Origin of the sequence: Brevefilum fermentans (genome assembly GCF_900184705.1) — a bacterium.
Classification (GTDB): domain Bacteria; phylum Chloroflexota; class Anaerolineae; order Anaerolineales; family Anaerolineaceae; genus Brevifilum; species Brevifilum fermentans.
Genome location: NZ_LT859958.1, coordinates 1,498,968 through 1,614,310 on the forward strand (window position 1 = coordinate 1,498,968; position 115,343 = coordinate 1,614,310).

Here is a 115,343-nt window from a genome sequence, read left to right on the forward strand (position 1 = left end):
TTTCTTGTCAACGGAACTGCAAGCAAGCGCCCCAGGGTATAAGCGCCCCAGAAAATTGAATTGATAAAAGAAGCCGCGGTTTCCGTGGTGATTTCTGTCTCGGAAACATAGGTGAATATCCAGCCCCCAAAACCGTTTTCAATGCCAACATAAACAAAGAATAGCATGATCATTCCAATAATCAAGCCAGAATTGGTGATGTGAGCAGAGTTTTTCTCGGTCTCTTCTATTTCCTGGTTTTTAGGGCTGGGAAGCAGCACAAAACCGAAGATGGTAGGAATGGTCAAAAACGCCAATGACCAGTAAGGCCATGTGAGTTGTCCACCAGACCATCTCATCACATAGTGCAAAATTATGGGAGAGAGAAATGCTCCTGCACCAAAGCAAAAGTGAAGCGCGTTCATGTAGGGGCCAACGCGCGACTGGTAGACCCACAACAAATTGGTGTTTCCTCCGACATCAAGGACACCCTGGCCAATTCCTAAAACAAAAAGGATGACCAGCAGGAGAGACAGTTGCGAAGTGAGCGGGATGAAAAAGAGCGCAATGATGGAAACAAGCACTGAAACGAGCATCATTGGATGCCCCTTAAATCGGTCAAGCAAATACCCGCCGCCAGCAGATCCAAGTAAATAACCTAAGCTCACGGCTGTGAACACAAAACTGACTTGCGATAAAGATACATTTACCTGTCTTGCAAGATAAGGCAGCATTGGACCAAGCGCTGCTGATGCCAACCCTAATACAATAAAAGCAGTACCATACGCGGCAAAATAATAAGATTTAGCGATTGTTTTTCCCTGGCTTGTATTCATCAGTCCCATTTTGTTTCGTGTCAACGAATTTAACCATGATGATTTTAAGTTCATGGCTTAACAATTTCGATGTCCAATCTTGTTTACATAAAAAATTATTGTGCACAGGCAGTAACCACCAGGTTTGGCGATTGGTTGATATCAAAAACATCACCCTGAAGATTACCAAAAAGCTTAATCTCGTCAAAACCCGCTTTTTCAAGCCAATAGACCAACTGCAGGTAAGAAAAAGGCCACAAACGGGTACTGACCACGTTCTGTTGGAAAATGCCTTGATTTTGGTCGTGCAGAATAACAATATGAAATGTGATCCGTCCATCAGGATCAAAGTCATAAAACCGCATAAAGATCCAAGTATGCTCATCCTCCCGGTAAGTTTCAGGCTCCATCCATCGGTTGTGTGTTTTCAGAATGCTGTCAAAGTTGCGGTTTTGGATAATGATTTTCCCACCGGGTCGCAATACCGACTTAAAATCCGCAAGTGCTGTCATCATCGCTGCCTCATCCAGAATATGGGGGAGCGAATTGCCCAAACAAATGATGCTGTCGAACTGCTGGTCGCCATAAGTCAGCGCCAACTCGCCAAAACCAGCCTGGTTGAAGGGGATTTCAAGGTGTGCTGCTTGCGCGTTCTCCCTTGCTGTCTTAACCATTTCCTCGCTGATGTCGGCACCTGAACCGGTGAAACCATGTTTCTGAAGTGCGATGATATGCTGTCCGGTTCCACAAGCGATGTCTAAAACGCTAACCGGAGTGTCAATATTTTTCTTAACCTGGGAAAGTTCGTTGATTAAGAACGGTAGTTCTAACGCCAATCGCCCCTCCCAGTTGACAAACCGGTCATAGTTTCCACTGAATTCATCGTAAATTTTTTCGTTGTCCATCTTGTTTTCCTGATAAATGCTTTTTTCCTTGATGGTGTTTGCCTGCTTGCTCAGTTATGGGCAAAGCCTCCCTCCGCCGCCAATATCGGTTGTAATAGCATCGTTTTGAAAGTCTTGAATGAAATCCCTGATATCTTCAATGGGAATGTCCCAGATAAAAGTTGTGTTATTTAGTGATGGGTCAAAAACTCGTCCGGGTACCATCATATTATTTGGAAAACGAATAAAAAGCAGGTTTTCGTGAGATAATTTTGGTAGCAGGGTCACCATTTGACCGATTTGCGCTGGCGATAAATCTGTTTGAATCTTTCCATGAAAAGCATTGACCAGGTCCGGCAATGCTGTAAGTACTTGAGGCTGCAAGGCTTTATTTTTAATTGCGCATAGGACCGCTGTTTGATTGTCGGTGCGCATGATTTCGGTGTCATTCAATCGAATCCGAGCAAAACGAAGTGCTTCTTCGCCCTTCATGTGATGTTGACCTTCTTCAAAAACCCATTCTAAATAATCGTCATTGCTGGTATCTACTCGCCCATCCCAGGTTCGGTGAAGGTAGATGTCAATTCCACCCAGAGCGTCCACAATCTCAATAAAAACATCCATATCGATGATGACATAATGGTCAACCGCCAGGCCATAATTGTGGGCAATGGTATGCGCTAATAACCCTGGTCCCCCGCCCTCGCCCTGGTACCGATTCATGGCTGGCGTGCCATAGGAATAGGCGGTGTTGAGTTTCCCATGGGTCAGAGTTTTATATTCCTTTTTTATGCCTGGCAACTCAACCCACAGGTCGCGCGGCAGGGTCAGCACAGTCACTCTGGGGGTTTCAAAGTCGATTCGCACAATTCGTATGGCATCGGCCAGGCCATATCGATAATTTGAGCCTGTGCTGGCAATACCAGCAACCAGTACGTACATCGGCTTTGGTTTATCTTCAACGGGCTCAGGCGACTCCGTCGGTTCAGGCGATGATACAGGCGTGGGATACGGTGTGGCAGCGGTTGTTGGTGTTTTTTCATTGCTCTGGACAGAAATAGTTGTCATTGTTGGCTCAATAGTGGGTGTAGGAAAGGTTAAAACCTCTCCTAATGGCTGATTCCACCAGTTCACCCAAACCCCACAGGCGGTTAACAATAAAACCAGCATCATCAATAGGGTGAGGTAAAGGACTTTCTTAGCCATTTTTGTGTTTAATACTCTATAGCCATATTAATGATTTGCAGCCCCACCAACATGATCGGGGCAATTGCGAATATGAGCAACCTTGCCTTTCTTATTGTAGTTCATCAGAAATTTTGTGCCTAACCCGGGTAAAAGATGCTCAAGCTAAGCCACGAATTTATTGCAAACATTCCACTGATAATGAATCTTGAGTGGTTTACTCCCCCACAAGCTATCACCTATGCAAGGTATAAGCAATTTGTGAAAGTATAACCTATACGAAGTCCCAGTATCATGGTGGTGATTCCGTGTTAGACGCGATTAAAGGTCGGTTCCCCCTTTAAGCCATTGCCAGTCAGAGGAAGCAAAACCAGGTCATCTTCGTGAATTTCAGCGATCAGTTCTTTCAATGCAGCGCACACCAGTGCGCTTGTTGGCTCAACATAAAAACCCAATTTTGCAAGTTTTCGCTGCCCTTCACTGATTGCGTGGTCCTGGATTGCCATTACTCTCCCGCGTGATTCACTGACCACGTGCAATAATCGTTTCCCACGAACAGGATTTGAGATATTCACTCCATCAGCAATGGTGCGTCCAGTTGGTGTAATAGCTTGCACAACATCAAAACCATCACGCCAGGCCAGATATAAAGGCGACACCTGGGCTGATTGCACTGCAACCATGCGTGGCAAGCGATTAATTAATCCCGCCTCGTAAAGCTTTGACCATCCCAACCAGGCCCCAATGAATTGTCCCCCCTGCGCAACAGGATACAGGATCCAATCCGGTGTTTTTCCTTCAAGCTGTTCCCAAACCTCAAACGCAACTGTCATTTGACCGGATAGGTAAGCAGGATGATAAGCGTGTGAGGCATAGGTGCCCCTCACACCCACGGCCGCATGGGCAGCTCGTTCCGTATCTTTTCTTGTTCCCGAGACCGTTTTTAAATCAACTCCGTAGATTGAAATTTGGTGTTGTTTGAATCTTGAAGCGTCTTCGGGAACATAAATTTCAGTATGGATGCCAAATTTGGCGCCGTGGGCAGCCAGAGATGCCCCTGCATTTCCGGAAGAGTCCTCAATCATCGAGCTGACACCCATGTGCACCAATTGGTTAACCATCGCATTGATGCCACGGTCTTTAAACGAACCTGTAGGTTGCAAATATTCGAGTTTTAGGTGAATTTTTTTACCAAAAAGCATTGCGGGAACCAGGGGCGTCCACCCAACGCCCATGGGGACGAATGGCGTAACGATATCCAATCCGAGCATTGACCCGTAGCGCCAGATAGAAAAATCCTGGCGTAGGATGTTTGCAGCATCGAAGGCGGGTAAAGCTGCTGGTTCCCAGGCGCCGCCACAGGATGGGCATCTCCACACGTCAAGCGTTAACGCAGTTGTATAACCGCAATCAAAGCAAAAAACTTGCATGAGGTTTTCTCACAATCACACTAAATGAACAATTTTTTTTGAAGAGATTTGCTCGTTGTTTTACAGTTCTATTCTACCAAAAATAACTTCCACTTCATAATGAAGGGTTTGCTTAATTTTCAGAAATTGTTAAAAATCGAACACTGAATTGTATTTCCATCTATCAAGAGAAAAAAAGAAAAAGCTTCTTGCAAAAAGACAAAATTTGAAGTCATAAGGATTTCTTAAATAACTGGCCAATTGCTACAAGAATTATCACCCCAATAGTCGTCGGCAGAGATTTGACTTGTGTCATGAAAATTTTCCGATTGGCGAGAAAATGGACGAAGCTTTCAATCAGAGAATGTGGAGCATGGGTTATTCCTTAAGCATTTGGAATAATTCAATATGTCATTTATAATTCATGAATGTGTCTATAAAGTTAATTGGAAAAAATTGTCTTTGGATCATTCCAATCCAACTCAATGATTTGACAGGTTAATTTGAAATAACGAAAGCGATGGAAACACATGTTAAAAGTTGCTGTGATCGGCGGTGGATCAACCTATACTCCTGAACTTTTCCAGGGTTTTTTACAACGCCAGGATGAGTTTACTCTTGACGAGTTATGGTTAATGGACACTGACAGGAAGCGGTTGAAAATCGTGGGCAATTTTGTAAAAAAGATTGCCAAAGCACATGGGGCACATTTTAAAATTGTCCTCAGTTCTAAACAACGATCAGCCATCAAAAACGCTGATTATGTTATCACCCAAATCCGGGTGGGAAAGATGGACGCTCGCAAGGGGGATGAATATTTAGGAAAACGACACGGTTTGATCGGCCAGGAAACCACCGGCGTGGGCGGAATGGCTTGCGCGCTGCGAACTGTTCCGGTCATTTTAGATATTGCACGTGACATGCAAAAGTATGCTCCCGAAGCCCTGCTGGTCAACTTCACCAACCCTGCAGGCCTGGTCACTGAAGCCCTTGCGCGCTATGCACCGGATATTCAATCGGTTGGCGTGTGCAATGTCGCTGTTAATGTCAAAATGGAGATCGTGAAATACCTTAATGAGCATTTAAACAGCTTGATAAAGCCTGATGAGGTGCGGGTTGATTGCTTGGGGTTGAACCATTTAACCTGGTTTTATGGTCTGAGAATTAACGGGCAAGATTATTGGCCGCAGGTCATACAAGCGATCATCAGAAAATTTTCCACTGAAGACGATCCCTTATTTGATATTCAGACTGTAAAAAGTTTAAATATGCTCCCTAACTATTATTTACAAAATTATTACTATACCGATAAACTGCTCAAAGCTCAGGAAAAGTGGCCACCCTCCAGGGCAGAAGAAGTTGCTGCAATTGAAGTTAACCTGATGAAACAATTCCAGGAAAAGGATCGGGTTGACCTTCCTGATGATATGATGAAGCGTGGCGGCGCGCATTATTCGACAGTCGCAACACAATTGTTGAATGCACACTTCAACGACCTTCACCAAAGCCAGGTATTGAACGTGCGGCACAATGGCGCGGTTATGGGTTGGAACAAAGACTGGGTCCTTGAGTTGCCCTGCGAGGTATCAGCCTCGGGGGTGAAACCATTTCCAACCAGACCGCTACCGCCTGTATGTGAAGGCCTGGTCTCTCAGGTTAAGGCTTATGAACTGCTGACGATTGAAGCTGCTATTAAGGGTGATTATGATGCCGCTTATCAAGCATTGCTCGCTCATCCATTGGGTCCATCGGCTGATCGGATTCAAGAGGTGCTGGATGATATGCTTGAAATCAATCGAGATTATCTACCTCAATTCTTTGGATAACAATCATGTTAAGGGAGGTGCAATTTGGATAACAAGCAAATGCAGCACGGCTATCTTTTAGGCGTGGATGTTGGATCCAGTAAAACCCATGCATTAATCACGGATTGTTCAGGAAAAACCCTGGGGTTTGGCGAGGCAGGCGGTGGAAACCACGATGTTGTTGGTGTAGATGGCTTTAAACACGCCATGCAAAGAGCTATCCAAAGCGCCATTCAAACGGCACGGATTCAATCTGAAGATGTTCTGGCATTGGGGCTGGGCATCTCGGGATATGACTGGCCATCCCAAGATGGGGTCATGGTTGAAGCCATTGAGGCTTTGGAGATTGGATGTCCGTATCAATATACCAACGATGTTCTTTTAGGGTTAATCGCAGGTTCATCCGAGGGCTGGGGTGTGGCGGTAGTCGCTGGAACCGGGAATAATGTTCGTGGGCGGAACCGAGCCGGGCAGGTGGGCCGCATTACTGGAAACAGCGTTTATTTTGGAGAAATTGGTGGCGGAAGTGAAATTGTATGGTTGACTCAAGTTGCTGTCACACATGCCTGGACGCAACGCAGCCCAAAGACTGCACTGACTCAGATGCTGATCTCATTCACAGAGGCTCCCAACGAATTTGAACTGATCCAAGGCATAGCTACTGGGTATTTCCATCTCCCGCCTTTCCTTGCTGAGGAAGTTTTTCGGATTGCGCAGGAAGGCGATCGGGTAGCGCTTGACATCATCAATACATCTGCCCGTGAATTGGCACTGAATGTAAATGCTGTCGTCCGCCAACTGGCACTGCACGATGAAAAATTTGATCTCGTTATGATTGGCAGCATCTTTCAATCCGGAGAAATCTATCTAAGTCCATTTCGTGAGACCGTATTGGCATTTGCTCCCCACGCAAATCTGGTTCACTTAACCGTGCCGCCTGTTGTTGGATCAGTTTTGCTGGCTGCTCAAACAATTGGAATCGAACCTGGAACGATCAAGGATACAGTTGTCAGCTCGATTAGCGATTATCCAATTGGCAATGATCAAGAATTCTGAAGTCGAAATACTGATCAATCCATAACATCTTTCAATTGACAATAATTAAAACAATGTTACGATAAACACTTGATAGCCATTTTTTAAAACAAGGAGTGAATAAATGCCTGATTTAGCATTACTGGGCGGTCAGCCTGTTCGAACAGAACCTTACCCACGGTGGCCAGTCTTTGATGACGCGGAGGTCCAATCCATCACCAAAACGGTGTTGTCAGGGCGCTGGGGCGGTTCGCCTTTCCCAGGGCCGAACACAGTTGAATTTTCAGAGAAATTCTCCGAGTTGATGGGCGGGGGAATTGCGTTACCCATGATTAATGGAACCATCACCATGGAGGTGGCATTACGTGCTGCTGGAATTGGCTGGGGGGATGAAGTCATTGTGCCGGCTTACACCTTCCAGGCTACAGCAGCCGCGCCCATGATGGCTGGTGCGATTCCGGTGATTGTCGATATCAGTGCGGATAATTACTGCATTGATCCTCAGGAAGTTGAACGAGCAATCACCCCAAAAACGAAAGCCATTATCCCAGTTCACATTGCTGCTCGAATGACTGACATGGATGCAATTATGGATATTGCAAAGGCGCACAATTTAATCGTCATCGAAGATGCTGCCCACTCCCATGGCGCTTGTTGGCGAGATAAGTGTTCCGGAACAATTGGCGATTTCGGCTCCTTCAGTTTACATTCTGCAAAAATCATCACAACAGGTGAAGGTGGTGTCCTGCTTTGCAAGGACAAAAATATGGCTGAACGGGTTGCCAGTCTTATTGATTGTGGACGCCCCAAAGATGCCAATAAACAAAATTTCACCATGGGTGAAAACTACCGCTGGTCAGAATTACACGCTGCCCTGGGCTTGGTAGCATTAGAACGTTTCCCATCGCAGATGGACCAACGGGAAGAAATGGCAGATTATTTGGAAGAATCTCTTAACGGCTTTCCCGGAATTCGCTTTTTAAAACGTGATCCCAGGCTTACCCGTCGCAGTCATTACCGCTATATCATCAAAATTGACCCGGAGCATTTTGGCTGCAACAATGCCACTTTCTGCTATGTGCTGATTGCAGAAGGTCTGCCTGTGGACACGGGTTATCCTCCCATGCATCGGTATAATCTTTTCCAACCTCAGCTTTCTAAGTTGCCCGTTCCCGCAGCATTCCCTGAATATTTCGATTTCGATGCAATGTCTTTTCCAGTCGCAGAAACTGCAGCTGAAAAAGAAGCGGTCTGGATGGGTGAAGCGATCTTCAGAGCTGGAAAGAAAGGTATCGATGACCTTGTGAACGGATTGCTAAAGCTGCAGCAGAACCGGGATAAATTACCGCAAATTGCCGTAGAATTCGCAGATAAAATTGATGCCTACAATCTGCCAATCCAGTTTCTTAAGAAAAAGGTTTAGCTTTATTACAGCGAGTTAATGGCGAAAAATTTATATTATCTACTGGTCAGCCTTACCAGCCCAGGGCGCATCCGTCCTTGCGAGGATCGCTCCCTGCTATAAGCACGCCGCTTTCAAAGTCCCTTTGAATCACCTGACCGCCACCAAATATCTGACGTTGTCGTCCGCTGACGGGTGAAATGCGGTGCCCCATATTTCTCAGGGCTGCCAGTGTGTCGAAATCAAATCCTTTTTCAATAAAAACTTCTCCACCGGGATCTTCAGCGCCCACACCGCCTCCGTCGTTGATGTTCAGGCAAAACCGAGGTGTATCCAAAGCTTGCTGGGGGTTGTGGCGTAAATCGACAAGATTGGATAGAACCTGGAGATGGCCTTGTGGCTGCATAAATCCACCCATAACACCGAAACTTGCCAGTAACTCCCCTTCTTTTGTGAGCATTCCTGGAATAATCGTGTGATATGGTCTTTTCCCTCCCAGCAATGCATTTGGATGGTGGGGGTCAAGCTCAAATAATGCGGCACGATTTTGCATCATCACACCTGTTCCCGGAACAACCAGTCCGGTGCCACCGCCAAAGTACAGGCTGTTGATCAGGGAACAGCCATTTCCTTCTCCGTCAATGACGCTGAGGTAAACCGTATCTCCACCCGAAGGCGTGATTTTTACAGGCAGATTTTTAATCGCCTGTTTTGCCCGGATTGAACCAACCTGCTTTTGCACATAGTCCTCTGAAAAGAGATTTTCGTAAGGAATGCCCACAAAATGGGGGTCAGCAACCCATCGCAACGCCTCAAGAAAGCCCAATCGCATGCACTCAATCAGTGTATGTATCCGTTCGACCTCGTTCATTGATGACAGGTTGAATTCATTGGCAATTTTCGTAGCCATAATCGCAGCTAACCCCTGGCCGTTAGGCGGGCATTCATACAGGCGAACATCTCGATAATCTGCGTGAATGGGTTCAATCCATTCTGCTTTAAAACCTGAAAAATCGGATGGTTCAAGCCAACCGCCATATAATTTGATGTGGTCGCAAGCTTTGTGAGCAAAATCGCCCTCGTAAATAAAATCTCGACCCTCAGAAGCAATTTGCATCATGGTTTCGCCCAGGCTGGTCAGTGTCATCATCTCGCCAACCCTGGGCGCTCGCCCATCAATCAAGAATTCGTTGCCACTGGGTTGTGCAGGGCCAGGATGCTGAAGGTGTTTGGGCTGGGCCGGATCATTGTTAATTCTCAACAATCGGTCAATCATCAGAGGCCATCCTGAACCAATCAGCTCGGTGACTGGAAAACCCTCTATGGCATACTTGATCGCTGGCGCTAATGTGTCAGCCAGCGACAGACGACCGAAACGTTGCAACAATGCGTCCCACGCGGCAACAGTCCCCGGTACACTGACTGCATGACCGGTAAAGTGGGGATGTCGTTCGTATCCAGAAGATTTTAATTCTTCAAGGTTTGCTGATTGGGCTGTAGGTCCACTGCCATTGAGCGCCGAGACTGTCTTGGTGGAAGCATCCCAGTATAAAACAAAACAATCACCGCCAATCCCGGTGGAAAATGGCTCTACGACAGCTAACATCGCTGCGATGGCCACAGCAGCATCGGCTGCTGTGCCGCCTGCGCGCAGAATATCCAAACCAGCCAAAGATGCCAGCGGTTGACTGGAGGCTACCATCCCATTATGCGCGATAATGTTGCTGCGTCTGGATCGAAATTCATAATCAAATTGCACTGGAAGCTCCTTAAACGTATAAAAATAGAATTCATTATCAAGGTGCACTGCACCCACCAGGGAAAGTTTACCATATCACAATAAATCTCCTGGCAAAAAGCTCAAATGATATAGCCCAAAAAACGAAATATCCATTGCCCAACATTATGAGCAATGGATATCTCCCTGATTTGATCAATGTCACGTTGGTGGTTTTTACTCTTTTTCTTTGCTTTTACCAATCATCTGGTTTATAGCGTCAAGGCGCCTTTCAAGAAAGCGCTTTTCCGCTTCAAGATCAGGATTTACGTCAATATATCGAGCATTGAACCAGCGGTACCCACGCCCACCACCGCGCCTTCCACGTCGGAAGAAAAACAAGCCGCGTTCGTCACCTTCAGCACATGGTCCAAGTCTGCGACCAAAAGGTCCACGTCCTTCAGGTCCAGTTCCATCAAATCCAGGCATTTTAAATACTCCTTTCACAAGATTTCAAATTTTCATTTCTAAGACTCTGATAAATCAAATAAATCTAACATCGCTTCTATCCGTTGGGCAGTGACTCTCAATGAAGTGGCGGCTTGTTCTAAAGCTAAACGCCCTTCTGAGGTGATGGTATACACTCGTTTGGGCGGGCCTTGAGTCGTATCTGCATCCCATTCAGATTGAACCAAACCGAGTTCCTCATAATCTCGCAAAATACGATAGATCATGCTCGGATTGATTTCCGTTAATCCGATTCCAGCAAGTTTTTCCAGTAAGCCGTACCCATGTAAACCATCCTGATCTAAAAAAATTAATAAGGCTGGTTCAACCAGGCGGATGTCCATTAATGAATAATCTCCCAACCAGCGTCGCCCTCTTCCAAGCCCTCGACCACGACCTCGCCCATTAAAACCGGCAAAATCATCACTTCCGTTCTCTTTAAACATTGCATGGATCCTTTCATCTATATACTAGTATACTATATACAAAATGTCAATAGTGTGGCATAATCATATCCAATTACAAAAGGAGAAAAACTATGATCATCATTATTACCAGTCAGAGTAAAGATTTAGAAAGCCAACCCAATCCGCAATTTGGACGCACGCCGTACTTCATCAAATATAATCTTGAGAGTGATGAATGGGAAGCCCTGGAAAACCCTGCACAAAAAGAACCTGGTGGAGCAGGTATCGCAGCAGCACAATTCGTGATTGATAACAATGCTAAGGCTGTTGTCAGCGGAAGGTTCGGGCCCAACGCCCACAATGTTCTTAGAACTGCTGGCGTTGAATTGTTAACTTTTGATGCGAATTGCGAATCGATCAAACAGGTTATAAAATTTTATAAAGAAGGATCCCTGACAAAAGGATAAAGCTAATGAAAATTGCCATCGCCAGCGGTAAGGGTGGGACTGGAAAAACAATGGTTGCCACCAGTTTAGCAGCATCACTAGCACCAAACTATCGAGTTCATCTTGTCGATTGTGATGTTGAAGCTCCAAATACGCATTTGTTTTTAAAACCAGAGGTTCATGCCTCATCTTCAGCAGTGGTGAACATACCCCAAATCGACCCTGACATCTGCAATTTATGCGGTGTTTGTGTTGAGGTGTGCCAGTTCCATGCCCTGGCGATGATTGCGGAACAAATCCTGGTTTTTCCGCAACTCTGTCACGGCTGTGGTAGCTGCACACTTGCCTGTCCAATGAAAGCAATTTCAGAGTTTCCAAAGGAGGTTGGTAAGCTTAACCAAGGAAAAACTGCTGCATGCATCAAGAACGATTTTGGCGTCATGACCATCAGTGAAGCCATGCCAACGCCCATCATTTATCAATTGAAAGCCTTGGAAAGTGGACCTTCCGATGTCACCCTGCTTGATGCTCCGCCAGGAGCCTCATGTGCGGTTGTGGCGACGATTTATGATGCTGATTATGTCTTGCTGGTCACTGAATCGACCCCCTTTGGTTTGCATGACCTCGAAAAAGCCCTCGGGATTGTCTCAAAAATAGGTTCGCCAGCAGGGGTAATCATTAATCGTGACGGGATTGGCGATGGTCAGGTTGAGGCATACCTTGCGCAAACACCCTATCCAATATTGATGAAAATCCCCTATCATGTGAAAATTGCCGAAGGCTTAGGATCAGGAAAGCTATTGGTGGATATCTTTCCGTCATTACGCGTTGATTTTCTCAATCTTTTTAAACAAATTTCAGAATCAATTTCTACTTGAAAAGGTGAACCATGTTGAATGAGACGAAACCGTTACGACAATTGGTGATCTTAAGTGGAAAAGGTGGCACTGGTAAAACCAGTGTCGCAGCTGGTTTAATGCACCTCTCAGCTTTATCAACCAACCCGTGTGTGTTCGCAGACGCAGATGTCGATGCCGCCAATCTGGCGTTGGTTACAGAGGCAGTTCCTCTGGAATCACATGCTTATTGGGGCAGCCAATCCGCAGAAATAAACGCCAAATTGTGTGATCGTTGCGATCTATGTTTCCAAATTTGTCGATTCAATGCGATTCACAAACCGGAAAATCCCCAACAGGATTACAGCGTAATTGACCTCTTATGTGAGGGCTGCGCAGCATGTGCATACATATGTCCTCAATCTGCCATAAACATGTCAAAACAACAGGATGGCGAATGGTTTCACTCTCGTACACCCTACGGTCATCTTTTTCATGCAGAATTGTTTCCAGGAGCAGAAAATACCGGCAAACTGGTTACAACGGTCAAACAATTTGCAAAATTGTATGCTGAAGACCACAACCTGAAGCTGATGATCATTGATGGCCCTCCTGGAATTGGTTGTCCTGTTATTTCAGCCAGTGGCGGCGCTGACCTGGCTCTGCTTGTGGCAGAACCTGGAGTATCTGGACTGCATGACCTCGAAAGAATCATCCAAACCCTCGATCATTTTAATGTCCCCAGGGTCGTCTGCATTAATAAAGCAGATATTTACCCCACGGGAACCACCGATATTGAAAAAATGATCGAATCACTGGGGTTGACTTCGGTTGGGATGATACCTTTCGACCCGGCAATATCTGAATCGATCATTCATGGTCAACCGATAACGAAATTCTCTCTCCAAAGCCCTGCAGCCCTGGCGATTAAAGACATTTGGAGCAAACTTGAAGCAATATTATTTACCCAGGATTCGAAATGATGTATGCTGTTGAGAAAATTAAAGATAATGTTATCGCCGCTTTAAAAGAGGTAATCGATCCTGAAACCGGTGTAGATGTCGTTCGGATGCGGCTTGTGCTTGATTTGCAAATCCACGAGGATGGGACTGCATCGTATATCTTCCGTCCATCATCGCCCTTATGCCCGATTGCTTTGACCTTGGTTATTTCAATCATTGAGGCGGTTAAAACTGTGGATGGTGTCATGGATCAGAAAGTTACCGTTGTTGACTATGTGGGTGCAGAGGAACTGAACAAAATTTTGCATTCTTTGCCGCTTTCAAAACCAAGGACCGCTGAGTAAATAACAAGCGTAGACCGAGGTTTTTGACAATTGGTTTGCTCTTCATTCAGCATAATTTGTGGAGGCAACCCATAAAATTGATATAATATCCAAAATAGTAGTAAGAGCATAAATTTTATGTTCATTCATAAACTAATAATTAAATACCACTTGCTTTTCTACCCTCTCTTGACCGTCCTTTGACGAATACCTTTCAAAAGGTTATAATAATTAAAGTTAATTTTGATTGCGCCAAACTAAAACTAAGGAGGACAAATGCCAGATATACCCGCAGGATGTGTCACACCATCTCAGGGTCCGGTTGCTTCTCAGGAACTGAAACCAACTACAAAAATTCAAAACCAGGAGGCAGTTATGGAAATAGCTCGCGTAGGAAAGCCCGCCCCCGATTTTGAGCTGACAGGCTTCATAGGGAACGGGTTTAAAAATTTTAAATTGTCTGATTACAAGGGTAAGTGGATCGTGATCTGCTTCTACCCCGGTGATTTCACCTTCGTCTGACCGACCGAACTAACAGCGGTCGCTGTTAAATATCCTGAACTTCAGGAATTGGGTGTTGAGGTACTTGCAATCAGTACCAACAGCCACTTCTCACACAAGATTTGGCAAGAAGTTGAACTTTCGAAAATGATTGAGGGCGGCGTTCCCTTCCCATTGTTAGCCGATGCAGGTGGACGCGTTGGTACCTTATATGGTGTTTATGATGAAGCCTCTGGTGTGGATATCCGTGGCAGGTTTATCATTGATCCCGATTTTGTCATCCGTGCTTCCGAAATTTTAACACCGGAAGTCGGTCGAAACGTCTCCGAATTGTTCCGCCAAGTTCAAGCTTTCCAACACGTGGTTGCAACAGGTGAGGTTACGCCCTCAGGCTGGCGTCCCGGGAAAAAGACCCTTAAACCCAGCCCCGATTTGGCTGGAAAAGTCTGGGAAGTGTGGAAACCGGAAGAAGCTTTCGAGTAACGACAAAATTTTTGGCGCAATTCAAGAAAGGCTCGGTAGATGTACCGGGCCTTTTTAATTCATTTATCGTCTCATTTTACATAGCATCAAAAATACTATGCGAAAACGCTGTTATTTAATTCAATGTTGATCTTCGCAAATCCACACTATCTCATCCAAAGCTAACTGGTATAGACTCTTAGCATTTGAGTGCCGGATTTTACCTTGAAACAAAACTCGCCCAAACTTGCAGGTAACAAGCAAAACGACACAGAGTCCATTATCTCACCATTGATTACAGCGCAACCCTGAAGTACCCCCCAAATTTCCAGGGTTGAGCCATTACATCGTCCTGAATATTCTGAAGTTTGTTTGAAGGAAAAACGCTCAACCGAAAAGTAAGGGTTATGACACAGGGATTCTTGCAAGTAATGGGAGTCCTTTTCGATGACTTCTGGCAGTGAAAGAGATTCATTGACCTGTTGAAAATTGATCACATCCAAAGCTTTATCAACATGCAGTGTCCTTGCTTTCCCCTGATCATCAGTTCGACCCCAGTCATATACGCGGTAGGTTGTATTCGAATTTTGTTGAATTTCAGCCAACAGCACCCCCTCAAGAATGGCATGCAATGTGCCGGGTGGCACGCAGATATGATCTCCGGTTTTTACAGGCAGAACGTTCAAATACGATTCCACCGAGCCAGTTTTAATCGCTTCGCGAAATTTCTCAGGATTGATTTCTTTTGAAAAGCCGTAAATTATCGCTGCCCCGGGTTTCGCATTTAATATGACCCACATCTCTGCTTTTCCCAATTCGTTTTGTCCTTCGTGCTCCTGTGCATACGAATCATCAGGATGCACCTGGATCGATAAACGTTCTTCAGCGTCCAACAACTTAACCATCAACGGGAAGATGCCTCTTTTCACAGCCCACACATTACGCGAGCCTACAAGGTCTTTTCCGAGTAAATTTAAAAGTTCTGGCAATTTTTTACCGGCAAATTGCCCGTTTCGAACCGTGGTCATTCCGTCGAAATGGCTTGAAATTTCCCAACTTTCCGCAACCTTTTGGTTGTCGGGTAACACGCGGCCAATATTTTCAAGGTTTTGACCTCCCCAAATATAATGTTTCAGTACTGGCTCAAAAAATAACGGGTAAAGCTCAGACATTTAACCTCGATAAACATTTATCATTAATTATTTTTCCAAACAATCAAAGAACTAAAGTCATTAAATCAATCTTACGTCTATACCGCGTTCAATCAAAGCCGAAATGATTTTTGGATCTGCATCATGATTTGTGACCAGGATGTCAATTTCGCTTAATCCCATCACCCGGCTGAGGGCAGTTTTTCCAATTTTTGTTGAGTCGAGCATGACAACGCGCTTGTTTGCGCATCTGCACATCACGCGTTTCATGCTATCATAAATCGGTGTGGGGTCTACCAATCCTTGATTTAATGTTAACCCATAAGCACTGACGATCGCCATATCCACGCGGTAAGACAGGAAAAAATTTTCAGCTTGAGGACCGATAAAAATTGCATTTGGCTGATTCAGCACACCTCCGCAGCATAAAATGGTTTGAACCGTGTTATACATTTGCGCCAAAGTTAACGTGAACAAACCGTTAGTGATGGCCGTGACCTCCGGAGCTTCTAAATATGGGATTATGCAAGCCACCGTCGATCCGCCCTCAAGTATCAGATTGTCTCCTTGTTTAATTATTTCCATAGCGACATATTTTCCCAACGCCAAGCGTCGTGGGTCGCTCAACCCCGCAGGAAATCTAAAAATATTGTCGCCGTGAACTGTACTGTCCAAAATTTGTTCATCGCCTAATTTCCAATCAGGAAGCGAGAGTCCGCCGTGAATTCGTTTGACTAATCCTTGCTCTTCCAGAGCCCGGATATCCCGCCAAACGGTCATTTGTGATACATTAAATCGCTTTGCAATTTCATAGTTGGTGAGGAATCCCGTCTGGTGAAGCCATTGCAACACCTGGTTTTGACGATCTAAAGGCAGCATGTCTTTATCCATTAATAACAAGTTTTACCAAATTGTATCATTAATTCCAAAGATAAGATAAGATATGTAACATTCTAAAATTTACTAACCATCAAAACACTTGCTTATTGCGGAAAGGCAAAATTTCATGACTTTACCTCCCCTAACCAGGCTCGAACTATCAAAAATGATCGATCATTCATTACTTAAACCCGGAATCACCCAGGCTGAAACGATTCTCGGATGTGAATTGGCCATCCGCGAACAGGTGGCAGCGGTAACTATCAAACCCTGCTACACGAAATTGGCTGCAAAAATTCTTTCTGGCAGCGGAGTGATGGTCAATCCAGTGATCTGCTTTCCCATGGGCTATGATACCACCGATACCAAAGTCTTTGCCACACGACAGGCGATTGATGAAGGTGCTGAAGAAATCGATATGGTGCTGAACCTGGGAGCATTGTTCAGCGGTGATTATCTTTTTGTTCTGGAAGACATTGCCGCAGTAGTGGAAGCATCCCAAGGACGAACAGTAAAAGTGATCCTCGAAACCGGATATTATCAGGATATGGAGCTGATCGTAAAAGCATGCCAGATCATTGAAGCTGCAGGCGGTCATTTTGTAAAAACCAGCACCGGGTTTGCATCATCACCTTATGTAAATGAATATGGAGAAACCGTTGGCTATACATTGGATATCTTAAAATTGATGCGGCAATCGGTCAGCGAAGCAGTGCAGGTCAAAGCCGCCCAGGGCGTTCGTCGATTAAAAGATGCCCTCGAGGTGATTGAAATTGGGGTGACCCGCTTTGGCGTGAGCGGAACAGAAAAACTGTTGAAAGAATACGATGAGACTTTTGGTTAATAACCGGATAAGCCGAATCAGTTGTCCTTTCTAAACAAAAAAGAAGCTGTCGAAAATGGCAGCTTCTTTGCTAATGTTATAGGGCTATTTCACATATTTACGGGGCAGCCCACCTGGAAACGATTTTATTTTTTTTGAATCTACTCTTGGAGTGCACCTTTGGCATACTCACTCAAGGGTTTCGCTAAATTTAGCAATTCTGTGGGGATAATGAATTTGGTTGAGGCGCCTTCACCCAAATTCTTCAGCGCTTCGAGGTACTGCAAGGTCAGGGTTTTGCTGTCAACGGTTTTAGCAACAGCAAAGATCTTGTCCAGGGCTAAGGAGTAACCTTCGGCTTCAAGAATGGCTGCCTGCCGGCGACCTTCCGCCTCGAGAACCGTCGCTTCGCGCAGACCCTCTGCCTCCAGAATGGCAGCTTGCTTTTCGCCAGTGGCAATCATAACTGCAGCCTCACGTTTACCATCCGCCTCAGCTACCATGGCTCGACGGTTACGCTCTGCAGCCATCTGGCGGGTCATGGCTTCTTCAATTGCCCGCGGAGGTACCACCTCACGGATTTCAACAGCCATGATGCGTACGCCCCAACGATCTGTCACTTCGTCCAATTTATCATGCAAAACCTGGTTGATTTCATCGCGTTTAGAAAGCACGTCATCCAGATCCATCGCACCAACGACAGCACGTAAAGTCGTAACCGCCAGCCCGCGCGCAGCTCCGGTGAAATCTTCAACTTCCAGAACGCTCCGCTCCGGGTCAATCACCTTTTCGTAAACCAGAAAATCGATATTAACTGAGGCATTATCTGCTGTGATGCAGGTCTGAGGAGGAACATCAAAGAATCCTTCGCGCAGGTCAATAAAGATCGCACGGTCGACAAAGGGGATAACAAAGACCAAACCTGGACCCTTCGCGCCAATTGAGCGACCCATCCGAAAAACCACCGCACGTTGATATTCGGGAACAATGCGCACGGAGATGGCGAGCAATACCACCACCAAAAATACGATTAAGCCAAAAATAAAGTATTCCATTTAACCTTCTCCTTTTTCAAATGCAAACTAAACTTTTAAATTATCCGCTTTCATCAACCGGCGACACCATCAAGCGGACTCCAGATACAGAAACAACAAGAACTTCTTGTCCTTTTCGAACATTGCCCCCAATACTGGTGGCACTCCAATTTTGATGCTGAATCATCACCTTTCCATCGGGCGACAAATCAGTCAGCGCATATGCTTTTTCCCCCACAAAACGTTGTGCACCCATTTGTGGCTTACGTTTCAAGGCAGTCAGGATCGCCCGTAAAATGATCAAGCTGAAAAAGACAATAAACAATGCCATAAATAGGATCAACCAAATATTCACACGAACCTCTGGGATAATTGGAGATTTGGGGCGGAACGGCTTGAACAGCAGTAGTGACCCTAATATGAAGGGGATTAGCCCGACAGCCGTGACCACAATTTCGGTGTCTGTTAATAATGCCACAACAAATAGAATCACAGAAATCACCAACAAGCCAACTGCAGCCCAATTGACCGGTAAACTTCCCAAAGCCATGAAGCCGATGATAAAGAACAAGGCAGCACCAATGCCTGCAAAACTTAATCCTGGATTAGAGAGTTCAACCAGCAAGAATATGGTACCTAAAGATAACAATAAATAGGCAATGTTCGGTTCAGTGATCACATGATAAAATCGTTCGATCCAATTCATGCCCAATTTCTGAACGACCGGTGCGGACAGGTCCAATTTCTCCCCACGCACGATCATGCCATCTAATTGTTCCAACAAATCATAAATATCATTAGCAAGGATTTCGATCACATTTGTCTCTACCGCTTCGCGAGCTGTTAAAGATGAACTTTCTCGGACAGCTGATTCAGCCCATTCGACATTACGCCCGCGACTTTCTGCTAACCCACGAAGAAGGGCAGAAACATCGCTAATCGATTTTTCACTCATTACCTCGTCCATTTCGCCCCTCATCGCGACCGGTGTTGCAGCTCCGACATGAGTCGCCGGTGCCATATCCGCAACATCACCTGCTTGCAAGATAAACAAACCGGCTGAGGTTGCACGAGCGCCCGCTGGCGTGACATACACGACCACCGGCACTGGAGAACCCAGAATGGCTTGCACCATTTCACGCATAGAAGCTTCCAGTCCACCAGGGGTATCCAGTGTGACCAACACAAGCTCCGCCCCGGAGCGTTGCGCCAGGTCCAGGCCCCGCTCGAGATAACGAGAAGAAAACGGATTGATGACACCGTTAATATCCAGCTGGATCACGATCGATTGGTTGTTAGCCGCTTGCGCTGGTTGAGCTGAGCCAAGCAAACTTAGAATTAAGAGGGAAACGATGAGGATTTTTAAAGGTCTCATGGTTAAGTCCTTTTAGATTTCTTGGTCATGGACTTGAAGCACAATTGATTAAATGATATCTTTTCATGATTATGACTAATTTTTAATCCTTTTGCAAGCAAAATCTAAAAGGACCATATCATCCTTTTGGGTTTAAACACCTGGCTAAATTTTTTTGTCATGTCCAAACCTCTCTGCAGGGTTTGAGCAATAACAAAATTGCCGTGACCGAATCGAATAGGAAAATCAGCGAGCCCACCACTTAATATTGCAGAACCGATGTCAGAAAGGAGTTCTCAAACGATTTCACCCGCTATCAAGAAAACTAAATCAGCAGAGATCGAAGAACGTAAGTTGAATCAGGCAGTATTGATTTGAAATTTGCAGAGAAACTAGTAGATTGATTCAACAAGGTGCTGCATTCAGAAGAATGAGCGCCCTGTTTTTGATTGATTTAACGCGATGCAATATTTATTGTCAGAGACGATAAATCAAAGTGGTCTTCAAATTCGAGATTTTCTCTATCGTTCTGTCCTGATTGAAAAACCGATTAGCGATCCTTCTGAGTTTGCATGCTCAAATATCGAAGCCTTGTTGGCGGGCAATCCAGGCAGCCATGCCAATCGTTCCGGCATCATTCCCGAGTTTGGCCAGTACAAGCTCTACCTTCTCGAGCGGCATCAGGTGGACGCGTTCTTTAAGGACTTTCTTGATTGGATTCAACAGCAAGTCGCCGGCTTTTCCAACCCCCCCACCAATTACAACCCGCTTGACTCCAACACAGGTTAGGATATTCGCAATGCCAATGCCCAAATAAGTCCCTGCCCGGTTCCACACTTCCAAAGCAAATTCATCACCCATATTCGCAGCTTTTGCAACAACTTCGGGGGTTAATTTGTTGAGGTCATTTTCAATGAGTTCCATAATTAATGTTGACCACCCTTGGCGAATACCTCGACCTGCTTCTGCAGCGATGGCTGGACCGGAGGCAAATACTTCAATGCAACCATGATTTCCGCAGCCACAGCGGGGACCGTTCAGGTCAACAGTTTGATGACCCAATTCTCCGGCTGTACCGCCAAAGCCCAACACAAGCTGATTGTTCACAACCAGCCCACCGCCCACTCCGGTGCCGATGGCAAAGCATGCCATCGAATCAACCCCTTTTCCAGCCCCAAAAGCCCATTCGCCAAAAGTAATCGCTCGCACGTCGTTTAACATGGCGACATCTAGACCCAAATACGACTTCATGCGTTCCCCTACCGGGACATTGCGCCATCCTGTGTAGAGATTGGGTAAAAAGAGCGTTGTATTGGTTTCAAGATCGATCACACCGGGAGCGCTGATACCCAAACCTCCGATATCCTTCTGATCAATGCGGTAATCGCCAATCAAGTCGGAGATTAATTTTGCCATCCGTTTCAGAACTTCTTCCGGACCCTGGCGCGAAAGGGTTGAGATCGAATTAGAAGTTAACACAGAGCCTGTTTCAATATCCACCAATCCCGCTTGGATATTGGTGCCTCCGATGTCACACCCCACAAAAACATTCATGTATCACACTCCAGGTTCAATAATTTTTACAACATACAATAGACCAATGAGAAGGAAGAAACCTGCCTCATCCCCTCATGCGAAGCGAGGATGAGGCAGATGTTTACTTAATGCATATACGGCTTAAGGATGTCGCGCGAGATTAAGAAACCGCGCTTGACAAGTTCTTCTGTGCCTTCAAATTGTCTGTCTTCATGCTCAATAGAAATAACATAATCGTAGCCATATCGGTAAAGCTGGCTGATAAAGCTGCCCCAATCAATTTGGCCAAGACCAGGCAACCGGGGAATCTGCCATCCCATCCCCAGGGACTGCGTGCCATTCTCATACAGTCCATCCAGATCAATCTCCAGGTCTTTGGCATGGATGTGGAAAATACGCTCAGAAAATTCGCGTACGACCCGAAGGGGATCGATCATTAACCACACGAGGTGAGAAGGATCAAGGTTTAGCCCGAAATTCTCATCCGGAATAATCGAGAACATCTCACGCCAGATGGCAGGCGTTGAGGCGAGATTGTTTCCGCCTGGCCATTCGTCATTAGAAAAAATCATCGGGCAGTTTTCAATAGCGATTTTAACACCTTTGTCCCCAGCATAGTGAACAATTTCGGGCCAAATTTGTTTAAACGTTTCGAAATTGGCTTCAATGGTTTTATCTTTATCTTTGCCCACGAAGGTACCTACGATGGGATGATCCATAACCAGTGCAGCAGCGTCTATCACTTTCATGAGATGATCAATCACCACTTTCCGATGCTCTGAATCCGGATGAAGCGGATTAGGATAGTATCCTAAGGAAGAAATCTCGAGCCCAAATTTCTTCATAATTTCTCGAGTTTCGTCAGCCTGTTTTTGTCCAAATCCGGCTACATCGAGCGTGGTGACCCCTGCGTAACGTCGTGTGGCTTTGCCTAAAGGCCAGCAGGCAAGTTCTAACATTTGGAAACCGTTTTGGCTGGCCCATTCTGCAACCTCGCTCAAACTTTTTCCGGGAAACGCCGCTGTTAACAATCCAAGTTTCATATCAGTATCCTCCAGTTTAATAGTATTTTTTAATATTCAATATCAACCCATCGGTTTTCTTTTGCACTGAGCAAAATGGCATCGTTTACCACGAGTATGTTGTGTCCATCTAAGAAGGTGGGAAAATCGGGTTTTCTTTCAAAGTCGCCACTAGAAATGTAACGATAAACTGCTGTTTGCAATTGTTTAAAAGTGTCCGGGAAGCCTTCTGGGTGTCCTCCAGGGTATGAAGCTGACCATTGTGCTGCCTGGGTCATCAAGGATGGGTCTTTGATCAGCAATTGGTTGGGTTCCGGCCTGTGCCCGATCACCAACTGGTTGGGAATTTCAGAATCCCAGATCAATGAGGATTTTGAGCCATTGATTTCAAAAAACAGGCGGTTCTTACGTCCACTTGAGACCTGCGAAACGGTCATTACACCGCGGGCGCCATTATCAAATTTGAACAAAACTGCCGCGTAATCTTCAGTGAAAATGGGCTTCTCTTCATAATCCATATCCACTTCTAGTTTTCCGCCAAAGGTATCGATCTTCTTTTTTGGTTTTTTCCGGATGGGAACGAAGGTTTTAAAATCTGCAAAGACGGATTCAATGCGTGTGCCTGTAACAAATGTGACCAGGTCCATCCAATGCGATCCAATATCAGCCACTGCTCGCAACTCGCCACCGAATTCAGGTTCAAGCCGCCAATTCCAATCCGTATCTAATAAAAGCCAGTCCTGTAAATAGCTGCCTTGGATGATGTACAGCTTGTCACCGATTTCACCAGCTTCAATGCGTGCTTTGGCATCTTGTACAAGGGGATAAAAACGGATGTTGAAGTTGACAGCATTTACCAATTTCTTCTCGGCAGCCAGTCGAACAAGCTCACCCGATTCGGCAGAGGTCATTGCCAGAGGTTTTTCACAAATCACATGCTTGCCTGCCTCAAGCGCAGCTTTGGCATGTTTATAATGTAAAAAATTTGGTGATGCGATGTGAACAACGTCAATCTCAGGGTCAGCAATCAGGTCCTTCCAATCACCGTAGGCTTTTGGAACCAACAATCGTTCTGCTGACTGTTCTGCCAACTCCTGGGTCGCCTCCGCGACCGCTACCACATCAAATCCAAGTCTCCGAATGCCCTCCATATGTGCTGGCCCGATAAATCCGACCCCGATAACACCTACTTTATATTTCTTAGCCATATCACTGTTCCTTTCTGATGTTTTTTATGATTTTTGTGCAGCAAAATAATTTTTCAAACAAAATTATTAAATTCTAAAAGGCTAAATTTAAATCTTTCAGTGACCATATCGATCAATTATATTATACTAAAAGACGCTAAAAGCGTCTTCTTTTGGACACATTATACAGCGAGGAAACCGACCACTTGATAGAAAATGATAATTATTGTTCATTTTTGATTGATGACTACAAAATAGAAATGAAAAGAGGTTTTTGATGTTACCTTTAGACCGAGTAGAAAAAAGTTTGGCACACCAGACCCCGGATAGAGTGCCCCTGGCGCTTTGGGGTGGCTCATATGGCATTGTAGATCCCCTGTATCTGTCATTGCTGGAAAAATTCAATCTCGGTGAGCCTACCGCACCGTTTCGTCAAGGTCACACCATCAATTACATGGATGATCGCATTTTGGATGCACTGGGAACAGATACCCGCTATATTTGGCCTGGAGCATCACCGAGTAGCCCAACCCACCCTGACGGTGATTTAATCTTTGACGATTTTGGGCAACCCTGGCGGCAAACCTATCCCTATTATTCGGCAACCGATGGCTTGCTGAAAAACTCAACTTCACTTTCGGATATTCATAACAAGGTTCATTGGCCAGATGTTAATGATCCCAAATGGACCCGGGGAGTCCTTGAAAGGGCTAAAGCCATAGCAGACAGTGGTTATTTCATTATTGGGCGCATGGTGGTCTCACATGGACCCTACCAAATGGCTTGCGACCTGCGTGGAATGGAAAATTTTATGATCGACATGATGATCCAACCCGATTTTGCAATTGCGCTGCTTGACCGGGTCACCGATACCATTTGCGGTTTGACAAGTAATTATTTAGAAGCTGCTGGAGATGTAATGCACATGATCGAGCTCCCCGGTGACGATTATGCGGCGAATGACAACCTGGTTTTTTCACCGAAATTATTCCGAAAGATGATTCGACCTTGTGTTGAAAAGATCGTTAAAACAATTCGCACAATTCGTCCTGACATAAAAATCATGCTGCATTCAGATGGGGCAATTGGAAAGCTTGTGCCTGATTTTATTGAAATGGGTATCGATGTTTTACACCCGCTTGAACCCGTCTCTGGGATGGACCCAGCACAGATTAAGCGTACTTATGGCGACTCGATCTGCTTTTTGGGCGGAGTGGATATCTCCCATGCCCTACCCGGTACGCTTGATGATGTACGCAGAGATGTCGATCGTTGCATTCGGGATCTTGCACCAGGCGGAGGGTATATCATGGCTCCATGCAATCACCTGCAATCGGATATCCCTTCAGAAAACATCATTGAAATGTATGGCTATGCGAAAATAGCGGGAATTTATTCCCGATAGGCAAATTTAAAGCTCTACAACAATTTGCTCGCCAATAAAATTGCGCCAACGACTACAATTGATTCCCCAAGAAAGCTGCGTTGTATCTGGTATCTCCCCTCGCTGATGACAAAGATATACTGATCAGTGTACTTGCGCACACGATCAATTAACAGCTCACCCAGGTTAGAGACACCGCCCCCGATCGCTATACGCTCAACATTGGTTAAACAGAGCACATTTGCCAATCCGATACCAAGAGCGTGGGCTACAAGGTCAATTTCAGCAAGGGCAAAAGTGTCCCCCTGTTGGGCGGCTTCTCCGAGATTGCTGGTGGAGATCTGTCCCACATTACCATCTGCAAGCATATATAGGAGGGATGACGCTGGAACATAGCCAGGTTGTCGCAAACGCTGTTCAATGGCCCATCCGGAACATATATTTTCGATTTTCACCGGTTCGCTCAGCTTTTGATTGATCAGATTAGGAACATAGGTATGCCCAAATTCACCGGCGCCAAATCCCTCACGATCAAACAAAGACCCGTTTAATACAAATCCGCCTCCGACGCCGCTCCCGATATTTGTGTAGAAAAAATGCTGGCAACCAACACCAAATCCGAGGCAATATTCACCCCAGGTTGCTGCGTTGGAATCATTTTCAATCCATGTCGGGAGTTTAAAAGCCTCTTCAAACCATTCTTTCAAAGGGAAGTCTTTCCAGCCTTTGATCTGGACAGATTTCAAGACCCTGCCACGTCTTTGATCGATCGGACCGCCAAATCCACACCCAATTGCAGCGATTCGAGAGTTTGAGTAACCCGAAGAGCCAATGAAATTTGGAATTTGTTCCAATAGCCATTGACGAATCCCAACGCTGCCCGTGCTGACATCAACAAATCCTTTGGTGCTGGCGACAATCTCGCCTTCGGGAGTGCCCAAGGATAACTGGAGTTTGGTACCACCGATTTCAATTCCAAGGATTAAATCTGTCACTTTGGTATCTCCTGATCTTCTTTTGTTAAATGACATCGTTTAGCCTGTAAATTATAATCAATACTGAGCTAATTTTCCGCCATTTACAGTAGCTTGCGATTGAAATCGTTTGTTCCGCATAATTTCCCGGTGCCCTCTTGTATCATCAAATCTGGATTGATCTTTAAACCTTAACTTAAGTTCAAAAAATCAACCCGGGGAACCTTCTTCTTGCAGATATTGAGCTTGTCAATGCTTGCCGGATCAGCAGGCAAACAGTGCGGCAGGCAATCAGTCAGCTCGAGAATGACCTACTTTTGCACCATCGACCCTGATATGTCACAACGATTTTGGATGGAAGGAATCGGATCACGTTTTCCCTTTAAGCTTGAAAACAACGAGCCATCCATGGAGTTGAAATTGGCCGCGGTGGACGTTCTGGAATTTTAATACCAACCCAGGCGCTCTTCACAATCGACTGCTAACCGGCAAAGTCACTCTGCTCTGAAAGGGTATTATTCGCAATTTGAACCTCGTGGGGTATGATGGTGCAATCAGCATTGGACTTGAAGACCCGCTTGGTTTATGAGATAAAGGGTTCAATTTTGCATTTTTCTTTTTACGAGATATGATATTTAAGCCACCACAAATCAGGTCATGGTGGGTCATTAATTGAACTTGGCAGAAAGTAATACCTATTCAAAAAGGAGAAAAAATGACGATTAACATCGGAGTTATTGGTGCGGGAAAAATTGTCCGAGTGCGCCACCTACCTGAAATTCAATCAAATCCGCTTGCCAGAATAGCGGCAATTTGTGATGTCGTCGAAGCGCGCGCCAAAGAAATGGCTCTTGAATATGATTGCAAAGCATATTTTGATTACCAACAAATGCTCCTTGATCCCGGCATTGATGCGGTTATCGTCGCAGCGACCAACACGACCCATGCAGAGATGTCTATTGCTGCCCTCCAGGCGGGTAAACACGTGCTATGTGAAAAACCAATGGCTACATCTCTGTCGGACGCTCGAAAAATGCTGGATGCTGCGAAAGCAACCGGTAAGCAGTTGATGATTGCGCAAAACCAGCGTCTTGAACCGGCCCATGTCAAAGCAAGAGAAATAATTCAGTCAGGCGAGTTAGGAAAAATCTTGTCTTTCACAACCATTTTTGGACACCCGGGCTGCGAATATTGGGCGATTGACGGAAAAAACACCTGGTTCTTCAGAAGCGAGATTGCTGGGATGGGTGTTTTAGGCGATTTGGCGGTCCATAAATTGGATTTAATGCGATTTCTTCTCGATGATGACTACACATCAGCTTCAGCCACGATAGATACATTGGCAAAAGCCTTTCCTGATGGTACACCCATCACTGTTGAAGACAACGCAATCTGCACCATGCAGACAGCAAAAGGCGCTCTGGGTTCCGTTATCACAAGCTGGACCTACCAGGTTGAATTAAACCGAACCTCAATTTATGGAGAAAAAGGCGTTATGGAAATTTATTCAGACCCTGAATTTCCTCTGATTGTTCAGAAAAGCCCTGAAACCGGCACTTACTTTCGCCTTGGTAAGAAATCAACCAATATTGAGCAGGTTAAATCGGGTATAATCGACGCTTTCGTAAATGCGATCGATGAGGGCACCGATGTTCCCATACCCGGAATTGAGGGTTACAAAGCACTTGAAGCGCTGATGGCCTGTTATCAGTCTGCAAAATCCGGAAAACGAGTCAAAATCGGGACTTAATGTTTCGAACACCAATAACTTGCTCAATTAAATATAACGGAAATGCTCAAACACTATCATTTCTTAACAAACCAAACACTTAATGGTACAATTGAAACTTATTGTGCTAAAGTTTTGTCCTGTGATAGGATTACGGCAATTGGAAACTTAGCCTTTTTCTTCGAAGGAGGTGATTGGCGGAAAATCTGATTTAACTCAATAAAATAATTGTTGTAATGTAAAAATTTATAAAAAATATCTATAGGAGACAGAATGAAGAAATTAACAAAAACAATATCAATCCTCGTCCTTCTCGGCATTATGGTCGGCATGCTGGCAGCTTGTGCTCCAAAAGCCGTTGATAAACCAGAGACACCCTCTGTCGAGGAACCCGCTGTTGAGGCACCCGAAGAAACAGGAGCCCCCTTCACCATTGGTGTATCAAACCCCTTCATCAGCAGCGAATATCGCACCCAGATGATCGACAACCTGATCACCATCAACGAAGAATACAAAGCTCTGGGTCTGACCAAAGATCTGGTCATCGAGAACTTTGACACAGACGTTGCTGGGCAGATCGAACAAATCGAAAATCTGATCAACGCAGGCGTAGACGCCATGCTGGTCAATCCTGGCGATGCTGTTGCCCTCAACCAGATCCTTGAGGAAGCTGTTAACATGGGCATCCTGGTCTTTTCAATCGATCAGGAAATCGAAGCAAAAGGCGTTATCAACGTTGGTCATAACCAGTACGAATGGGCACGCATCAGCGCTGCATGGTTGGCAGAAAACCTGAAGGAAGGCAATGTCGTCCAGATTGAAGGTTTCATTGGTCACCCTGCCAATGACCTGCGAATGGCTGCCGTTGCCGATGTCTTTTCGGATTACCCGGGTATCAAAGTTCTGGCCAGCGAGTCAGGTTTCTGGGATGAAGCCACCGGCCAGCAGGTTATGTCAGACTTCTTGGCTGCCTACCCCAACATTGACGGTTACTGGACTCAGGATGGTATGGCTATCGGTGCTTTGGAGGCGATCATTGCTGCTAACCCCGATCCATTACCGCTGGGTGTTGGAGAAGCCCGCGTGAAGTTCCTCCAGCTTTGGGCTGAAATGTTGAAGAAAGACCCCGACTACAAGACCATTGCTGTTGCAAACGCTCCTGGTGTCAACGCTACCGCATTGCGAATTGCTGTTGAAATGCTGTTGGGTAAGGAACTGGACAAATCGATCCTGAGCGGACAATTTGGCTCTACCGTTGTCATCGATGTCCCGATTGTTGTGACACCGGAAAACTTTGATGAGGTTTACAAAGAATACGTCGCCTCTGGCAAATATCCGGATTCCTACTTATTGGATGGCATCATGACCCGTGACGAGGTTTTGAAAGCTTTCTTTAAATAAGAATTAAACTCTAAAGAGGCTCTCTGAAAAGTCAGAGAGCCTCTTTATCTCTTTTGTATTATTATTAATCATTAATCAGACTCATTTTCCATAGCCTGTATCAGGCTATGTCCACACACCAAACAGATGGTTTATCAATGGAAAATCTTTGTCTAAAAACAATAGAAATTCAAAAACGATTTGGCGGCGTAAGGGCATTAATCGACGGATCTATTGAAGTCAGGGAAGGCGAAGTATTGGCTTTAGTTGGATCAAACGGTAGCGGAAAAAGTACGCTGGCAAAGATCATTACCGGAGTTTTAGATCAGGATTATGGTCAAATAAACTATTTTGATCAGCAGGTGAAGTTCTCAAACCCCATGACGGCCCAAAAAGCTGGTATTATGGCTGTTCATCAAGACCTGAGCCTGGTACCATCTCTGACCGTCGCTCAGAACATCTGGCTTGCCAATGAACCCCTGACTAAAGCTGGTTTCATTGACAATCAAGCGATGCACACAGCCACGAATAAGCTTTTAGATCTGTTTGAAAACACGTTTCAAGCCAGCCTGCACCCCGAAGCGATTGTGAGTACCCTACCCCCTGATGAGAAACAAATCGTTGAAATATTAAAAGCCGTCAGCCGCGATCCAAAGCTGATAATTTTTGATGAAGCAACCGCCAGTCTAGACAGCAATCAGGTCAATTGTTTATTTAAAGTTATCAAACAGCTTAAACAGGACAAGAAAGCTCTGGTTTTTATCTCGCACCGTATGGATGAAATCTTTCGAATTGCGGATCGCGCGGTTGTTTTAAGAAACGGACGGACCGTTGGGGAAACTCTCATTTCTGCAACCAACGAAAAAGCAATTGTAAAAATGATGGTTGGTAGCGAAGGAATATTTGAGAAAGACAGTGCTGCACTTGTTGATCTCAGCCAGGTTGGGACGGCTTTGGTTGTTGAGAATGTTGAAAATGCAAAACTAAAGGGCGTTAGTTTTTCGATCAAAAAGGGTGAGCTGGTCGGCATCGGCGGATTGCGCGGTCAAGGACAGAGTGCTTTGCTACATACCCTATTCGGGAATGAACCCTTTACAGGCCAGATCTTATTATTTAACAAAGCAATCAATTTCAAGCATCCGAAAGACGCCATGGGTGAAAATGTCGCTTTTATTCCAGGAGATCGCGCAACGGAAGGGTTATTGATGATCCGCTCTATCCTGGAGAATCTCCACCTCCCAAACTGGCGTAAATATGCTAAACCTTTATTGAATCTCAACCAGGCGAAAATTGATGCAAAAAAAGCGAGCCAGCAGCTCAACCTGGTAATGGATTCGCTTGAGTCGCCAATCAGCAATCTCTCGGGTGGAAATGCTCAAAAAGTGGTTATTGGCAAATGGCTCCTGCGCAACCCAAGCTTTCTGCTGTTAGATGACCCGACAAAAGGCGTCGATGTAGGAACAAAAGCAGAATTTTATCAACTTTTAAAAGAATTAACTCTTTCAGGGACAACAATCCTGTTTTATAGCTCCGATGATCAGGAACTCCTTGATCTATGCCCCCGGGTGCTGGTAATGCAGGATGGGAGCATCAAAGCCGATCTTTACGACGAGTTTTTGACGGAAGAGAATCTGATTGCAGCCAGTATGGGCGCTCATGAGACGGTGAGTAACAACGAGGAATACGCACATGCCTGATAAGAAGAACAAAAATATTATCAACTGGTTCAGAGCATTTAACAAAAAACATGCGATCGGTGTTCCATTCATTTTACTGGCCGTTTCCACAGTTCTTTTCTTTTCTCTGCAAACCAATGTATTTCAACCAGGCACCATCGGACGATTAACGAACAGCAATTTCCGCACCTGGCTGCCAGTTTTGCTGTTAACCATGGGACAAACACTGGTGTTAATTGGCGGCGGGTTGGATCTTTCCAATGGATCGATTGTCTCCGTTGGCAATGTAATTCTTGCTTTGCATGTGACAAGCGCTGATGAGCCGTGGCATAACCTGGCGATTGTTGCATTGGTCATTGGTTTCGGCTTAGCTGCGGGATTCCTTAATGGCATTCTAACCGTTTATTTAGGTCTGCAACCTGTCATCGTCACCTTTGCCACCAGTTTCATCTATGCTGGTCTGGCTCTATTACTCCTCCCCTCGCCCGGAGGAGCGATTCCCAGGGAATACACAAATTATTATCGTAATACGCACTATTTGGGTATTCCGATATCACTGATCATCCTGATTGTTTTTTTACTGATTTGGGAATTTTTCAGGCTTCGGAAATATGGCCGTTTTCTTTATGCTGTTGGCGGTAATCCAAGAGCAGCTTATACTACCGGCGTGCCCGTGACCTGGATGAAGATTTCTACCTATATTCTTTCGGGCTTCCTGGCATCACTGGGCGCTATTTCTTACAGCCTTCTAACTGGATCGGGGTTCTCCGGAAGCGGGGCAGATATGATGCTTCCCTCAATTACAGGCGCAATTATCGGAGGTGTCTCCTTTAGCGGTGGTTCAGGGTCATTGCTTGGTGCCATTTTTGGCGGAATTGTTTTAGGAAACATCCGAAGGATCATCTCTATTGTCAAAGTAGATTCTTGGGCTGTTACTTTGATCAATGCCCTGGTGATCCTGTTTGCCCTGGCTGCTCCAGGTTTCATTAATTTGTTGCGCAGGAAAAAATAAAATGAACGAATCTGAAGTATCAAATAACAGCAATAAAAGCATAAAAAAGGCGATCAAGATTTCTCCCCCGCTAATTGCTATGCTCATTGCCGTCGTGTTGTTTCTATTAAGCGGATTGCTTCCCGCTGGTTACAGCACTCTCCAAGGTGCTATTCGTCAAGCATTGAATATCTTGCGCCTGGCATCTTTCATTGCCATCATTGGCGCAGGACAAACGCTGGTCATCATCTCTGGAGGTGAAGGAATTGACCTTTCTGCTGCGCCAATTGTTACCGTAGGTGCTTTGCTAACCTATATGATTATCAACGGGCAGAATTATTTGATCTTGCCTGTATTATTGCTGGTGATTTTAATTGGGGCTGCTATTGGCTTGCTCAACGGCCTGGGGGTCACCTATCTAAAAATATCGCCCTTTGTGATGACACTGGTCATGTCAGGTGTCGTGCAAGGCGCGTTGATTTTATGGACGAAAGGCTACTATGATGGCAAAGTGGCACCAATTATGACCCAATTGGTCGCGCGTGATCTGATCTGGGGCATTCCAGGTATGATCTTTATCTGGATTATTATCGGTATCTTGATGACTCTCTTGTTGGAGCGAACACGTTACGGAAAACAGTTGTTTGCAATCGGTGTTAACCGCACTGCAGCAAGGTTGTCTGGTGTAAAAGTTAACCGAATGGTAATCTTAACATATGTGCTGGCAGGCGCTATGGCAGCATTCTCGGGCTTCTTACTGGTCGGTTACACTCAAAATGCAGGACCCAACCTGGGCAACCAATACCTGTTCCCTTCAATTATCGCTGTAGCGATCGGTGGCACACAAATGTCAGGTGGCAAAGGGTCATATATAGGCACAATTGCCGGGGCAATCGTCATTCAGCTCATCTCCAGTTTGTTGACCACTATGCAACTTCCACAGGCGTTACAGCAAATTATTTATGGCTCATTGCTGGTTGTTATCCTCATCATTTATGGTCGCGAAAAAGGGTTGCGTTCATAAATACCCTCTTCGATTTTTAAGTGCCGAAAGGAGAATTTTATGCACAAAATTAGTATGTTAGGCGCTGGATTTATCGGGATGTTTTACACAAAAACCATCCAGAGAAGTCGCTCAAAAGACGTTGTTTCTATGGTCTACAATCGCACGCCAGAAAACGCGAAAACCTTTGCTGAGACTTACAATATCCCCCGGTGGACTGGCGACATGGATGAAGCCATCAACGATCCTGAAACCGATGTGGTCGTCGTTGCCCTCCCCAACCATCAACACAAAGAAGCGATCATCAAAGCAGCTCAAGCTGGAAAAGCAGTGCTATGTACAAAACCTCTGGCACGAACTGGAAAAGAAGCCAAGGAAATTTTGGACGCCGTTGAAAAGGCTGGTGTTTTCCACGGATACTTGGAAGATTTGGTCTATACCCCTAAAACGTTAAAAGCGCTTGATTTTGTCCGTAAAGGAGCTTTAGGACGCATTTTATGGGCGCGCTCCCGTGAAACCCACCCTGGACCGCATGCACCCTGGTTCTTCGATAAAGAACTGGCCGGAGGCGGAGCACTGGTAGACATGGGCTGTCATTGCGCAGAAATCTGTCGAAGTTTTATTGGCAAGGATATACGTCCCGTTGAGGCGATGGGCCACCTCGACACCATGGTGCATCCAATTGCTGCTGAAGATTTCTCCATCGGTCTTGTACGCTTCGAAAACGGCGCCATTGCTCAAATTGAATCAAACTGGACCTTTCGCGGAGGCATGGACCTGCGTGACGAAATTTCCGGAACTGAAGGCACCATCTGGTTGAATCACTGGCTCCGAACTGGCTTTGAAGTCTTCACCACAGCAGGTACTAAAGGCTATGTTTCAGAAAAATCTGAAGCTGAGATCGGCTGGTTGTTCCCTGTTGGAAATGAGGAAGATGGGCTGGGATACATTGAAATGTTCAACGATATGTTTGATGCAATCGATGAAAAACGCAAGCCTGTTGAAGACTTTTATGACGGTTACGTGATTAACTGCATTCTCGACGCGATTTACAAATCGGGCGAAACCGGCAAATGGGAACCTGTGGAAATTGAAGACTGGCGTGGCGGCAAGCACGAAAAAGTCAAAACCACAAAGGATTATGACGACGAACACATCTTGATCAAAGACGAAATTATGCCCGATGGCAAACACAAATTTATCATCCAACACAAAGAAACCGGTCGGGTGTCCGAAATCGTCAAATAATTGGCAATCCTATGAGATATTGGAGAGCCTAACAGCTCTCCTTTATTTTTTAGTGAATCATCATCGATTGTAGAAGATAAAAAAATTGCTAAATCAAAACAGTATTGAGATTATTACCCCGGGGATTCCACAAGGAACCATCAAATTCGCCCTGTTTGACTTTGATGGCACCATTTCGCTGATCCGCGAAGGCTGGCAACAAATCATGATTCCGATGATGGTAGAAATTTTGCTGTCAACACCCCGCCATGAAAACCGCGAGGAGATTGAACAGGTTGTTCGTGCCTATGTAGCAAAAACAACGGGCAAACAAACCATCTATCAGATGATTCGCCTTGCTGAAGAAGTAGAGCTGCGTGGAGGCACACCTGAAGACCCACTGACCTATAAACAACGCTATCATGACCTGTTGATGGAACGCATTATTCACCGATTGGATGGTTTACGCGAGGGGAAGATCCAACCCAACGACTTGATGGTCCCTGGCGCCTTGAATGCCTTAAAGCAGGTCACACAGGATGGTATCGTGTGTTTTCTGGCTTCAGGCACCGATGAAAACTACGTGTTTGATGAAGCCAATCTGCTGGAAGTCGATCACTTTTTTCAGGGTATTTACGGGGCTCAGGATAATTACGAATCTTTTTCTAAACGAATGGTCATTCAAAAGATCATTCAGGAAAATCACCTAAGCGGACCTGAACTGATTGCATTTGGCGATGGATATGTTGAAATTGAAGATACTAAAGCAGCTGGAGGTATCGCCATCGGTCTGGCAACGGATGAAGCCAACCGTTCAGGGGTGGATGAATGGAAACGTGACCGTCTGATTGCTTCCGGTGCTGATGTGATTATGCCGGATTTCAAATCTTTCTCCCAGCTTTGGGATTACTTAATGCCACTGGAATAACAATATGCCCTATCCAATTTTTGATCGCAACCGATTGATCTTGAAACCTCTCAGTGAACGAGTCAATGATTTACAGCGTGACGTATTTCTCTGTTTGACCGACCCAATCCCAGAATTTCAAGATGACAATTTAGAGATTCTTGCTGAACGGATCATCAAAGCCAAAGAACGCGGTGCAACTGTCTTGCTCATGATGGGTGCGCACGTCATCCGTAGCGGCGTGAACCGTTTTTTGATTGACCTGATGAAAAAAGGTTACATCACCTTGATTGGCACCAATGGAGCCAGCGCCATTCATGACATGGAATTTGCCATGATCGGAGAATCAACCGAATCGGTCGCCCGTTATATCCGGGAAGGACAGTTTGGATTGTGGAAGGAAACTGGCAGAGTCAACGACGCCGCGCGCTATGCACAGGAAAATGGCTACGGTCTCGGAGAAGCAGTTGGAAAGATGATCTATGAAAATCCAATTGAATTTCCCTACCGCGAATCCAGTTTGTTTGCCGCAGGATACCAATATGGGATACCAATTACCGTTCATGTCGGTATTGGGCAGGATATTGTGCACGAACATCCGAATTTTGATGGTTCCGCAACTGGAGAGAGCAGTTATCGGGACTTCCTCACGCTGACTTATTTTGTCCAGAGCCTTGAAGGCGGGGTTGTACTTAATATTGGTACTGCTGTTATGGGACCTGAAGTGTACCTGAAAGCCCTCTCAATGGCACGTAACGTGGCAAATCAAGAAAATCGGCACATTCGGCACTTCACCTCTGCCGTCTTTGACCTGGTTGATTTGGGCGACGATATTCACAGTGAAGCACCAAAAACCAACGCTGCCTATTACTTCCGTCCGTACAAAACGGTTTTGGTCCGTACTGTGGCGGATGGCGGCGAATCATTTTATATTCGTGGTCAACACCGGGCGACAGTGCCAAATTTGCACCGCTTAATCATCGAAAAAGCGAGGCAATAGGAGTGATGATGATGGAAACCAGGCGGCTTGATGAAATATTAGAAAATTTCTCACAAACAAGGGTGTCTGTATTAGGCGATTTTTTCCTTGACCTTTACATAGAAATGGATCGATCCTTGTCAGAGTTTTCTATTGAAACGCATAAAGAAGCCTTTCAGGCTGTCAACTTGCGGGGTCAGCCTGGTGCGGCGGGTGTGGTGAACAACAACCTGTCGGCTTTAGGCGCTCAACATGCCACCATTGGGTATATTGGCCATGATGGTAATGGGTATACATTAAGAAACGCCCTGGCTGAAAGAGGTGCCGACACTACCCATTTGATCGAAACGATGGACCGCTTCACTCCAACCTACACGAAACCGATGATGAAAGAATTGGATGGAGAGCATAGTGAACTCAATCGGATAGATATTGTCAATCGGTCGCCCAACCCGGATCGCTTGAATGCCGCGTTGGTTAACCACCTTAAACAAGCCATACATTCGTATAAGGGAATTCTGGTGGTTGAGCAAGTCAAACAGGATGGTTTTGGCGTGATGTCGCCGGTGCTGCGTCAAGCTCTCTCAGAGCTTGCAGGGCAAAACCTGGACAGCATAATTATGGTTGATTCCAGGCACTTTGGGGCTGCATACCGAAATGTGTCTTTGAAAATGAACATTCATGAAGCAACAAATGTTGCAGCGGAATTAACCGGCAGAAACCCTGAAAATTTCACTGCAGATTTAATTGTAGCAGCAGAGAATTGTTCTCGTATCCTGTGGGAGGTTCAACGCAGGCCAATTTTTATCACGCTTGGCGATCAAGGTTTGTGTGGTATGGACAATAATCAGTTCTTTCATTTCCCCGGTTATCAGATTGAAGGTCCAATTGATATTGTTGGCGCAGGTGATTCTGTCTTAGCTGGAATTGGACTGTCAATGTGCGCCGGTGCCACAAGCCGGGAGGCGGCATATATTGGCAATTTGGTAGGATCAATTACTGTGCAGCAACTGGGAACAACCGGTATTGCAAACCAAGCAGATGTGTTACGTCGACACCATGAATATCAACAGCAACTTAAAGGAATTAAATAGAATGTCTGAAAATTTGATAACAATCAAAAACTACCTTTTTGCTTTAACCGAAGTCATTGAAAAATTTCCTGTTGAAAAGCTGGCAGAGATCACAGAATTACTCCAGCAAGCAAGGGAGAACCAGGCGACCATTTTCATTTGCGGCAACGGTGGCAGTTGGGCAACTGCAGCGCACATGGTATGTGATTTTGGTAAAAACACCCGCAAGCCCGATAAGAAGCGCATGCGAGTAATTGGATTAGGTGACAATATCCCCTCATTAACCGCCTATGCCAATGACGAAGGTTACGATCGCGTGTTTGCGGAACCGCTGATGAATTTGATGCAGCCCGGTGATGTGCTGATTGCCATCAGCGGCAGTGGAAATTCACCCAATATATTAGAAGCCGTCAAAACAGCCAGGCAATTTGACGGAGTCTCCGTTGGTTTGACTGGTTTTGAAGGCGGACAACTCAAAGACCTGGTTGACTATCCCCTGGTGATTCCCTCAGATAGCATGGAGGTCATTGAAGATTTTCACATGATCGTCGATCATATAATGACCCTTTGCTTAAGGCAGTAAATCACTCAATAACCGAGCCGCCGCCCTCTACGACCAAAGCATTTGGCCAGCGTTGAAGCGCCTTTGGCAGCAGAGAAGAGCGGATGACCACACAAGCCAATCGATAGTTACCCGCATCGATGCGGCTCAAACCTTGAGTCAGACCTTCTCCCCTGAGAAATTCCAGCGGGCCCAGTTCATCAATAATTAACAAGTCGGTAACTGGAAAACTGGCCAGTTTTTGATTTGCCCATTCTAGAACATCAGCATCAAATGCCCAGCGTGGCGTGGCTAATTCTGCGTCTTCATCTTCACGCAGCCTTGCCAACGGGCGCTCCTCACCACTTAACAATTCTTTTGCTCCAATGCCAATTTTTTGTTTGCCTTCGTAGATACCAGGTGAAAGAATGCCCGCTACAGAAAGCCCCATTGCTCTGGCATTCTGCGATAATTGAAGACACCAGGTTGTCTTCCCTGCACCGCTCAAACCGGTAACCAGGAGCAATTGGGGCGCAGTCTGGCTTTGTTCATAAATTCGGTTCAAAGGGCTGCCCAGTTCCTGGAGTGAACCTGGCAAAAGTCGTAATGGTCGACGTGGAACAACCGCTTTAGGCACAGCTTTACCCTCCAACCAATCAAAAATCACTTCAGTCTTAATCCCATAAACAGAAGAAATATTTGGTTCTGTTAATATCTGTTTTGGTGGGCCATACTCAGTAACCCAGCCGCCGCTTAATAAAACGACATTGTCTGCATAAGCCAGGGCATCATTGGGAGAATGCGAGGAGATGATAAATGATAAGCCCTGATCGCTCAACTGGTTGATGATCTCCAATATCCGATGCTGATTGCTCAAATCAAGATGTGCTGTAGGTTCGTCCATCAGCAGCAGACTGCATTTTTGAGCCAAGCCGCGCGCAATCAAGGCGAGCTGACGTTCACCTCCGCTAAGGCTGGTAAACGCGCGATCCCGCAATTCATACAAGCCAACCTGCTCCAAAGCCTCATCAACAATAGCAACGTCGGGTTTTGAAGGTGCACTCAACCATCCTAGATGCGGTGCACGCCCCATAATTACCATTTCCTTAATCGTATAAGCAAAAACTGGCGTGTACAACTGCGGAATCAGCCCAATGAGTTTTGCTCGTTCTGCTGCAGAATAAGCTTCGAGGTGTTCATCCGCAAGAAACACATGCCCGGTGTCAGGGGTCAGTAACCCTGCCAGGATATGAAGCAAGGTCGTTTTTCCAACGCCATTGGGTCCCAAAATGTACAGCACTTCACCTGTCTGCACCTTCAAACTGACATCGTGCAAAATGGTTTTCTCTGGCTGGTAGGCAAAACTGAGATTTTGCGCAGATAGCATGATCGACCTCACCACCCCACCCTTCCCCGCCTTAATAACACAATCAACAGCGGCACACCAACCAGTCCGGTCAAGACACCTAATGGAATTTCACCAGGAAGCATTGTTCGTGCGATATTATCGATCAAAATTAAAAACGCCGCCCCAAGCCCAATTGATGCCGTGATTAACCGCTTGTGGTCAGGGCCAACAAGCATTCTGCCTGCATGGGGTATCACCAAGCCCACCCAGCCAATCACACCGCTGACAGCAACAGCCGCCGCAGTCATCAACGTGGCTGCCAGGATAACCATCATTTTCATGTGAATCGGGTTGACGCCTAATGATTTCGCTTCGTCATCGCCTAAAGAAATGATGTTCAATCGCCAACGGATCAACCAAAAGAAAGCCAAACCTGTCAAGGTTATAATGGCCAGTGCAGGGATATTTCGCCAGGTAATACTCGTCAAACTTCCCAAAAGCCAAAAGGTGATAGCTGGCAATGCATCTAATGGGTCTGCGGCATATTTCAATAAAGACGTCAGTGAATTAAACAGCGAGCCCACGAGGATGCCCATTAATGTCAACACCAAAAGCGGGGTGGCTTTATATAAACGACTTCCAAAAAATGCAAGAGATACAGCCACAAGCCCAAATAAGAAGGCGGATAATTGAACTTGCCAGGAGCTGCCTTTTAAAAGTATGGCGGTAGCTGCCCCAAATCCAGCTCCAGAAGTCACTCCCAGGATGTTTGAATCAACCAGTGGGTTTTTGAAAACAGCTTGAAGTGCGGTTCCTGTTGCTCCAAAACTGGCGCCGATTAAAATCGCAGCAAGGGTCCGCGGTATGCGAATCTGCAGCACAAGCCTTTGGGCGATTTCCGGTATCCCTTCTGCGAAGTTTGGAATTACTGGCGAAAGTAAAGTCTTGATTACATCCAATGGGTCGATTCGATACCGACCCATGGACAAAGAAACGATAGCCAACGCCACCGGTAAGAGCAAGATCAACCCATCGAGAGTCGATTCTGACAACCGGGTTTTCTTTTTATTCATAGTTACAGATGGAAGTAATTTCATCTTTGGTAATCGCATAGGAATAAAAGGTATTATAGAAAAATTCGGTCTCAATCGCACAACTGAGTTCCACACTGTCAGGGTGAATGAGTTCTGCTATCCAGACGATTCCCAACACAGAATCCGGTGCTGGCGTATCCCAGGGAACCACCAATTTTGGCATAAGAAAGACCTGACCCTGCATCACGGCATCAATAATTTGCCATTCCGGGTTTTCAGTAATCGCTCCTACGCTGGCACCGCCATAAGGAGGAACAATGATCAGGTCTGGATTCCAAACAGCGACCTGCTCAATGTTGATATCGTTCCAATAGCCCGACAATTCAGCACTGGCAGAAATACCACCTGCAGCATCAATCATTGTCGTCTGGTACATGTCGCCGCTGACAACTCGCAAAGCTTCGGTTCCAGTAAACAGAACATGAGGTTTTTCATCTGGAAGAATTCCGGAAAGCTGACCCTGGATGCTTTCGATGATCCAATCATAGTAGTCAACCCAGGCCTGTGCTTGTGCTTGACTGTTTGGTCCAAAGAGCCGTCCGATCATCAGAACGGCTTCTCTTAATTGCTGGGAGGTTTCTGCTTCGACCATAAAAAGTGGAACACCTAATTCCTTAACGGTATCAATCCAGGCTGAGCGAAAAGACCCGATAATCAAATCTGGCTCTAACTTAGCAGCCTGCTCAAGATTAAATTCCTTTTGCGAGAAATAGGCGTCACCGACAAGATCAGGAAAACGTGGGTCGATGCGCTCCATGGCAGCAGCACCTTGTGGGTCTCGTGCACCTAAATAAGCTGCAGAAACCAGTCGATCCCAACCATTAACTGAGTAAACTATGGCAGATGCAGGGCCATAAGCTGAGATCACCCGTCGAATTGGCTGTTGAATCTCAACCAGGTTTCCAGCCTGGTCTATCAGAGAAATAATTTCAGGCAGAGCGCCCATGTCAATTAATGCTTGCTGTCCATCAGGAGAAATGGCAAAGTTGATAAAATTGTACACATCAAGGTTGTCAGTTTCTGGAATTAATACCGCATCTGGTAAAAACGTCGGTTGAATATAAGGCCTGCCATCTCGGTTTCCACTCGCCCTGGTTGCGATTAAATCAGGATTTTCGTCAACAAAGAGCGGGGCTTCGCCTTCAAAAACACTTCCATAGAGTTCTGCAATAACTTCTTGAAGGTCAGGATCCGCTTTAATGGAGAATTTCGCTGATTCCACATCCATTGCAGTAGTGAGACTCACTTCTTCAACTGGATTTTCACCTTCTTTGGTTTCAGCCTGAGATGTCTGAACTTCCTCAACATCGTTTACCGCCGATAAAGATTGATATTTCTGTATGCCTCCGGAACAACCAATCAGCAAAATACTGAGCAATCCGATGATGATAAATGTACGTAATTGATTGTTTTTCAAGTCATTATCCTTTCAAAATCGTGTTTACCCGATGATCCTCAAATAGAAATCACTTTCTTTTAACCAGCGAACGGCAGCATCCAACTGGCTGAGGACATAATTAATCGTTAATCTTTCAATGTCTGAAATTTCGTTAGGCAAACGGGATTCCAGTTTGGCTTTTTGAGACTCACAGGCAATTATTTGAGCATCAATAATTTTTCTATGCGATACGCCCAGTAAATTCGCGATATAAATACGACTTAAAAACAACACCCTGATGCGATGAATGCTTGGCGAAGGGTCATCAGCGTATAGCCAGGAGAATAATTGAGTTTCTCCTGAGGGTGTGACTTCATATTCAATCCGAGGTGGCGCATTTGAAGAGCTAATTTTCCTTCCACGAATTGCTTTTGCCTGCTCCAATCTTTTAAGGACGGCGTATAGCTGGCTGGTGCTCAGCGTCCAGATGCGACCTAATTGCTGTCTGGATCGAAAGCACTCCAGCAACTCATAACCATGCGTTGGTTTTGCTTTGATCAATCCGAGGATCACTTCATCAGGGACAGGTCGACTCATAGCACTATTCTATCATGGAATAGCAATAGATACAAGCCAAATATGCGATTTTCACAGTCTCTTCAGTCAAGCATTTCTAATGATGTTTAATCCAAACAGTCATTATCAGCAAAGTTGCCTTGCGCATTAGCTATACGAAACGGCCAATATATTATTCAAAATTAATTCCATAAGGTTTTCCTTGACACGCAGAAAGGAATGTTGTACACTATGGACATGTGAATGAACCGTTCACAGAGTTCTCTTACACCACTAGTATTGTAGGGAATCCAGGAAAGCCCGTTGCAGCGGGCTTTTCGCTTTGATATCACCTGCTATTTTGAATCGCGATGCGAATCATTGATGCACATCTTGAGAATTAATGAATTTAATTAGGAATTAAAAGGGTTTATAATCGTGTAGGAAAGGTTATTTTTTTAAGATCTAATAACAAGGAGCAATTAATGATAGAAAAAGTGCCTTATGGTGGTTGGGATAATTGTTATCAGCTTAGTAATGGGAAAATCGAATTATTATTGACTGGCGATGTCGGTCCCAGGATCATCCACCTGAGCTTCATCAATGAATTTAATGTTTTTAAAGAATATCCTGAGCAAATCGGCAAGACTGTAGGAAATCAATGGTTGATTTTTGGAGGGCATCGGCTCTGGCACGCCCCCGAAGCACAACCCCGCACCTATTACCCTGATCGTGAACCCGTTTTAGTCCAAGAAATTGAAAATGGCTTGATTGTGACGCAGAGACCTGAACCTTCTACTGGCATTCAAAAACAAATTGAAATCACCCTGGCGCCTGACAAACCTGACGTTTATCTGATTCATCGTTTAATCAATCACAATCTATGGGCAATCGATACCGCTCCCTGGACAATTTCTGTCATGGCGCCGGGTGGTGTGGCAATTTTACCCTTACCTCCAAGAGGGCCTCATCCTGAGTTCCTTGTGCCCACATCCACCCTGTCAATCTGGCCATATACAGATTTGACAGACCAACGTTTTACCTTAGGAAAGAAATATATCTTGTTGAAGCAGAATGCTGATCAAAAAACACCCCAAAAGTTAGGCATATTCACATCACAAAGCTGGGGCGCATATTTCAATCAAGGATATCTTTTTGTTAAAAAAGTGCCGCTCGTTCTTGACGGCTTATATCCAGATATGGGCACGAATTTCGAAGTTTTCACCAACGAAGAGATGCTTGAACTCGAGGCGCTCGGCCCACTGGAAACAATCCCGCCAAAGGGTCACATTGTTTTGCACGAGCACTGGACACTGCATAAAGATGTTCCTGTGATTGTTACAGAAACCGATGTCGATAATGTCCTTGCAAATTTAGATTTATAAGCTTATTTGTAGGGCAGGACATGTTAAGCTTCGATTATTTATTTTAATTTGGTTAAGGTTGAATTAGAAAAGAAAGTGCTGGACAGTGTCTAGCACATGTTGTTGGGTGCGTCAAATACGTGTCGAATTACAACAAATGAAAAATCAATAGAATTCTTCCAATTAACATGCCGGAAACGAATCCAATTGCAGCCCAAATAATAATTAGAAAACCAATATTTTTCCCCTGACGATGGTTCGCTTGTTTTGTTGTCCGTATACCTCTCATTATCGTTCCTTCATGGCTAAATAATAAAATGATTGTCTTCCAAAACCTGTTTTCAACTTGTTGAACAACTCTGGAAAATGTCATGGCTTTTGCCTATTTACTCATTGTCGATTTGATAATGCGGCCAGATTGATCAGCAACGACGCGAATGTTTTGTTGAAAGGACTGTCCCCCAGGTGTCTTCTCAGTGGTTGAGAAAACCAACAGGTAACGATCACCGCCCTGCTTTGACACAATTGGCCTTTTTCCCTTAACGACTGGAAACTGTCGATAGACTTGTTGACACAGTTTATCTAGTGTGAGCTTGTCCATGGTTAACCTTTAATCCTTTTTCTGAGAAAAGCCGGTAAATCCAAATCTGAAGACATCATTGTTGGGTGTGGCTCCACGAAAGAATAAGATGGTACTGGGCTGTCCTGTTGCTGGGAATAATCTTGTTTCACAGGATCGAGTGTATTCCTTTGCTCGGGTAGGTGTGCCTTTTCTGAAGCTGCTAACTCAGCTAAAATTTTTTCTGACCCGGGAATGACTTTTTCAATAGGCAAAGCGCCTAAGCCAGTAACGATGAGAATCACCTGGGCACGATTGTTGAGGTTAGGATCATTGATGACCCCCGGGATGATCTCGGCCTGGTTGCCCGACTCTTGCTGCAAATAAGCCAGTGTTTCAGCAACCTCAGAGAAGGTTAAGTCGTTCCCACCGCTAAAATTAGCGATAATCCCAGCAGCCTCATCAAGCCTGACTTCATCCAGCATGGGATGATGCAAGGCTTTTTGCAATGCCTGGAAGGCTTTATCTTCGCCCTCCCCGGTGCCGATTGCCATTAAGGCGCCGCCTCCCAGCGCCATGACCCGTTTGATATGAGCAAAGTCAACATTGATCATTCCCGTTTCTGTCATTAATTCACTGATACCATTCACACCCTGTCTGAGGACATCGTCCGCCAATTTAAAAGCTGTTTCGAGGGGGATATCTGGTGGGGCAACTTCTAGCAAGCGATCATTTGAGACAGTAATCATTGTATTGGTATATTGTCTCAATTTCTGCAAGGCAATAGCAGCATTTTTCTGACGTCGTCCCATTTCAAATGAGAATGGCGTTGTCACGATGGCAATGGTCACCGCGCCAATTGTTTGCGAAATCCTGGCAACCACGGGGATTGCGCCAGAACCTGTTCCCCCACCCATGCCCGCAGTTAGAAATACCATATCAGCGCCTTCAAGGGCATTCGCCAAAACCTGCACACTTTCTTCAGCCGCCTTTTCGCCTATTGACGGAAAACCACCCGCACCCAATCCCCGAGTGCACTTTGGTCCAAGCTGGATCCTTTTGTCCGCTAAAGAACTTTGAAGAGCTTGTTGATCGGTATTGCATGCGATGAATTCGACACCTTTAACGCCAAATTCAATCATGCGATTGACAGCATTACAACCACCACCGCCCAGACCGACCACTATGATTTTGGGTTTAGGCACATTCATCGGTGTTTGTTTGATCGAAATAGGATTTGTTTTTTGATCCATGTGATCCTCTCTCAACTCATTAATCTTGTAATAAGGTTGCAATTTCTATTCCTGATTGGGGAAGTATTTCAACTTCGCATCCAGCATTTCTGAGCCTGTTGATTTGCTCATCAGCAAACACGTTTGAATCAGGAAAGACGCTTACTTTGACTGCGTTCAACGCTTCTTCGAGTGAAAAACCAACCGTTGGTTTGAACTTTTTTATCAGCGGTCTGACTTTATTCAGCACGCTATCAGACACGCCAGAAGCATAAGATGGCAATAGTAAATAGTGAGCAATGTGTTTTTCTCTTCCCGCTAAGGTTTTTGGTCGGCAAATTTTTGATTGGGTTTGCGAAAAAATTGGATCAAGAATTTCAATAGAAAATGGTTCTCCAAATATCTTTTTCATTGTGTCCAGGCTAAAATTACAAGCCAGAACTGATTCGTCGAGAATGGGGAACTCATTTCCCCGGTTTTTTTCAGAATAATCAATATTGTGACAGGCCTGAAGAATTTTCCGCAGGTTGTCTTCAAAAGACTTCTCATGTTCAAAATCGATGTTGGGACCGGGATTTCCGGCGTCAAGGATAATCACAGGCAGTTTTTTGCCGATTACTCGCTGGCTGATTGCCTGTACCCACTCAAAGTTATGGAAGCCGAGTGAATTTTGCTGCCCATCCGGTGTGAAATACGGTTTCGAACCTGGCCAACGTTCTGGCCCTCCCTCACCCCAGGAAAGTGGTTTGTTAAAAGTAAATCCATTGCTTGAAAGCACCAAACCATCGAACAATTGGGGCATTTTGCGCTGTTTCAATCCATCAAGAGCAAGTTCCAAAAAGGCACAATCCCAAAATTCACCGCCGGGCATTAATGGTGCCATTATTGGGGTTAAACCAATCTTTAAAGCATGATTTGCCAGAGGAATAAACCGGTCAAGAAATTGGTCCACCAGGGTTTCGTCCTGTCTCCCTGATAGCAGCCAGCCTCGTTTGGTGTTTGGCTGATCGCCGAATATGACCTGGGTTACTCCCCATTTCTTATAAAGATCGAGAATAAACGCCGCATCATTGAACTTTCGCGCCGAGGGCACGATCGTGTTGAAATGAACAATGGGCTCCAAACCAAATTCTTGAGCCTTGCGGAACACATCTTCTGTAATTGCAATATCAAAATTTCCAGTGAAAATCACATGCGATGCATTCCATTTTTGTATCGCAGAAAACCAGAGAGCAAGCTGGTGATCAAGCAGGTAATCATTGAACGAGAAATACGAGAAACCGATTTTTATCATTTTTTGTTTCATAATTTTCCTGGTTGCAGATTCTTTTTTCACTAATGATGTGCAAGGGTTGTGCCAACTCTATTAATTTTTTCTGCTATAATTCCTCTGATATGATTATGGTAACTGGTGGCACTGGTTTCATAGGCAATGTGCTAATTCGCCAACTCTCGAATCTTGGTTATCCGATCAAACTTTTAATCAGGCCTTCGAAAGCGTCTCCGAATTTTCCTATAGGTGTTCCCTTGGAAGTCGCAATTTCCAGTTTCTCAGACGCTAAAGGATTGCGCGCTGCAATGAAAGGCGTTGATATCGTCTATCATCTGGCAAGTGCCGAATCCCTGGGGAGGAAAGCAGAGCTAACTCCGGTTGACGTTCAGGGAACTGAAATGCTCGTCCAGGCGGCTGCGCAAGCAAAAATTGACCGTTTTATTTACCTGAGTCATCTGGGCGCCGATTCCTCCTCAGCCTATCCGGCACTTAAAGCCAAGGGAAGGGCTGAAAACGCAATTAGAAATGCTAACTTCCCGTATACCATTTTTCGTTCTGCGATTGCCTATGGCGAAAGGGACCATTTCAGCAATGGATTAGCTTTTCTACTAAAAATATCCCCTTTTTTTGTGCCGTTGCCCGATAATGGCTCAATGCTATTACAGCCCATATGGGTGGACGATCTTGTTAATGCACTGATTTGGACTATTGATATGCCCCAATTGGCAAATGAGATCATTGAGATCGGTGGACCAGAGTATCTGACCTTTAAAGAAATTTGCTTGATCATTTCAGAAAAAATTGGTGTAAAGCGTCAATTTTTTAATGTGCCGCCAGTGTATTTAAATTGGTTGACAGAAATTCTTGAAATCATTACTCCAAACTTTCCAACCTCTGTCTTTTGGATGGACTATCTTGCCTCAAACCGAACCACAGCTTTGGATGCATTGCCAAGGATGTTCAGCCTGAACCCAGCCCGGATGAACCAGCGATTAGACTATCTTGAAGGGAAAAACTTTCGAAAGAATTGGTGGAAGTTTATTTTGAGAAGAAAGCGAACGATTCCACGATGGGATTAAACACAGTCTGTATTCATGGTCATTTCTACCAACCTCCAAGGGAAGACCCTTTGTCCGGGTTGATCTCTGATGAAATTGGCGCAGAACCATTTCAGAATTGGAACGAGCGCATCCATGCGGAATGCTATCAACCTAACGCAACGTTGAGAAACTTTGAAAAGATCAGTTTCAACATTGGGCCAACGTTATTCAATTGGATGCAATCCTACGATCCAGACACTTATCAGGCGATTATCGCTCAAGAAAGAATGATGTTTGAAGCGAATGGCGTTGGAAATGGTTTGGCGCAACCCTATAACCATGTCATTATGCCCTTGGTCAACAAGCGCGACAAAATTACTCAAATCCAGTGGGGAATTGCTGATTTTGAGTACAGATTCGGCCATCCCCCTTGCGGGATGTGGCTTCCTGAAACAGCCGTTGACATGGAAACCCTCACCTTGCTTGCAGATCATAATATCAACTTTACCATTCTTGCGCCTTGGCAAGTTCGTTTGCCTGAAGGCTATTCCACGCAACAGCCTTACCTCGTCAAACTACCCGGAAACAGGGAACCCATCAATGTGTTCCTTTACCACAGAGATTTAAGCACATCTGTCAGCTTTGTCTCTGATACTACGCGAAATGCCGATACTTTTATGCGTGAAATGATATCACCGTTGTTTCAACCAACCAAGGGCGAAACCAACCAGATGGTGCTGATTGCCTCTGATGGTGAGGTCTACGGTCACCATAAAGCCTTCAGGGATAAATTCCTGTCTCACTTGCTGAATGGCGCCCTGCACACGCAGAGTATAAATTTAACCTATCCTGGGCTTTGGCTACGAGATAACTCACCCGAATTATTCGTTGACCTGGTCGAGTTTACCTCCTGGAGCTGCATGCACGGTATTACACGCTGGATGGGAGAATGTGAATGCAGTCCAGGCGCTAATTGGAAGACTGTCCTTCGCTTGGGTTTGGAAAAAATCGCTCAGGATGTCGATCATGAATACGAAACCTTTGTAAGTGCATACACACCACAGGTTTGGGAACTTCGAAACGCGTATATTGCTGTTTTTTTAGGTCAGCTTTCACTGCCTGAATTGCTGGGGCGATATATCCAGAAACCGCTAACCGACGATGACATCATCAAGATAGGCATGCTATTAGCTGCCCAATTCGAACGACAGCGCATTTTCACCTCCTGCGGATGGTTCTTTGAGCATTTTCATCGCATCGAACCCCAAAACAATATCGCCTATGCAGCCCAAGCCGTTTGGTTAACTGAAAAAGTTACCGGCAGGGAATTAAAAGCAAAATCGATGGCGTGCTTGAAAAAAGTAAAAGATGAACGCACCGGATTGCGCGGAGATACCGTCTTTGCTGAACGCTATCAACGCATTCAAGATTTCTCAGAAGAAAATGTTTCTTATTTTAACCCTTCCAGCAGCTTCTCTACCTGATATTCTGAGGTTTTTTCAGCCTTAAGAACCTTTTCAATAAGCTCATAAGCATCAAACAATCGTTCAACCAGCTCAGCAAAATTGATGTTCTGATCTGAACTGAGCCGGATGAGTGCGACCGTCATCATCCACCACATCATCTCTTCAAAGGCTTCTTGGTTAAACCACAATATGTCCCGGTATCGATTTACATTTAAAAATGTTCTGATTTCCTCTTCAGTAAACCAGGTTTCAACCAAACTGTATGTTGTGTTCTCAGGAAGAGAAAACACCCAATTTTGATGTTGGATCAGCAATCTTAGAATCGTTTCTGCTCGGAAAGATTCTTCATTGTTCATTCCTAATTGCGCTAATACAGTCCGTACTACCCTGATCAAACCCCATTCATCCAACCAACTGCGACTGATGGCTGCTGATCCCTCGTCTGCGGTGACAACCTGGCCCAATAATCTTAAGTCATTCCACAAAATTAAGGTTAACCAGGTAACAGGTTTTTGCCCTATCCCCTCTTTAATAAATTTTATATACTGCTCGTATTTTTTCGAGCCGGGGAAGGGAAAGTGGTCGTCAAAGAAATTCAATTTGAGGATCGCATCCAATCCGCGCTGATTTTCTCGAACGATTGTTTGTAACTCCCCATGACCGTTCACGTGTTGAGTGATTGAAGTTAGAAATTGAAGGAATTTCTCCTCATGTTCCCACATCAATGCCGCATCAAGCTTTGAATGCTTAGATTGCAATCGGGCTTGATACAAGGCTTGCAAGTGCTCGCTATTTACCAACGCTTTGAATGGGTTAAGGATCGGTGAGAGCATCAATTCTTGCAACGCCTCCTCAATGCTGGGGACACCTCCCCCGTTCAAATATTTAGTTAATTGCGCAAATTGACCGTAAACATTGTCTTCAACTTCTCGAAATTCGGTGAAAACATGGTGCTCATATGCATTTAGCTCAAAATAAAGTCCCGATTGCCTGATCTCATCGCTTCGCCGGATGTATTCCAGGTTTGACGCATTATCTTTAAAAATGATGAAACGGCCCGGTTCGGAAGAAAGATTGAGCCCCTCATGCAGCAACCTACTTTCAATACGACCCTGCGTTTTATTGAGAAAACCTACAGAAGAGTGAATCCAACCCTGTGTCGAACTAAATTTGTTGTTATAGATCACCAAAGCACGCGATCCTCCGCTGCCATTAGAATAGGCAAACACATCTTCATTTACCTGGTGGGTATCAGTATAGAAATCATACAGAAGGAAATGTTCGATTCCCGAAAATAAACCGCGTTGCTCTAATAGCGGAAAAATTTCCCGTTGATGGCGGTCAACCAGGTACAGATCAGGTTCTTCATCCCAGTATGGACGAAAATATTCCATGCCATATTTTTCTGCATACCCCTCAATCTGACCATGCCCAAACATCGGCAACCCAGGCATGGTGACCATCAGTGTGCAAATCCCAAAATATTTATCACCTTTGCCAAACTGCTCTACCGCGGTTTTTTCGTCAGGATTATTCATAAAATTTACATACCGCTTGAGGATATCTGGGTCGAACTCCAGAGTGTTTTTGATCACCTGGCGATATTTTGAGTTTTCTTCATTACGCAGCATATTCATAAAGGCGCTGTTATACACTCGATGCATGCCCAGCGTACGCACGAAATATCCTTCCATAAGCCAGAAGGCTTCTGCGAGCAAGAGCGTATCAGGGACTTCTTCTGCTACCCGATCGACAACTTCTCTCCAGAACTCATTTGGAAAGACACGGTCAAATTCTTCTCTGGACAAACTGTGTTCTGCACGGCTTGGAATTGCGCCACCCGAACCGGGTTGGGGAAACCACAACCGCTGATAATGTTTCTTTGCCAGAGTCATGGCAGCGTCAAAACGAATGATTGAGAATTTTCTTGCCACATGCAAAATCGTTTGGATCACGGACTCACGCACTTCGGCGTTTAGGTAATTCAATTGCGCAGTGTCATTCCAGGGCATGCTGGTTCCATCATTCCCGTGGTAGACAAAGCGTGTTTCACCCGTCTGATTGTTAACTCGCATGAATACGACGGCTGCATCAGTTCGGTCATAATAGTGATCTTCAAGAAATATTCCCACGTGCCCGACTGGGCTCAGATCCGGACCTGAGAAAGAATATGCAGGATAGGGGCTGTAAGGCAACGAGATGAACCAATCCGGATGGTCAATCACCCAATCTGAATCAATTCCCATGTGGTTTGGAACCATATCGCTTGCCAGCCGAATCCCACGGCGCCAGGCTCGATCCCGCAGATTCTGGTAAGCCTGTTCACCTCCCAGGGCTTCGGCAATGCGATAATTTTTCAATGAATATGCCGATGCAACCGCTTCGGGATTACCGCACATTTGTTTGATCCGTTTTGAGGCTTCACTGCGCTCCCACAATCCAATTAACCATAATCCGTTGAAGCCCCAGGTTGCCAGTTTGTCCAGCTCTTCGTCCGGGATTTGATCTAGCCGTTTAATCTCTCGCTGGTAAGTCTGTGACAGTTGATAAAGCCACACGTATGAATTTTTTGCAATCATCACGGTGTTGGGCATCCAATCGCTATCAGGACTGAAGTTTTCCTCTTCTTTTTGAATAGCATCAAATTGAACAATCTGCGTCGGGCCAGGACCAGTAAAAATCAGCTTTGTCTCCTCCTTGATCAGGTCAATGGAGCCCAACAACCGGTAGAGATAATCACCGATCAAATAGCCCCATTTTCGGCGAATGTATTCCAACTGACCAGATAAAGAATTAGGTTCAGCGATTGCTGGGCTGCGCAGCATGGTGATTAAATCCTGGTTATCTGGGCCAAAACTACGTTGGTTTTTAAAATAATCAGAAAGATCCGATATAACTTGCCTGTAAGCAGTGGTGCTCATCAAATTCGTATCCGTAAACAATTCGCTGAAGGGCTCTGTTGCCGGGTTTTGATTGGTGATCCACAGCATGAGCAATTCTTCTAATGATAATATTTTGTTTTCGGTTCCAGCAGTGCTTGCGCCCAGGTAAGCATTAACATTCATCTCCCCGCGATACACGCTCAACGGCGGAAATTCTTCTGTAAAACGGATGAGCGTTGAGTCCAAAGTGTGGCTTTTGATTCTCGTTTCTATTTCGGCATAAGCCTCAACCATCACCCGGGGATTGATGCTCTGGCGATACAAGTGAACAACCAGGTGAAGAATCTCATCGATTAGTCCCAAGGCGTTAATTTCCCCGGCTTTGACAGCCTGTTCTGGAAAATTAACCAGGTTTTTCTTTCGATTTATCTTTTGAGCAAATTCCCGCGCAGCTAAAAAATTTGCAAGGATAACATTCCCATCAAATTTAAACAGCGATTGATCAAATTCGTAGTTATCCCTGCTTATACGCGACACATGGAACTCAAACATAGAAACCTCCTCTGCCAAGATAAGCAAACAAGTTCGACTTGCATGTGTTTATTGTAAAGCAAAAAACCGACTACGGGTTTTGATTAATTAGTCAAGTCGTTGAAAAATGTGTGTGACGATATTGGATCCGCTTCCGCCGATATTTTGAGCCATGCCAAATTCTGGATCTGGTACCTGTGTCTGCCCGGCTTCCCCGCGTAGTTGCAAAATCACTTCAGCGATTTGATATAAGCCTGTGGCGCCGACTGGGTGGCCGCGTGCTTTCAATCCTCCAAAGGTCGCTACCGGGATCTTTCCCCCGACTTTAATCGCCCCTTCTTTTGCCAGCGATGGCCCACGTCCTGGCTCAGCAAATCCTGCAGCTTCCAGTGACAGCGCTGCCATGATTGTGAAAGCATCGTGATATTCAAAGACGTTAATCTGTTCCGGACCAATTCCTGCCTGGATATACGCCTTTTGCGTTGACTGTTCAGCAGCCCAAAGCCACAACGGTGCTTTCCGGCTGTGAACTGCAAGAGAATCTGTTGCAGCAGCCGATCCAGCCACAATGATTCTGGACAGATTTGCTGGTGCCATATCTGCGTTTACCAGGATGGCGGCTGCTGCGCCATCACCAATAGGTGATGCATCCAACAAATTGATCGGATCACAAATCATCGGTGACTTACTGAAGCTGCTTTCTGTAATCGGCATATGAAAGCGAGCATAGGGGTTAAACATTGCGTTCTCGTGTGCATTTATTGAAAATTCAGCAAAGTCACGCGCTTCCCAACCATATTCATACAAATAGCGCTTCATAATCAATGCGTTCAACGCAACAAACGACAATCCATGATCAACCTCCCAATCTGCATCCGCTGCCGTTGCCAATCCGGTGGTAATTTCTGCTCCGGGCGAATCGGTCATTTTTTCAACACCGACAACCAGAGCACAATCGATCTCACCCGATGCTACCGAAAGGTAACCTGCTCTGAAAGCAGCACTGCCCGAACTGCATGCCGATTCAATTTTTACCGCCTCAGCGAAGCGATTGCCAATCCAGTCTGCTACCAGGCTTCCGAGATGCGCCTGAAGGTTTGAGATATCAGAAAGCATATTTCCGACATATACACTGTCGACCTTCGACACTCCTGCATCTATCATCGCAGATAATGCGGCATCTCCGGCCAACTCTCGTAATGATTTGTCCCAGTGTTCGTCAATTTTGGTTTGTCCAATGCCAATTACAGCAACATCTCGCATGGTTTTCCAATCCTTTCTGCAGTCTATAAACTGATTATACAGAATTGTACTCTCAGGATCTATCAGAATGAAAAATGACGATTCCAGTATAATCCAACCAAGCCTGATGATTAATGAGCATTGACCTCATGAAAAAACGATCTTATTCCACTTGCATCACGATTAGTCTGCTGGCGATGATCCTGTTAGAAGATTATGCCCGTCCACGCCCTATGAATCCCAATGAGAGAGCCACTCTGCTCACACGCATTTTCAGGATCGCATTAGACGCTTATCAATAGAGAGGCTGCACATGAAAATTATCGACATCAGCATACCGATTACGCCAACAATGCCCATCTGGCCTGGCGATGAACTTGTAGAGCTGACACAAACGTCAGCAATCGCCAAGGGAGATGCAGCAAATATTAGCCGAATTGCCATGGGGGTCCACACAGGTACACATATTGACGCACCCAAACATTTTATTGAGTCAGGAATAACCGTTGATCAAATTTCTTTGGATAAACTGGTCGGTAAAGCGCTGGTTCTAAACATTGACCATCAAGTCAATGTGATTTCAGAAGAAATTTTAAAAGCACATCCGGATATTCATTTTCTGACCAAGGAAAAAAAAGTGCTCTTTAAAACACGCAATTCTGCACTCTGGAAACAACATCTGAATGAATTTTATCAAAATTATGTTGCACTGGATACATCAGGTGCGAATTTTCTTCAGCAATTTCAACTTGATCTAATTGGCATTGACTATCTTTCAATTTCAACCTATGAGGATACCGAACTTCCGCATCAAATTCTGCTGTCAGCAGGAATCATCCTGTTAGAAGGTCTGGAGCTTTCCGATGTTGATTGTGGGTTTTATCAGTTGTATTGTTTGCCGTTAAAGCTAAGCGGTTGTGAGGGCGCTCCTGCCAGGGTTATCCTGGTTGAAATTCAGAAGTAAATTTCTTATTTTGTTTCCTACAGATTTTTCCTAACCCCTTTTTGAGCATCAGGGAACAAACTCACCGTTTTAAGCGTCCCATTAATCAATGAGCTTTAACCATAAAATAAAGGAGAAAAAAGATGAAAAAATCGTTTATCATATTGGGACTAATCGCAATATTGTTTGTTTCAGCCTGTCAACCCCCACAGGAGGATATTAGCTCAGAGATTGGCTCAACCACAGAGCCTGTGATCGATTCATACCCTGTCGCTGAACCAACCGATCAAAAGGGAGAACTGCAAATGCTCAACTTTGTAAAAAGCGAATTGGCCAGGGAGACGAACCCTAACGTTGATGAAGATCTGATCAAAACCCTGGCTAACAATAATACGGCTTTTGCACTGGCTTTTTATGATCAGATTCGGAATGAGGAAGGAAATATCATTTTTTCACCTTTCAGCATATCGCTGGCGCTGAGCATGACACTGGCTGGCGCAGAAGGGTCGACTGAAAAAGGCATGCTGAACGCGCTCCAAATCGATTTGCCTGAAACGGACCTTCACCCTGCTTTCAACGCCTTACTGCTGGCAATTGAGGAATCGCAGAATCGATCCGACAGTGAAATGGCTGGCAGTCATTTTCAACTAAACCTCGCCAATTCCATCTGGGGACAGACAGACCTCGATTTAAACACGGCTTTCCTCGATACCCTGGCGAAAAACTACGGGGCGGGGCTTTTTGCCGTTGATTTCAAGCAAAATCCGAATATGGCTCGACTCGCGATCAACGACTGGGTTGCCGAAGAAACGGGGTATAAGATCGAAGACCTGATTCCTGAGGGTGCCATAAACGCATTTACCCGCCTGGTATTAGCCAATGCAATTTACTTCAAGGGTTCCTGGATGCACCCCTTCAATGAAAATCTGACCATCGATGCACCCTTTTACACAATTGATGGAACTGAAATTATCGCTAAAAGGATGAAGCTACTGGGGAAAGACTTAATATACAAAAGGGGTGAAAACTACCAGGCGGTCAGTCTACCTTACCTGAGCAGTGATTTTGTGATGACCTTGCTCGTGCCGGATGCAGGTGCTTTCCACGAGGTTGAGGACCAATTGGATCAGGCTATGTTAGAGGCAATACTTTCCAGCCTGTGGACTGAAAAAGTCGACCTTGAAATGCCAAAGTTTGATTTTGACACGAATATCAAAGCCAATGATCCGTTGATTGCTCTGGGCATGGGAGATGCCTTCAATCCTGATGTAGCCGATTTTTCAGGCATTACGGATGACGAAACTTTGATGATCACCGATGTTCTGCATAAAGCTAAGGTTACAGTCGATGAAGAGGGTACCGAGGCAGCTGCCGCAACCGCTGTCATCATAGGCCTCACATCAGCCATGCCAGAAGAGCCAATATCACTAATAATTGACCGCCCATTCATGTTCATGATCAGGCATCAGCCCACCAATACGATATTATTTATGGGGAGAGTTACGCAACCCTGATTAACGACCTGCCATGAGAAAGCTGCTCAACCGGGCAGCTTTTTCATTATTGGTCAGCTGGTATTATAGATTTCGCCAGCGAAAGGGGTGAACGTTTTAACAGGGCAATATAAACCAGGTAAACTCGCCAGATGGCAACTGATGCCATCCCATGGGAAAGAACCGTGACAAAAGGCGGCATGCCGCCAGTGTGATAATTCCAACATAATCGGCTGGTTCCCCATCTCTCAAGGAAATAACCCAGGGCAGAGCCCATCAACAAGATCAAAATTGACGAGCGCTTGTCTTTCTCTGTAATGATCAGAATGCCACAAAAAGAAAGCGCAAACCACGTGAGAGGATGAGCAATCCCTTCCCATGCAAAAATTAACAAAAGCAGATAAAAGACACCATAAATCAGCCAATAAAATACTGAAAACCAGGCTTCGGAGACATATTTCACCCAGGCTTTACTCACAACATACAGCCGATTAACTGACAATGCGGCAATTGGCCAGGCAGGAATAATCCATAAGGGAGGCGTTTCGTAAGTATAGTAGGTCCATAAACCTGCCAGTGTGCCCCAGGCTTCGATAATAAAACCTCCAGCTAACGCAATGATTCCAAACGGCAGGTCTCGCTTTAAATCTGCATTGAGCATGATCAAAATGCTCATCACTAAAAAGTTGCCGATTAACAACCAATCGATTTGGAGCCAGATCGATATTTCCGGGTTAAATTGCGCCAGATATTCATCAAGCAGAGGCCACCAAACATAACCAATTAAAAACAAAAGCAGGAGAAAGCCACTCAGCAGCACAAAGCTGGTTTTAGACCATTTGAGGGTTTTTGGGCTTGATTTCGGCATTGTCATCGATAGAAACACCCAAACTCACTGAACGATTTCCGGCATGGTTAACAGGTGAAATGCCAGGGTTTCCATATCTTTCGCTTTTTTAGAATCGCCCAATTGTCCCATGATTTCGTGAAATTTACGCTTGATGATTTCACTTTCGCCGATATAAGAAAACAAGTCTGTCTCACCAGCGATGATATCCGTCAAACCCATTTTCCTGTACAGTTCGCTGACCAAACCATAGCTCCACTGTTCAGAAATTTTTAATTCATCTGCCAGGTCGCGGCGCCCAATGCTGAAGATAAAAGCCATCCGGGCAACTTCTGCTTCATGATCTGTAAATCCTGGTATTGTTTTTCTACCATCAAGGACAAGCACGTTGCGGGGCAAAAGAAAATTGGTAGCATTAGCCAATGCTTGGATCCCCGGCGTTAATATCCAGCAACCTTCAATTAAGAACGTCACCATCCAGCTCAGCGAATATCCCACCTCTTTTTTTAAAACATATCCTACGATCTGGTCATCTTGGGTTTGGTGCAATACTCTCAGATCGGGTTGTATTCCTGTAAGAAGGATTTTTGTTTTTGGTGTCTTCTTTCGTAACACCTGGCAAATTTCCGCCAGCTGAAGTCGTTCACCATACAGGTCTACGTCCACAATAAGATAATCGATCCACGCTTTGCCTTTTTCCAAGCTGGCGAAAAAGTCCTTACAATGTGAATATTCTCCAACAACCCTTGTGCGCCAATCGCGAACCAACAATAAAGCCATCCAATTTCGAGCGAAAAGGTCATCTTCTATGATTGCTACGGTTATTTCTTTACTCAATTGCGCCCTCTTGATGCGGATCCAATTGCGAAGTACAAAAAGGACAGCGCGATGCCTTTATCGGAATGTCTTTGTGACAGAATGGGCATTCTTTTTCTGTGGGCTCTTCCTTCGCTTCCTCAACCTTGAGCACTTTTTCTTTGAGAGCGCTCATCTTTGCATTAAATTTATTGATACCTTTTACAATAAGAAAGACGCCCAAACCCAAAAGGAGGAAACTGAGCAGGTCAGTTAAAAATTGCCCGTAATTGAAGGTCACATAACCCAATTCTTTCGCCATTGCAAGTGTAGCGTTGGGTGGTAACTGCTGTTCTCCTTGTCGAAGAACGATAAACAGGTCCTGGAAATTTGCATTCCCCAAAATTAAACCAAACGGCGGCATAAACAGGTTGTCGACGATGGAATTAACCACCGTACTGAACGCTGAACCGATGATGATCCCAATTGCCAGGTCGATCGCGTTTCCGCGTGTGATAAAATCTCGAAATTCTTGAAATATTTTTTTCATGATTTATTTAAGTTCCTTTCCAAAAAGAATTTGATCGAATGGGTAAGTATGATTATAACTGGTTAACGAACCGTATTATAATATTAAGTACTTAATCTGGTGTTTTTATCTTTTTACATCATGAGAGGTCAATATGAAAAGTGTCGCAGTGTTAACGAGTGGTGGAGACGCGCCAGGCATGAATGCTGCTATTCGATCAGTTGTTCGATGCGGTATCACCAAAGGCTGGAGCATGTATGGGGTTACTAATGGTTTTGCTGGTTTGATTGTTGATAATATCCGTCCGATTGGTACAAGAGATGTCGGCGGCATTCTCCAAAAAGGGGGCACTATTCTTGGGTCGGCTCGATCCGAGGAATTTTTTACCGAAGATGGTCAGCGTAAGGCAATCAGGAACCTGCGGCGAATGGGTATTGATGCCTTGGTTGTCATCGGGGGTAATGGTTCACAAACCGGTAATTACGAATTGCACAAATTGGGTTTTCCAGTAACGGGAATCCCTTCTACAATTGATAACGATATCTGCGGGACTGAAATGGCAATTGGTGTCGATACAGCCATGAATATTGCCTTAGAAGCCATCGATCGGCTTAAGGTGACTGCCTCATCCCATCAACGGGCATTCCTGATTGAGGTGATGGGCAGGAACTGCGGTTATATTGCCCTTATGTCGGGCATCGCAGGCGGGGCAGAATTCATTGTGATCCCTGAAATAGAAATTTCACCCGAAGAAGTCGCTGAATCTTTGCAGTTGGCTTACGAACACGGAAAAGCCCACGCAATCATTGTTGTTGCCGAAGGTGCAAAATATAATGCGGACGCTCTCATCGCCTATTTTCAAAAACATGAGGAGCGCTGGGGTTTTAAAATTCGGGCGACAATTCTTGGGCATGTACAGCGCGGCGGCGCCCCTGGCGCTTTTGACCGCATCCTGGCCAGCCGTTTCGGTAACGGAGCTGTTGAAGCAATTGCTCGTGAGGAATATGGCGTTTTGGTGGGATTAAATAATGGAGCTGTCACAACCACACCGTTGGAAGCAATCATCGGGAAAACCAAGACAATATCAACAGAAATGGTTGAACTCGCCCGTTTGTTAGATTGATCAATCAATTTTTCGTAAATAGGCATCAATAAATGGATCAATCTGACCATCTAATACTGCCTGAGTATTTCCCATTTCAAATTCAGTGCGATGATCTTTTACCAACTGGTATGGATGTAAAACATAAGAACGAATCTGAGAGCCCCATTCTGCTTTGGTGTATTCTCCCTTTAATTCAGAGATCTTCTCGTCCTGTTCAGCATGCTTGATAGCCAACAAGCGCGCTTTTAAAACGCGCATTGCGTTTTCTCTGTTTTGCATCTGAGAGCGCTCATTTTGACATGTGACCACGATCCCTGAAGGGATGTGCGTCAATCGCACGGCGGTGGCATTTTTCTGAACGTTCTGTCCGCCAGCGCCAGAAGACCGATATACATCAATTTTTACATCTTCTGGAGGAATGTGAATTTCATTGTTAAAATCCATTTCAGGTAGAACTTCAACCAAGGCAAAGGAAGTATGTCGGCGATGAGCAGCGTCAAACGGCGATAAGCGCACCAGACGATGCACGCCCTTTTCTGGGCGTAAATAGCCATAAGCCAGGGGTCCACGAATACTGATGGTCACGCTCTTTATGCCAGCCTCCTCGCCATCGGTGCGGTCTAAAATGTCAGTTTTGTAATTTCTGTTTTCCGCCCATCGAAGATACATCCGCTCCAGCATCTCAGCCCAATCCTGCGAATCGGTTCCCCCTGCACCGGCATGGATGGCAAGGAGGGCATTTCCTCGATCATATTTGCCTGAAAGTAAGGTTCTTAATTCTAATTCGTCAACCTGGCGTTGAATAACTTCAATCTCATGCTGTAACTCATCCACCATTGCATTGTCTGCAATCTCAAGCATTTCGAGTGTGTCTTCAATTCGCGTTGTTAATGCTTCCAGATCTTCGATCTCATTGCGCAAATCGGCCTGACGCATCATGATATTTTGCGCTTGTTCATGGTTGTCCCACAGGTTTGGATTCTGCGCTTCCTTTTCTAAGCTGTCAAGTTCTTTCCGCTTGTTGTCTAAGTCAAAGATGCTCCAACAAGGTTATGAATTTTTCTTTAATATTGGTTAACAGAATTTTTAAATTTTCAATCGTCATTATTTTTCTCCAATGATCTGTCAATAATGCCACAGACAAAGGCTTCCCTATCAAAGGGCTGCAAATCGGTAATTTTTTCACCTAAACCAGCATAAATAATCGGCAGGTTTAACTGAGACTTGATTGCGAAAGCCATGCCTCCTTTGGCAGAGGAATCAAGTTTGGCTAAGATCACACCATCAATCGCTACAGCATCCTGAAAGGCTTTTGCCTGTTGAAAGGCATTTTGTCCTGTTGTTGCGTCTAAAACCAGCCAGGTAGCGTGTGGAGCGCCTGGAAGGGCTTTTCCGCTGACCCGATGAACTTTTTTGATCTCTTCCATTAAGTTGTATCGGGTGTGCAGTCGGCCGGCTGTATCGATTAAAACGACATCTTTTTTTCGAGCGACAGCAGCATTAATCCCATCAAAGGCTGCTGCGCCAGGGTCGCCACCAGGTTGCCCGGCGATCATCGGCACATTTACCCGTTCTGCCCAAACCTTGAGTTGATCAATGGCTGCTGCCCGGTAGGTATCTGCTGCAACCAGCAAAGCAGATTTTCCTTCATCTTGAAACCGCCGTGCCAGTTTTGCTGCAGAGGTCGTTTTCCCGGAACCGTTCACACCAACAAGGATGATTACCGTTGGTTTATGTGAAAAATCAGGCAGAATTGGCTCCTGCAAACGTGCGATTAACTCATCCTTTAATGCTTGATCCAGTTCGCCTGTTGTTGTCAAACCTTCGTCTCTGACCCTTTTTTTTAGTGCATCGATCACATCAAGTGTTGTTTCCACGCCAAGGTCAGCCTGAATCAGCAAACCCTCCAGATCCTCCCAGGTTTCATCATCAAGTTCAGAAGTCCCTAAAAAATTCGCAATTCGTCCGAAAGCAACTTTACGGGTTTTCTCAAGCCCAACACGCCATTTGTTAAATAAATTCTCGCTCATTGATATTTAATTATATCACCTGGATTTCAGATTGGAATTTCAAGCTTCAGCAGCAAGCTGACCGCAGCCCGCGCCAATTTCAATGCCCCGTCGTAGGCGAATAGTGCATGGGATTTGACGGGATTCAAGTACGTCAGCGAATGTCCGCACCTTGTCTGCTTGTGACCCGCGTTGATTAAATTTTCGGGTGGGGTTTAATGGGATCAGATTGACGTGACACAACAACCCCTTGATCTGCTCCGCAAGTGCATGAGCATCATCCACAGAATCATTCACACCTTCGATCAGCGCGTATTCAAAGGTGACCCTCCGATGGGTTCTTTCCACATAATATTTACAGGCATTTAATACCTTTGCCACCGGGTGCTTAAGATTGATCGGCATCAATTGAGACCGGAGATTGGTATCAACGGTGTGTAGGCTGATCGCCAGGTTAACCTGAAGATCTTCTTCGGCAAAAGCTTTGATCTTTGGAACAATGCCCGCTGTGCTGATGGTTATTCGACGAGCGCCTAAACCGAATCCACGGGGATCGTTGATCAGGTTAACGGCCTTCATCACATGATCATAATTATGAAAAGGTTCGCCCATACCCATAAAAACCACATTGGTGATTCGATCCCGATTTTTCGCCAATTCTCGTGCGAAGAACAGCACCTGGGCGACGATTTCACCGCTGGATAAATTTCTCGATAATCCCATTTGTCCAGTTGCACAAAAAACACAACCCAGCCCACAGCCTGACTGTGTTGAAATGCACGCAGTTCGGCGGTCTTCGTACAGCATCAACACTGTCTCAATCAAACAACCGTCACCCAGTTTAAATAAAGTCTTGGTCGCCTGCCTATCCTCAGAATAAATCGTTTTTATGGGTGTGACGGCAAAAATATCAAAAGACGCGACAAGTTTATTGCGCAAAGTCCTGGGTAGAGTTGTGAATTCTCCAAAATCAGCGATCAGGTTCTGATACAAACCAACCCAAATCTGCTGGGTTCTAAATTTTGGCTCCCCCTGTGCCGATAGCCAATTTTCTAATTCGGTCCAACTGAGATCGTAAATAAGTGGTTTCTCAACATGCATTAGAAGATTAATTCCGTTAAATCTTTTGCAATGATATCAGGGTGAGGCTGAAAATTAAGCGCTTCCTCACGCGTTGATGCTCCGCTGAGCAACAGCGCTGTACGAAGACCAGCTGCCTGAGCGCCAGCAATATCCGTATCCAACCGGTCGCCAATCGCCAGGGTTTCTTCAGGTGATATTTGTAGGCGTTGCATGGCAATCAGGTACAGATCGGGCGCTGGTTTGCCAATCACCTTTGCCTTTCTCTCGGTCGCAGTTTCCAAGGCGCGAACAATAGTCCCAGACCCGGGAATAAAACCTTCCGGTGTTGGGTAGGTTGGGTCAAGATTGGTTCCTATGAAATAAGCACCCTTCCGAATTAACAAAGCCGCATGTTTTAATTTTTCGTAGCTGAGGTTTAAATCCAGAGAAGCCACCACAATATCAACGAGTGTTTCATCTTCAGATACGATTTGAAATCCTAACTCTGAAAGGGTTTTCTTCAGCCCGGGCTGTCCAACCACATGGATTCTTGCGCCTTGAGGATATTTCTGCTTGAGAAAAATACCCGCTGCCATTGCGCTGTTAATGACTTGCCAATCCTCCAGCTTTACACCAAAGCCTTGAAGTTTCTGATGGTATTCATCGATGGTTTTCGTCGCATTGTTTGTTGCGAGAATAAATCGGTAGCCTAAATCAGATATTTCTCGAAAGATTGCTGGCAAATCGCCGATGGGCTGGGTGTCATTCCATAAGACACCATCCATGTCGATAATCAGCCCTTTAATGTTTGGTAGATGTTCAGATATCACTTAGAAACCTTTTAAAAAGTGCCAGAAAGCTGAGCGCATTCCGGCACTAAAACAAATCAAACTTGTTCCAGATTATTTATCAGGAGTCACAAGGACTTTATCCACAAGCCCGTATTGAACAGCCTGCTCAGCACTCATGTAAAAATCGCGTTCAGTATCTTGGATAATTGTTTCTTCTGTTTGACCGGTAGCTTCAGCCAGGATAACATTGATGCGCTCTTTCAAACGCAGGATTTCCTTTGCCTGAATCTCGATATCCGATGCCTGGCCTGAAGCGCCTCCCAGAGGCTGGTGCATGTGGATGGTCGCATGTGGCAAAGCATACCGCTGGCCTTTCGATCCTGCTGCCAGTAACACAGTTCCAAAGCTGGCTGCCAAACCTACAGCAACCGTACTGATCTTGTTGGGAATCATCTTCATTGTGTCATAAATGGCCATTCCAGCGTAGACCTGTCCACCGGGTGAGTTGATATACATTTGGATGCCGCTTTCCGCGTCTTCGCGACTCAGGTACAACAATTGAGCAACAATGAGGTTGGCGACCTGGTCATTAATGGGTGTACCCAGAAAAACAATGCGGTTCTTCAGCAGAAGTGAGTAAATATCGTATGCCCGTTCCCCGGCGCCAGAAGTTTCTACAACCATTGGGACAAGGGATTTGACCATAGGATTAAACATGTTCACCGTCCTTTTCTGGCTTTTTTGCCAATTTATACTTCTTTTTCATCTTTGCCAATATTTTGCTCAAGGTCTTCACCTGAGTTAACTGGCTCATTTTCCAATTCGACCGTTGGTTCTTCATCAGTTATTGGTGTTGATTGCATTTCGCTATCAAAATCTGCGTTCGTGGTATCCGTTAAATCACTTTTCTCATCATCACTGGATGGCAGTTCATTTTCATCAGCTTGGGCTGAGCGATCAATTTCTTCTTCTTTATCATCTTCTTGTTCAACATCTAGTGGCTCATCATCTTCTGGGATGGGCTGCCCTGTGCCGATTAATTTCAGCCGGTTGTTCAACAAGATGTTCATCGTGCGGGAAACACTCTCCATGGTGATCATGCGAGAGAATTCCTCACTTCCCATTTCCTTCTGCAATTCTTCACCCTTGCCGGAGCTAAAAACCTCTCTGACTACATTGCCAGTTTGCTCATTGACCATATTTTGATCAAGTTTTAAGCCCTCCAATTCAATCAAAGCTTCCACGATCAGCGATCGTTCAAGCCGTTGTTTGGCTGCAGGACGGATATCTTCTTCAATGAAAGCTGGTTCTTCCTTGCCCCTCAATTTAAGATATGTTTCGTAATCCAGTTTTTGACTGGCGAGACGGGATTTGATATCCTCCAGAGCGTGTTCTACTTCGTGGTCAAGCATTTGGGGAGGGTAATTCAAGATAGCTTTGTCGGAAATTTCACTCAGCACTTCACTAATGTAGTCGCTATCATAATTCGCTTGATGCTCCGCACGCAATTGCTGTTCAAGTTTTTCACGGAAGTCACCTTCAGACTCAAAATCGCCCAATAGTTTGAGAAAATCCTCATCAATTTCTGGAAGTTCTAAGGCTTTGACAGATTGCACTTCAATAGAAAAGAGGGCTGTCTTACCGCGAAAAGATTCATCTTCAAAGTCTTCTGGATAAGTGTACTGGATTTCTTTTTCATCGCCATCTTTAACGCCCAACAACTCCCGGTTAAAACCAGGATATGGCCATTCATTATCCGAAATATGCTCTTCATCTTGAATAATTGCTTCTTGGGGTGTTTTATCGGTGATGGTTGCATCTTCATCGTCAGCGGGATTCAAGAATTCGCCGCTCAGCTTATAGTAAACCAGGTCGCCGACCTCAGCAGGATGTTCAGCCGGAACGATCGTCGCAGACCTTCTTCTCAAGTTAATAATATAATCATCCACGGCAGAAGTATTGAATTCTTCCAGCTCATACGGCTTGCGAACTTCACGATAATCGCCAAGGTCAATTTCCGGCTCTAATGGAATCATCAAAATAAATTTAGGCGGATCGAGGGTTTCCAAAGATTCAAGATTCCCCGCTCCAGAGGGTTCAATTTCCGCCTGTTTTAAAATATTTGGGTAATCGAACTCAATTAATAAATCAATTGCCTCCTGAATGATTGTCTCTTCACCGTAGTGATTGACAATCACCTGGTAAGGCGCTTTTCCAGGTCTAAACCCGGGGATTTTTGCGTTTTTCGAGACTTTTTTCGCTGCTCTACGTTTAAATGTTTCGAATTCATCTGCAGTGTACTCAACCGTGAGTTTAGCCTGCCGGTCATCTTGAATAATTTTATCGATCTTCAATGTTGTGTCCTTTAAATTAAAAATTTACTGAGTGTGGGGAAGGAGAGGCTCGAACTCTCACGCGTTGCCGCACGTGATCCTAAGTCACGCCTGTCTGCCTATTCCAGCACTTCCCCTTAGTAATTTGCAGGGGAATTATACGCCAGGGGATTTTTATCGTCAATATGAAGATGACCTTAAGCCGTAAGAATTTCGTTAATCTTCGAGTATAATCAGGCACCGTGGTTCAGCCAAAACCAGTAACAGGAGAGCATCTATGTCCCGGATCATAAAGACATCTACGCCTGGCAAAGAACGAGAGCATTTGAGCAAAGCCATTGTTATCACCGTCCGAAATTTCATGCGCCAGGAAAAATCCGATGCAGAGACAGGGGACATGGTGGCATTCGTTATTCTGGCGCTACATGAGATTTTCATAGGTATAGAACAATCTGTAGTTGCATGGGAAAAACGAGGATATTGGGTTAAAGCCGATAAATATCGTATGGAATGGCAATGGACTGCTGAAAAGTCGTCAATACTGCTTGAAGCCTTCGAAAAACTCGACTGGTCATTAATCACCACCCTTTTGATCGAAATTATGCAGAAATTTTCAAACCTAAAGGTCAGTGATCACCATCGCATGGGTAAACCCTGGCTCGGCGCTAATTTACATTTGTCAAAGCTAAAGGAAAGCATAAATAATTAGACTTCCTTTTTTCCATTTGCGTGTGATAAATAAAAAAATATACAACCTGCATTATGATTGATGGTAGTATTGAGACGGGATTAATGGCAATAGCAAAAACCTAAAATCTCGCTATACTTAGGCTGGAAGTGCATGAAAAAATCATTCTCACTAGAATAGACAAACAGGATGAATTTCAAACTAATGTCACAGAACCGCATCACTCAACACCCTATACTGCCTGTTTTGCCAACAGAAACCGTCGAGTTTTTTTGGAAGAATGAAACCCTTCAAGCCAATGCTGGTGAAACAATTGCATCGGCTTTGATCGCCAATGGAATCGACATTTTTGGTTACCACCCCAAGGATGGATCTCCGCAAGGTCTGTTTTGCGCAAACGGTCAATGCTCACAATGCATGGTCCTGGTTGACAACCGACCCATCAAATCTTGCATGACAAAGGTTCAACCCGGCATTCATGTCATGCCGCTGGATGGCTTGCCTGATATATCGCAATTATCAGCATCCAGTGTTGTCGATGCAGAAAGTCAAGCAACCCCGGTGATAGAAATTCCAGTTTTAATCATTGGTGGCGGACCCGCAGGTTTATCCGCAGCTAATGAACTGGGTCAGTTGGGAATAAAAACATTATTAATCGATGATAAATCTCAATTGGGCGGCAAACTCGTTTTACAAACACACCGTTTCTTCGGATCAACTGAAGCTGTATACGCCGGAACACGGGGAATTGATATTGCGTCAAAATTGGCTGACCAGGTGAAAGCACAAGCATCGGTTGAGATCTGGTTGGAGACCACGGCACTTGCGATATACGAGGACAAAACTGTCGCTCTCTGGCGAACAGATCCAGACGAATATATCCTGGTTAAACCGGAAGTATTACTGGTCGCTACAGGTGCCAGGGAACGCAGTTTACCCTTCAAGGGTAATACTTTGCCCGGTATTTATGGGGCGGGTGCATTCCAAACATTGGTCAACCGTGATTTAATCAAGCCAGCTGATCAACTTTTGATCGTTGGCGGCGGAAATGTCGGGTTGATCTCCGGCTATCATGCCCTACAGGCAGGAATCAACGTGGTCGCACTGGTTGAAGCCATGCCAAAATGCGGCGGCTACCGAGTCCATGAGGATAAATTGGCCAGGTTTAATGTCCCCATCCTCACTTCTCACACGATCCTGGAGGCAAGGGGGAAAGAACGCGTCAGGCAGGCGATTATTGCCCGGGTGGATGAGTCTTTTCAGCCAGTGCCTGGAACGGAAAAGGAACTCACCTGTGATTGTATTTTAATTGCTGTTGGGCTAGACCCGGTGGATGAATTCATCCAGAAGGCACAGGAAGTCGGTTTGCCTGTTTTTTCTGCTGGAGACGCTGAAGAAATTGCTGAAGCTTCTTCAGCAATGTTCTCCGGCAAAATTACAGGATTGGAAATTGCCCAACACCTAGGTATAGACATTCCGCCTGTTCCAGAATCATGGCGCGAATTCGAAACGATCCTCAAATCTCACCCGGGAGAGGTTCTGCCTATCGATCATTCTTCCCTGCATGGACAAGTCTTCCCGGTGATGCATTGCCGCCAGGAGATTCCCTGTGATCCCTGTACAAGTGTTTGCCCTTATGGATTGATCGTCATTGACCGTCAGGATATTCGTGGCCTGCCAGCGTATACCATCAGAGACGATAAAAGTTGTATCGCTTGCGAACGCTGTATTGCAATCTGTCCTGGCCTGGCGATCACTGTCGTGGACTTCCGTAAAGATCCCGACCAAGCCATGGTTTCAATCCCGCTCGAATTCGCCGAGCAGTTTATTAAAGCAGGCGATTTAGTACCCTTGACTGATATCGAAGGAAATCGCCTTGGTGAGTACCCGGTTATTCGAGTTCGGACACTCAGGCAGTTTTCTCACACTCTGATTGTTCAAGTTCAGGTACCTGCTGATATCGCCACACAGGTCACCGGCATTCAGCTCAACGCGGGCTGGTCAACCTCACCCGTTGAATCAGATCAATATCTTGAAACAACCGAGCAAGACACGATTATTTGCCGTTGCGAACATGTAACAGCAGGAGAAATTAGAGCCCTGATTCGCAGCGGTGTGCGTGATATCAATCAGCTTAAAGCTGCCACAAAAGCGACGATGGGATCCTGCGGCGGTAAAACCTGCCTGCAATTAATCAAGAAGATATTTCGAGAAGAGGGGATCTCATTGGATGAAGTTACCACCCCTGTTCAACGACCTGTATTTGTTGAAGTGCCGCTGGAAGTAATCGCGAAGAATTTTCAAGAGGAATAATTAATGAGTTTCGAAGACCAGCGTTCCAATTTCGATATTATCATCATTGGCTCAGGATCAGTGGGGTTGCCCACAGCTTATTTCCTGGCAAAAGCAGGCTTGAGTGTGCTTGTCATAGACCAATTGCCCAGTGCAGGACAATATTCCAACAAACATGCCATTGGCGGGATTAGGGCGACCCATTCAGATCCGGCCAAAATCAACCTGGGCAAACAAAGTCTCGAAGTATTTTCGACCTGGCAGGAACGACATGGAGAAGATATCGAATGGTATAAAGGCGGTTATTCCTTTGTTGCTTATGACGAGGAAAATGCACGCCTGCTAAAAGAGTTGACCACATGGCAACAACAACACGACCTTAATATTTCATGGTTGGATAGAGACGCGTTGATCGATGTGATTCCGCATCTCAATCCGGTCAACCTTCTTGGCGGCACATACTCGCCGGATGATGGGAGTGCATCACCACTCAAGACCGCCTTTTCATTCCACAAACAAGCCGTTCAGGCAGGGGCTTTATTTAAATTCAATGAAACGGTCCATAATTTTATCAGCCAAGGTCACCGGGTAATTGGCGTTAATACGGATCGCGGTCGTTATTATTCTCGATGGGTTATCAACGCAGCTGGCGGGTGGGCGAAAGAACTTTGTACTCAAATTGGATTAAACATCCCGGTTGAACCTGATTCACATGAAGCAGCTATCACAGAGCCAATTGTCAGGATTGTGCATCCCATGATTGTCGATATGCGAGCCCGTCCTGGGTCGGCTAACTTCTATTTTTATCAGCACACCACTGGAAAGATCATTTTTTGCATGACGCCTGATCCACCGATATTGGGGTCACATACCATCGCTTCCAGCAGCTTCCTGCCCAAAGCAACCCGGCGGTTGATTGAACTTATGCCCATCCTCGGACATATTCGCGTCAGGCGCGTTTGGCGGGGTGTTTATCCGATGACACCGGACGGATCGCCCATCGTTGGATCTGTGAATGAGATTGACGGCCTTCTTTTAGCGGTGGGAATGTGCGGACAGGGTTTCATGCTTGGGCCTGGAATCGGGATATTACTTAAACGCATCATATTGAATGAACTTGACAATACGGATAAAATCAATCTGGAGAGTCTTGCGTATCATCGCAAATTTGAAAAAGAGGAAATGCTTAAATGACGATCAACGCAATCGTGCTTGATATTGGAGGGGTTGTACTGCGCACAGAAGATCGTTCAGGAAGAAATCAGCTTGAATCCCAATATGGTCTTCCGACCGGTGGCATTGATGACCTGGTGTTCAATTCACAAGTTGCAGCAGAATCGACGGTGGGAAGAGCAAAACCTGAGAAAATTTGGCAGTTCGTCGCGGAAAAACTTTCTCTCACCCCAGAAGCCCTTGCCAACTTTCAACACGCTTTTTGGAAGGGTGACCAAATTGACCAAAAACTGATCGAATACCTGGCTTCTTTGCGTGGAAAATTCACGACTGCCTTTCTAACCAATGCATGGGTGGGCGCCCGAAATATACTGTCAAAGCAATATGGGATTAGTGAAGGCAAATTGGTTGATCATCTTTTAATTTCCTCAGAACTTGGAATTGCAAAACCCGATCAAAAAATTTTTTACATTCTGTCCGACACAATCAATAGACCATTTCATCAAATTCTTTTTATTGATGACTTTTTTGAAAATGTCGCAGCAGCCGGAATGCTTGGCATTCATACCATCCACTACAAGGCGGGCATGGACCTGATTGCTCGTATTCAATCCAAGGTGAACCAATAATTATCACGCGACGAAAGAAGGCACGTGATGCAAATTGAACAATTTCTTGAAAAGCTGCCAAAAAATTACACCCCTCTGGATCTCGATCAGGTTAAAAAAGCATTCCACATGGCAGAAATAGCTCATAAGGGGCAAACTCTACACAGTGGTTTGCCTTATGTTAACCATTGCATTGCTGTAGCAGTAATTCTGGCAGAATTGGCTTTCCCACCAGAATTAATCATTGCTGGGCTGTTACATGATGTAATTGAATACAGCGACATTACTCTTGATCAAATTCAGAAAGAATTTGGCAGCGAAGTGGCTGAATTAGTCGATGGCGTGACAAAACTAACCCAGTTGCCCAATTTGCTAAAGGCAGATCAAAGGGTTGTGTCTGCTTTACAGTTGAAAGACCCTTCACAACACCGAAAAATTCGTGACGATGAAATCGTTGAAGCACTGCGTAAAACTTTCCTTGCTATGAGTGAAGATGCCAGGGTAGTTCTGGTTAAACTGGCGGATCGTTTGCATTGTATGAGGACATTGTCGCATTATGATGAAGCCTCTCAAAAAAGAATCGCACAGGAAACTCTGGATATCTTTGCACCATTGGCTAACCGTTTGGGTATTTGGCAAATCAAATGGGAACTGGAAGACCTCGCATTCAGGTATGTTGCTCCAGAGGAATATCGAGAAATCGCTGAAAAATTAGCCGACCGGCGGGCTGACCGCGAAAAGCAAATTCAGGATATTATCTCACGGCTGAGTAAAGTGCTTGAAGCAGAGGGCATTAAAAGCGAAATTTCAGGACGACCTAAACATATCTATTCGATCTACAAAAAAATTAGCCGAAAGGAAATGCCCTTTGAATTGCTCATGGATTTGCGCGGTGTCCGGTTAATCGTGGAAGACGTCGCATCGTGTTACAAAGCCCTGGGCGTTGTGCACATGAAATGGCGCCCGATTCCCGGCGAATTTGATGACTATATTGCCGCGAAAAAAGACAATGACTATCAATCGCTTCACACCGCCGTGATTTTTGACGATGGCAAACCACTTGAAGTCCAAATTCGCACAGCAGAAATGCATGAAAAAGCTGAATTCGGCATTGCTGCCCATTGGTCCTATAAAGAAGGACGGACAAAAATCGAAGACCCTTACCAAGAAAAAATTGGGTGGCTGAGAAGTATGTCTATTTGGCAGCAGGATAATGAAGATGCCAATGATTTTGTCGACAGCTGGAAATCTGATGTATTTAAAGACCGGGTATATGTTCTGACACCGCAAGGTGATATCATCGACCTTCCTGCTGGGTCAACACCGATTGATTTTGCCTATCACGTTCACACTGAAATTGGACACCGCTGTCGTGGTGCAAAAATTAATGGGAAACTGGTTTCGCTCAATTACATCTTGCAAACAGGAAACCAGGTGGAAATTCTAACCGCAAAACGCGGCGGACCGTCACGGGATTGGTTAAACCCCAGCCTGGGTTTGGCCCGAACCAGTCGAGCTCGCTCAAAAATTAGGCAATGGTTTAAACGCCAGGATCGCGAATTGAATCTGACGCAAGGTAAAGCGCTGCTTGAAAAAGAGTTCAAACGACTTGGCCTCAAACAAATTGAGCTTGATAAGGTCCTGCCCGAGTTAGGTGTTAAATCGATTGATGATCTCTATGTCGCTATTGGGAGCGGTGATGTCGGTATTGGGCGCGTGGTCAACAAGCTCGCTGAGTTAGCAGAGGTTGCACTTGAGGAAGATACTGAACTTGGCTTCGAGCTTTTTGAAGTTCCTACGCCAATCCTGCCATCTGACGCTGTTCGAGTTATGGGATTAAAAGGCATTGCAACGACCATGGGAAAATGCTGTAACCCAATGCCAGGAGATGAAATAATTGGCTATATCACACGAGGCAGAGGAGCAACCATCCATCGTCAGGATTGTCCGAATATTCTTCGGGTCAATGAAAAAGAAAGACTGGTTACGGTTTCCTGGGGTCAACCTGGAAAAATCTTTGCTGTTCCAATCGAAATTAAAGCCTATGATCGTCAGGGATTGGTGACTGATATATCAAAAGTTGTTTCTGAGGAAGGCGTAAACTTGATCGATATGAGCATGAAGATGAGTCAGCATCTGGTAGTGATAAAATTGGTCATCGGCGTTCAAGGGATCACCCAACTCAGCAGAATACTGACAAAACTTGAAAACCTTCCCAATGTCTATGAGGCAAAACGCCGTGGTCCAGGATAGAATGAAAGAAGGCAAAATTCGTCATTTAAAATCCCGTCTTTAGCCTTTACACAATGCTCTTCCTGGTGTAAAATCGCATCCGAGTAAATCTTTTGGAAAAATAATAAGGAGAGGATATGCCTAGAATTCATTGTCATTATATTGATTGCCTTTTCCTGGATGGAAAATATTGTAGCGCGGCTGCAATTGAGCTGGATCCTGATACAGGTTGCAAAACCTACCGACCTTTAGATGATATCGACCTGGAAGATTGGGATGATCAAGACGAGATCGATGATTGGGATGAAATTGAAGATGATGATGATGATCTCTGGCTTGATGATGATGATGATGACGATCTTCTGAGTCTAGAACCGGACGATGACGACGACGATTACTAATCTTGGTTGACAGGATAAATCATATCATCGAGTCAATATCGTATTAAATTACCAAATGTGATCAGGAGGTGGATCTTCAATCCACCTCAGCTTGTTTAAACAACAGCGAGAATCAACATTAGTCTTATTGCCATCCCCCTTGAAACACGGTTTTTTAAGCTGATTTTCGAATTAAACCCGAATAACTGAAAACCGCAAGAAACCTATTATTCACTAGGAAATTCAGTATAATTCACACAGGATCAACAAGAAATTGCAAGCGATCGAAATTCTGGAATAGGTCAGGCAACCTTAGAATTGGAGATTAACAATGCCAGAGAAAGAATATCTACCGTTTAAAACGATCAACGTTTTTATTGAACGGAATTATTTAGACAAGGTCATCAAAGAACTTTTGGAAGGTGTAAATACTTTATCCAGAGAAGAACAAATTGAATTCGCCAATTTCTTTCGAAAACATATCAAAATTCTGGGGTTTCGCAATCCTGTTCGGGCTCCATTGTCGTTAAGAATCAACGCCTATGCTTCTGCCTTTGAAGAAAAGGATGACGTCATTCCATACACGCTAACCACATGGGCAAAAATTAAATCAGTTTTAGCAAATCGGGTACTAACATGGTTGGAATCTGAAGGGTGGAAAGAACTCACCCTGGAGCGGAGTTATGGTATTGCCGAAGGCTTCAGCGCGAACTGGCCAAGCAATCTCACTTTCGATGAAATTGAAGAAAAATACAAACAGGCACACCCTAAAGAGGATCTCCAACGCGACGATCTTATCCTTATGGTGTTATGGATATCAGGAACTCTGCCTAAAGAATAATTTGATTTATAATATTAAGCATGTCCTGAGTATCTAAGTTCGAATGGAGTTGATATGAACGATCAGGTTTCCGAAAAAGACATCAGTAAAACAACAATTTCTCCGGAAGTATTGCATAAGATTACGCGGCTGACGACTTTAAGCGTTCAGGGCGTCAGTAGAATGGCATCAGTAAAAAATAGTTTGGCGCAAGTCTTCGCTCAAGAAAATGCTCAGGGCACAAAAGTCCTTATAAAAGATGACAAAGTTTATGCTGATGTCTATGTCGTTTTATTCAGTGATATGAACGTGCGCGATATTTCTCGCGAAATTCAGGAACGGGTTTCTCGCGCCATAACTGAAATGGTAGGATTGGCTGTGGGGGGTGTGAATATCCATATCATGGATATCGATTTTCATGCATAATTCTCTACTAAACTCAGGCTTTTTAACATGAAATCTCGAACCAAAGCGCGCGGTATCGCATTACAGGTGTTGTACGAGGTAGACATCAGCACCCATAAACCCGGTATTGTTCTTGCCAAAAGGTTTGAGAATCTTAAGATGGACGACTCCCTCAAACACTTCATCAGCAACATTGTTTCTGGTGTCGTCGCAAATAAGAAGAAATTTGATGAATTTCTTGCTGATTTTGCCCCGGATTGGCCACTGGACCAGGTCGCTATCATCGATCGAAACCTGCTTCGTATGGCTTTTTGGGAAATTGCAGTCTACCAAAAAACACCGATAAAAGTTGTTGTCAATGAGGTTGTTGAATTGGCCAAGCTTTATGGTGCAGATGGGTCAGCTAGGTTTGTCAATGGAGTCTTGGGCGGTTTGATTGAAAATCTGGAGGAGATTAAATCCAATGTGGGAATCGTTCAGGACAGTGATTAAAACCAATATCATCGTTTCAACAATCAAATCCTCCACCATTGCTATTGTTGCGTTGGTGCTTGTTTTGACAAGCTTGACCGGCTGCCATCTCCCATCAACAGCAAGAGAACCTAACCCGCAATATTTTGATAATATCAAAGACTTTTTAACCGAACCCGTCGATATTCAATTTCAACTCAAGGTTGCCCAACCTGCCTTGCCAGCAGAAAAATTTGTTTTAGAAATACTCGATGACGTAACAGGTTTGCCATACAATAAATCACAAATTGAACTAAAACCACTCGACGAACAAATTTACGTCACGACGCTGACTATTCCAAAGGGTTCAATCATCAAGTATCGCTATTTAAAAATAGGCCAAACCGAGGCTTACGAAGTCAGTTCCTTTGGCGAAGCTGTTGAGTATCGCATGTATTATGCTTCTGGAAATGCGATCATCACAGACATTCTCCAAGGTTGGCAAGGCTTAGAAACTCAGCATTGGATGGGCGGCTTCCTTCGAGGTTCCCTGCTCGATGAAGATACTGACCAGCCAATTCCGGATATTTTAATTGCTGCTGGTGGCAAACGGACTTTCACAGATGCCAATGGCAATTTTTTCCTTGAAGGTCTTAGTCAGGGGGTTCACAATGTTGTTTTTTATGCCATCGATGGTCAATATCGCACATACCAGCAAGGTGCAAAAATTGAGCCGGGGATGACCACAACAGCCAACGTGAAATTAACACGTGCGCCAGCGGTTAACATCACCTTTGTCGTCAACCAGTTGAAGGACGCACTTGGAGCGCCGATCTATATTGCTGGTAATATCCTTCAACTCGGAAATACTTTTTCATACCGCAACGGCGGCATGAGTATTAATCACCTGGGGATGCCAATGCTTTCACCCAATCATGATGGCACATTATCAATTTCTATGCAATTATATGCTGGGACTGATTTGCGATACAAATTCACGCTCGGCGATGGTTATTGGAATTCAGAACAATATCTCTCAGGCGGTTTTAGAATTCGACAATTAATCGTGCCCTCAAAAGATGTAACTATTGAACACACAATTGAGAGCTGGCGCTCAAACGGTGTTGAACCAATCACATTCTTAGCAACAATCCCGTCAAACAGCGCACCCAGCAACTTGAAGTTCATCCAATTTCAGACCGATACATGGACAGAACCAATTCCTTTGTGGCCTGTGGGAGATGATCAGTACTTATTTATCTTATTTTCTCCGTTGAACCTCAACCAAGCCATAAATTACCGGTTCTGCCACACTGAAAATTGTCAGCGCGGCATGGACGCTGAGTCAATCACCGGCACTCGCCAGGTGCAACCATCAAAAAACGCACAAACCATCACGCTTACCCTCAATCAATGGCAGAATTGGACTGCTTATGAAAGAGGCGCCTACCTTCAAGAGGCTTACATTCCAATCAAGCCCTCAACTTTCAGTACAATCATTGAGCTCACATCGGAAACAAATCCGTCCTGGCTGGCTTATGCTCCCCAGGCTATGGCAAACCTGAAACAGATTGGCGCTGATACACTGATTTTTTCTCCCGAATGGACGGTAAATTTGCAATCGCCTTATCTGCGACCTCAAATAGGCAAAACGCCATTCTCTTACGAGCTGTTGTCATTGGTTAAATCTGCCCAAGCTCAGGAACTCAATATCGGCTTTTACCCACAAATTGGACCCTTCCATCTAATGGAAAATTGGTGGTCGTCCAAATCGCATACTGAGGCTTGGTGGAACGAATATTTCTTATCTTACAACGACTTCATCTTAAGCTATGCGAAGTTGGCTGAAAACGTAAATGCAAAAGTCTTAATTCTCGGGGGAAAGCAACTCGCGCCCGCCTTCGAAGGCGGCGTTTTCCCTGATGGCAGAGAAAGCAACGTACCTCTAGGTTTCGACGATCATTGGTATGAACTATTGGCAGATATTCGGGAGATTTTCTCCGGGAACATCATCTGGGCTATCCAAGTGAACCAGGAAACGGATCCACTACCCGGCTTCCTCTTCGAATTTGATGGTGTATACATCAGTATTGATGCGCCCTTAGCACTTGAAGAACACCCGACTTTCGAAACGGTTCAATCGGGATTTACAACTGTCATCGATAGACATATTTACGAGGTGTATCGCAGCACTGGCCTTCCGATTACGCTCGCATTTGCTTACCCTTCTGTTGAGATGGCTGCCAGCGGCTGCGCATTGCTGAATCAGGCCTGTTACAACGATGGACTTTTTCATCCAGATGAGCTCTTAGCCTACGAAACCAGCCTTGCAGAACAAGCCGTAATTTATAATGCAATCTTACCGATTCTGGCCAGCCGAGAGTGGATAACCGGCATTTCAATCCGTGGCTTTGAACCCACGGTGTTAGTTCACGATGGGTCATCTTCGATTGCTGGTAAACCTGCTTTTGATGTCATCCAATACTGGTATAATAGCTTAAAACCATAAACAATAAGAAAACTGTGCAATCTTATCACACACAAGAAGGGATTATTTACGAATGCCAACACATGCGCTAAAAAAATGGCTTGAACAGCTTGGAATCGTTCACACAGGAGAAATTTTTTTTAATGCTGATACCGCTCAACTGGTCACACAAGCTATCCTCAATGGAGAGGGACAATTAACTTCAGCAGGTGCTCTGGCAGCAATCACCGCCCCATACACAGGACGTTCCCCCAATGACAAGTACGTCGTTGATAACAAAGACGTTGCAGACTTATGGTGGGGAGATGTTAACCGACCCGTCACAAAGGCGAATTTTGAAAAGATCAAAGATAGGGTCACGGCATATCTTTCTAATCGTGCATTATATATTGTTGACGCGTTCGTCGGCGCTGATCCAGACTATCGTTTGGGCATTCGTGTCGTTACCGAATTTGCCTGGCAGGCACTGGCAACGAAAAATCAATTTATTTATACCGGTGAGCCCCATTCTGAGAACCCGGAAATTACCGTTCTGGTTGCGCCCAATCTCTTGTTAAATCCGGAAATCGACAGCGTTCGTTCAAATGCAGGCATTCTACTTGATATCAAAGAAAAAACCATACTGATCGCGGCGTCAAAATATTTTGGCGAAATCAAAAAGGCAGCTTTCACGCTAATGAATGCATACCTGCCCCCATTAGGTGTCTTGCCGATGCATTGTTCAGCAAATGTCGGTGAAAAGGGCGATGTGGCGCTTTATTTTGGACTATCCGGTACTGGAAAAACAACCCTGTCATCAACACCAGACCGAAAACTTCTTGGAGACGATGAACATGGCTGGGCAGACAATGGCATCTTCAATTTTGAAGGTGGATGCTATGCGAAAACCATCCGTTTAAATCCGGAATTAGAGCCCGTGATCTGGAAGGCTGTCCACCAATTTGGCACAGTGCTTGAAAACGTTGAGATTTCGCCAGAAACGCATATTGTGGATTTTGATTCTGCAAAGATCACTGAAAATACACGTGCGGCTTACCCACTTTCAAGTGTTGACAATATTGTGCCAGAATCGACCGCAAGTCACCCTTCCAACATCTTTTTCCTTACAGCGGATGCCTTTGGCGTCATGCCTCCCGTTGCAAAACTACACGAAGATCAGATTCTATATTATTTTCTTTCTGGCTACACCTCAAAAGTCGCTGGCACGGAGAGAGGTTTAGGACAGAAACCTCAGGCAACTTTCTCAACTGGCTTTGGAGAACCTTTCTTACCTCTTACGCCGGATATTTACGCCAATTTACTTAAACAGAAGATTGACGCGCATGGCACGAACATATGGCTGGTCAATACGGGTTGGACCGGTGGTGATTACAACACGGGTTATCGCATGCCCCTGCGATATACCCGGCATATGATTAACTGGATTCTGTCCGGCGAGCATCAAAACGCAACCTATCACTTAGATACTGTCTTTAATCTCTCTGTTCCAGATCAAATTGAGGGAATTCCACAAGAATTGTTATATCCGCAAAGCACCTGGAAAAACCAACAGAACTTCATGCAAATTGCCCGTGATCTGCAGCTTGCTTTCGACAAAAATTTCGAAAAATTTCAGTCTTTTTTGAACATTACTGAGTAACCCGGTTAATTAAACCTAAAGCAAGCCATTTTTTTAACAAACTGGATGAAAAATTAATTGAGTTAACAACCAACCCGTAGCACCGTCAATCATTTTATCTTTGTTGGTCTGTTTGTACACAGGTGTAAGGTCACACGGGTGTCGCGGCAAGGCATCGTTGATTCAAGAAGAATTAACCATCACACGAGGAGTTCAAATGGAAAAGTTCATCATTAATGGCGGAATTCCCCTGAGCGGTGAATTGACACCTTCTGGCAACAAAAACGCAGCTTTACCATTGTTAGCAGCAACCTTGCTTACAGCAGAGCCAATAATCCTCCACAATGTCCCCAATATCCTTGATGTAAAAGCAATGCTTCAGCTGTTAATCAGCTTAAATGTAAAAATCGAGCAGTTAAATCCAACATCTTACAAATTTGATGCCAGTGACGTTCGACCAGCCAATTTGGACCCGGACTTGTGCCGAAAAATCCGTGCCTCAATTTTATTGGCTGGGCCACTAATCAGCAGGGTTGGTGAGCTTTACCTCCCCCCTCCAGGAGGAGACATCATCGGTCGTCGGCGTGTCGATACCCACTGCCTGGCATTCTCACGGCTGGGTGTGAAAACGAATTATGCTGATAATCGTTTCCACTTTAGTTCAAAGGCGCTGAAAGGCGCCGATATTTTACTGGATGAAGCGTCAGTTACAGCCACCGAAAACACGATCATGGCCAGCATCTTTGCTGAAGGTGAAACAACGATTCGAAATGCAGCCAGTGAGCCTCATATTCAGGAATTGTGCCAATTCCTCAATATGCTGGGTGCCGACATCAGCAATATTGGCTCTAACACGTTGAAAATTACCGGAGTAAAGGACTTGCATGGCGGCGAATTCTCCATTGGCCCAGACTACCTTGAAGTGGTTAGCTTTATCGGCGCTGCAGTGGTCACTGGTGGATCGATACGCATACGCAATGCAGGTGTCAAACATCTGGACATGATTCACCTTGTCATGAATCGACTTGGCGTTGATTGGGAAACCAACGGTGATGATATTTTTGTTCCACAAAATCAGAAGCTGGTAATCGAACCTGACCTGGGAAATGCCATTCCTGAGATATCCGTCATGCCCTGGCCCGCCTTTCCCACAGACTTGATGAGTATCTCGATTGTCATCGCCACGCAGTCAAAGGGTAGCATTTTATTTCATGACTGGATGTACCCTTCGCGCATGTTCTTTACCGATAAGTTAGTCAGCATGGGCGCTCAAATTGTGCTATGCGATCCGCATCGCTGTATTGTCCAGGGTCCCACACCCCTCTCCGGGGCGCCGCTGGAAAGCCCTGATATTCGGGCTGGTATGGCGTTGGTCCTTGCCGCACTATCCGCTCGTGGAAAAAGCGTTTTACGCAATGTCGCGCAAATTGATCGCGGCTATCAGGAAGTAGACTTAAAGCTCAAGCGTTTAGGCGCAGATATTGAACGCTTGAGTGATTAAAAAAACAAAAAGGCGTTTGCAGAACGCCTTTTTTAATTGATTTTCAAAGATTATTCATTGTGATCATTGACCACATCGAGGAATTGCTCGATCACTTCCCTGAGCATTGGCTCGGGTAATGCCCCAACTTGACGGTTGATTATTTTTCCACCAAAAACGAATAGCATGGTTGGTATCCCCTGTATGCCATATTGAATTGCCATTTCTGAATCTGAATCGGTATTCACTTTGGCAACGAGTAGTTTTCCTGCGTACTCTTTCGCGATTTTGTCTAAAATTGGGGCAACCATTTTACAAGGTCCACACCAGGGTGCCCAAAAATCCACAATAACCGGAAGCGATGATTGTAGCACCGTCTTTTCAAAGGCTGGGTCAGTGACATTAATCGGTTCGTTAATCATAAATTCTCCTCTGTTTTCATTTGTTTGATCCACACTTTTATAAGTCTTTTACATAATTATTAATCTTTTATATAAATTTGACCAGTTCTATAAAAGTAATGTAAAAATATGTTTATTTAATTCGCAGTATGCTCCACAGGTGCTGCAATCTTTCGATAAATGGTTTACCCATGATTAAAATCCCAATAATTGTTGATGAAGCGGCTGCAATTAACACGGCGGCTGCGCCGACATCTTTTCCAACACGGGCTAATGGGTGCAAATCTGGGCTGGCTAAATCAACAACAATTTCCAACGCCGTATTGAGAAATTCAGCAGTCCAAACCATGGCAATAACTAAAACGATCACTGCCCAATCCCACATAGATAATTTTAGCCAAAAGCCAACCAGGCAAACCACAACCGTGGCAACTGCGTGAATCCAGGCGTTTTTCTGTGTCCGAATGACATACCACCAACCAATAAACGCGTTTCTTAAGCTCAGCAATCGAGTGTAAAAAAATTTTATCATTGGCAACTTTTCATTTGAGTAAAATATTTATGGTAAGTTTTTCCTGATCATAATCCTTCATTACTATTCAATATAGTAGGCAATTCCAATTGGTTTTGGACCAGAATGGGTCGCTAAAACGCAACCGACCTCAGCATCATGCAATTGAACCGTCTTTTTGGCCCCATTGATTTTCTCTTTTATGTATTGAGCCTCAATCTCACAATTCAAATGTGTTATATATATCTCGGGAATGGAATACGTGGACAGTTGTCTTAAAAAATATGCGAGCAATGCATCGACTGCTTTTTTCCGAGAACCCCTCACCTTCTGTAATATTCCTAGCGTCCCATTTTGTCGCATTTCTAAGAATGGATGCACTTTAAGCAAACTGGAAAAGAAATGTTCAATCGCAGTACAGCGACCGCCGTGATATAAATAATCAAGGGTGTCGAGAATAAAAAATCCTCTGGTCTGCTTGATCCGTTCTCGTATCCTGACGCTGAGCTCTTCAAAGCTCATGCCTTCATTGCGCCATTTTGCAGCTTGCACAACCACCTGCCCATAACCTGTGGAAATGCTCAACGAATCGATTACATCTACAACGCGATTTCCCAACTCTTTGACAGCTAATTGCGCATTACGAAATGTTGAAGAAAGTTTGCTGGTTACACCAATGTATATTGACGGGGCGTCTCGGTCAAAAAATTGAATGAAATCACCTGGTGGTGGCGCAGAAGTTGTTGGATATTGTCCCGATGTTCGCACAGTTTCAAACAGCATTTCGGGGTTAATGTCTTTCCCGTCCTTGTAAACTTTGCCATTCAATTGAATATACATGGGAATTGTTTCAATATTATATTCTTCGCAAAGTTCTTTAGATAGATCAGCTGTAGAATCAGATAAAATACGGATCATTGTTTCAACTTTCGGTTGTACCCAAAATAATAACTTTGATTATACCGTCAAAAATGAGATCACAACCTTTTTTATTTAGCGATTCTTGTTAAGTAGGGTATACTCATTATTTGTTGTTAAGGTAAAATTTTCATAATATATTTTTTGAGGCAGGTCAATGGTTTTTGCTGATTTTCAAATTAATCAATCCTACTGGGAGTCCTTTACGATCACCCAGGCAGATATTGAGTTCCTTTATGCTTATTTGCTGGACAAAGAAACACCTCTCCCATCTGACGAATTAGCTGAAGCGTTAATTCAAGAACGTATCCGTTCAGAAAAAGAACGGCTGCAAAAGAAGCAGCAAGAAAACGGTGAAATTTATCAACCCAAAGAAGTTTACGCCATCGGAGATAAAGTCCAATTTCCAGCAATGGATTGGATTAACGGCACTGTGACAGCCGTGCGTGAAGGAAACAATCCGGAACATCCCCAGATGAAGGTGATCACTGTCGAGTTGTCCGATGGTAAAACCCGTCAATTTGCAGCGGGTCTTGAAAATCACATCTTGAATACCACTACTTTGTTTGGCGATGAATCCGAAAGTGATCACTCCTCGGAAATCGTCGACCTGTACAGTGATCTCGTTACACAAAAACTTGAACACGCACTTCTTGATAGTAAAGACTTAATCCGGATTGGCGCTGTGTGGTTTGCAAAATCACTGTTAATCGAATTCAACGTCGGCCATTTGAACCTGGCGGAAGCCCTGTTGGATATGCACAATGGAGGCCCTCTTCCTGTAAGCACACTTTTAGAGCAGATTGATATTGAAACAGATGATCCGCAAGATTTGATTAAATTTTCATTAAATTATGCCCTGCAGGAAGACCCACGTTTTGACGAAGTTGGTCCCACGGGTGAAATTCAATGGTTTCTCAACCGGCTTGAGCCACAACCCGTTCGCGAAATACCGATCGAATTGAGCTTTACACCCATCGAATATGACCGATCAGATTTAGATGACGACATGCTCAGGGCAGAACAACAGCTTGACGATGAACTCACAGATTATCAATTGGAGGATAAAAAGAAAGTTACCGCAAAAGAGGTTGCGGTTGTGTTAAATTATCCCCATTGGCGTATTGGGAGCATCCCTCTCACCCCAAGCACCCGATCCGTGTTTCCAACTGCGTTGGAGACGCCGCGTGTAAAATTTAAAATGATTGATACCAGGGGACAGGAGATTTCAGCTTGGGTTGTCCGACCTTTTAATTACGTCTATGGTTTACGCGATTGGTATGATGAAATGGATTTAATGCCTGGCAGCATTATAAAAATTAAGCCGGGCAAAGAGCCAGGAGAAGTATTAATTCAACCCGAAAAGAAGCGTTCTAATCGCGAGTGGATCCGCACTTTGCTGATTGGGACTGATGGTGGGGTTGTTTTTGCAATGTTAAAACAAACCATTTCAGCGGATTTCAATGAGCGGATGGCAATTGCTGTCCCATCAACAGATGCGCTGGATGAGCTGTGGAAAAAGCGTGCCAATAATCCCAGACCCCTAAAAAATGATATTTTAAACATCATGAGGGAATTGGCTAAATTGAACCCGCAAGGCCATGTGCACAGTGTTGAATTATACGCCGGTGTCAATTGTATCCGCCGCTGCCCGCCAGGATTGGTATTTAGCATTTTGACCTCAAATCCTGAGTTCACAGCCGTGGGCGATCTCTATTACCGGTTAAGCGAACATTCATAAAATAGAGAGAGTGTATGTCTTCAAAAATCAGCAGTTTAATTAAACCGACACTGAACTCCCCCTTTAATATTGATTTCAATTGGTGGAAAGACCACGATCGCGATTGGCAAGTTTATTTACGCAGTTTTCTTTGCGAAGAGCACCGACGCATATTCCAGGATTTGGACAATGATGAAGTAATCGATTGGGTGGATCCCAAAACTGCCGAGGTCAAACAGGTCGATGGCTTACAGCACACTTTGATTTCTCATTGTGCCAAACAGGAAGGCTTCATCAGTCGCAACATGGCTCTGGTCGATTCAGTGTTCAAGGTATTCTTGTCCAATGGCAATAAACCCCTCACCCCACAAGAATTAGGTGAAATCCTCAACAGGCCTCCCGATATCATTTTAAAAACCTTCTCCGGGTTCAGGGTGTACAAAGGTATTCGCCCTGTTTCAAGTTCATAATGGTGGTGATATAATTTAATACCTGAAGTATGCCCCTGTAGCTCAATTGGACAGAGCACTGGACTTCTAATCCAGGGGTTACAGGTTCGAGTCCTGTCAGGGGCGTTGAACACCCCAATCCAAGGAAATTCCAAAGTAATGAACTTAATAATTTCTGAGTAATCAAACCCGCAAGTTGTTGATAGAGAAAGGATGACCCATGAAATTAATTTTACGGTGGCTGATCACCGCGGCATCGCTATACATTGCATATCTGGTTCTCCCTGGCATCACCGTTGAAGGCAATGGTTTTTGGGTGTATTCGATCATGGCTCTGATTCTTGGTTTGGTCAACGCCCTGATCCGCCCGATTTTGAAGTTTTTGTCCTGCGGCTTTATCATCATCACATTAGGTCTGTTTGTGTTTGTCATTAATGCGGCCACATTCATGCTCTCTGCGAACATCTCCCAGAGTCTCGGCTTTCACTTTGCGGTCGATAGTTTTGGTACTGCCCTGTTAGCCTCAATTATTGTCAGCTTCGTTTCTGTGGTGTTATCATCAATTTTGATTGATGAGGATAAACGTTAATCGTTTGATTAATCTCATCCGATCGTCACCTTGATTGTCAACAAATCCCTACCGCATGTGCTTGCATTGTCCGCCTAAGCCGAGTATACTTTGACGCTGTGCTGGACCAAAGAATCCAGCGTTTATCTAAAATCAAAATTGACTACGGGTTCTTTCCGTTACACAGTTATCTCCGGTAACCAAGTGTAACAGACCCATGGAAAGGAGATTCCAAATGCGACAATACGAATTAATATTGATCCTTCAGCCTGACCTGGACGAAGAAACCAGATCCGGAGTGATTGAGCGTGTCAACACCATGATCATTGAGAGTGGTGGAGAAATTATTAAAACAGATATTTGGGGTACAAGACAGCTTGCTTATGAGATTCAGGACTTTCGTGAAGGTTTCTATATCTACATGGAGGTTTCTTTAAGTCCCGCTTCTAGCACCGATTTTTCACAAAACCTGCGCTATATTGAGCCAATCATTCGGTATATGCTCATAAAAGAAGATTAATGATTCTTTTTTAACGACGATGTGCTGAAATGTTTTTCGAGGGGTTGAACAAGATCATGCGTGTCAGTCCCTGGAAAAAGCATTTGAAGTCCCAAATACAAAAAGAGGATATAGCCTACCTCCCTCTGAATTTTTTACACATATAGGAGTTTACAATGACAAATTTACAAAGCAGCCGCTACTATTCTCGGTCAAAGGTTTGTCAGTTTTGCACGAACGTAGAAACTGAGATAAATTATAAAAATACAGAACTGCTCAAGCACTATATCGACGAAACCGGGAAAATCCGCCCAAGACGTCAAACGGGTGTCTGCGCCAAGCATCAACGTGCCCTCGCTAAAGCGATTAAAAATGCAAGGCACATTGCGTTGCTTCCCTTCGTCAACGAGTAGTTCAGCATTTTTCCGTTACAAAGGCAGATTGGCACACATGGCAAAACAAAAACCAAAAAAGAAAATCGTCACTAAAAAGCACCTCTCCCGAGAACACCGTGAAGCTAAACAAACCCGAATTCTGGTTATTGTATCAATTGCTGTCGGTGCAATCATTTTGGGTTTGGTTATTTATGGTGTGATTGACCAAACGATCATCCAACCAGGCATAGCGGTGGCGCGTGTGGGCGATACAAAAATCACTGTCCGTGAGTTTAAACCCTTTGTTCAGTACACACGGGTGCAGATGTTAAATCAAGCTTACCAATATCTTAACTTTTTCCAACAATTTGGCGAGTATGGCAGCAGTTTCCTTGATAATGCTCGATCAATTGCCTCAGAATTATCACAGCCGGTCGTTCTTGGGCGATCTGTTTTGGATGAAATGATTGACAATATCATCATCAAAGAGGAAGCCGCGAAAAGGAATATTTCAGTAACTGATACAGAAATCGATGAAGCTATTCAAGCCGCTTTCGGGTTTTTCCCAAATGGAACGTCCACCCCAACAATGACTGCGACGATCCAGCCAACCGCGACATATTCAGAAACCCTGCAAGCATTGATTAACACACCGACTCCTGTCATTGAAGACTCAGAAACAACAGATTTAAATGGGGAACCAGAACTTGATGAAACCGATCGTGCAGTGGTTGTCGAAGGAGAACCGGCAGAAGAAGAGGTCATTGACCCAAAGGGAGACCTGGTAGATCTTCAAGCCGTCGAAAGCCTAGCTTTAGAAGGCACTCCAGAGGCGACGCCAACCAACACACTGACACCTACGCCTTATACAACCGCAATTTTCGGAAAAAATATCAAGGAATTTGAAAACCAATTTAAAATCTACAATTTCAAAATTAAAGATCTTAGAAAGGTCTTTGCCGCACAGTTGCTGCGCGAGAAATTAACCGAAGCTATGGATTTTGAAGTTGAAACAACCAAACCTGAAGTGTGGGCGCGGCACATCCTCGTTGCCAGCGAAGATTATGAATTAGGTCTTGATATTTTAGCCCGTTTGAGAGAAGGAGAGAACTTCTACGACCTGGCTGCGCTTTACTCAATCGATGAGTCCAATAAAGATATGGGCGGCGACTTGGGCTGGTTTGACAAATCCACGATGGTCCCCGAATTTTCAGAAGCCGCTTTCAGTTTAGGTGAGGGCGAACTAAGCCAGCTTGTGGAAACAACCTTTGGCTACCATATTATCCAGGTGCTTGGCAGGCGTGAGAGCCCGGTATCAGCCAATGAGATATTGCAACAGAGACAACAACTTTTTTCGATTTGGCTTTCTGATCAGCGCAACCAACGTGATGATATTCAAATTCATGATAATTGGGATCAATTTGTCCCTATAACGCCTGAGGTACCTCAACAATTCCTAGAAGCGCTATATCAGTAATTTGAACCGTTAATTAATAGAAACAATATGAACAAAAAGAGGCGCTGAGCGCCTCTTTTTTCTTTGATTACCAGCTTATGCAAAATATGCATCACCAACTTCATCAAGTTTAAGGCTGATCATTTGGCTGGTTGAATCCCTCCCCATGGTAACACCATAGATTACATCCGCAGCCTGAACCGTATTTCGGTTATGCGTTATGATCACCACTTGAATTTGCTCTGAAAGCTCTCGTAGTTCTTCCACAAACCGACCGACATTGGATTCGTCCAACATGGCGTCAACCTCATCTAAAATGCAAAATGGCGGTGGAGATACCTTGAGCAGGGCAAAAATCAATGCAACAGCGGTTAAGCTTCGCTCACCGCCTGATAATGAAGCTAAACCTTGCTGCCTCCTACCCGGCAAGCGTACTTCAATGTCAACACCGCCTTCTACTGGTTTCTCCTCGTCAGTGAAAATCAATTTGGCTTCCCCGCCATTGAAGAGACGGGAAAAAACTGCAGAAAATTCCTTGTTGACGGCTTGATAAGTTTTTACGAACTCAATTTCCATCATGTCATCAAGTTCTTCAATAACTTTCTGAAGATCCTGGCTGGCTTTTTCCAAATCAGCCACTTGATTGGTAAGAAATTCAAATCGTTCTTTAACCTCGATATATTCTTGCTCCGCTTCAGGATTGACAGCGCCGATTCGAACTAACTGGCCTTTCAAGCGTTTGATATCGTCTTCGTGGGATTCAGGTATCTCAGCGATTTGGGGTAGATCTTCAATCAGGTCATCGTTAAAAGGCAATGGCATGGGTCCATCATATTTCTGGTCACCCTCGAATGAAACCAAACCAAAATCATCGCCAATTCGATCTCGTAAGAGGTTCAATTGATCCTGTCTTCGCTCTAATTCCATTTGTAGCTGAGTATACTGACGTTCTGCAATGATCACTTTCTGATGTGATTGAGCTTCAATCTGTTGCAATTCAACAATAGATTGCTCTGTTTCTACGCCAATTGCTGATAGGGGTTCGACATGTTCGGTTTCCAGATGATTGATTTTTAGCTGAATTTCCTCAATCTTTTGAGTCAATTCTCTTTTTCTTTTTTCAATCTCAACCAATTCAGCTGCAATTTCAATGCGACGATTCGTTAACTCTTGAAAACGCTGTTTAGAAACATCAACCCGATTTGAAATGTCTTGATAACGTTGTTGAACAGAATCGAGTGTATTTTTAGCAACGATTTGCTGAGTCTTCAATTGGTTGAGGGTTTGCTGAATTTCAAAAAGCGGAATTGCTTGTAACTCGAGGTTAATCTTCTTTTCCTCACCAAGCACCCTGTTGATCTCGGCTTCAATATCATCCAATTTCCTTTTTCCAGATTCAATCATGGATTGAACCTCGATCATGTCTGCATCCAGAGCAAGCAATCGGTCAGTATTCCAACGTTCCTGTTCCAAAAGTCGCGCATGTGCATCCTTTGCATCCTGAAGCTTCCCCTCATTGACTTGCCAATCCCGCTCTAGAAGCGTAAAATCCTGAACCAATTCGTCTTGCTCAGCTTGTAATTGCTCTATTGATTTTTCGATACGCATTTGTTGGTCAAGCAGTTCTTCGATCTCTTTTTCGACCAAAACCCGTTCCGATTGAAGCTCGGCTTGTTGTCGAGTGCGTCCAATTCGCTTTCCGGATGGACTCTGACCAGAGATAATCAACCCATTAGGGTAAAAGACAATCCCAGACAAAGTTACCACGATGATTGCGAGATCCGATTTGCCGATGATTATTTCTGCTGTTTCAGTATCCTTGACGACTAAAATGTCCGAAAGAAGTGCATCAACAAGGTTTCGGTAGGTTTTACCAACTGAAACCAGAGTGTTGGCAAAACCGATCACTCCATCCAGATGGTGAAAATCTTTTTTCTGTATGGTCTGAGTGGATTGATCCATTGGCATCAGGGCAACCCGGTCATCTACCTTTGCTTCAAGATATTTTATGAGCTTATCTTTACTTTGAGAAGGCATTGCCAATAAGTCTGTCAGTTCGCCTAATGCAGCGCTGATCGCACGTTCGTATTGTTCATCGATCAGGATATGTTGCGAAATTGGCTCAATTCCTTGCGGTAAGCGACCCTGCCGTGAGTTCTCCAGCAGCTTTTTGGACCCTTCTGAGTAGCCGCTCAGCGCTTTTTCTGCGTCCTGTAATAACGACAATTGCGTGGACAATTTCGTTCGCTGGTTGTCCTTATGATTAATTTGTTGGGTAATGCTTAAGCGATCGTGATTAAGTCTTTCAATCTGGTGCTTGAATTCATCAATCTCATTCTTTTGCTGCTCAATTTTTTGTGTAAATGTTTGAGAGCTTTTTTCTAATAACAAAAACTGCTCATTAGCTTCATTCCGCTGATGTTGCAGCGTTTCAATTGCATTTTCAACTCTATCACGTTCGTTTTGAAGGGCATTAACTCGATTCTCAAGTTCATCTATGCGAACAACTGTTTGAACTTTTTCTGTTTCTAATTGAATTCGCTTTACCTTGAGTTTATCCAGCGCGAAATCAATCTGCTCTCTTTCTTTTATAACGTCCGCCAATTTTTGAGCAAATATTCTTTCTTCTTCAGCACCTTCGTGAAATTCCTCCTGGCGTTGTTCGATCTCAGCTTTCAGGGCCAGCCCCTGGGCTTCAATCCCTTTTATCTCCTCTTCAATATTTGAAATATCAAGGTCGAGGTTATCTTTTTGTTGCTTGTAGGAACGCTGGCGCTCTTCGATAATGGCAAGCTCGCGGGTTGTTTGTTCTAACAGGCTATGATTTTCGGATAGTTCCCCATAGAAAGCCTCAAGCTCTTTTCGATAAGCTTGCAAACGCGCACGCGCTCCTTCCACATCCGTTTTTGCATCAAGGTGTAACTTATTCAATGAATGCACGAGAACTTCTTGCTCATGGAATGCATCACGGGTTTTTCTGAGATCCTGCTGCTTTACGTGCCACTGGAAACCATACCACTCTCGTAAAAGCAAGCGCAGATCTGCTTTAACTTGCTGATATTCTTGAAAACGTTGTGCCTGCCGCTCAAGGCTTCTCAGTCGGGGCTTGATCTCTGTTAAAATATCAAGTACCCGATCCAGGTTTTTGCGTGTATTTTCCAGTTTGCGCAGGGAATCTTCCTTACGAGATCGATAAAGGCCAATCCCGGCAGCTTCTTCAAACAATTTTCTACGCTCGTCAGGCTTTAAAGCCAAAGCCGCATCAACCAAGCCCTGTCCAATAATCGTGTAATTTCTTTCGGACATCCCTGTTTGTGAAAGAAGCTCCGAGATGTCTTTGAGACGGACCTTTTGTCCATTTAAAATATATTCATTCTGGCCATCCCTGTAAGCCTGGCGTGTAATGGCGACATGGGAATAATCAATGGGCAGCCAACCATCCTCATTGTTGAATGTGATTGTACTGGAGGCCATTCCAGATCGGGACCGTTGTTGGGAACCAGAAAATATCATATCTTCCGTCTTTTTCGCTCTTAACAGCGAAAAAGATTGCTCGCCCAACACCCACCTGATGGCATCGGCAATATTAGATTTCCCCGAACCGTTTGGGCCAACAATCGCAGTGATCTTTCCGGGAAACTCCAGTCGCGTTGTGGTTGCAAAGGTCTTTACACCCTGCAATTCGATGGATTCTAAACGGTTTTCCATGATTTAATTGTGCTCCAGAATCCCAAGGCTAACCAGCGCTTCCCGCGCCGCGGATTTCTCTGCAGATTGCTTATTTGAGCCGATCCCTCTGCCATAGGATTTATTACCAATTCTAACTTCCATTTCAAAGGTTTTATTATGATCAGGACCTTCTTCAGCGACCAGGATATATTTGGGTGAAGCTAAGCCCCTTCCCTGCGCCCATTCTTGAAGGCGACTTTTGGTATCTTCAGCGATATGATTTTGAAGAATGCTGTCAACAACTTCTAACAAGAGCGGTTCCATAAAAGCTTCAACGGCTGGCATACCTGCGTACAGGTATAGCGCACCAATCAACGCCTCGAAGGTATCGCATAATAGAGTGGTGCGCTCCCGTCCTCCAGCTTGTATTTCGCCTTTCCCCAATTGTAAAGCCAAACCTAAATTTATTTTCCTCGCAAAATTGGCTAATTGTTCAGTATGAACCAATGCGGCTCGCAGACGAGTCAGGTCACCTTCTGGTTTCTCAGGAAAGAGATGGTACAGCCACTCAGCCACCATGAAATCAAGAACTGCATCACCCAAGAATTCAAGGCGCTCATTGTCTTCAATTGCGTCCTTATTTTCATTCAAATACGAGCGATGGGTTAACGCCCTTGTTAATAAAAAGAAGTCTGTAAAAGGAAGTTTTAAACGTTTTGAAAACTGCTCTGCGCTTTCGGTTTTGACATCTTCAGTCATAGTTCTGGGTCCTTTACCAGAACTACTGATGCGCAGGCCATCTAAAGTAAATAGCTTGCGCATCAATAGTTCTTTAATTGATGCGGGTATTATTTCGACCTCTTATTTTATCCGGTAATCCTATTTATACCAAACGCTATTATTTAATATTTCATTGTTTGAGCCATTTTTCGAAGGTATAATTCTATTCAGGATTGTTGACCACATGACCTTTCTGTATAGACCCAATTCTGCGTACACCATTCATACAGAGATCTATGAAGGCCCGCTGGACCTTCTTCTGGACCTGATTTCAAAAGCTGAATTAGACATCACGCGACTTTCGCTGGCAAAGGTCACGGATGCATATTTAGCCTACCTGGCATCGCTTCAAGAAAAATCTGCTGTTGAAATCTCAGGGTTTTTGGTAATAGCCGCCAAGTTGATCCAAATAAAATCTGAGGCATTATTGCCTCGCCAAGTTGAGAGGGCGGAAGGCGAAGAAGATCCAGCCGAAAGTTTAGCACGACAGCTCATGATTTACAAATCCATAAAGGAAACCGCACTGTGGTTGCGGCATCTAGAACAGAAGGGACAACGCACGTACATTCGGTTGGCACCACCGCCCAAAATCGAAGAATCTGTTGATCTTTCGGGGGTTGATCTCGACACTCTTATAGAGATGATGAAAGCACTATATCATTTTAGTGAAGAGGCAGCGCCAATTACCACGGTTATTACCATTCCAAGAGTTACAATTAGAAACAAGATCAGTGAATTGATCGATCAACTCAGACACCAAAAACGCCTTTCATATCGCCAAATGCTCCCAGAGGAGTACGATCGGATCGAAGCGATTGTGCTTTTTCTGGCTGTCCTGGAGATGATCAAGCAACAATACGCAAATGTTCATCAGGAAGAACTTTTTTCAGATATCCAAATTCTGGCCACAGAAAAAACCTTCACCGATCAAAAAATTACCTTGGCACTGGACACATAAATCTGTTATAATAATATCCACTTAAACAAATAGATCAATATTACGAACAACAATCAAATCGGGATATGAATATGATGAATGGCGAAATTAATAATCAGTTAACAACGTCTACCCAAGAAAACTTGGGGGCTGTTGATGAATCTCAAGCAACAACCCAGAACACAAAGAAGTATTTGATCGCAGGTATCTTGGTAGCAATTGTGCTGATTGTCTTAATTGTGCTGGCAACGATCTACTTGGTTGATGAAACACACCAGCAAAGAACCGAACAAATTCGCGATGTCTTTATCATCTTCCTGGCTTTGCAATCCCTGGTGATTGGAATCGCAATGGTTGTGTTAATCGTTCAACTTTCGAGCTTGATTAACCTCCTCCAAAATGAGCTCCGTCCAATTATCAACTCGACCTCTGAAACCGTAAACACGTTGAAAGGGACAGCAAAATTTATGAGCGATAATCTCGCGGAACCAGTGATTAAGTTAAATCAATATGCTGCTATGTTGAAGCGTATTTTTAAACCTTCAAAAAATTGAGCGTAAAAACCACTATTAGTTAAAAGGAATAACGAAATCAAAGGAGAAAGACATGTCAGATAGTAAAGATTTTGGTGCATTTTTAATTGGGTTTATTGTCGGAGGTCTAACAGGTGCTGCTGTAGCCTTGTTGTTTGCACCTCAATCTGGTGAAGAGACCCGAGAATTGATCCATGAAAAAGCGATACAGCTCCGTGATCGCACAGCGGAATCTGTGGAAGAAGCCCGTCTTCAAGCAGAAGAAGCATTCATTCAAGCCAAACAAAAAGCTGAGGAATGGACGAAACTCACCAAACAACATGCGGAAGAGCTTCTTGAGAAAGGCGAACAAGTTCTCGAAGAGGGGCGCGATAAATTAGTCGAAGCGATTAAACCGAAGGAGAAACCTGCAGAAGGTTAATCCGAGGTCGTACTAAAATAGAGGCTGGCTTAATAACCAGCCTCTTTGGCTTTAACAATTGCACCTGGTAGATAATCCAGAAGGTCGAGTGCAGTTACACTCATGTCTGTTTTACAATTAATTCTGGCAATTTTTCCCGAATTGGCATGAATCCACACCCCCAAAACGCTGGCATGCGCTGCCGATACGCCCTGCGCCATCAGCCCACCAATAACGCCAGTTAATACATCTCCGCTGCCTGCTGTCGCCAGGGCGGGGTCGCTGACTGGATTGATAAACATTTTCCCGTTTGCACAAGCAATGACTGTCAATGCACCTTTTAACACCAGATTGACCCGCCATAATTTGGCATACTCTGATGCGATTTCCCAACGATTGGATTGAATCTCACTTGTTTTCAGCCGTGTGAGAACAGACATTTCCCCAGGATGTGGGGTTAGTACCACTTGATCTGGTAATAAAGACCACCACTGCTTAAGATTAACCAGGAGTTTTAAGGCATCAGCATCAATTAACAAAGGCGTGGATGGGGGCAGGTGTTGCAGTAAATCCGTTAAAAACAAAATATTAGATTCGTTTACCCCCCACCCAGGTCCAATGGCAATGGCTGTTGCTGATTGTAGGGCGCTCAATAATACTTGTAGCCCATCAGGATCGAACACACCTTCAATATCCGGTATAACCGTCCACACAGCTTCAAGTAAACGCCCGGCAAGAAGTCGATGAACATCCCGTACAACTCCCATATGCACCAGTCCGCAACCCATCCGATAGGCTGCTTTCCCAGCAAAATAAGCCGCACCAACGTACGGCGCAGATCCAGCAATCATCAAACAAGTGCCAAAGGTTCCTTTATGTCCGCTGTCCGGTCGCCTTGGAAACAGATCGCGAATCACTGAATGGTCGATCATTTCAGACAAACCATCCTTTGTGTATATGGACGGATCGCCGATCCCAATATCGATATAATGCAGGTCGCCAGCAAACGATCGAGCTGGATGTGACAACAATCCCTGTTTCATAGCAGCCATGGTAAGCGTATAAGCTGCGGGGATCGTTGCAACCGAAACTTCTCCTGTATCGCAATCAACGCCAGAAGGGCAATCTACAGCGATTATAAGCAAATCTGAGCGGTTTTCCAGCCGTTTATGAATATTCACCATCACATCATGCAATGGGCGCCTCAGAGGCAGTCTGAAGCCCGTTCCCAGGATGCCGTCCAATACAACAACGCCTGGGATCAAAGCAGCATCAAAGAAGTCAAGGCGATCATTCCTGGAAATATCGACAACAGCTCCCCCAGAAGAAAGATAATCATCCAGCAAAGCATCGTTTCCATTTTCTTTGACAAGAAATGCCTGAGTTCTCAAGCCCCACTTTGCCATCCAGGTAAGGGCAATGAGCGTGTCACCGCCATTGTTACCAGCTCCAACAAGACCGATAACGCCTTGACGATGTGACACGTTTCGAGAGATCCAATTGGCAATCCCTCGCCCCGCATTTTTCATCATCATTTCATAGCTCACACCAGATGCGTCCGCTGCGCGTTCAATAGCCTTCATTTGTTCAACAGAGACAATCTTCATCAAGCTCCTTTCACATCAATAACCAATGATAATTATAAGGGATACGGCAACAACGCTTGACTTTTGCTTTTCTATGTGATAAGATGACAATCGCTCGGGGGCGTGGTGTAGTGGTTCAACATGCGGCCCTGTCAAGGCCGAGATCGCGGGTTCAAATCCCGTCGCTCCCGCTAATGAAAATCCACCTGGTCAGGTGGATTTTCATTTTTTTTATATCAATGATTGCCAACCATTCTCTAGCTTTCCATATTATTTTTAATGCCCAATTCAGCTGCACGTCTCGTCATTTCATCACGCAGGATCTTTGAGTCCTTGGGATATGTGAAATAGAATCCAGAAAATAAAACGCCGCAAATCAACCATGGGAACGGAACGGTCCACAGCATAGCCGTTTGAATATCAAGTTTATCGGCAAGAATGCCGAAAATCAGAGCAGCGATAGCGGCAAAACCACTCTCAATAAAAGTAATAAATGAAAAGGCTGAAGATCGCAGTTCAGGAATCACCACACCCTGGATCATCGGCTCCTTCGAACCTTTGCCTGGCCAGCTAATCAACAAGGCAGTGATAAAACACAGAACTGCCAACTTAATCAAGCTCCAGTTTTCAGTCCGCGTGAAGAGATAATAGGTGAATGGAATGCCCAGAAACACAGACAACTGCCCGATAAAGGCTCTGCCGAACTTTGGACTCACTTTTTCAGCATAGTCTCCAATGATACCGCCCAGCACATTGCTGATCGCGGTTCCAATGACCACGCCACCAAAAATCAAAGGCGCTTGGGTCGTGTCAACATGGCGGACTTCAACCAGCCACAGGATTAAGAATGCGCCCATCACCACCCAGGGCATGGATCCAGCTAAGCCCTGTGCAATCGCGACCCAGATCGTCGGGATTTTCATCAATGTTTTAACATCGGAAATTTTAGCCTTATAGCGTTCTGCGTCTTCCTGTGTCAGTTGACCGCGCATCTCAGGCTCTGCTTCACCCCGCACGGGTTCATCCACAAGAAACCAGATCAGTATACCGGAAAGAACACTGGCAATTCCCAGAATATAGAAACCAATTCGCCAGAGTTCGGGCGTTGCCATGGCGCCAAGCCCTATGGTGAAAATTATAATTCCCAGCACACCGATTGCTTCAAGGATGCCCAGCATTTTCCCACGCACATTTGGAGGAAAGGTATCCGCCATGATTGAAAAAGTTGCTGGCATCAGGCAGCCTAACCCTAAACCGGAAATGACTCTGATGATCAGTAATTGGTGATAGGTTTGTGTAAAACCAACAACAATTGTCCAGATCCCCCATAGTCCAGTACCAATCAGCAGAACTTTTCTGCGGGAATACCGATCGGAAAGATAACCCCAAAAAGGAGAGCTGAGCGATTGAAGCAGGCTGCGTGCAAAGGTAATCCATGCCAGGTTCATGTTGGTCAAAGACCAGAGCGTTTTCAGTACAGGCGAGAAAATTGACATTGCCTGGCCTTCTCCCTGGTCTACAAAGTAACCTGCAGCCAGCGCCATGAGCGTTTGAGTGCGTTTTCGTTCAGATTTCACTTTCGGCTTTGATTGGTCAACAAAATCAGTATTGGTTTCATCCATAACAAAGTTCTCCTTGTTTCGCGGTGTTTGCGATGTCAATATTTGGGTGTGCGTGGTTGTTTTGCTCTCAAAATTGATATCATTGAATGTGTTTTTGCTAAGGTTTAATTTGGATTGAATGAATTATAAACGAAAATAAAAAATTCATTTAGGAAAAACCGGTTTTCGATTTTTGGGCTCAAAATTTGCGTGAGAAATTAAAAACACTGAACCATTTTACCAAATTGTGGTTCAGCGTTTATTAATCGTTTATGGCTAAAAGAGTATAAATTTATCCTTTGACTGAACCTGCCATCATTCCACGTACAAAGTATCGTTGTAATGCCAGGAATACAGCTAAGGGTAAAATCATGCTGACAAATGCAGCAGAAGTCATCAAATGCCAATCCTGTCCTTTTTCTCCGACCATTTGAGCAACGGCAATGGTGACAGTTTTATTCCGTTCACCCAGGAAAATCAAGGCGACGAGGTAATCATTCCACAACCAGAGGAACTGGAAAATCGCGAATGAAGCCAACGCTGGAACAGAGAGTGGAAAGATCAGACGGATAAATATCGTAAAGTTTGAAGCCCCGTCAATAAAAGCTGACTCCAGTAATTCCCGAGGTATCGTGCTGATATAGTTGAAGAGTAAGTAGGTGGCTAATGGTAAGCCAAAGCCCGAATGTGCTAACCAGATGCCAAGAAATGTACCGTTCAAGCCCATGTTTACATAGTCTTTAAGGATTGGAACCAGGGCAATCTGCAACGGCACAACAAGTAAAGCAACGATAATTGTAAATAAGATATTACGGCCGGGGAATTCCAACCAGGCAAACCCAAAAGCAGCAAAAGCTGCAATCAGGATTGGGATAATCGTTCCCGGGATTGCCACTGCCAGCGAGTTGAGAAATGCACCACCCAGGTTATTGCCCGTCCGAGTGATTGTCCGTCCTTCAGCATCTTTGTAAGTGATATTTTTTCCGGTTATGACATCTTTATAATTTTTTAGTGTCAGGTTAGTGCTAAAACCTATCCATTGTCGGTCAAATACCCGTAGTTCTCGAGAACGACGATTACCTGACCAAACCAGTGACCGGCCATCATCCAGTTTAATGCCTTCTCGATACTCTTCGAATGTCGCTGAAACGCCCTCAATTGGACTTCCAGAATATTCAACTGCTTCTCCTGCCGCATTTCGTCCCTCAATAGTTGCAGTTGTGGCATCAATTGTGATGATATCATCCAGATCCACATCAGGGTTCAGCTTGATTCGAGCAACCTGCATCTCTACGCGGTGTGGAAACACGGTCCACCAACCCGATTTAAAGATATCCTCGCTGTGTCGAAAAGAGGTAATTAAAATTCCAAGAATGGGCACCATCCAGGCGACACAAATAATTATGAGTACCAGGTTTATAAAAAAACTTTGAGCTCGCTTTTGAGATTTTGCACTCTTCGCCATTAGAACCCCTTTCTTTCTTTGTTGAATTCTCGCAGGTTGTTAATAATCACAGGGGTAACCAATAGAAGGAGGACAATTGCAATTGCGGAGGCGCGTCCTGCATGGTTGTATGTGAACATTTGCAAATAAAATTCATTAGCAATCACATTTGTGCCATTGTTTCCTCCGGTCATTACCCGGACGACATCAAACAACTTCAGGCTAAAAATCACAACTGTGGTGATTACGGTGATCAGTGTCCCTTTTATATAGGGAACGGTTATATTGAAAAACGCTTTTATTTCATTTGCACCATCAATACGTGCTGCTTCCAATAATTCAGCTGGAACACCCTTAATTGCTGATGAAAGAATGACCATGGTGTAACCAGTCTGCAGCCAGACCATAATCACAATAAGGAAAAAATTATTCCATGGCGCCATGGTTAACCAAGGGTGCGGTGTGCCACCCAGAGCAATTACAATCGCATTGAGCAAACCAATCTCCTGAATGCCTGCACCGGTTCCCTTATAGGAGTATACAAATTTCCAAATCACACCTGCGCCAACAAAAGAAATTGCCATCGGCGTAAAGATGATCGATTTGTACAATACTTCAAATCTGCTACGATCAGCCAATACGGCAACCAGAAGTCCAATCCCGACACTGAAACCTGTTCCAAATACCAACCAGAGCAGGTTGTTTTTAAAAGTTTCTAACATACGCGGATCAGTGAAGGCAAAAACATAATTTTTAAGCCCGACCCATTGTGTGCCGAGATTATTGTGAAAACTGGCAATTAATGAGCGAACCACCGGAATAGCCAGGAACCAGCCCATGATAACAACCGCAGGGCCAACAAAAACAAACGGCTGTAATCGTTTCGACCATGGTTTTGGCAACTTTAATACCAACCAGTTCGCCACAACATACAATAAAGCGACACCTCCCACACCCCAGATGATCGCTACGGTAACCAGCACGATTTGTGATGCCTGGGCTTTACTTAGGAATATATACCCCTGCCAGAGAACATAGAAAGTTATTGCCGGGACAAAAAGTGAGATTAATATTTGTCCCAGTGTTGAACTGAACCAATGCAAAAACCCAATTTTCTCTGAATTGGAGTCCTTAGTATTAAGCATGTACACCTCCAACTGATGACGAATTGATTTAAAAGGGCAGGCATATACTTGCCTGCCTGCCCTTTGTTTGTTGGTTTTTATCCAGGACTATCCTCAGACTGTATCCATGTCATGCTGAAGAGCAAGCATGATAACACAGCGTGTTGGCCCGTGGATTAGCGAGGCCAGGAGGCGTCAATTTGTTGCAATGCCTCCTGTCGGGTGATTGTGCCGCTAACATAATCGGTCATGTACTTCCAGAAAGTACCCGCACCCACAGCCCCGGGCATCAGGTCAGAACCATCAAAGCGGAAGGTAGTTGCATTTCGAATGGTCTCTGCCACACCGCGAGTTACCGGGTCAGCGTACCAATCCAGGCTGGCGTCATTGTGGACACCAATTGCACCGCCAACTTCAATCCATTTTCTCAATGATTCACCGGTTGAGAAGTACTGGATCACTGCTCGAACTTCGGGACGGTCGTTGAAGACAGCATAGATATCACCGGCACCGAGAACAGGTTTCCCATATTCTGGTTTAATCGGAGGCAGATAGAAGAAATCGTAATCCACACCGGCTTCTAATTCCTCGGGGAAGAAGGTGGTCACGAAATTGCCTTGTCGGTTAAACCAGCATCCTGGTGGATCATCGAACATGGGTTTTGGAGCATCACCAAAGCTGATGGTAGGAATGGCTGCACGCCCACCATAGACGTAATCATCGTTAAACCAGATCGCTTCGATGTAATCAAGAGCCTCGTTCACCTGTGGCGAGTCGAAAGGCAGTTCACCTGCGACCCAAGCGTCATAATCCTCAGGTTTTGCTACTCGCAGCAGCGTATCCTCAATCCAGTCAGTCATTGTCCAACCGGTTGCAGCGCCAGATTCAATGCCAATGCACCATGGAGTGTCACCGTCATCGGCGATCTCTTGGGTCAGAGCCATCATCTCGTCCCAGGTTTCAGGAATCGTGTAACCATATTCTTCAAATTTTGCTTTTGGATAAAACACAAAGGATTTACCATTGGCACGTGCCCAGATACCAGCAACCATTCCGTTCATGGTCGCTAAATCTTGCCAGGCTTGTGAGTAATTTTCTTTGATCCAATCCGGATTGATCAGCGTTTCTAAGTCAATGGCGTAACCTTTATCGACTGCGGTTTGGAGCAAGCCGGGCTGCGGGAAGTCGACAATATCGGGACGGTCACCACCATCCAAACGGATCATAATGTTGGCTTCAAATTCTTTCGAGCCTTCATATTGAATGTCGATGCCGGTCGCGGCTTCAAATTCAGCAATTGAATCGTTAAACACGACTGCGTCCTGGTCAGTAAAAGGCCCAGCCATTGTTACAACCGTGCCAGCATACATGCCAGCATAGGCATTAGCCAATTCCTGCCCCTGCGGTAAGGGAGCAATTACTTCCTCCACAGGTTCTTCCACTGCAGGCGGTTCCTCATCCGGTTTTTCTTCTGCAGGTTTCTCTTCCGCGGGTTTCTCGACAACAGGTTCTTCAACTGCAGGCGGCTCCTCTGGTGAAGGTGTCTCAACTTTAGGAGCGCAGGCAGCCAGAATCATTGAAAAGATAACCAAGACTGCTAAAAACATAAATTTCTTTTTCATTTTAAATATTCTCCTCCAATTTAACTAGGATTTGGTTAACAAAATATGGGTCGTCATTAACATCTCTTCGTTTGTGGATTGAACCTCCTTTTTTACTAGTGTGCATGACTGTCGAAAATGCGTTTTGCTTTTCTCCTGAAAATATCTCCAAATGCAAAGTGCCCTATCGGCGAGCCATCTTGTTTCAATTTGTTTAATGTCCATCAAGCTCAATGTCTTGACGCATCTGCCAAACAGCTCTTCCGCATTAGAGAAAAGAAATGAGTTGCCAGTTTCTTTGTTTTCCAAAATCCCATTCTTCGGAAACTGCTTTTATGGAAGCACTTCCATGTACAGCTAACCAAAAATAGGATTGCATCCGAGCATCTTTATTATACGTGAGACTTGCAGATTTTGTCAAATTAAAAATATCAGCGAGTTCTCCCTTTTCCAGCGCTCACCGTCAGGTCATATGTGCAATATTTAAAATTTCTTTGTTTGTGTCAGTTTATCAAGATGGTGTCAACCATTTTTGATTTGAAATTGAGATTATACTTGGCTCATTGGCATCTAAAAAAACGATCATCCTGAGGAGCTATGAAAGATCATTTTCAACTTGATGTTAAACCACATGCTCGAAAAGAAGCAATTATCCGCAAAGACACCGCAAGGTTTACCCTCCTGACCGATCAGTTGATAAGAATGGAGTACGATCCATCACAGCAATTTGAAGACCGCCCCACCCAGGTCTTCTGGTATCGTGATCTTCCTGTGCCCGAATTTCAGGTTTCTATCGATCATAAACTGCTCACTATAGAAACAAAAAAACTGATATTAACTTACAAATTCAGCGAGTGGGGCTTTCACCATGACTTTTTGTCGATAACCTTGAAGGATAACGGAAATATCTGGCGATACGGACAAGAAGATAATTTTAACCTCAAAGGAACACTTCGAACGCTCGATCGCCTGGACGGCGGGCTGTTGACAGAACCGGGGCTTGTTTCTTCTACCGGTTGGTCAGTGTACGATGATAGTCAGTCCCTGGTCTTCGATGAAGATTCCTGGTTGGTTAACCGCAACTCTCCACCTGGCACAGTTGATTTATATTTTTTTGGTTATGGCAAAAATTACACCCAATGTATTATCGACTTTCAAAAAATCTCCGGTCGCCCACCCCTTCTGCCCAGGTTTGCACTTGGCAACTGGTGGAGTAAATATTGGCCCTATCACCAGGATGAGCTTGTCGCCCTGATGAATGATTTTCAAGAGAGGGGTATTCCTCTATCTGCTTGCATTGTCGACATGGACTGGCACATCGTAGATACCGGTAACGAAAGCTCGGGTTGGACAGGCTATACCTGGAACCCAGAACTATTCCCTGATCCGCCAATTTTCTTTGAACAAATCCACAAAATGGGATTAAAAACAGCCCTCAACCTCCATCCAGCCTCTGGCGTTTATCCCCATGAAGCCCAATATGAACAGATGGCAAATCGATTGGGCATTGATCCCGAAAGCAAACAGCCAATCCCGTTCAATATCGCTGATGCAGATTTTGCAACGGCTTATTTTGAAATCCTCCATCACCCACTCGAGGATATAGGTGTGGACTTCTGGTGGATTGACTGGCAACAAGGAAGAAAATCGAGCCTGGAGGGCTTGGACCCCCTCTTTTGGCTCAACCACCTCCATTTTCATGACCTTGCCAGAGGCGGTATCAAACGGCCGTTTATTTTCTCCCGCTGGAGCGGGCTTGGAAATCAACGTTATCCTATTGGTTTTTCTGGTGATGCTTTAGTCACCTGGAAATCCCTGCAATTCCAGCCTTATTTCACCGCAACAGCGGCAAATGTCGGTTATGGCTGGTGGAGCCATGATATTGGCGGGCATATGGGCGGCGTTGAAGAGCCAGAGCTGTATTTACGCTGGCTTCAATATGGTGTCTTGAGTCCGATTATGAGGATGCACTCGACCAACAGCGCGTACCACGAACGCCGTCCCTGGGCTTATGATGCAGAAATTGAGCGCCTTGCAACCAGAGCGTTGAGGCTGCGCCATGCCTTGATCCCCTACTTGTATACCGCAGCCTGGGATAACTACCGGGAAGGTGTTTTGCCCATTCGACCCATGTATCACCTGTACCCGGATGAGAAAGATGCCTATTTGTGCCCGGATCAATATTACTTTGGCAGCGAGTTGATCGCCGCCCCGTTCGTAACACCACGCCACGAAGACACCCGCTTGAGTCGCCAGTTGGTATGGTTGCCAGAGGGACATTGGTTTGATTTCTTCACAGGTGATTACTATCAGGGCGGAGGATGGTATGCCATATACGGAGATTTAGAGCGCGTACTTGCTTTTGCTAAAGCTGGCGGGATCGTGCCATTAAATGCAGAAACCCATAAAAATGGCGTCAATTTGCCGGAGATTTTTACGATTAAAATTTTCCCTGGAGCCGACAATGAATTCACCCTGTACGAAGATGATGGTGAGACACAGGCTTATCTTTCTGGAGATTACGCACTCACAAATATGCAATCCAGGTGGGAGCCTGAAAAACTCACCTTTAAGATCAACCCTGCTCAAGGAATGCAGAGTTTGCTTCCACCAGTGCGAACTTACAACCTGCAATTTCACGCCATTACCCCACCAGCGAAAGTCATGGGATGGCTCAATGGCAATGAAATCAAATTGGACGGATACTATGATCAGCAGCGCCGTCATCTGATCACCAATGGCATCAGGTTATCCCCTCGCGACGAACTGGTTGTTGATGTCTTGGGTCAGGGTAACCTGTGCCACGATGAACCACAAATAAAAGCTTCGGTTTTGTATTTGCTCAAACAATTTAAATTGAATACTTATATCAAGCAGGCTTTGACCGACCAGATCGATCAGCTCCTGGCAGATCCCCTGGCTCTCCTTCACTATGCTGACCGCATGACCGATAATCAGCTATTGGCGCTTGTCGAGACGTGGATGGGACTCTACCCGGAAAAGATGCCAGTAAATCCACCAGAAGCTTTCCAGAAGATCATCAACGTCTTTTTCAACTGATAATCTACGCGAAATGGTTCGTAATAATTAGAAGTCGCTTGTATTTATGCGTTAACCTGCGCCCTACATGGCAGGTTATCCTGTGCAATTTTTTGCTGACAATAAAATCCCGGTTTGCGCTGGGAGGTTTATTTGTAATTCATCATTTCTATTTGGGTATGTGGTGTGGTCAACCAAGTCTTGATAGGAAAGATATTCCGGATTTTGAATCAGTAATTGGTGTTCTTTGGGCGATCGATTAATTAATAGCATGAAATCTTGTGAATCACCCAATGATAATACCAACATGTCTTTTTTCTCATCAAAAGCATTTACAGTCCACTCCGCCTGCCTTAACTGGGGGTATTTTTGCCGAATCTCCGCCAGTCGTGCCAGATACTCCGTGAATTGAAACGATTTTTCTAAATCCCATGTCATGGGGAGACGTGCTTCATCAAATCCTTGTGCATCTCTTGCATGTATGGAACGCCTCTGCGATAAGGGGATTTCTGTTCCATTATATAAAATGGGCGGTCCTGGAAGGACATACAGCACCAGCAAGGCCAATTTTAACAATTTCTCATTGTGGTTTGCAGCATAAATAAACCGGTTCATGTCATGGTTATCCAAAAACGCAGGTAAGTTGAAGGATTTTGAAAAATAAGAAAAATGAGCTTGAAGAAAAGCTGCAAACTTCGCCAGTGACCATTTTCCTTGTGCAAAAGTCGACCGCAACGCCTGGCACAAGACAAAGTCGAGGGTTCCCATCAAGCCGCCTGCGAAAGAAGCCTGTATATCCGCAGGTTGAACAACCTCTCCAAAAGTCCAGCAATCAGGGTTAACGGTTTCACAGACATGGCGAAAATCGATCCAGAAATCCTGCTCTGGGCCGTGCGCGTAATCCAAACGGAATCCATCCACACCTTTTTCCAGCCAATATTTTGCACAATTCAGCATGTATTCTCTTGCCGGGCTGCCATAAGCAAGGTTGACTTTGGGCATAGAGCGAACATTATAAAAGCTTTCGTAATTCGGCCAATCTTTCCATACAAAATAATCATGATATTGGCTATTATGGTTATTAACTGCATCTTTGAAAAAAGAGTGTTCATTGCTGCAGTGGTTAGCAACAAAATCCAGGATCACCCGGATTTGAAGAAAATGGGCAGTATCAATAAGCTCCAAAAAGTCATCCATCGTCCCAAATTTGGGGTTGATTTTATAATAGTCACTGCTATCATAGCCATGATGCGATGGGGACACAAAAATTGGCGTCAGCCAGATCGCATTAAAGCCCATCGCCTTGATATAGGGAAGTTTTTCTGTCACGCCCTGTAATGATCCGCCAAAGGCTTTGCATAGATCACCACTTTCAATCCAGGGGTCTTCTCCTGCTGGTTTAAACCGGTCAACAAAGATTTGATAAACAATCGCATCCTCAACCCATTTTGGGGGGCTTGATTCCCCATAATAAATTGAGAAATGGGTGCCCTTTTCAAAGGTTCTTGCTTGATTATCAGCAAACGCCATCTGCAGTGATCCTTGCAGCCGAGCAGCGATTTTATATCGCAGCATCGTCCCAGCCGGTTGCACGGGAAGCGTGATCTCCCATTCCTGCAAATAAGACCATAAATCTGTTCTCCAAACGAGCTTTGCCTTCGCAAATTGGCGTTCCTCCTGCTGCGCCCATTCATCGGTTGTGTACCAAAGATGCACAGATTCCACCGGTTGATCAACAGAACATGTCACCTTCAGGCAAACTTCACCTCCAGGCGTTGGGTTGGCTGGAAACTTGATGTTGTAATGGTGCACACCCTGATGCCGCGCAATTAACCACGCAGAAGTGTTTTTTGGGTCATCCATGTCTCCAAAAATGTGATCCATCGGCGGTTCAAATTCAGAAAAAGTCATAAATCGTCTCCAAAACAGAAAAAGGTGTCGTTTCCATAAAAAGACACCTTTTTATTTTATTTAACAGAAGAAATTCATCTCGCGTTGATTTACTGAACTCCCAACTGTTTAACCCTTTACTGCTCCCTGTGTCAAACCGCCTACAATTTGATCTTGCAACGTCAAATAAATGACCATGATCGGAAAGGCGCTGATTAAAGCACCAGCGGCAAAGATGCCCCACTTCTGAGAGAACATCCCGGAAGTATAAATTTGCAGACCAACCATGACCGTGTAAAGTTCGGTGGTCTTCAACAGCGTACGGGCAACAATGAAGTCGCCATAAACACCAATAAAGCTCAGGATACCAATTACTACCAGGATCGGTCGCAAAAGTGGCAGGATTAATCTCCAGAAGATTTGCCAGTCTGTGGCGCCATCCACACGGGCTGATTCATCGATTTCGCGGGGGATCGTATCCATATAGCCCTTCATCAGCCAGATGTTCATGCCCATCGCCCCACCCAAGTAGACAATAATTAACCCCAGGTGCGTATTTAATCCGATTGCAGGGATGATGGTTCCAAACTGGGTCAGGATCAAAAACAAAGCCACGATCGAAAGCAGGTTTGGAAACACCTGGATCAGCAAAATCGCCTTCAGCATCGTTGTCCGACCGGAAAAACGGAAGCGCGAGAAGGCATAAGCAGCCATAGTTGTCAAAAACAGCGTCGAAAACGTTGTGATTGTTGTAATCTTGATCGAATTCCAAAACCACAGGAAAAAAGGAAAGGTTGGATTTCCGATAAGGCTTTTAAAATTCTGAAAACCTGGGTTCTTTGGAATAATGCGAGCGGTAGCCAAGGTTCCGGTAGGATTTAGCGAAGCTGAAATGATCCAAACCAGGGGAAAGATCGAAAAGAATATTAGAAAAGCCGCAATGATCCACCGGATCACAGTGCCGATCTTTCTTTGCTGAGTCATGGACCGAGGATGTTTTGTTTTTTGGGTTTTTTCAGACATTTTCACTGACCTCCTCCCACATGTTCGTGAACCTGAATTGGATCAAGGACATGATGGCAATCAAAATGAAAATCACAATGGAAATCGCCGAAGCAAATCCATAATTGACACCTCTTCCGCCTTCAAAAGCCAGATTATACACATAGCTGATGAGAATATCAGTGTAACCGGCACGCGTTGACGCCCCGGGAATTGGCGGACCGCCTCCAATAAATACGTAAATCAGGTTGAAATTGTTAAAGTTAAAAATAAAAGAAGCAATTAAAAGCGGACCGACTGAAACAAGTAGCAAGGGCAGGGTGATGTGCCAGAACACATTCCAGCCTTTTGCACCATCAACTTCAGCGGCCTCATAAATATCACTGGGAATGGATTGCAAGGCACCGCTGGTAACCAGCATAAAATAAGGGTAACCGAGCCACAAATTAACAAGCAATATGGCCGCCCTTGCCCACCAATGATTTGTTGTCCAGGCTGGTGCAAAATTGAACAAATTTCTTAATACCGTGTTGACAATCCCAACATTTTCATTCAAGATCCCGCGCCAAATTAAAATCGTAATCAGACTCGGGATGGTATAAGGAATGATCAATAACGAGCGCAATATCTTCTTACCGCGAAAATTCGGATCGCCATACAAAATCGAAATCGCCAAGCCCAGTGAAAAGGTCAGGAAGACACTTAAAAAAGCAAAGGAAAAGTTCCATGCCAGAATGAGAGCCAGCGGTCCCCTTAGCGCGGGATTGGTTAGAAAATTTACAAAATTGCTTATCCCAACACCCGCACGAAATCCAGGTGCTAACGTGCGCCCTTGCTGAGAAGTATAGGTGCCTTGCTTGGCAAAGTAAACAGTGCCGGTCAGCTGATCAGTAAAACTATCTTCTTCCTCATCGTAGTGATACCTGGGTAGCAATTCCGCTGCTTCTTGTGGTGATCGCACCTGCACAGTCTTTTCGGGCTCACCGAATTTTACCTTCGTAAGGTTGGTATCCGTTGCGGCTTGGATGCGATTAAGCCTGGAAAACCCATCAATCGTGGTCGGAGCACCTTGCTCATCTAATTCACCGATACCAGATTCACCGGGTACCACTTCTAAAATATGTTCGTCATAATCTGCATCCGTTTGTCTGACTAAAAGCGCTTTTCCTTCAGCGTCTTTAATCCATAGCATATACTCACCCACATCTGATCGGTAAGCAATCCACTCAAAAGCTTTACCTTCTTCAGGCAAGTACGTTTCAGCCTGAATTTGGTTTATTGCTTGTGTTCTTGAAAGCAGGTGACCATCACCATAATTAGTAAACGCTACATAAGTTGTGTAAATTATCGGGAATATTGAAAATAACAAGAGTGCTGAAAGGCCTATAGCCATCCAGCGAAGAGGATACGCTTTCGGTGCTAAAAAAACATAAGTATTAAATAGTAGAATAATGATAAAGACAATCGCAATGGGTAAAAAGCCATTGGTTAATAATTGTAAGATAAACCAAATCAAGCCTGCATCAACAACAACAAGCAAGGCGATTTTTAAAACGGATGTAAGTTCGAAATGAATCTTTTTTGCTGTTTTGGTTAAACGTTCACGACTTGAATCCATCATCCACCTCTCAAAATGTCAAAAACAATAGTGAAAGGAGATCAGGCTAACCTGATCTCCTTTTCTATTTCAAGTTGAAATTACGGAAGTTTGATCTCTAACAAGTGGGTGTCTGGATCATATATAAATGTCACTTCACCATCTGCAGCAAGTTCAAACTGATAGTTGTCGCCATCGGCGATCCCATCAACACCAAAGTTCACACCCCAGCTACCGTCCAGAGCTACTTTAACTTCGTAAGAACCGGCAGGAAGGTTGAATGTGCCGACATAAAGTCCATCAACTTCTTTCAAAGCGGTCGCTTCACAATCCGGTTGCCAGTCACCTGGGCACCCAGCAGCGGCTTGCCAGCTACCGGGAACGTTGACCATGCCAGCCAGCGCGCCACCGATCAATTCTTCAATTTGATGTTGTGCATTGGTTAATGCATCTTCAGGTGACATTTCACCCTGAATGATCAGGGTAATGGCATCGTTCCACGCGCCCCACACACTGCCCATTTCGGCAAGAGCTGGCATTGGCATCGCACCGGTACCAGCAGATCCAAAGGCATTCATATCTTCGTCATCCACCAGTTCCAGAGCAGGGATGTAGGCTGGCGGGCGGTTACCGGCTTCATAAAGCTGGTACATCACGTCTTTAGTAGCCACAAACTCAGTCAGGAAAGCCTGAGCAAGGAGTTGATTTTCACTCAGGGCATTGACAATAAAGCCCTGAACACCCAGGAAGGGCAAACCGCCATCCGGAAAATCGGAGATTGCGTAAGGGACGCCAGCTGCGCGAATCCGATCCAAAGCCCATGGGCCAGCCATCAACCAGGGAACTTCACCGGTCTCAAACAGTGCATGAGCGGTATCCCAGTCAGTGTTGGGGGACATGAACTCTAATTCGATCCATTCTTGCATCAACTTACCGGCTTTAATCATTCCTTCCCCGCCAATTCCAATATCATTTGGCAGCCAGTTGCCAGCAGAATCCCGACCAAAGACGTAAGCACCCTGAGAAGTCATCAACGGGAAAGCATCATAGGTTGTTCCAGAGAGCACGAAGCCCCAATCAACTTTACCTGCATCTTGCAATTCCATGCCCTTAACAACCAGTTCGTCCCAGGTTTCTGGGGCAGCGTCAACCAAGTCTTTATTATAGAAAAATGCCAGGTTTTCAGACGCATAGGGCATTCCGTACAACTGACCATCAAAAGTGAAGGCGTCAATAGTAAAATCGACAAAGTCACCGGCTTTTGAGCCCAGGTCAATCGGAGCCAACAAACCGCTGGCGACTAATTGCCCAGCCTGATCGTGTGGAACAATGGTGATGTCAGGGCCTTCACCGGCAGGAGCAGCAATAATGAATTGGTCACGGATGTTGGCGACCTCTTCAATAATCACTTTGACATTGTATTCAGCTAAAAATGCGTCTGCCAGGGGTGCCAGAATAGCTGAACGGGTGTCATCAGCCCAGATACGCAAAGTTGCATCCGGTGTGGAGGGGGGAGCAACCACAGGCTCTTCTTTAGCCGGTTCTTCTTTAGCCGGTTCTTCTGCAGCCGGCTTTTCAACCGCAGGTTCCTCAACAACAGGTGCCTCAACAGCAGGAGCTTCAGGTTTTGCTTTTGGTTTACAAGCTCCTAACATAAGGCTTGCAATCATAAGGATTGCAAATAAAACAAATCTTTTCTTCATTACAGTACACTCCTTTTATAATATTTGGTCTTGAGTTTATTTTTTGTTCATGGTGAAGATCAGGGGGTTCCTTTAACCAATCGGCGTTAGCACCTCTTCGATATGTTCACAAATGTCGGTATAGGAAGTCAGCTCATCTTCAGAAAATCTTGCTAGTAATCGATCAATTTGTTGTTTATATGCGATATACACCTCCGTAAAAATTCTTTCTCCTTTGTCTGTAAGATATAGATGATAGCACCGTCGATCGTCGTTGTTTACTTTGCGGGTCAACAAGCCTTCTTTCTGCATTGAGCGTACGACGCGAGTTGTATTGCCTCTGGTGCATAACATTAAATCACTGAGTTCGTTATAGTTGACCCCAGGCTGCTCATGCACATGCATTAAAATATAAAAACGAGGGATGTTTAAGTCGTATTGTGCTAAGAGGGATTTCTCCTGGTTGTCAATGTGCAAAAATATCGATTTGAGAGAAAAGTAGAGTTTCCGGCCGTTATTTTGCATTTTTAACACCAATGCGACTAAAGACAAAAGATAATAGTTGATATGTAAACAATATATTCTTTTTCAATAAGATAGTCAAGAGTTTAATAAATAAATCATGGTGATTTAATAAATTTCTGATTAATTAATCGTGTTTATCAAAAATAATAATAATGAAAGAGAGACCCTTTACTTTAGATTTGATTTCAAATGCGATTAAACTTTAATCAAATTGCAAATTGTGGTTATTATAACAAGTTGCTTTATAGAGTATCATTTTGGTATGAGAAATGCTTTTGAGAAAAAGATGCCGAAACGTAAGAAAGCATTATTGTTTTTTAATTCTAAATCAGGTCACAGTAGAGAGGAATATCATTGTGACCTGTTTCGTGCTTTTTTTGATCAAAAGCAAATTGACCTTGATCTTGTCTACGTGCCGGATGAATTCGAAAGAATAAGGACAAGAATTGATACTGCACTTTCAGAAGATGTGGATTTTTTAATCGTAGCAGGTGGCGACGGGACGGTTTCAATGGTGGGGACCCACCTGGTTGGGAAAAATGCTTCTTTAGGCATTGTTCCCTTAGGCACCGGGAATTTGTTGGCAAAAGCTTTGCATATTCCGCAAGACATTGAACAGGCCTTGGAATTGATTGTTTCAAAGAACCCGAATAAAGTTTGTATCGATACTTTCAAGCTGGACGAGCGGAATTTTTTATTAAATATCAGCGTAGGACTTTCCCCAAAGCTAATGGACTCTGTGCACTCACACCAGAAACAACGGATGGGAGTCTTTGCTTACCTGATTTACTTCTTCCAACAGGTGTTAGGTTTAAAGCTTCACAAGGTTTTTATCGATTGCGACCAACGTAAATTTTCCGTCATGGCATCCGAGGTTCTTATTACTAACATCAGTACCGCAGGCGTAGATCCACTAACCTGGTCAGAAAATATATTTTTAGATGATGGAATTATGGACCTACTCATCTTTCGGGCCGCCAATGTCTGGGACACCATCAGGGTAGCCAGATCAATAATTTTTCACAAAGAGAAAATCAACCCACTTATAAAATTTTTTAAAGTGAGGGAATATTGCGTGGTGGAAACCCAAGCCCCCATGACAACACAAGCCGATGGCGATGTGATCGGTAAAACGCCATTTAAAATTGAAGTTATCCCCAATTCATTATCCATAATTGCGGGAAACAATCCACAAGAGAATTAATAAAAGGAGAAAAGCATGAAAAAATATAAATACATCATTATTGGCGGCGGAATGACAGGTGCTGCAGCCGTTATGGGAATCAGGGAGAATGACCCTGATGGCTCAATTGCGGTCTTTTCCAAAGAAGAATTCCCTCCTTACGCTCGTCCTCCCCTATCAAAAGGGTTGTGGGCAGGAAAAGAGGAAAAAGGCATCTTTAGAAAACTGGATGAATTGGATGTCGACCTCATCCTGGATACTACAGTTGAGAAAATCTCTCCGGACGAAAAATTGGTTGTCACTAAGAAAGGGAAAAAGTATTCCTATCAGAAATTGCTGCTTGCAACGGGTGGAGATCCCCGGCATATGCCCGGAGCACCCGCTGATGTAATTTACTACCGCACCCTGGATGATTATCATAAATTAAAGAAAGAAACAGAACTTAAGGACAATTTCTGCATTATTGGCGGTGGCTTCATTGGTTCTGAGTTGGCAGCAGCGCTGACCAACAATAACAAGCAGGTCACGATGCTTTTCCCAGAAAAAGGTTTATCAGGCACCATTTTTCCTGAAAATTTATCGGAGTACATGGCTCAGTACTATCGGGATAAAGGTGTCAAAGTATTTACCACCCATCTGGTGGATTCTATCGTAAAAGAAGGCGATCAGTTCGTAGTCAAATATCACAGTATGGAAAATAATGAACCTGGAGAAGCGTATTTTGATGCCGTCATCGCAGGCATCGGAATCATCCCCAATACGGCACTGGCAGAGGACAGCGGTATCACAGTTGATAATGGAATCGTCGTTGATGAATATCTACAAACAAATCATCCGGATATTTTCGCGGCTGGAGATGTTGCCAACTTTGTACACATCCCACTCGGCCAGCGAATGCGCTTGGAGCATGCCAGCAATGCTCATTTGATGGGGCTGCTTGCCGGCAAAAATATGTCCGGTGAGAAACTGCCTTATGACAACTTTCCTTATTTTTATTCTGACCTGTTCGACATGGGTTATGAAGCAATTGGTGATACCAATATAAGGTTGGATATTTTCGAAGATTGGATCGAACCTTTCAAAAAAGGAACGATCTTCTATCTGAATGAAGGCCGCATTCGTGGTTTGATTTTCTGGAACTTGTGGGACAAAGTCGAACAGGGCAAGGAAGTGATCAGCTCTGGGAAGGTGTTTCATAAGGCGGACCTGCCTGGGATGTTTCAGTAACCCCCTAAATTTCGAAGTTCCAAGGCAGAGGAGTGAAAATTGTTAGATATTGAAGATCCCGGACAACCCCAGGTTAACGCGCTGCCGGGGCACACCTGGTTTATTCCCTTTGACGATTTAAACACACCCATCCCCCTCTTTCCGATCGATTCAAGCCGCTGTATGCTCCTGAATGGGCAATGGGATTTCATTTATTTAGATTCCCACAAAGCACTTCCACAAAAGCCACAGGATTTGTTTCTTCGCAATGGTTGCATTGGCGTTATCGACGTACCGGGTTGCTGGGAATTGCAGGGGTATGGTCGCCCGCAGTATCTGAATATCACCTATCCTTTTCCGATTGATCCCCCTTTTGTTCCAGATGCCAACCCTACCGGAGTTTATCATCGTCGATTTTCACTCCCTGCTTCTTGGCATGACACTCAGATTGTCGTGACTTTTTTAGGCGTTAGCAGTGCTTTCGATGTGTTTTGTAACGACCACTATGTCGGCGGTGCAAAAGCCAGCCATCTGACCAGCGAATTCAATCTCACACCATATCTGGATTCCATCGGTGAGAACCGGCTGATGGTTGTCGTCTATCAATGGTCGGATGGCGCCTATCTTGAAGATCAGGATATGTGGCGCCTGCACGGGATTTTTCGTGAAGTGTATCTGACAGCCAGGCCGAGAAGACACATCTTGGATGCAATTATCGACGTGGACTACGATCACCTTCATTCCGTGGGGACGTTAAATGCCCGTTTCATCACCAACGATGACCGTCCGCTCCCTCTCAGGGTTATGCTCTGTGACCAGGCAGGAAAAATAATCTTCAGCATGTCTGCAGAATCCCACAGCCCGCTTTCAAAGGAGATACCTGATTGCCAACCCTGGACTGCGGAAACCCCCTTCCTGTACACGTTATTCATTGAGACCTTGGACGATGATGGCTTGCCCCTCGAAATAATTGGCTTTCATGTCGGTTTTAAGCGAATCCAAATTCGAGATCAACAACTCTTACTTAATGGTCGACCGATTAAATTAAAAGGTGTCAACCACCATGAGTTTGACCCCGACACAGGCTGGACAATTTCACCCACGCGGATGGAACAGGATATCCGCTTGATGAAACGCCACAATATCAATGCTGTGCGCAACTCGCATTATGTCAATCATCCCTACTGGTATGCACTGTGTGATCGCTATGGGCTGTACTTAATTGATGAAACAGACCTGGAGACTCACGGCTTTGAATTTGTTGGAAACCGATCAGCGCTGTCTGATTCGCCGGATTGGAAAGAAGCCTATTTAGACCGTGCGCGTCGGATGGTGGCGCAAAACCGAAATCACCCCTCGATTGTTTTCTGGTCATTGGGCAACGAAGCTGGCTTTGGCGAGAATCATGTCAGTATGGCTGAATATATCCGCAACGTCGACCCCTCCCGACCCGTCCATTATGAAAGCGCGGGCACAGAAGCTGCTGTCGATATTGTATCCGTGATGTACCCGAGTATATCCGAATTAAAGAAAGCCGGTGAGAACCCGGAGAGCGACCCTCGACCCTTTTTTGTGTGCGAATATGCCCATGCAATGGGCAACAGCCCCGGTAGTCTACGCGAATACTGGGAATTAATTTATAAATACCCTCGATTAATTGGCGCTTGCGTCTGGGATTGGGTTGACCAGGGCTTGCGCCATCGCACACTCGAAGGTGAAACCACGTTTTATTACGGCGGCGATTATGGTGATAATCCCAATGACGCCAATTTTTGCATTAATGGATTGATCAACCCTGATCGCGAACCGCATCCAGGGCTTTACGAATTAGAGTACTGGATTCAGCCCGTATCACTGCTGGAGTACGATTCGCAAGCAAATCGCATCCGGCTGCAAAACCGCTATGATTTTCTCAGCCTTGAGCATTTGCAGTGTTTTTGTACTCTCAAGGCTGAAGGCACCCTCCTTGCCGAGAGTGAAATACCCCTGGATTCCAGCCATCAACCCGGAGAGATCAGCTTAACGATTCCCGGGTTTGACATCACTTTGCCGCCTGATAAAGAAACCTGGTTCGAAATTGTTTTTAAGCAAAAAACATCCACGCTTTGGGCTGAGGCTTCGCATGTCGTAGCCCGGGATCAAATTTGCATCCAAGAGGGCGTTGTCAACAGAAAATACAGCGTCACAACAAATGACCAACCCTGCTCCTGGCAAGTTTCAGAAAACGAGCATCGAATCATTGTGGAGGATGAACAGCAAGCTTTCGAAATCGATCGCATCACGGGCTGGATCGATGCATGGCGTGTCAATCGTGCACCGGTTTTTATCGAACCCTTGTGTCTCAATATCTGGCGTGCACCCACCGATAACGATGTGCACATCGCTAAAGAATGGCTCTATGATGGGCTTGATCGGGCGATATTTTTTCGCAACCAGGTGGAGCTGATCAGCAATAATGATGGGTGTGTTTCCATACGCGTTGAGGGAAAACTGGCTACTGCTGGAGACCAACCCATCGCCCATTGTGAACTTATTTATTCTTTTCTTCAAAATGGCTTGCTGGAAATCGACTTAAATTTTGTTCCGATGCACATCAATACTCGCTTACCAAGGTTGGG

Annotated in this window: 98 protein-coding genes and 3 tRNA genes (2 of these 101 cut by a window edge); 53 read left to right on the forward strand and 48 right to left on the reverse strand. The window is 44.8% G+C overall.

All coding sequences use genetic code 11. The features are described 5' to 3' along the window. From CFX1CAM_RS06550 to CFX1CAM_RS06565, 4 genes are all read right to left on the reverse strand, one after another. Nucleotides 1-839, reverse strand: the 5' portion of a protein-coding gene (locus CFX1CAM_RS06550) for an MFS transporter (RefSeq protein WP_157891765.1). Its footprint begins 394 nt before the window's first position; only the first 839 of its 1,233 coding nucleotides appear in the window; its start codon is at nucleotides 837-839; its stop codon lies beyond the left edge, outside the window. A gap of 71 nt (nucleotides 840-910) precedes the next feature. Then, nucleotides 911-1,699: a class I SAM-dependent methyltransferase gene (locus CFX1CAM_RS06555; RefSeq protein WP_087862255.1), complete on the reverse strand. Its 789-nt coding sequence runs from the start codon at nucleotides 1,697-1,699 to the stop codon at nucleotides 911-913. A gap of 54 nt (nucleotides 1,700-1,753) precedes the next feature. Next, entirely contained in the window at nucleotides 1,754-2,884 is a 1,131-nt protein-coding gene (locus tag CFX1CAM_RS06560; protein WP_087862256.1) for an LCP family glycopolymer transferase, read from the reverse strand. 290 nt (nucleotides 2,885-3,174) lie between these two features. Then, nucleotides 3,175-4,293, reverse strand: a complete 1,119-nt coding sequence (locus tag CFX1CAM_RS06565; RefSeq protein ID WP_087862257.1) for a threonine synthase — start codon at nucleotides 4,291-4,293, stop codon at nucleotides 3,175-3,177. 509 nt (nucleotides 4,294-4,802) lie between these two features. Here CFX1CAM_RS06565 and CFX1CAM_RS06570 point away from each other — a divergent pair. From CFX1CAM_RS06570 to CFX1CAM_RS06580, 3 genes are all read left to right on the forward strand, one after another. Continuing rightward, entirely contained in the window at nucleotides 4,803-6,098 is a 1,296-nt protein-coding gene (locus tag CFX1CAM_RS06570; RefSeq protein WP_087862258.1) for a 6-phospho-beta-glucosidase, read from the forward strand. Between the two features lie 24 nt (nucleotides 6,099-6,122). After that, complete coding sequence (locus CFX1CAM_RS06575) at nucleotides 6,123-7,133, forward strand: N-acetylglucosamine kinase (protein ID WP_087862259.1); 1,011 nt, start codon at nucleotides 6,123-6,125, stop codon at nucleotides 7,131-7,133. 103 nt (nucleotides 7,134-7,236) lie between these two features. Continuing rightward, nucleotides 7,237-8,535, forward strand: a complete 1,299-nt coding sequence (locus tag CFX1CAM_RS06580; RefSeq protein WP_087862260.1) for a DegT/DnrJ/EryC1/StrS family aminotransferase — start codon at nucleotides 7,237-7,239, stop codon at nucleotides 8,533-8,535. A gap of 52 nt (nucleotides 8,536-8,587) precedes the next feature. On the opposite strand, the gene CFX1CAM_RS06585 is transcribed toward CFX1CAM_RS06580, so the two are convergent. The 3 genes from CFX1CAM_RS06585 to CFX1CAM_RS06595 form a co-directional block, all read right to left on the reverse strand. Then, nucleotides 8,588-10,273, reverse strand: coding sequence for a gamma-glutamyltransferase family protein (locus tag CFX1CAM_RS06585; RefSeq protein ID WP_087863242.1), 1,686 nt, complete (start codon nucleotides 10,271-10,273; stop codon nucleotides 8,588-8,590). Between the two features lie 195 nt (nucleotides 10,274-10,468). Next, nucleotides 10,469-10,720 (reverse strand): DUF5320 domain-containing protein, encoded by a 252-nt coding sequence (locus CFX1CAM_RS06590; RefSeq protein ID WP_087862261.1) that lies wholly within the window; start codon nucleotides 10,718-10,720, stop codon nucleotides 10,469-10,471. A gap of 38 nt (nucleotides 10,721-10,758) precedes the next feature. Further along, nucleotides 10,759-11,184, reverse strand: a complete 426-nt coding sequence (locus CFX1CAM_RS06595) for a helix-turn-helix transcriptional regulator (RefSeq protein WP_087862262.1) — start codon at nucleotides 11,182-11,184, stop codon at nucleotides 10,759-10,761. 92 nt (nucleotides 11,185-11,276) lie between these two features. Between CFX1CAM_RS06595 and CFX1CAM_RS06600 the strand changes: the two genes are divergently transcribed. The 5 genes from CFX1CAM_RS06600 to prxU all read left to right on the forward strand — a co-directional run bounded on the left by CFX1CAM_RS06600 (nucleotide 11,277) and on the right by prxU (nucleotide 14,696). Then, nucleotides 11,277-11,612 carry a NifB/NifX family molybdenum-iron cluster-binding protein gene (locus CFX1CAM_RS06600; protein WP_087862263.1) on the forward strand — a complete coding sequence of 112 codons (336 nt, stop codon included), beginning with the start codon at nucleotides 11,277-11,279 and terminating at the stop codon, nucleotides 11,610-11,612. A gap of 5 nt (nucleotides 11,613-11,617) precedes the next feature. Beyond that, nucleotides 11,618-12,469, forward strand: a complete 852-nt coding sequence (locus CFX1CAM_RS06605; RefSeq protein ID WP_087862264.1) for a nucleotide-binding protein — start codon at nucleotides 11,618-11,620, stop codon at nucleotides 12,467-12,469. A gap of 11 nt (nucleotides 12,470-12,480) precedes the next feature. Then, nucleotides 12,481-13,410: an ATP-binding protein gene (locus CFX1CAM_RS06610; protein WP_087862265.1), complete on the forward strand. Its 930-nt coding sequence runs from the start codon at nucleotides 12,481-12,483 to the stop codon at nucleotides 13,408-13,410. Further along, on the forward strand, nucleotides 13,407-13,733 hold the full coding sequence (locus CFX1CAM_RS06615; protein ID WP_087862266.1) for a metal-sulfur cluster assembly factor: 327 nt from the start codon (nucleotides 13,407-13,409) through the stop codon (nucleotides 13,731-13,733). The genes CFX1CAM_RS06610 and CFX1CAM_RS06615 overlap by 4 nt, the downstream gene beginning before the upstream one ends. 255 nt (nucleotides 13,734-13,988) lie before the next feature. After that, nucleotides 13,989-14,696: a thioredoxin-dependent peroxiredoxin gene (gene prxU / locus CFX1CAM_RS11590; RefSeq protein ID WP_087862267.1), complete on the forward strand. Its 708-nt coding sequence runs from the start codon at nucleotides 13,989-13,991 to the stop codon at nucleotides 14,694-14,696. A gap of 161 nt (nucleotides 14,697-14,857) precedes the next feature. On the opposite strand, the gene CFX1CAM_RS06625 is transcribed toward prxU, so the two are convergent. Both CFX1CAM_RS06625 and CFX1CAM_RS06630 read right to left on the reverse strand, forming a co-directional pair. Beyond that, nucleotides 14,858-15,847, reverse strand: a complete 990-nt coding sequence (locus tag CFX1CAM_RS06625; protein ID WP_087862268.1) for a type I phosphomannose isomerase catalytic subunit — start codon at nucleotides 15,845-15,847, stop codon at nucleotides 14,858-14,860. A 60-nt stretch (nucleotides 15,848-15,907) separates the two neighbouring features. Further along, a complete protein-coding gene (locus CFX1CAM_RS06630; RefSeq protein ID WP_162287665.1) occupies nucleotides 15,908-16,705 on the reverse strand; it encodes a DeoR/GlpR family DNA-binding transcription regulator in 798 nt (265 codons plus the stop codon). Nucleotides 16,706-16,832: 127 nt separating this feature from the next. Here CFX1CAM_RS06630 and deoC point away from each other — a divergent pair, with 127 nt between their 5' ends. Next, nucleotides 16,833-17,549: a deoxyribose-phosphate aldolase gene (deoC, locus tag CFX1CAM_RS06635; RefSeq protein ID WP_087862270.1), complete on the forward strand. Its 717-nt coding sequence runs from the start codon at nucleotides 16,833-16,835 to the stop codon at nucleotides 17,547-17,549. Between the two features lie 140 nt (nucleotides 17,550-17,689). Here deoC and CFX1CAM_RS06640 read toward each other — a convergent pair whose 3' ends face one another. The 5 genes from CFX1CAM_RS06640 to CFX1CAM_RS06660 all read right to left on the reverse strand — a co-directional run bounded on the left by CFX1CAM_RS06640 (nucleotide 17,690) and on the right by CFX1CAM_RS06660 (nucleotide 23,682). Beyond that, entirely contained in the window at nucleotides 17,690-18,583 is an 894-nt protein-coding gene (locus CFX1CAM_RS06640; RefSeq protein ID WP_087862271.1) for an SPFH domain-containing protein, read from the reverse strand. 40 nt (nucleotides 18,584-18,623) lie between these two features. Then, entirely contained in the window at nucleotides 18,624-19,937 is a 1,314-nt protein-coding gene (locus tag CFX1CAM_RS06645) for an NfeD family protein (protein WP_087862272.1), read from the reverse strand. A 555-nt stretch (nucleotides 19,938-20,492) separates the two neighbouring features. Further along, nucleotides 20,493-21,470: an ROK family protein gene (locus CFX1CAM_RS06650; protein ID WP_087862273.1), complete on the reverse strand. Its 978-nt coding sequence runs from the start codon at nucleotides 21,468-21,470 to the stop codon at nucleotides 20,493-20,495. A gap of 107 nt (nucleotides 21,471-21,577) precedes the next feature. Beyond that, nucleotides 21,578-22,495 carry a sugar phosphate isomerase/epimerase family protein gene (locus tag CFX1CAM_RS06655; RefSeq protein ID WP_087862274.1) on the reverse strand — a complete coding sequence of 306 codons (918 nt, stop codon included), beginning with the start codon at nucleotides 22,493-22,495 and terminating at the stop codon, nucleotides 21,578-21,580. A 29-nt stretch (nucleotides 22,496-22,524) separates the two neighbouring features. Further along, nucleotides 22,525-23,682, reverse strand: coding sequence for a Gfo/Idh/MocA family protein (locus tag CFX1CAM_RS06660; RefSeq protein ID WP_087862275.1), 1,158 nt, complete (start codon nucleotides 23,680-23,682; stop codon nucleotides 22,525-22,527). A gap of 256 nt (nucleotides 23,683-23,938) precedes the next feature. On the opposite strand from CFX1CAM_RS06660, the gene CFX1CAM_RS06665 reads away from it, so the two are divergent. After that, the gene (locus tag CFX1CAM_RS06665) at nucleotides 23,939-25,066 is read left to right on the forward strand and encodes a uroporphyrinogen decarboxylase family protein (RefSeq protein ID WP_087862276.1); all 1,128 of its coding nucleotides are present in this window, start codon (nucleotides 23,939-23,941) and stop codon (nucleotides 25,064-25,066) included. A 14-nt stretch (nucleotides 25,067-25,080) separates the two neighbouring features. Here the strand turns inward: CFX1CAM_RS06665 and CFX1CAM_RS06670 are convergent, their stop codons facing one another. Then, nucleotides 25,081-26,040 (reverse strand): ROK family protein, encoded by a 960-nt coding sequence (locus CFX1CAM_RS06670; protein WP_157891766.1) that lies wholly within the window; start codon nucleotides 26,038-26,040, stop codon nucleotides 25,081-25,083. A 694-nt stretch (nucleotides 26,041-26,734) separates the two neighbouring features. Here CFX1CAM_RS06670 and CFX1CAM_RS06685 point away from each other — a divergent pair. From CFX1CAM_RS06685 to CFX1CAM_RS06730, 10 genes are all read left to right on the forward strand, one after another. Beyond that, nucleotides 26,735-27,769: a Gfo/Idh/MocA family protein gene (locus CFX1CAM_RS06685; protein ID WP_087862279.1), complete on the forward strand. Its 1,035-nt coding sequence runs from the start codon at nucleotides 26,735-26,737 to the stop codon at nucleotides 27,767-27,769. Nucleotides 27,770-28,021: 252 nt separating this feature from the next. Continuing rightward, nucleotides 28,022-29,149: a substrate-binding domain-containing protein gene (locus CFX1CAM_RS06690; RefSeq protein WP_197687105.1), complete on the forward strand. Its 1,128-nt coding sequence runs from the start codon at nucleotides 28,022-28,024 to the stop codon at nucleotides 29,147-29,149. Between the two features lie 137 nt (nucleotides 29,150-29,286). Further along, nucleotides 29,287-30,825, forward strand: coding sequence for a sugar ABC transporter ATP-binding protein (locus tag CFX1CAM_RS06695; protein ID WP_087862280.1), 1,539 nt, complete (start codon nucleotides 29,287-29,289; stop codon nucleotides 30,823-30,825). Next, entirely contained in the window at nucleotides 30,818-31,816 is a 999-nt protein-coding gene (locus CFX1CAM_RS06700; RefSeq protein WP_087862281.1) for an ABC transporter permease, read from the forward strand. Before CFX1CAM_RS06695 ends, CFX1CAM_RS06700 begins: the two co-directional genes overlap by 8 nt. 1 nt (nucleotide 31,817) lies before the next feature. Next, nucleotides 31,818-32,819 (forward strand): ABC transporter permease, encoded by a 1,002-nt coding sequence (locus CFX1CAM_RS06705; protein WP_087862282.1) that lies wholly within the window; start codon nucleotides 31,818-31,820, stop codon nucleotides 32,817-32,819. Between the two features lie 39 nt (nucleotides 32,820-32,858). Further along, nucleotides 32,859-34,046, forward strand: a complete 1,188-nt coding sequence (locus CFX1CAM_RS06710) for a Gfo/Idh/MocA family protein (RefSeq protein WP_087862283.1) — start codon at nucleotides 32,859-32,861, stop codon at nucleotides 34,044-34,046. A gap of 85 nt (nucleotides 34,047-34,131) precedes the next feature. Next, nucleotides 34,132-34,953 (forward strand): HAD family hydrolase, encoded by an 822-nt coding sequence (locus CFX1CAM_RS06715; protein ID WP_087862284.1) that lies wholly within the window; start codon nucleotides 34,132-34,134, stop codon nucleotides 34,951-34,953. A 4-nt stretch (nucleotides 34,954-34,957) separates the two neighbouring features. After that, on the forward strand, nucleotides 34,958-35,932 hold the full coding sequence (locus tag CFX1CAM_RS06720) for an ornithine cyclodeaminase family domain (RefSeq protein ID WP_087862285.1): 975 nt from the start codon (nucleotides 34,958-34,960) through the stop codon (nucleotides 35,930-35,932). Between the two features lie 8 nt (nucleotides 35,933-35,940). After that, the gene (locus CFX1CAM_RS06725; protein ID WP_157891767.1) at nucleotides 35,941-37,005 is read left to right on the forward strand and encodes a bifunctional heptose 7-phosphate kinase/heptose 1-phosphate adenyltransferase; all 1,065 of its coding nucleotides are present in this window, start codon (nucleotides 35,941-35,943) and stop codon (nucleotides 37,003-37,005) included. Nucleotide 37,006: 1 nt separating this feature from the next. Next, the gene (locus tag CFX1CAM_RS06730; RefSeq protein ID WP_157891768.1) at nucleotides 37,007-37,567 is read left to right on the forward strand and encodes a D-sedoheptulose-7-phosphate isomerase; all 561 of its coding nucleotides are present in this window, start codon (nucleotides 37,007-37,009) and stop codon (nucleotides 37,565-37,567) included. 1 nt (nucleotide 37,568) lies between these two features. On the opposite strand, the gene CFX1CAM_RS06735 is transcribed toward CFX1CAM_RS06730, so the two are convergent. From CFX1CAM_RS06735 to CFX1CAM_RS06750, 4 genes are read right to left on the reverse strand one after another with little or no spacing between them, the layout of a single operon-like run. After that, nucleotides 37,569-38,912: an ATP-binding cassette domain-containing protein gene (locus CFX1CAM_RS06735; RefSeq protein ID WP_087862287.1), complete on the reverse strand. Its 1,344-nt coding sequence runs from the start codon at nucleotides 38,910-38,912 to the stop codon at nucleotides 37,569-37,571. Nucleotides 38,913-38,920: 8 nt separating this feature from the next. Beyond that, nucleotides 38,921-39,946, reverse strand: coding sequence for a FecCD family ABC transporter permease (locus CFX1CAM_RS06740; protein ID WP_087862288.1), 1,026 nt, complete (start codon nucleotides 39,944-39,946; stop codon nucleotides 38,921-38,923). Next, nucleotides 39,939-41,384 carry an ABC transporter substrate-binding protein gene (locus CFX1CAM_RS06745; RefSeq protein WP_087862289.1) on the reverse strand — a complete coding sequence of 482 codons (1,446 nt, stop codon included), beginning with the start codon at nucleotides 41,382-41,384 and terminating at the stop codon, nucleotides 39,939-39,941. The genes CFX1CAM_RS06740 and CFX1CAM_RS06745 overlap by 8 nt, the downstream gene beginning before the upstream one ends. Before the next feature lie 24 nt (nucleotides 41,385-41,408). Further along, nucleotides 41,409-41,942, reverse strand: a complete 534-nt coding sequence (locus tag CFX1CAM_RS06750) for a PadR family transcriptional regulator (protein WP_087862290.1) — start codon at nucleotides 41,940-41,942, stop codon at nucleotides 41,409-41,411. Nucleotides 41,943-42,385: 443 nt separating this feature from the next. On the opposite strand from CFX1CAM_RS06750, the gene CFX1CAM_RS06755 reads away from it, so the two are divergent. Then, entirely contained in the window at nucleotides 42,386-43,285 is a 900-nt protein-coding gene (locus tag CFX1CAM_RS06755) for a hypothetical protein (protein ID WP_087862291.1), read from the forward strand. Between the two features lie 582 nt (nucleotides 43,286-43,867). Here the strand turns inward: CFX1CAM_RS06755 and ftsZ are convergent. Together ftsZ and CFX1CAM_RS06770 are read right to left on the reverse strand one after the other, a co-directional pair. Further along, complete coding sequence (ftsZ, locus tag CFX1CAM_RS06765) at nucleotides 43,868-45,076, reverse strand: cell division protein FtsZ (RefSeq protein WP_157891769.1); 1,209 nt, start codon at nucleotides 45,074-45,076, stop codon at nucleotides 43,868-43,870. A gap of 19 nt (nucleotides 45,077-45,095) precedes the next feature. Next, on the reverse strand, nucleotides 45,096-46,361 hold the full coding sequence (locus tag CFX1CAM_RS06770; protein WP_087862294.1) for a hypothetical protein: 1,266 nt from the start codon (nucleotides 46,359-46,361) through the stop codon (nucleotides 45,096-45,098). Nucleotides 46,362-46,372: 11 nt separating this feature from the next. Between CFX1CAM_RS06770 and CFX1CAM_RS06775 the strand changes: the two genes are divergently transcribed. Continuing rightward, nucleotides 46,373-47,407: an SDR family oxidoreductase gene (locus CFX1CAM_RS06775; protein ID WP_162287666.1), complete on the forward strand. Its 1,035-nt coding sequence runs from the start codon at nucleotides 46,373-46,375 to the stop codon at nucleotides 47,405-47,407. Beyond that, entirely contained in the window at nucleotides 47,398-48,852 is a 1,455-nt protein-coding gene (locus CFX1CAM_RS06780; protein ID WP_087862296.1) for a DUF3536 domain-containing protein, read from the forward strand. Before CFX1CAM_RS06775 ends, CFX1CAM_RS06780 begins: the two co-directional genes overlap by 10 nt. Here the strand turns inward: CFX1CAM_RS06780 and CFX1CAM_RS06785 are convergent. Next, nucleotides 48,819-52,268, reverse strand: a complete 3,450-nt coding sequence (locus tag CFX1CAM_RS06785) for an alpha-amylase family glycosyl hydrolase (RefSeq protein ID WP_087862297.1) — start codon at nucleotides 52,266-52,268, stop codon at nucleotides 48,819-48,821. The genes CFX1CAM_RS06780 and CFX1CAM_RS06785 overlap by 34 nt on opposite strands. Before the next feature lie 87 nt (nucleotides 52,269-52,355). Continuing rightward, complete coding sequence (locus tag CFX1CAM_RS06790) at nucleotides 52,356-53,510, reverse strand: thiolase domain-containing protein (RefSeq protein WP_087862298.1); 1,155 nt, start codon at nucleotides 53,508-53,510, stop codon at nucleotides 52,356-52,358. Nucleotides 53,511-53,802: 292 nt separating this feature from the next. Between CFX1CAM_RS06790 and CFX1CAM_RS06795 the strand changes: the two genes are divergently transcribed. Both CFX1CAM_RS06795 and CFX1CAM_RS06800 read left to right on the forward strand, forming a co-directional pair. Beyond that, complete coding sequence (locus CFX1CAM_RS06795) at nucleotides 53,803-54,453, forward strand: cyclase family protein (protein ID WP_087862299.1); 651 nt, start codon at nucleotides 53,803-53,805, stop codon at nucleotides 54,451-54,453. Between the two features lie 122 nt (nucleotides 54,454-54,575). Then, on the forward strand, nucleotides 54,576-55,946 hold the full coding sequence (locus CFX1CAM_RS06800) for a serpin family protein (protein WP_087862300.1): 1,371 nt from the start codon (nucleotides 54,576-54,578) through the stop codon (nucleotides 55,944-55,946). Between the two features lie 46 nt (nucleotides 55,947-55,992). On the opposite strand, the gene CFX1CAM_RS06805 is transcribed toward CFX1CAM_RS06800, so the two are convergent. Genes CFX1CAM_RS06805 through mscL form a run of 3 tightly spaced genes read right to left on the reverse strand, consistent with a single transcriptional unit; the run spans nucleotide 55,993 to nucleotide 58,117 of the window. Then, the gene (locus tag CFX1CAM_RS06805; protein ID WP_087862301.1) at nucleotides 55,993-56,799 is read right to left on the reverse strand and encodes a hypothetical protein; all 807 of its coding nucleotides are present in this window, start codon (nucleotides 56,797-56,799) and stop codon (nucleotides 55,993-55,995) included. 18 nt (nucleotides 56,800-56,817) lie between these two features. Then, the gene (locus CFX1CAM_RS06810) at nucleotides 56,818-57,609 is read right to left on the reverse strand and encodes a response regulator (protein WP_087862302.1); all 792 of its coding nucleotides are present in this window, start codon (nucleotides 57,607-57,609) and stop codon (nucleotides 56,818-56,820) included. Beyond that, nucleotides 57,602-58,117 (reverse strand): large conductance mechanosensitive channel protein MscL, encoded by a 516-nt coding sequence (gene mscL / locus CFX1CAM_RS06815; RefSeq protein WP_231940970.1) that lies wholly within the window; start codon nucleotides 58,115-58,117, stop codon nucleotides 57,602-57,604. The genes CFX1CAM_RS06810 and mscL overlap by 8 nt, the downstream gene beginning before the upstream one ends. A 133-nt stretch (nucleotides 58,118-58,250) precedes the next feature. On the opposite strand from mscL, the gene pfkA reads away from it, so the two are divergent. After that, on the forward strand, nucleotides 58,251-59,219 hold the full coding sequence (gene pfkA, locus CFX1CAM_RS06820; protein WP_087862303.1) for a 6-phosphofructokinase: 969 nt from the start codon (nucleotides 58,251-58,253) through the stop codon (nucleotides 59,217-59,219). On the opposite strand, the gene prfB is transcribed toward pfkA, so the two are convergent. From prfB to CFX1CAM_RS06855, 7 genes are all read right to left on the reverse strand, one after another. Then, a protein-coding gene (gene prfB, locus CFX1CAM_RS06825; RefSeq protein ID WP_157891771.1) for a peptide chain release factor 2 occupies nucleotides 59,220-60,306 on the reverse strand; the annotation gives its coding sequence in 2 pieces (ribosomal slippage) (nucleotides 59,220-60,233 and nucleotides 60,235-60,306; 1,086 coding nt in all). It abuts the gene before it with no gap. Next, on the reverse strand, nucleotides 60,296-61,231 hold the full coding sequence (gene ftsY, locus CFX1CAM_RS06830) for a signal recognition particle-docking protein FtsY (RefSeq protein WP_087862305.1): 936 nt from the start codon (nucleotides 61,229-61,231) through the stop codon (nucleotides 60,296-60,298). Before ftsY ends, prfB begins: the two co-directional genes overlap by 11 nt. 39 nt (nucleotides 61,232-61,270) lie before the next feature. After that, complete coding sequence (rlmN, locus tag CFX1CAM_RS06835) at nucleotides 61,271-62,311, reverse strand: 23S rRNA (adenine(2503)-C(2))-methyltransferase RlmN (protein WP_087862306.1); 1,041 nt, start codon at nucleotides 62,309-62,311, stop codon at nucleotides 61,271-61,273. Continuing rightward, complete coding sequence (locus tag CFX1CAM_RS06840; protein ID WP_087862307.1) at nucleotides 62,311-63,102, reverse strand: HAD-IIA family hydrolase; 792 nt, start codon at nucleotides 63,100-63,102, stop codon at nucleotides 62,311-62,313. The genes rlmN and CFX1CAM_RS06840 overlap by 1 nt, the downstream gene beginning before the upstream one ends. Before the next feature lie 72 nt (nucleotides 63,103-63,174). Further along, complete coding sequence (locus CFX1CAM_RS06845) at nucleotides 63,175-63,780, reverse strand: ATP-dependent Clp protease proteolytic subunit (RefSeq protein WP_087862308.1); 606 nt, start codon at nucleotides 63,778-63,780, stop codon at nucleotides 63,175-63,177. Nucleotides 63,781-63,812: 32 nt separating this feature from the next. Then, nucleotides 63,813-65,417 carry a trigger factor gene (gene tig / locus CFX1CAM_RS06850; protein ID WP_157891772.1) on the reverse strand — a complete coding sequence of 535 codons (1,605 nt, stop codon included), beginning with the start codon at nucleotides 65,415-65,417 and terminating at the stop codon, nucleotides 63,813-63,815. A gap of 34 nt (nucleotides 65,418-65,451) precedes the next feature. Beyond that, nucleotides 65,452-65,533, reverse strand: a tRNA-Leu gene (locus CFX1CAM_RS06855). A 140-nt stretch (nucleotides 65,534-65,673) separates the two neighbouring features. Here CFX1CAM_RS06855 and CFX1CAM_RS06860 point away from each other — a divergent pair. From CFX1CAM_RS06860 to murA, 12 genes are all read left to right on the forward strand, one after another. Next, nucleotides 65,674-66,105, forward strand: coding sequence for a hypothetical protein (locus CFX1CAM_RS06860; RefSeq protein WP_087862310.1), 432 nt, complete (start codon nucleotides 65,674-65,676; stop codon nucleotides 66,103-66,105). Between the two features lie 183 nt (nucleotides 66,106-66,288). Then, nucleotides 66,289-68,397 carry an FAD-dependent oxidoreductase gene (locus tag CFX1CAM_RS06865; RefSeq protein ID WP_087862311.1) on the forward strand — a complete coding sequence of 703 codons (2,109 nt, stop codon included), beginning with the start codon at nucleotides 66,289-66,291 and terminating at the stop codon, nucleotides 68,395-68,397. 3 nt (nucleotides 68,398-68,400) lie between these two features. Beyond that, on the forward strand, nucleotides 68,401-69,570 hold the full coding sequence (locus CFX1CAM_RS06870; RefSeq protein ID WP_087862312.1) for an NAD(P)/FAD-dependent oxidoreductase: 1,170 nt from the start codon (nucleotides 68,401-68,403) through the stop codon (nucleotides 69,568-69,570). Further along, the gene (locus tag CFX1CAM_RS06875) at nucleotides 69,567-70,178 is read left to right on the forward strand and encodes an HAD-IA family hydrolase (RefSeq protein ID WP_087862313.1); all 612 of its coding nucleotides are present in this window, start codon (nucleotides 69,567-69,569) and stop codon (nucleotides 70,176-70,178) included. The genes CFX1CAM_RS06870 and CFX1CAM_RS06875 overlap by 4 nt, the downstream gene beginning before the upstream one ends. Before the next feature lie 27 nt (nucleotides 70,179-70,205). After that, the gene (locus tag CFX1CAM_RS06880) at nucleotides 70,206-72,410 is read left to right on the forward strand and encodes a RelA/SpoT family protein (RefSeq protein WP_087862314.1); all 2,205 of its coding nucleotides are present in this window, start codon (nucleotides 70,206-70,208) and stop codon (nucleotides 72,408-72,410) included. A 116-nt stretch (nucleotides 72,411-72,526) separates the two neighbouring features. Further along, nucleotides 72,527-72,790: a hypothetical protein gene (locus CFX1CAM_RS06885; RefSeq protein WP_087862315.1), complete on the forward strand. Its 264-nt coding sequence runs from the start codon at nucleotides 72,527-72,529 to the stop codon at nucleotides 72,788-72,790. 310 nt (nucleotides 72,791-73,100) lie between these two features. Then, on the forward strand, nucleotides 73,101-73,610 hold the full coding sequence (locus CFX1CAM_RS06890; protein WP_087862316.1) for a hypothetical protein: 510 nt from the start codon (nucleotides 73,101-73,103) through the stop codon (nucleotides 73,608-73,610). A 54-nt stretch (nucleotides 73,611-73,664) separates the two neighbouring features. Continuing rightward, nucleotides 73,665-74,015 (forward strand): Asp23/Gls24 family envelope stress response protein, encoded by a 351-nt coding sequence (locus CFX1CAM_RS06895; protein WP_087862317.1) that lies wholly within the window; start codon nucleotides 73,665-73,667, stop codon nucleotides 74,013-74,015. Between the two features lie 27 nt (nucleotides 74,016-74,042). Beyond that, entirely contained in the window at nucleotides 74,043-74,486 is a 444-nt protein-coding gene (gene nusB / locus CFX1CAM_RS06900) for a transcription antitermination factor NusB (RefSeq protein ID WP_087862318.1), read from the forward strand. After that, on the forward strand, nucleotides 74,458-76,953 hold the full coding sequence (locus tag CFX1CAM_RS06905) for a glycoside hydrolase family 113 (protein ID WP_087862319.1): 2,496 nt from the start codon (nucleotides 74,458-74,460) through the stop codon (nucleotides 76,951-76,953). The genes nusB and CFX1CAM_RS06905 overlap by 29 nt, the downstream gene beginning before the upstream one ends. A 52-nt stretch (nucleotides 76,954-77,005) precedes the next feature. Further along, nucleotides 77,006-78,571 carry a phosphoenolpyruvate carboxykinase (ATP) gene (gene pckA, locus CFX1CAM_RS06910; RefSeq protein WP_087862320.1) on the forward strand — a complete coding sequence of 522 codons (1,566 nt, stop codon included), beginning with the start codon at nucleotides 77,006-77,008 and terminating at the stop codon, nucleotides 78,569-78,571. 196 nt (nucleotides 78,572-78,767) lie between these two features. After that, nucleotides 78,768-80,051: a UDP-N-acetylglucosamine 1-carboxyvinyltransferase gene (gene murA, locus CFX1CAM_RS06915; RefSeq protein WP_087862321.1), complete on the forward strand. Its 1,284-nt coding sequence runs from the start codon at nucleotides 78,768-78,770 to the stop codon at nucleotides 80,049-80,051. A gap of 50 nt (nucleotides 80,052-80,101) precedes the next feature. Here murA and trxA read toward each other — a convergent pair whose 3' ends face one another. The 3 genes from trxA to CFX1CAM_RS06930 all read right to left on the reverse strand — a co-directional run bounded on the left by trxA (nucleotide 80,102) and on the right by CFX1CAM_RS06930 (nucleotide 81,860). Further along, nucleotides 80,102-80,449 carry a thioredoxin gene (gene trxA, locus CFX1CAM_RS06920; RefSeq protein WP_407923332.1) on the reverse strand — a complete coding sequence of 116 codons (348 nt, stop codon included), beginning with the start codon at nucleotides 80,447-80,449 and terminating at the stop codon, nucleotides 80,102-80,104. A 115-nt stretch (nucleotides 80,450-80,564) separates the two neighbouring features. After that, the gene (locus CFX1CAM_RS06925; protein WP_087862323.1) at nucleotides 80,565-80,963 is read right to left on the reverse strand and encodes a diacylglycerol kinase family protein; all 399 of its coding nucleotides are present in this window, start codon (nucleotides 80,961-80,963) and stop codon (nucleotides 80,565-80,567) included. A gap of 63 nt (nucleotides 80,964-81,026) precedes the next feature. Beyond that, entirely contained in the window at nucleotides 81,027-81,860 is an 834-nt protein-coding gene (locus CFX1CAM_RS06930; protein WP_087862324.1) for a DegV family protein, read from the reverse strand. Between the two features lie 157 nt (nucleotides 81,861-82,017). On the opposite strand from CFX1CAM_RS06930, the gene CFX1CAM_RS06935 reads away from it, so the two are divergent. The 7 genes from CFX1CAM_RS06935 (at nucleotide 82,018) to CFX1CAM_RS06965 (ending at nucleotide 86,947) form a co-directional block, all read left to right on the forward strand. After that, complete coding sequence (locus tag CFX1CAM_RS06935; protein ID WP_087862325.1) at nucleotides 82,018-83,601, forward strand: hypothetical protein; 1,584 nt, start codon at nucleotides 82,018-82,020, stop codon at nucleotides 83,599-83,601. Nucleotides 83,602-83,615: 14 nt separating this feature from the next. Further along, complete coding sequence (locus CFX1CAM_RS06940) at nucleotides 83,616-84,050, forward strand: hypothetical protein (RefSeq protein ID WP_087862326.1); 435 nt, start codon at nucleotides 83,616-83,618, stop codon at nucleotides 84,048-84,050. A 31-nt stretch (nucleotides 84,051-84,081) separates the two neighbouring features. Continuing rightward, nucleotides 84,082-84,155, forward strand: a tRNA-Arg gene (locus tag CFX1CAM_RS06945). 94 nt (nucleotides 84,156-84,249) lie between these two features. After that, nucleotides 84,250-84,618, forward strand: a complete 369-nt coding sequence (locus tag CFX1CAM_RS06950) for a phage holin family protein (RefSeq protein ID WP_087862327.1) — start codon at nucleotides 84,250-84,252, stop codon at nucleotides 84,616-84,618. Nucleotides 84,619-84,832: 214 nt separating this feature from the next. Further along, nucleotides 84,833-85,117 (forward strand): 30S ribosomal protein S6, encoded by a 285-nt coding sequence (gene rpsF / locus CFX1CAM_RS06955; protein ID WP_157891773.1) that lies wholly within the window; start codon nucleotides 84,833-84,835, stop codon nucleotides 85,115-85,117. A gap of 155 nt (nucleotides 85,118-85,272) precedes the next feature. Next, nucleotides 85,273-85,509, forward strand: a complete 237-nt coding sequence (gene rpsR, locus CFX1CAM_RS06960) for a 30S ribosomal protein S18 (RefSeq protein WP_087862329.1) — start codon at nucleotides 85,273-85,275, stop codon at nucleotides 85,507-85,509. Between the two features lie 37 nt (nucleotides 85,510-85,546). After that, nucleotides 85,547-86,947 carry a peptidylprolyl isomerase gene (locus CFX1CAM_RS06965; RefSeq protein WP_162287667.1) on the forward strand — a complete coding sequence of 467 codons (1,401 nt, stop codon included), beginning with the start codon at nucleotides 85,547-85,549 and terminating at the stop codon, nucleotides 86,945-86,947. A gap of 75 nt (nucleotides 86,948-87,022) precedes the next feature. On the opposite strand, the gene smc is transcribed toward CFX1CAM_RS06965, so the two are convergent. Continuing rightward, a complete protein-coding gene (smc, locus tag CFX1CAM_RS06970; RefSeq protein ID WP_087862331.1) occupies nucleotides 87,023-90,634 on the reverse strand; it encodes a chromosome segregation protein SMC in 3,612 nt (1,203 codons plus the stop codon). 3 nt (nucleotides 90,635-90,637) lie between these two features. Beyond that, nucleotides 90,638-91,354, reverse strand: a complete 717-nt coding sequence (gene rnc / locus CFX1CAM_RS06975) for a ribonuclease III (protein WP_087862332.1) — start codon at nucleotides 91,352-91,354, stop codon at nucleotides 90,638-90,640. Between the two features lie 205 nt (nucleotides 91,355-91,559). On the opposite strand from rnc, the gene CFX1CAM_RS06980 reads away from it, so the two are divergent. The 3 genes from CFX1CAM_RS06980 to CFX1CAM_RS06990 all read left to right on the forward strand — a co-directional run bounded on the left by CFX1CAM_RS06980 (nucleotide 91,560) and on the right by CFX1CAM_RS06990 (nucleotide 93,266). Continuing rightward, nucleotides 91,560-92,333: a segregation and condensation protein A gene (locus tag CFX1CAM_RS06980; RefSeq protein WP_087862333.1), complete on the forward strand. Its 774-nt coding sequence runs from the start codon at nucleotides 91,560-91,562 to the stop codon at nucleotides 92,331-92,333. A gap of 74 nt (nucleotides 92,334-92,407) precedes the next feature. Continuing rightward, nucleotides 92,408-92,866, forward strand: a complete 459-nt coding sequence (locus CFX1CAM_RS06985; protein WP_157891774.1) for a hypothetical protein — start codon at nucleotides 92,408-92,410, stop codon at nucleotides 92,864-92,866. A gap of 52 nt (nucleotides 92,867-92,918) precedes the next feature. Continuing rightward, entirely contained in the window at nucleotides 92,919-93,266 is a 348-nt protein-coding gene (locus tag CFX1CAM_RS06990) for a YtxH domain-containing protein (protein ID WP_087862335.1), read from the forward strand. Between the two features lie 29 nt (nucleotides 93,267-93,295). Here CFX1CAM_RS06990 and CFX1CAM_RS06995 read toward each other — a convergent pair whose 3' ends face one another. Continuing rightward, nucleotides 93,296-94,852, reverse strand: coding sequence for an NAD(P)H-hydrate dehydratase (locus tag CFX1CAM_RS06995; protein ID WP_087862336.1), 1,557 nt, complete (start codon nucleotides 94,850-94,852; stop codon nucleotides 93,296-93,298). A gap of 96 nt (nucleotides 94,853-94,948) precedes the next feature. Here CFX1CAM_RS06995 and CFX1CAM_RS07000 point away from each other — a divergent pair. Next, a tRNA-Asp gene (locus CFX1CAM_RS07000) sits at nucleotides 94,949-95,022 on the forward strand. Nucleotides 95,023-95,088: 66 nt separating this feature from the next. Here CFX1CAM_RS07000 and CFX1CAM_RS07005 read toward each other — a convergent pair. From CFX1CAM_RS07005 to CFX1CAM_RS07020, 4 genes are all read right to left on the reverse strand, one after another. Next, entirely contained in the window at nucleotides 95,089-96,453 is a 1,365-nt protein-coding gene (locus CFX1CAM_RS07005; protein WP_087862337.1) for an MFS transporter, read from the reverse strand. A 271-nt stretch (nucleotides 96,454-96,724) separates the two neighbouring features. Further along, on the reverse strand, nucleotides 96,725-97,897 hold the full coding sequence (locus CFX1CAM_RS07010) for a carbohydrate ABC transporter permease (RefSeq protein ID WP_087862338.1): 1,173 nt from the start codon (nucleotides 97,895-97,897) through the stop codon (nucleotides 96,725-96,727). Next, nucleotides 97,897-98,802 carry a carbohydrate ABC transporter permease gene (locus tag CFX1CAM_RS11595; RefSeq protein WP_231941023.1) on the reverse strand — a complete coding sequence of 302 codons (906 nt, stop codon included), beginning with the start codon at nucleotides 98,800-98,802 and terminating at the stop codon, nucleotides 97,897-97,899. The genes CFX1CAM_RS07010 and CFX1CAM_RS11595 overlap by 1 nt, the downstream gene beginning before the upstream one ends. A gap of 374 nt (nucleotides 98,803-99,176) precedes the next feature. After that, entirely contained in the window at nucleotides 99,177-100,622 is a 1,446-nt protein-coding gene (locus CFX1CAM_RS07020) for an ABC transporter substrate-binding protein (RefSeq protein ID WP_197687107.1), read from the reverse strand. Nucleotides 100,623-101,198: 576 nt separating this feature from the next. Between CFX1CAM_RS07020 and CFX1CAM_RS07025 the strand changes: the two genes are divergently transcribed. Beyond that, the gene (locus CFX1CAM_RS07025) at nucleotides 101,199-103,661 is read left to right on the forward strand and encodes a TIM-barrel domain-containing protein (RefSeq protein WP_087862340.1); all 2,463 of its coding nucleotides are present in this window, start codon (nucleotides 101,199-101,201) and stop codon (nucleotides 103,659-103,661) included. Between the two features lie 75 nt (nucleotides 103,662-103,736). Here the strand turns inward: CFX1CAM_RS07025 and CFX1CAM_RS07030 are convergent, their stop codons facing one another. The 5 genes from CFX1CAM_RS07030 to CFX1CAM_RS07050 form a co-directional block, all read right to left on the reverse strand. Next, nucleotides 103,737-105,551 (reverse strand): alpha-amylase family glycosyl hydrolase, encoded by a 1,815-nt coding sequence (locus tag CFX1CAM_RS07030; protein WP_087862341.1) that lies wholly within the window; start codon nucleotides 105,549-105,551, stop codon nucleotides 103,737-103,739. 108 nt (nucleotides 105,552-105,659) lie between these two features. Continuing rightward, entirely contained in the window at nucleotides 105,660-106,553 is an 894-nt protein-coding gene (locus tag CFX1CAM_RS07035; RefSeq protein ID WP_087862342.1) for a sugar ABC transporter permease, read from the reverse strand. Further along, nucleotides 106,546-108,153, reverse strand: a complete 1,608-nt coding sequence (gene malF / locus CFX1CAM_RS07040) for a maltose ABC transporter permease MalF (protein ID WP_087862343.1) — start codon at nucleotides 108,151-108,153, stop codon at nucleotides 106,546-106,548. The genes CFX1CAM_RS07035 and malF overlap by 8 nt, the downstream gene beginning before the upstream one ends. Before the next feature lie 77 nt (nucleotides 108,154-108,230). Beyond that, nucleotides 108,231-109,832 (reverse strand): extracellular solute-binding protein, encoded by a 1,602-nt coding sequence (locus tag CFX1CAM_RS07045; RefSeq protein ID WP_087862344.1) that lies wholly within the window; start codon nucleotides 109,830-109,832, stop codon nucleotides 108,231-108,233. A 72-nt stretch (nucleotides 109,833-109,904) separates the two neighbouring features. Beyond that, nucleotides 109,905-110,336, reverse strand: a complete 432-nt coding sequence (locus CFX1CAM_RS07050; RefSeq protein ID WP_087862345.1) for a MarR family winged helix-turn-helix transcriptional regulator — start codon at nucleotides 110,334-110,336, stop codon at nucleotides 109,905-109,907. A gap of 286 nt (nucleotides 110,337-110,622) precedes the next feature. Here CFX1CAM_RS07050 and CFX1CAM_RS07055 point away from each other — a divergent pair, with 286 nt between their 5' ends. The 3 genes in view from CFX1CAM_RS07055 to CFX1CAM_RS07065 are tightly spaced (at most 39 nt apart) and all read left to right on the forward strand, a layout consistent with a single transcriptional unit that may run on beyond the window. Further along, on the forward strand, nucleotides 110,623-111,540 hold the full coding sequence (locus CFX1CAM_RS07055) for a diacylglycerol/lipid kinase family protein (protein WP_157891775.1): 918 nt from the start codon (nucleotides 110,623-110,625) through the stop codon (nucleotides 111,538-111,540). 15 nt (nucleotides 111,541-111,555) lie between these two features. After that, nucleotides 111,556-112,746 (forward strand): NAD(P)/FAD-dependent oxidoreductase, encoded by a 1,191-nt coding sequence (locus CFX1CAM_RS07060; protein ID WP_087862347.1) that lies wholly within the window; start codon nucleotides 111,556-111,558, stop codon nucleotides 112,744-112,746. Between the two features lie 39 nt (nucleotides 112,747-112,785). Continuing rightward, nucleotides 112,786-115,343 carry the 5' portion of a glycoside hydrolase family 2 TIM barrel-domain containing protein gene (locus CFX1CAM_RS07065; RefSeq protein ID WP_087862348.1) on the forward strand. It continues 445 nt past the right edge of the window, so only the first 2,558 of its 3,003 coding nucleotides appear in the window; it begins with the start codon at nucleotides 112,786-112,788; its stop codon lies off the right edge, out of view.

Coding starts and splice junctions, on each gene's coding strand:
- CFX1CAM_RS06555 (WP_087862255.1), bottom strand. CDS start 1,699: ATGGACAACGAAAAAATTTACGATGAATTCAGTGGAAACTATGACCGG.
- CFX1CAM_RS06560 (WP_087862256.1), bottom strand. CDS start 2,884: ATGGCTAAGAAAGTCCTTTACCTCACCCTATTGATGATGCTGGTTTTA.
- CFX1CAM_RS06565 (WP_087862257.1), bottom strand. CDS start 4,293: ATGCAAGTTTTTTGCTTTGATTGCGGTTATACAACTGCGTTAACGCTT.
- CFX1CAM_RS06570 (WP_087862258.1), top strand. CDS start 4,803: ATGTTAAAAGTTGCTGTGATCGGCGGTGGATCAACCTATACTCCTGAA.
- CFX1CAM_RS06580 (WP_087862260.1), top strand. CDS start 7,237: ATGCCTGATTTAGCATTACTGGGCGGTCAGCCTGTTCGAACAGAACCT.
- CFX1CAM_RS06590 (WP_087862261.1), bottom strand. CDS start 10,720: ATGCCTGGATTTGATGGAACTGGACCTGAAGGACGTGGACCTTTTGGT.
- CFX1CAM_RS06595 (WP_087862262.1), bottom strand. CDS start 11,184: ATGTTTAAAGAGAACGGAAGTGATGATTTTGCCGGTTTTAATGGGCGA.
- CFX1CAM_RS06600 (WP_087862263.1), top strand. CDS start 11,277: ATGATCATCATTATTACCAGTCAGAGTAAAGATTTAGAAAGCCAACCC.
- CFX1CAM_RS06605 (WP_087862264.1), top strand. CDS start 11,618: ATGAAAATTGCCATCGCCAGCGGTAAGGGTGGGACTGGAAAAACAATG.
- CFX1CAM_RS06610 (WP_087862265.1), top strand. CDS start 12,481: ATGTTGAATGAGACGAAACCGTTACGACAATTGGTGATCTTAAGTGGA.
- CFX1CAM_RS06615 (WP_087862266.1), top strand. CDS start 13,407: ATGATGTATGCTGTTGAGAAAATTAAAGATAATGTTATCGCCGCTTTA.
- CFX1CAM_RS06625 (WP_087862268.1), bottom strand. CDS start 15,847: ATGTCTGAGCTTTACCCGTTATTTTTTGAGCCAGTACTGAAACATTAT.
- CFX1CAM_RS06630 (WP_162287665.1), bottom strand. CDS start 16,705: ATGCTGCCTTTAGATCGTCAAAACCAGGTGTTGCAATGGCTTCACCAG.
- deoC (WP_087862270.1), top strand. CDS start 16,833: ATGACTTTACCTCCCCTAACCAGGCTCGAACTATCAAAAATGATCGAT.
- CFX1CAM_RS06640 (WP_087862271.1), bottom strand. CDS start 18,583: ATGGAATACTTTATTTTTGGCTTAATCGTATTTTTGGTGGTGGTATTG.
- CFX1CAM_RS06645 (WP_087862272.1), bottom strand. CDS start 19,937: ATGAGACCTTTAAAAATCCTCATCGTTTCCCTCTTAATTCTAAGTTTG.
- CFX1CAM_RS06650 (WP_087862273.1), bottom strand. CDS start 21,470: ATGAATGTTTTTGTGGGGTGTGACATCGGAGGCACCAATATCCAAGCG.
- CFX1CAM_RS06655 (WP_087862274.1), bottom strand. CDS start 22,495: ATGAAACTTGGATTGTTAACAGCGGCGTTTCCCGGAAAAAGTTTGAGC.
- CFX1CAM_RS06660 (WP_087862275.1), bottom strand. CDS start 23,682: ATGGCTAAGAAATATAAAGTAGGTGTTATCGGGGTCGGATTTATCGGG.
- CFX1CAM_RS06665 (WP_087862276.1), top strand. CDS start 23,939: ATGTTACCTTTAGACCGAGTAGAAAAAAGTTTGGCACACCAGACCCCG.
- CFX1CAM_RS06685 (WP_087862279.1), top strand. CDS start 26,735: ATGACGATTAACATCGGAGTTATTGGTGCGGGAAAAATTGTCCGAGTG.
- CFX1CAM_RS06690 (WP_197687105.1), top strand. CDS start 28,022: ATGAAGAAATTAACAAAAACAATATCAATCCTCGTCCTTCTCGGCATT.
- CFX1CAM_RS06695 (WP_087862280.1), top strand. CDS start 29,287: ATGGAAAATCTTTGTCTAAAAACAATAGAAATTCAAAAACGATTTGGC.
- CFX1CAM_RS06700 (WP_087862281.1), top strand. CDS start 30,818: ATGCCTGATAAGAAGAACAAAAATATTATCAACTGGTTCAGAGCATTT.
- CFX1CAM_RS06705 (WP_087862282.1), top strand. CDS start 31,818: ATGAACGAATCTGAAGTATCAAATAACAGCAATAAAAGCATAAAAAAG.
- CFX1CAM_RS06710 (WP_087862283.1), top strand. CDS start 32,859: ATGCACAAAATTAGTATGTTAGGCGCTGGATTTATCGGGATGTTTTAC.
- CFX1CAM_RS06720 (WP_087862285.1), top strand. CDS start 34,958: ATGCCCTATCCAATTTTTGATCGCAACCGATTGATCTTGAAACCTCTC.
- CFX1CAM_RS06725 (WP_157891767.1), top strand. CDS start 35,941: ATGATGGAAACCAGGCGGCTTGATGAAATATTAGAAAATTTCTCACAA.
- CFX1CAM_RS06730 (WP_157891768.1), top strand. CDS start 37,007: ATGTCTGAAAATTTGATAACAATCAAAAACTACCTTTTTGCTTTAACC.
- CFX1CAM_RS06735 (WP_087862287.1), bottom strand. CDS start 38,912: ATGCTATCTGCGCAAAATCTCAGTTTTGCCTACCAGCCAGAGAAAACC.
- CFX1CAM_RS06740 (WP_087862288.1), bottom strand. CDS start 39,946: ATGAATAAAAAGAAAACCCGGTTGTCAGAATCGACTCTCGATGGGTTG.
- CFX1CAM_RS06750 (WP_087862290.1), bottom strand. CDS start 41,942: ATGAGTCGACCTGTCCCTGATGAAGTGATCCTCGGATTGATCAAAGCA.
- CFX1CAM_RS06755 (WP_087862291.1), top strand. CDS start 42,386: ATGATAGAAAAAGTGCCTTATGGTGGTTGGGATAATTGTTATCAGCTT.
- ftsZ (WP_157891769.1), bottom strand. CDS start 45,076: ATGGATCAAAAAACAAATCCTATTTCGATCAAACAAACACCGATGAAT.
- CFX1CAM_RS06770 (WP_087862294.1), bottom strand. CDS start 46,361: ATGAAACAAAAAATGATAAAAATCGGTTTCTCGTATTTCTCGTTCAAT.
- CFX1CAM_RS06780 (WP_087862296.1), top strand. CDS start 47,398: ATGGGATTAAACACAGTCTGTATTCATGGTCATTTCTACCAACCTCCA.
- CFX1CAM_RS06785 (WP_087862297.1), bottom strand. CDS start 52,268: ATGTTTGAGTTCCATGTGTCGCGTATAAGCAGGGATAACTACGAATTT.
- CFX1CAM_RS06790 (WP_087862298.1), bottom strand. CDS start 53,510: ATGCGAGATGTTGCTGTAATTGGCATTGGACAAACCAAAATTGACGAA.
- CFX1CAM_RS06795 (WP_087862299.1), top strand. CDS start 53,803: ATGAAAATTATCGACATCAGCATACCGATTACGCCAACAATGCCCATC.
- CFX1CAM_RS06800 (WP_087862300.1), top strand. CDS start 54,576: ATGAAAAAATCGTTTATCATATTGGGACTAATCGCAATATTGTTTGTT.
- CFX1CAM_RS06805 (WP_087862301.1), bottom strand. CDS start 56,799: ATGACAATGCCGAAATCAAGCCCAAAAACCCTCAAATGGTCTAAAACC.
- mscL (WP_231940970.1), bottom strand. CDS start 58,117: ATGAAAAAAATATTTCAAGAATTTCGAGATTTTATCACACGCGGAAAC.
- pfkA (WP_087862303.1), top strand. CDS start 58,251: ATGAAAAGTGTCGCAGTGTTAACGAGTGGTGGAGACGCGCCAGGCATG.
- ftsY (WP_087862305.1), bottom strand. CDS start 61,231: ATGAGCGAGAATTTATTTAACAAATGGCGTGTTGGGCTTGAGAAAACC.
- rlmN (WP_087862306.1), bottom strand. CDS start 62,311: ATGCATGTTGAGAAACCACTTATTTACGATCTCAGTTGGACCGAATTA.
- CFX1CAM_RS06845 (WP_087862308.1), bottom strand. CDS start 63,780: ATGTTTAATCCTATGGTCAAATCCCTTGTCCCAATGGTTGTAGAAACT.
- CFX1CAM_RS06860 (WP_087862310.1), top strand. CDS start 65,674: ATGTCCCGGATCATAAAGACATCTACGCCTGGCAAAGAACGAGAGCAT.
- CFX1CAM_RS06865 (WP_087862311.1), top strand. CDS start 66,289: ATGTCACAGAACCGCATCACTCAACACCCTATACTGCCTGTTTTGCCA.
- CFX1CAM_RS06870 (WP_087862312.1), top strand. CDS start 68,401: ATGAGTTTCGAAGACCAGCGTTCCAATTTCGATATTATCATCATTGGC.
- CFX1CAM_RS06875 (WP_087862313.1), top strand. CDS start 69,567: ATGACGATCAACGCAATCGTGCTTGATATTGGAGGGGTTGTACTGCGC.
- CFX1CAM_RS06880 (WP_087862314.1), top strand. CDS start 70,206: ATGCAAATTGAACAATTTCTTGAAAAGCTGCCAAAAAATTACACCCCT.
- CFX1CAM_RS06885 (WP_087862315.1), top strand. CDS start 72,527: ATGCCTAGAATTCATTGTCATTATATTGATTGCCTTTTCCTGGATGGA.
- CFX1CAM_RS06890 (WP_087862316.1), top strand. CDS start 73,101: ATGCCAGAGAAAGAATATCTACCGTTTAAAACGATCAACGTTTTTATT.
- CFX1CAM_RS06895 (WP_087862317.1), top strand. CDS start 73,665: ATGAACGATCAGGTTTCCGAAAAAGACATCAGTAAAACAACAATTTCT.
- nusB (WP_087862318.1), top strand. CDS start 74,043: ATGAAATCTCGAACCAAAGCGCGCGGTATCGCATTACAGGTGTTGTAC.
- CFX1CAM_RS06905 (WP_087862319.1), top strand. CDS start 74,458: ATGTGGGAATCGTTCAGGACAGTGATTAAAACCAATATCATCGTTTCA.
- pckA (WP_087862320.1), top strand. CDS start 77,006: ATGCCAACACATGCGCTAAAAAAATGGCTTGAACAGCTTGGAATCGTT.
- murA (WP_087862321.1), top strand. CDS start 78,768: ATGGAAAAGTTCATCATTAATGGCGGAATTCCCCTGAGCGGTGAATTG.
- CFX1CAM_RS06925 (WP_087862323.1), bottom strand. CDS start 80,963: ATGATAAAATTTTTTTACACTCGATTGCTGAGCTTAAGAAACGCGTTT.
- CFX1CAM_RS06930 (WP_087862324.1), bottom strand. CDS start 81,860: ATGATCCGTATTTTATCTGATTCTACAGCTGATCTATCTAAAGAACTT.
- CFX1CAM_RS06935 (WP_087862325.1), top strand. CDS start 82,018: ATGGTTTTTGCTGATTTTCAAATTAATCAATCCTACTGGGAGTCCTTT.
- CFX1CAM_RS06940 (WP_087862326.1), top strand. CDS start 83,616: ATGTCTTCAAAAATCAGCAGTTTAATTAAACCGACACTGAACTCCCCC.
- CFX1CAM_RS06950 (WP_087862327.1), top strand. CDS start 84,250: ATGAAATTAATTTTACGGTGGCTGATCACCGCGGCATCGCTATACATT.
- rpsF (WP_157891773.1), top strand. CDS start 84,833: ATGCGACAATACGAATTAATATTGATCCTTCAGCCTGACCTGGACGAA.
- rpsR (WP_087862329.1), top strand. CDS start 85,273: ATGACAAATTTACAAAGCAGCCGCTACTATTCTCGGTCAAAGGTTTGT.
- CFX1CAM_RS06965 (WP_162287667.1), top strand. CDS start 85,547: ATGGCAAAACAAAAACCAAAAAAGAAAATCGTCACTAAAAAGCACCTC.
- smc (WP_087862331.1), bottom strand. CDS start 90,634: ATGGAAAACCGTTTAGAATCCATCGAATTGCAGGGTGTAAAGACCTTT.
- rnc (WP_087862332.1), bottom strand. CDS start 91,354: ATGACTGAAGATGTCAAAACCGAAAGCGCAGAGCAGTTTTCAAAACGT.
- CFX1CAM_RS06980 (WP_087862333.1), top strand. CDS start 91,560: ATGACCTTTCTGTATAGACCCAATTCTGCGTACACCATTCATACAGAG.
- CFX1CAM_RS06985 (WP_157891774.1), top strand. CDS start 92,408: ATGAATGGCGAAATTAATAATCAGTTAACAACGTCTACCCAAGAAAAC.
- CFX1CAM_RS06990 (WP_087862335.1), top strand. CDS start 92,919: ATGTCAGATAGTAAAGATTTTGGTGCATTTTTAATTGGGTTTATTGTC.
- CFX1CAM_RS06995 (WP_087862336.1), bottom strand. CDS start 94,852: ATGAAGATTGTCTCTGTTGAACAAATGAAGGCTATTGAACGCGCAGCG.
- CFX1CAM_RS07005 (WP_087862337.1), bottom strand. CDS start 96,453: ATGGATGAAACCAATACTGATTTTGTTGACCAATCAAAGCCGAAAGTG.
- CFX1CAM_RS07010 (WP_087862338.1), bottom strand. CDS start 97,897: ATGGCGAAGAGTGCAAAATCTCAAAAGCGAGCTCAAAGTTTTTTTATA.
- CFX1CAM_RS07020 (WP_197687107.1), bottom strand. CDS start 100,622: ATGAAAAAGAAATTTATGTTTTTAGCAGTCTTGGTTATCTTTTCAATG.
- CFX1CAM_RS07025 (WP_087862340.1), top strand. CDS start 101,199: ATGAAAGATCATTTTCAACTTGATGTTAAACCACATGCTCGAAAAGAA.
- CFX1CAM_RS07030 (WP_087862341.1), bottom strand. CDS start 105,551: ATGACTTTTTCTGAATTTGAACCGCCGATGGATCACATTTTTGGAGAC.
- CFX1CAM_RS07035 (WP_087862342.1), bottom strand. CDS start 106,553: ATGTCTGAAAAAACCCAAAAAACAAAACATCCTCGGTCCATGACTCAG.
- malF (WP_087862343.1), bottom strand. CDS start 108,153: ATGATGGATTCAAGTCGTGAACGTTTAACCAAAACAGCAAAAAAGATT.
- CFX1CAM_RS07045 (WP_087862344.1), bottom strand. CDS start 109,832: ATGAAGAAAAGATTTGTTTTATTTGCAATCCTTATGATTGCAAGCCTT.
- CFX1CAM_RS07050 (WP_087862345.1), bottom strand. CDS start 110,336: ATGCAAAATAACGGCCGGAAACTCTACTTTTCTCTCAAATCGATATTT.
- CFX1CAM_RS07055 (WP_157891775.1), top strand. CDS start 110,623: ATGCCGAAACGTAAGAAAGCATTATTGTTTTTTAATTCTAAATCAGGT.
- CFX1CAM_RS07060 (WP_087862347.1), top strand. CDS start 111,556: ATGAAAAAATATAAATACATCATTATTGGCGGCGGAATGACAGGTGCT.